Annotated in this window: 110 protein-coding genes and 2 rRNA genes (1 of these 112 cut by a window edge); 64 read left to right on the plus strand and 48 right to left on the minus strand. The window is 75.0% G+C overall.

Annotated features, from left to right (window positions below):
• Window positions 1-123 (plus strand): 23S ribosomal RNA (locus BM414_RS10365); the annotation flags it as partial.
• A 102-nt stretch (window positions 124-225) separates the two neighbouring features.
• Window positions 226-342 (plus strand): 5S ribosomal RNA (rrf, locus tag BM414_RS10370).
• 87 nt (window positions 343-429) lie between these two features.
• On the opposite strand, the gene BM414_RS10375 is transcribed toward rrf, so the two are convergent.
• Together BM414_RS10375 and BM414_RS10380 are read right to left on the minus strand one after the other, a co-directional pair.
• Complete coding sequence (locus BM414_RS10375) at window positions 430-1,092, minus strand: DUF2461 domain-containing protein (RefSeq protein WP_093579379.1); 663 nt, start codon at window positions 1,090-1,092, stop codon at window positions 430-432.
• A complete protein-coding gene (locus BM414_RS10380) occupies window positions 1,089-1,673 on the minus strand; it encodes a GNAT family N-acetyltransferase (protein ID WP_217644658.1) in 585 nt (194 codons plus the stop codon). The genes BM414_RS10375 and BM414_RS10380 overlap by 4 nt, the downstream gene beginning before the upstream one ends.
• A gap of 66 nt (window positions 1,674-1,739) precedes the next feature.
• On the opposite strand from BM414_RS10380, the gene BM414_RS10385 reads away from it, so the two are divergent.
• From BM414_RS10385 to BM414_RS10405, 5 genes are read left to right on the plus strand one after another with little or no spacing between them, the layout of a single operon-like run.
• The gene (locus tag BM414_RS10385) at window positions 1,740-2,972 is read left to right on the plus strand and encodes a winged helix-turn-helix domain-containing protein (protein ID WP_093579553.1); all 1,233 of its coding nucleotides are present in this window, start codon (window positions 1,740-1,742) and stop codon (window positions 2,970-2,972) included.
• Window positions 2,973-2,983: 11 nt separating this feature from the next.
• Entirely contained in the window at window positions 2,984-3,796 is an 813-nt protein-coding gene (locus BM414_RS10390) for a thymidylate synthase (protein ID WP_093579380.1), read from the plus strand.
• 4 nt (window positions 3,797-3,800) lie between these two features.
• Window positions 3,801-4,325: a dihydrofolate reductase gene (locus BM414_RS10395; protein WP_093579381.1), complete on the plus strand. Its 525-nt coding sequence runs from the start codon at window positions 3,801-3,803 to the stop codon at window positions 4,323-4,325.
• Window positions 4,326-4,335: 10 nt separating this feature from the next.
• Window positions 4,336-5,232 carry a 4-hydroxy-tetrahydrodipicolinate synthase gene (gene dapA / locus BM414_RS10400; RefSeq protein ID WP_093579382.1) on the plus strand — a complete coding sequence of 299 codons (897 nt, stop codon included), beginning with the start codon at window positions 4,336-4,338 and terminating at the stop codon, window positions 5,230-5,232.
• 19 nt (window positions 5,233-5,251) lie between these two features.
• Window positions 5,252-6,964, plus strand: a complete 1,713-nt coding sequence (locus BM414_RS10405; RefSeq protein ID WP_093579383.1) for a ribonuclease J — start codon at window positions 5,252-5,254, stop codon at window positions 6,962-6,964.
• A gap of 111 nt (window positions 6,965-7,075) precedes the next feature.
• Here BM414_RS10405 and BM414_RS10410 read toward each other — a convergent pair whose 3' ends face one another.
• Both BM414_RS10410 and BM414_RS10415 read right to left on the minus strand, forming a co-directional pair.
• Window positions 7,076-7,705: a class F sortase gene (locus tag BM414_RS10410; protein WP_093579384.1), complete on the minus strand. Its 630-nt coding sequence runs from the start codon at window positions 7,703-7,705 to the stop codon at window positions 7,076-7,078.
• A 2-nt stretch (window positions 7,706-7,707) separates the two neighbouring features.
• On the minus strand, window positions 7,708-8,421 hold the full coding sequence (locus tag BM414_RS10415) for a CHRD domain-containing protein (RefSeq protein ID WP_217644659.1): 714 nt from the start codon (window positions 8,419-8,421) through the stop codon (window positions 7,708-7,710).
• 223 nt (window positions 8,422-8,644) lie between these two features.
• Between BM414_RS10415 and BM414_RS10420 the strand changes: the two genes are divergently transcribed.
• Complete coding sequence (locus tag BM414_RS10420; RefSeq protein WP_093579385.1) at window positions 8,645-9,922, plus strand: right-handed parallel beta-helix repeat-containing protein; 1,278 nt, start codon at window positions 8,645-8,647, stop codon at window positions 9,920-9,922.
• 175 nt (window positions 9,923-10,097) lie between these two features.
• On the opposite strand, the gene BM414_RS10425 is transcribed toward BM414_RS10420, so the two are convergent.
• From BM414_RS10425 to BM414_RS10435, 3 genes are all read right to left on the minus strand, one after another.
• Window positions 10,098-10,796 carry a zf-HC2 domain-containing protein gene (locus BM414_RS10425; protein ID WP_093579386.1) on the minus strand — a complete coding sequence of 233 codons (699 nt, stop codon included), beginning with the start codon at window positions 10,794-10,796 and terminating at the stop codon, window positions 10,098-10,100.
• Window positions 10,793-11,317 carry a sigma-70 family RNA polymerase sigma factor gene (locus BM414_RS10430; RefSeq protein ID WP_093579387.1) on the minus strand — a complete coding sequence of 175 codons (525 nt, stop codon included), beginning with the start codon at window positions 11,315-11,317 and terminating at the stop codon, window positions 10,793-10,795. The genes BM414_RS10425 and BM414_RS10430 overlap by 4 nt, the downstream gene beginning before the upstream one ends.
• A gap of 69 nt (window positions 11,318-11,386) precedes the next feature.
• On the minus strand, window positions 11,387-13,330 hold the full coding sequence (locus tag BM414_RS10435) for a S9 family peptidase (RefSeq protein ID WP_093579388.1): 1,944 nt from the start codon (window positions 13,328-13,330) through the stop codon (window positions 11,387-11,389).
• A 73-nt stretch (window positions 13,331-13,403) separates the two neighbouring features.
• On the opposite strand from BM414_RS10435, the gene BM414_RS10440 reads away from it, so the two are divergent.
• The 10 genes from BM414_RS10440 to BM414_RS10485 all read left to right on the plus strand — a co-directional run bounded on the left by BM414_RS10440 (window position 13,404) and on the right by BM414_RS10485 (window position 26,495).
• On the plus strand, window positions 13,404-15,956 hold the full coding sequence (locus BM414_RS10440; protein WP_093579389.1) for a DNA translocase FtsK: 2,553 nt from the start codon (window positions 13,404-13,406) through the stop codon (window positions 15,954-15,956).
• Between the two features lie 68 nt (window positions 15,957-16,024).
• Window positions 16,025-17,470, plus strand: a complete 1,446-nt coding sequence (locus tag BM414_RS10445) for a MiaB/RimO family radical SAM methylthiotransferase (protein WP_093579555.1) — start codon at window positions 16,025-16,027, stop codon at window positions 17,468-17,470.
• A gap of 7 nt (window positions 17,471-17,477) precedes the next feature.
• On the plus strand, window positions 17,478-18,140 hold the full coding sequence (pgsA, locus tag BM414_RS10450) for a CDP-diacylglycerol--glycerol-3-phosphate 3-phosphatidyltransferase (RefSeq protein WP_093579390.1): 663 nt from the start codon (window positions 17,478-17,480) through the stop codon (window positions 18,138-18,140).
• Window positions 18,141-18,358: 218 nt separating this feature from the next.
• Complete coding sequence (locus BM414_RS10455; protein WP_093579391.1) at window positions 18,359-18,790, plus strand: helix-turn-helix domain-containing protein; 432 nt, start codon at window positions 18,359-18,361, stop codon at window positions 18,788-18,790.
• 158 nt (window positions 18,791-18,948) lie between these two features.
• Window positions 18,949-20,178 carry a DUF4032 domain-containing protein gene (locus BM414_RS10460; protein WP_093579392.1) on the plus strand — a complete coding sequence of 410 codons (1,230 nt, stop codon included), beginning with the start codon at window positions 18,949-18,951 and terminating at the stop codon, window positions 20,176-20,178.
• A 234-nt stretch (window positions 20,179-20,412) separates the two neighbouring features.
• A complete protein-coding gene (locus BM414_RS10465; RefSeq protein WP_245784627.1) occupies window positions 20,413-21,660 on the plus strand; it encodes an extracellular solute-binding protein in 1,248 nt (415 codons plus the stop codon).
• Window positions 21,657-22,619: a carbohydrate ABC transporter permease gene (locus BM414_RS10470; protein ID WP_093579393.1), complete on the plus strand. Its 963-nt coding sequence runs from the start codon at window positions 21,657-21,659 to the stop codon at window positions 22,617-22,619. Before BM414_RS10465 ends, BM414_RS10470 begins: the two co-directional genes overlap by 4 nt.
• Complete coding sequence (locus BM414_RS10475) at window positions 22,619-23,452, plus strand: carbohydrate ABC transporter permease (RefSeq protein ID WP_093579394.1); 834 nt, start codon at window positions 22,619-22,621, stop codon at window positions 23,450-23,452. The genes BM414_RS10470 and BM414_RS10475 overlap by 1 nt, the downstream gene beginning before the upstream one ends.
• Window positions 23,453-23,500: 48 nt before the next feature.
• Window positions 23,501-24,835 carry an ABC transporter ATP-binding protein gene (locus tag BM414_RS10480; protein ID WP_245784628.1) on the plus strand — a complete coding sequence of 445 codons (1,335 nt, stop codon included), beginning with the start codon at window positions 23,501-23,503 and terminating at the stop codon, window positions 24,833-24,835.
• Window positions 24,836-24,851: 16 nt separating this feature from the next.
• Window positions 24,852-26,495, plus strand: a complete 1,644-nt coding sequence (locus BM414_RS10485; protein ID WP_093579395.1) for a glycoside hydrolase family 13 protein — start codon at window positions 24,852-24,854, stop codon at window positions 26,493-26,495.
• Here BM414_RS10485 and BM414_RS10490 read toward each other — a convergent pair.
• Entirely contained in the window at window positions 26,492-27,508 is a 1,017-nt protein-coding gene (locus tag BM414_RS10490; RefSeq protein WP_093579396.1) for a PfkB family carbohydrate kinase, read from the minus strand. The genes BM414_RS10485 and BM414_RS10490 overlap by 4 nt on opposite strands.
• 192 nt (window positions 27,509-27,700) lie before the next feature.
• On the opposite strand from BM414_RS10490, the gene BM414_RS10495 reads away from it, so the two are divergent.
• Window positions 27,701-28,531, plus strand: coding sequence for a PspA/IM30 family protein (locus BM414_RS10495; protein ID WP_093579397.1), 831 nt, complete (start codon window positions 27,701-27,703; stop codon window positions 28,529-28,531).
• A 112-nt stretch (window positions 28,532-28,643) separates the two neighbouring features.
• On the opposite strand, the gene BM414_RS10500 is transcribed toward BM414_RS10495, so the two are convergent.
• Window positions 28,644-29,498: a DNA-formamidopyrimidine glycosylase family protein gene (locus BM414_RS10500; RefSeq protein WP_093579398.1), complete on the minus strand. Its 855-nt coding sequence runs from the start codon at window positions 29,496-29,498 to the stop codon at window positions 28,644-28,646.
• Between the two features lie 98 nt (window positions 29,499-29,596).
• On the opposite strand from BM414_RS10500, the gene BM414_RS10505 reads away from it, so the two are divergent.
• Entirely contained in the window at window positions 29,597-30,181 is a 585-nt protein-coding gene (locus tag BM414_RS10505) for an antibiotic biosynthesis monooxygenase (protein ID WP_093579399.1), read from the plus strand.
• Between the two features lie 39 nt (window positions 30,182-30,220).
• The gene (locus BM414_RS30190; RefSeq protein WP_217644660.1) at window positions 30,221-30,574 is read left to right on the plus strand and encodes a hypothetical protein; all 354 of its coding nucleotides are present in this window, start codon (window positions 30,221-30,223) and stop codon (window positions 30,572-30,574) included.
• Between the two features lie 429 nt (window positions 30,575-31,003).
• Here BM414_RS30190 and BM414_RS31790 read toward each other — a convergent pair whose 3' ends face one another.
• The 3 genes from BM414_RS31790 to BM414_RS10525 form a co-directional block, all read right to left on the minus strand.
• Window positions 31,004-31,873: a cold shock domain-containing protein gene (locus tag BM414_RS31790; RefSeq protein WP_093579400.1), complete on the minus strand. Its 870-nt coding sequence runs from the start codon at window positions 31,871-31,873 to the stop codon at window positions 31,004-31,006.
• Between the two features lie 82 nt (window positions 31,874-31,955).
• The gene (locus BM414_RS10520; RefSeq protein WP_093579401.1) at window positions 31,956-36,557 is read right to left on the minus strand and encodes an ATP-dependent helicase; all 4,602 of its coding nucleotides are present in this window, start codon (window positions 36,555-36,557) and stop codon (window positions 31,956-31,958) included.
• Between the two features lie 57 nt (window positions 36,558-36,614).
• Window positions 36,615-37,046 carry a VOC family protein gene (locus BM414_RS10525; protein ID WP_245784629.1) on the minus strand — a complete coding sequence of 144 codons (432 nt, stop codon included), beginning with the start codon at window positions 37,044-37,046 and terminating at the stop codon, window positions 36,615-36,617.
• An 82-nt stretch (window positions 37,047-37,128) separates the two neighbouring features.
• Here BM414_RS10525 and BM414_RS10530 point away from each other — a divergent pair, with 82 nt between their 5' ends.
• From BM414_RS10530 to BM414_RS10565, 8 genes are all read left to right on the plus strand, one after another.
• Window positions 37,129-38,274 carry an acyl-CoA dehydrogenase family protein gene (locus BM414_RS10530; RefSeq protein WP_093579403.1) on the plus strand — a complete coding sequence of 382 codons (1,146 nt, stop codon included), beginning with the start codon at window positions 37,129-37,131 and terminating at the stop codon, window positions 38,272-38,274.
• Window positions 38,275-38,281: 7 nt separating this feature from the next.
• Window positions 38,282-39,547, plus strand: coding sequence for an MFS transporter (locus tag BM414_RS10535; protein ID WP_093579404.1), 1,266 nt, complete (start codon window positions 38,282-38,284; stop codon window positions 39,545-39,547).
• Window positions 39,548-39,727: 180 nt separating this feature from the next.
• A complete protein-coding gene (locus BM414_RS10540) occupies window positions 39,728-40,177 on the plus strand; it encodes a MarR family winged helix-turn-helix transcriptional regulator (RefSeq protein ID WP_093579405.1) in 450 nt (149 codons plus the stop codon).
• The gene (locus tag BM414_RS10545; RefSeq protein WP_093579406.1) at window positions 40,174-40,845 is read left to right on the plus strand and encodes a hypothetical protein; all 672 of its coding nucleotides are present in this window, start codon (window positions 40,174-40,176) and stop codon (window positions 40,843-40,845) included. Before BM414_RS10540 ends, BM414_RS10545 begins: the two co-directional genes overlap by 4 nt.
• Before the next feature lie 10 nt (window positions 40,846-40,855).
• Window positions 40,856-41,050 (plus strand): DUF3046 domain-containing protein, encoded by a 195-nt coding sequence (locus tag BM414_RS10550; protein WP_093579557.1) that lies wholly within the window; start codon window positions 40,856-40,858, stop codon window positions 41,048-41,050.
• A 194-nt stretch (window positions 41,051-41,244) separates the two neighbouring features.
• Window positions 41,245-42,276, plus strand: a complete 1,032-nt coding sequence (gene recA, locus BM414_RS10555) for a recombinase RecA (protein ID WP_093579407.1) — start codon at window positions 41,245-41,247, stop codon at window positions 42,274-42,276.
• A gap of 8 nt (window positions 42,277-42,284) precedes the next feature.
• Window positions 42,285-43,013, plus strand: a complete 729-nt coding sequence (locus BM414_RS10560) for a regulatory protein RecX (protein WP_093579408.1) — start codon at window positions 42,285-42,287, stop codon at window positions 43,011-43,013.
• Window positions 43,014-43,089: 76 nt separating this feature from the next.
• A complete protein-coding gene (locus tag BM414_RS10565; RefSeq protein ID WP_093579409.1) occupies window positions 43,090-43,779 on the plus strand; it encodes an MBL fold metallo-hydrolase in 690 nt (229 codons plus the stop codon).
• Between the two features lie 9 nt (window positions 43,780-43,788).
• Here the strand turns inward: BM414_RS10565 and BM414_RS10570 are convergent, their stop codons facing one another.
• The 5 genes from BM414_RS10570 to BM414_RS10590 form a co-directional block, all read right to left on the minus strand.
• A complete protein-coding gene (locus BM414_RS10570; RefSeq protein WP_217644661.1) occupies window positions 43,789-44,355 on the minus strand; it encodes a hypothetical protein in 567 nt (188 codons plus the stop codon).
• Window positions 44,356-44,521: 166 nt separating this feature from the next.
• On the minus strand, window positions 44,522-45,427 hold the full coding sequence (locus BM414_RS10575) for an amino acid ABC transporter permease (protein ID WP_093579410.1): 906 nt from the start codon (window positions 45,425-45,427) through the stop codon (window positions 44,522-44,524).
• Complete coding sequence (locus BM414_RS10580; protein WP_093579411.1) at window positions 45,424-46,074, minus strand: amino acid ABC transporter permease; 651 nt, start codon at window positions 46,072-46,074, stop codon at window positions 45,424-45,426. The genes BM414_RS10575 and BM414_RS10580 overlap by 4 nt, the downstream gene beginning before the upstream one ends.
• Before the next feature lie 85 nt (window positions 46,075-46,159).
• Window positions 46,160-47,050, minus strand: coding sequence for a glutamate ABC transporter substrate-binding protein (locus BM414_RS10585; protein ID WP_093579412.1), 891 nt, complete (start codon window positions 47,048-47,050; stop codon window positions 46,160-46,162).
• Window positions 47,051-47,070: 20 nt separating this feature from the next.
• Window positions 47,071-47,826: an amino acid ABC transporter ATP-binding protein gene (locus BM414_RS10590; RefSeq protein WP_093579413.1), complete on the minus strand. Its 756-nt coding sequence runs from the start codon at window positions 47,824-47,826 to the stop codon at window positions 47,071-47,073.
• 157 nt (window positions 47,827-47,983) lie between these two features.
• Between BM414_RS10590 and miaB the strand changes: the two genes are divergently transcribed.
• A complete protein-coding gene (gene miaB / locus BM414_RS10595; RefSeq protein ID WP_093579414.1) occupies window positions 47,984-49,435 on the plus strand; it encodes a tRNA (N6-isopentenyl adenosine(37)-C2)-methylthiotransferase MiaB in 1,452 nt (483 codons plus the stop codon).
• A 74-nt stretch (window positions 49,436-49,509) separates the two neighbouring features.
• Here the strand turns inward: miaB and BM414_RS10600 are convergent, their stop codons facing one another.
• On the minus strand, window positions 49,510-51,093 hold the full coding sequence (locus tag BM414_RS10600) for a DUF349 domain-containing protein (RefSeq protein ID WP_245784630.1): 1,584 nt from the start codon (window positions 51,091-51,093) through the stop codon (window positions 49,510-49,512).
• 40 nt (window positions 51,094-51,133) lie between these two features.
• On the opposite strand from BM414_RS10600, the gene BM414_RS10605 reads away from it, so the two are divergent.
• Genes BM414_RS10605 through dapF form a run of 3 tightly spaced genes read left to right on the plus strand, consistent with a single transcriptional unit; the run spans window position 51,134 to window position 53,645 of the window.
• The gene (locus BM414_RS10605; RefSeq protein ID WP_175551536.1) at window positions 51,134-51,829 is read left to right on the plus strand and encodes a class III extradiol ring-cleavage dioxygenase family protein; all 696 of its coding nucleotides are present in this window, start codon (window positions 51,134-51,136) and stop codon (window positions 51,827-51,829) included.
• A complete protein-coding gene (gene miaA / locus BM414_RS10610; protein ID WP_093579416.1) occupies window positions 51,826-52,761 on the plus strand; it encodes a tRNA (adenosine(37)-N6)-dimethylallyltransferase MiaA in 936 nt (311 codons plus the stop codon). The genes BM414_RS10605 and miaA overlap by 4 nt, the downstream gene beginning before the upstream one ends.
• Complete coding sequence (gene dapF, locus BM414_RS10615; protein WP_093579417.1) at window positions 52,758-53,645, plus strand: diaminopimelate epimerase; 888 nt, start codon at window positions 52,758-52,760, stop codon at window positions 53,643-53,645. The genes miaA and dapF overlap by 4 nt, the downstream gene beginning before the upstream one ends.
• A gap of 6 nt (window positions 53,646-53,651) precedes the next feature.
• On the opposite strand, the gene BM414_RS10620 is transcribed toward dapF, so the two are convergent.
• Window positions 53,652-53,975: a nuclear transport factor 2 family protein gene (locus BM414_RS10620; protein WP_093579418.1), complete on the minus strand. Its 324-nt coding sequence runs from the start codon at window positions 53,973-53,975 to the stop codon at window positions 53,652-53,654.
• Between the two features lie 43 nt (window positions 53,976-54,018).
• A complete protein-coding gene (locus tag BM414_RS28350; protein ID WP_175551537.1) occupies window positions 54,019-54,723 on the minus strand; it encodes a hypothetical protein in 705 nt (234 codons plus the stop codon).
• A gap of 63 nt (window positions 54,724-54,786) precedes the next feature.
• Here BM414_RS28350 and BM414_RS10625 point away from each other — a divergent pair, with 63 nt between their 5' ends.
• Complete coding sequence (locus BM414_RS10625; RefSeq protein ID WP_175551538.1) at window positions 54,787-55,383, plus strand: TetR/AcrR family transcriptional regulator; 597 nt, start codon at window positions 54,787-54,789, stop codon at window positions 55,381-55,383.
• 32 nt (window positions 55,384-55,415) lie between these two features.
• On the opposite strand, the gene BM414_RS10630 is transcribed toward BM414_RS10625, so the two are convergent.
• The gene (locus BM414_RS10630; RefSeq protein WP_093579420.1) at window positions 55,416-55,619 is read right to left on the minus strand and encodes a hypothetical protein; all 204 of its coding nucleotides are present in this window, start codon (window positions 55,617-55,619) and stop codon (window positions 55,416-55,418) included.
• A gap of 162 nt (window positions 55,620-55,781) precedes the next feature.
• Here BM414_RS10630 and hflX point away from each other — a divergent pair, with 162 nt between their 5' ends.
• The 3 genes from hflX to BM414_RS10645 all read left to right on the plus strand — a co-directional run bounded on the left by hflX (window position 55,782) and on the right by BM414_RS10645 (window position 59,199).
• Window positions 55,782-57,284: a GTPase HflX gene (gene hflX / locus BM414_RS10635; RefSeq protein WP_093579559.1), complete on the plus strand. Its 1,503-nt coding sequence runs from the start codon at window positions 55,782-55,784 to the stop codon at window positions 57,282-57,284.
• Between the two features lie 114 nt (window positions 57,285-57,398).
• Window positions 57,399-58,148 (plus strand): phosphatase PAP2 family protein, encoded by a 750-nt coding sequence (locus tag BM414_RS10640; RefSeq protein ID WP_245784631.1) that lies wholly within the window; start codon window positions 57,399-57,401, stop codon window positions 58,146-58,148.
• On the plus strand, window positions 58,120-59,199 hold the full coding sequence (locus tag BM414_RS10645) for an SMP-30/gluconolactonase/LRE family protein (RefSeq protein ID WP_245784632.1): 1,080 nt from the start codon (window positions 58,120-58,122) through the stop codon (window positions 59,197-59,199). The genes BM414_RS10640 and BM414_RS10645 overlap by 29 nt, the downstream gene beginning before the upstream one ends.
• 27 nt (window positions 59,200-59,226) lie before the next feature.
• Here the strand turns inward: BM414_RS10645 and lexA are convergent, their stop codons facing one another.
• On the minus strand, window positions 59,227-59,994 hold the full coding sequence (gene lexA, locus BM414_RS10650) for a transcriptional repressor LexA (RefSeq protein ID WP_139245786.1): 768 nt from the start codon (window positions 59,992-59,994) through the stop codon (window positions 59,227-59,229).
• Window positions 59,995-60,232: 238 nt separating this feature from the next.
• On the opposite strand from lexA, the gene BM414_RS10655 reads away from it, so the two are divergent.
• The 6 genes from BM414_RS10655 (at window position 60,233) to BM414_RS10680 (ending at window position 67,544) form a co-directional block, all read left to right on the plus strand.
• A complete protein-coding gene (locus tag BM414_RS10655; RefSeq protein WP_093579421.1) occupies window positions 60,233-60,847 on the plus strand; it encodes a LysM peptidoglycan-binding domain-containing protein in 615 nt (204 codons plus the stop codon).
• A 118-nt stretch (window positions 60,848-60,965) separates the two neighbouring features.
• Window positions 60,966-61,610 (plus strand): hypothetical protein, encoded by a 645-nt coding sequence (locus tag BM414_RS10660; RefSeq protein ID WP_139245788.1) that lies wholly within the window; start codon window positions 60,966-60,968, stop codon window positions 61,608-61,610.
• A 571-nt stretch (window positions 61,611-62,181) separates the two neighbouring features.
• A complete protein-coding gene (nrdR, locus tag BM414_RS10665) occupies window positions 62,182-62,724 on the plus strand; it encodes a transcriptional regulator NrdR (RefSeq protein ID WP_093579423.1) in 543 nt (180 codons plus the stop codon).
• A 151-nt stretch (window positions 62,725-62,875) separates the two neighbouring features.
• Window positions 62,876-65,758, plus strand: a complete 2,883-nt coding sequence (locus BM414_RS10670; RefSeq protein WP_093579424.1) for a vitamin B12-dependent ribonucleotide reductase — start codon at window positions 62,876-62,878, stop codon at window positions 65,756-65,758.
• 153 nt (window positions 65,759-65,911) lie between these two features.
• Entirely contained in the window at window positions 65,912-66,781 is an 870-nt protein-coding gene (locus BM414_RS10675) for an SDR family oxidoreductase (protein WP_093579425.1), read from the plus strand.
• A 160-nt stretch (window positions 66,782-66,941) separates the two neighbouring features.
• A complete protein-coding gene (locus BM414_RS10680) occupies window positions 66,942-67,544 on the plus strand; it encodes a ClpP family protease (RefSeq protein WP_281246723.1) in 603 nt (200 codons plus the stop codon).
• 17 nt (window positions 67,545-67,561) lie between these two features.
• Here BM414_RS10680 and BM414_RS10685 read toward each other — a convergent pair whose 3' ends face one another.
• Both BM414_RS10685 and BM414_RS10690 read right to left on the minus strand, forming a co-directional pair.
• Window positions 67,562-68,341, minus strand: coding sequence for a GAF and ANTAR domain-containing protein (locus BM414_RS10685; protein ID WP_245784633.1), 780 nt, complete (start codon window positions 68,339-68,341; stop codon window positions 67,562-67,564).
• A 47-nt stretch (window positions 68,342-68,388) separates the two neighbouring features.
• Window positions 68,389-68,583: a hypothetical protein gene (locus BM414_RS10690; RefSeq protein ID WP_139245790.1), complete on the minus strand. Its 195-nt coding sequence runs from the start codon at window positions 68,581-68,583 to the stop codon at window positions 68,389-68,391.
• Window positions 68,584-68,900: 317 nt separating this feature from the next.
• On the opposite strand from BM414_RS10690, the gene BM414_RS10695 reads away from it, so the two are divergent.
• Together BM414_RS10695 and mgrA are read left to right on the plus strand one after the other, a co-directional pair.
• The gene (locus BM414_RS10695; protein ID WP_245784634.1) at window positions 68,901-69,833 is read left to right on the plus strand and encodes an aromatic alcohol reductase; all 933 of its coding nucleotides are present in this window, start codon (window positions 68,901-68,903) and stop codon (window positions 69,831-69,833) included.
• Between the two features lie 22 nt (window positions 69,834-69,855).
• On the plus strand, window positions 69,856-70,887 hold the full coding sequence (mgrA, locus tag BM414_RS10700; protein ID WP_093579427.1) for an L-glyceraldehyde 3-phosphate reductase: 1,032 nt from the start codon (window positions 69,856-69,858) through the stop codon (window positions 70,885-70,887).
• Window positions 70,888-70,950: 63 nt separating this feature from the next.
• Here mgrA and BM414_RS10705 read toward each other — a convergent pair whose 3' ends face one another.
• The 4 genes from BM414_RS10705 to BM414_RS10720 all read right to left on the minus strand — a co-directional run bounded on the left by BM414_RS10705 (window position 70,951) and on the right by BM414_RS10720 (window position 73,982).
• The gene (locus tag BM414_RS10705; RefSeq protein WP_093579428.1) at window positions 70,951-71,394 is read right to left on the minus strand and encodes a hypothetical protein; all 444 of its coding nucleotides are present in this window, start codon (window positions 71,392-71,394) and stop codon (window positions 70,951-70,953) included.
• Window positions 71,391-71,648 (minus strand): hypothetical protein, encoded by a 258-nt coding sequence (locus tag BM414_RS10710; protein WP_217644662.1) that lies wholly within the window; start codon window positions 71,646-71,648, stop codon window positions 71,391-71,393. Before BM414_RS10710 ends, BM414_RS10705 begins: the two co-directional genes overlap by 4 nt.
• 97 nt (window positions 71,649-71,745) lie before the next feature.
• The gene (locus BM414_RS10715) at window positions 71,746-72,993 is read right to left on the minus strand and encodes a cytochrome P450 (protein WP_093579429.1); all 1,248 of its coding nucleotides are present in this window, start codon (window positions 72,991-72,993) and stop codon (window positions 71,746-71,748) included.
• 11 nt (window positions 72,994-73,004) lie between these two features.
• Window positions 73,005-73,982, minus strand: a complete 978-nt coding sequence (locus BM414_RS10720) for a PDR/VanB family oxidoreductase (RefSeq protein WP_093579430.1) — start codon at window positions 73,980-73,982, stop codon at window positions 73,005-73,007.
• Window positions 73,983-74,047: 65 nt separating this feature from the next.
• Here BM414_RS10720 and BM414_RS10725 point away from each other — a divergent pair, with 65 nt between their 5' ends.
• From BM414_RS10725 to BM414_RS10735, 3 genes are read left to right on the plus strand one after another with little or no spacing between them, the layout of a single operon-like run.
• Window positions 74,048-74,806, plus strand: coding sequence for an IclR family transcriptional regulator (locus tag BM414_RS10725; RefSeq protein ID WP_217644663.1), 759 nt, complete (start codon window positions 74,048-74,050; stop codon window positions 74,804-74,806).
• A 9-nt stretch (window positions 74,807-74,815) separates the two neighbouring features.
• Window positions 74,816-75,391 (plus strand): putative glycolipid-binding domain-containing protein, encoded by a 576-nt coding sequence (locus BM414_RS10730; RefSeq protein WP_093579431.1) that lies wholly within the window; start codon window positions 74,816-74,818, stop codon window positions 75,389-75,391.
• 9 nt (window positions 75,392-75,400) lie between these two features.
• Complete coding sequence (locus BM414_RS10735; RefSeq protein WP_093579432.1) at window positions 75,401-76,192, plus strand: SDR family oxidoreductase; 792 nt, start codon at window positions 75,401-75,403, stop codon at window positions 76,190-76,192.
• Here the strand turns inward: BM414_RS10735 and BM414_RS10740 are convergent.
• Complete coding sequence (locus BM414_RS10740; protein ID WP_245784635.1) at window positions 76,189-76,689, minus strand: MarR family winged helix-turn-helix transcriptional regulator; 501 nt, start codon at window positions 76,687-76,689, stop codon at window positions 76,189-76,191. The genes BM414_RS10735 and BM414_RS10740 overlap by 4 nt on opposite strands.
• An 88-nt stretch (window positions 76,690-76,777) precedes the next feature.
• Here BM414_RS10740 and BM414_RS10745 point away from each other — a divergent pair, with 88 nt between their 5' ends.
• The gene (locus BM414_RS10745; RefSeq protein WP_093579433.1) at window positions 76,778-77,455 is read left to right on the plus strand and encodes a GTP cyclohydrolase II; all 678 of its coding nucleotides are present in this window, start codon (window positions 76,778-76,780) and stop codon (window positions 77,453-77,455) included.
• A 3-nt stretch (window positions 77,456-77,458) separates the two neighbouring features.
• Window positions 77,459-77,659 (plus strand): hypothetical protein, encoded by a 201-nt coding sequence (locus BM414_RS10750; protein ID WP_093579434.1) that lies wholly within the window; start codon window positions 77,459-77,461, stop codon window positions 77,657-77,659.
• A 109-nt stretch (window positions 77,660-77,768) separates the two neighbouring features.
• Here BM414_RS10750 and BM414_RS10755 read toward each other — a convergent pair whose 3' ends face one another.
• The 7 genes from BM414_RS10755 to BM414_RS10785 are packed head-to-tail and all read right to left on the minus strand — an operon-like array spanning window position 77,769 to window position 84,215.
• Window positions 77,769-78,164 carry a VOC family protein gene (locus BM414_RS10755; protein WP_245784647.1) on the minus strand — a complete coding sequence of 132 codons (396 nt, stop codon included), beginning with the start codon at window positions 78,162-78,164 and terminating at the stop codon, window positions 77,769-77,771.
• Window positions 78,165-78,166: 2 nt separating this feature from the next.
• Window positions 78,167-79,354 carry an alpha/beta hydrolase family protein gene (locus BM414_RS10760; RefSeq protein WP_093579436.1) on the minus strand — a complete coding sequence of 396 codons (1,188 nt, stop codon included), beginning with the start codon at window positions 79,352-79,354 and terminating at the stop codon, window positions 78,167-78,169.
• 11 nt (window positions 79,355-79,365) lie between these two features.
• Window positions 79,366-80,133, minus strand: coding sequence for an SDR family NAD(P)-dependent oxidoreductase (locus tag BM414_RS10765; protein WP_093579437.1), 768 nt, complete (start codon window positions 80,131-80,133; stop codon window positions 79,366-79,368).
• On the minus strand, window positions 80,130-81,092 hold the full coding sequence (locus BM414_RS10770) for a fumarylacetoacetate hydrolase family protein (protein WP_093579438.1): 963 nt from the start codon (window positions 81,090-81,092) through the stop codon (window positions 80,130-80,132). Before BM414_RS10770 ends, BM414_RS10765 begins: the two co-directional genes overlap by 4 nt.
• Window positions 81,092-82,030 (minus strand): VOC family protein, encoded by a 939-nt coding sequence (locus BM414_RS10775; protein ID WP_093579439.1) that lies wholly within the window; start codon window positions 82,028-82,030, stop codon window positions 81,092-81,094. Before BM414_RS10775 ends, BM414_RS10770 begins: the two co-directional genes overlap by 1 nt.
• Before the next feature lie 44 nt (window positions 82,031-82,074).
• The gene (locus tag BM414_RS10780; protein ID WP_093579440.1) at window positions 82,075-83,205 is read right to left on the minus strand and encodes an FAD-dependent oxidoreductase; all 1,131 of its coding nucleotides are present in this window, start codon (window positions 83,203-83,205) and stop codon (window positions 82,075-82,077) included.
• An 11-nt stretch (window positions 83,206-83,216) separates the two neighbouring features.
• The gene (locus BM414_RS10785) at window positions 83,217-84,215 is read right to left on the minus strand and encodes a cyclase family protein (RefSeq protein WP_093579441.1); all 999 of its coding nucleotides are present in this window, start codon (window positions 84,213-84,215) and stop codon (window positions 83,217-83,219) included.
• An 85-nt stretch (window positions 84,216-84,300) separates the two neighbouring features.
• Here BM414_RS10785 and BM414_RS10790 point away from each other — a divergent pair, with 85 nt between their 5' ends.
• Both BM414_RS10790 and BM414_RS10795 read left to right on the plus strand, forming a co-directional pair.
• Window positions 84,301-85,248: a LysR family transcriptional regulator gene (locus BM414_RS10790; RefSeq protein ID WP_093579442.1), complete on the plus strand. Its 948-nt coding sequence runs from the start codon at window positions 84,301-84,303 to the stop codon at window positions 85,246-85,248.
• Between the two features lie 97 nt (window positions 85,249-85,345).
• Window positions 85,346-86,590: an MFS transporter gene (locus tag BM414_RS10795; RefSeq protein WP_217644664.1), complete on the plus strand. Its 1,245-nt coding sequence runs from the start codon at window positions 85,346-85,348 to the stop codon at window positions 86,588-86,590.
• Between the two features lie 50 nt (window positions 86,591-86,640).
• Here BM414_RS10795 and BM414_RS29300 read toward each other — a convergent pair whose 3' ends face one another.
• The 3 genes from BM414_RS29300 to BM414_RS10805 form a co-directional block, all read right to left on the minus strand.
• Window positions 86,641-86,796 (minus strand): hypothetical protein, encoded by a 156-nt coding sequence (locus tag BM414_RS29300; protein ID WP_175551539.1) that lies wholly within the window; start codon window positions 86,794-86,796, stop codon window positions 86,641-86,643.
• 134 nt (window positions 86,797-86,930) lie between these two features.
• The gene (locus tag BM414_RS10800) at window positions 86,931-88,502 is read right to left on the minus strand and encodes a Na+/H+ antiporter (protein WP_175551540.1); all 1,572 of its coding nucleotides are present in this window, start codon (window positions 88,500-88,502) and stop codon (window positions 86,931-86,933) included.
• On the minus strand, window positions 88,502-88,759 hold the full coding sequence (locus tag BM414_RS10805; RefSeq protein WP_093579444.1) for a ubiquitin carboxyl-terminal hydrolase 14: 258 nt from the start codon (window positions 88,757-88,759) through the stop codon (window positions 88,502-88,504). The genes BM414_RS10800 and BM414_RS10805 overlap by 1 nt, the downstream gene beginning before the upstream one ends.
• A gap of 132 nt (window positions 88,760-88,891) precedes the next feature.
• Here BM414_RS10805 and BM414_RS10810 point away from each other — a divergent pair, with 132 nt between their 5' ends.
• On the plus strand, window positions 88,892-89,827 hold the full coding sequence (locus tag BM414_RS10810; protein ID WP_093579445.1) for a hypothetical protein: 936 nt from the start codon (window positions 88,892-88,894) through the stop codon (window positions 89,825-89,827).
• On the opposite strand, the gene BM414_RS10815 is transcribed toward BM414_RS10810, so the two are convergent.
• Window positions 89,824-90,342, minus strand: coding sequence for a DinB family protein (locus tag BM414_RS10815; RefSeq protein WP_175551541.1), 519 nt, complete (start codon window positions 90,340-90,342; stop codon window positions 89,824-89,826). The two genes, BM414_RS10810 and BM414_RS10815, sit on opposite strands and share 4 nt — an antisense overlap.
• A gap of 93 nt (window positions 90,343-90,435) precedes the next feature.
• Here BM414_RS10815 and BM414_RS10820 point away from each other — a divergent pair, with 93 nt between their 5' ends.
• Complete coding sequence (locus BM414_RS10820; RefSeq protein WP_093579446.1) at window positions 90,436-91,395, plus strand: helix-turn-helix transcriptional regulator; 960 nt, start codon at window positions 90,436-90,438, stop codon at window positions 91,393-91,395.
• Window positions 91,396-91,422: 27 nt separating this feature from the next.
• On the opposite strand, the gene BM414_RS31340 is transcribed toward BM414_RS10820, so the two are convergent.
• A complete protein-coding gene (locus BM414_RS31340; protein WP_175551542.1) occupies window positions 91,423-94,248 on the minus strand; it encodes a DUF6777 domain-containing protein in 2,826 nt (941 codons plus the stop codon).
• 36 nt (window positions 94,249-94,284) lie between these two features.
• On the opposite strand from BM414_RS31340, the gene BM414_RS10830 reads away from it, so the two are divergent.
• On the plus strand, window positions 94,285-95,091 hold the full coding sequence (locus BM414_RS10830; RefSeq protein ID WP_093579448.1) for an SDR family oxidoreductase: 807 nt from the start codon (window positions 94,285-94,287) through the stop codon (window positions 95,089-95,091).
• Here the strand turns inward: BM414_RS10830 and BM414_RS10835 are convergent.
• From BM414_RS10835 to BM414_RS10845, 3 genes are all read right to left on the minus strand, one after another.
• Entirely contained in the window at window positions 95,088-96,482 is a 1,395-nt protein-coding gene (locus BM414_RS10835; protein ID WP_093579449.1) for an NAD(P)/FAD-dependent oxidoreductase, read from the minus strand. The genes BM414_RS10830 and BM414_RS10835 overlap by 4 nt on opposite strands.
• A gap of 148 nt (window positions 96,483-96,630) precedes the next feature.
• Window positions 96,631-97,578, minus strand: coding sequence for a GGDEF domain-containing protein (locus BM414_RS10840; protein ID WP_217644665.1), 948 nt, complete (start codon window positions 97,576-97,578; stop codon window positions 96,631-96,633).
• An 85-nt stretch (window positions 97,579-97,663) separates the two neighbouring features.
• Window positions 97,664-98,605 (minus strand): S1C family serine protease, encoded by a 942-nt coding sequence (locus tag BM414_RS10845; protein ID WP_093579451.1) that lies wholly within the window; start codon window positions 98,603-98,605, stop codon window positions 97,664-97,666.
• 256 nt (window positions 98,606-98,861) lie between these two features.
• On the opposite strand from BM414_RS10845, the gene BM414_RS10850 reads away from it, so the two are divergent.
• Both BM414_RS10850 and BM414_RS10855 read left to right on the plus strand, forming a co-directional pair.
• Window positions 98,862-99,998: a carboxylate-amine ligase gene (locus tag BM414_RS10850; protein ID WP_175551543.1), complete on the plus strand. Its 1,137-nt coding sequence runs from the start codon at window positions 98,862-98,864 to the stop codon at window positions 99,996-99,998.
• On the plus strand, window positions 99,998-100,693 hold the full coding sequence (locus BM414_RS10855; RefSeq protein ID WP_093579453.1) for an alpha/beta hydrolase: 696 nt from the start codon (window positions 99,998-100,000) through the stop codon (window positions 100,691-100,693). The genes BM414_RS10850 and BM414_RS10855 overlap by 1 nt, the downstream gene beginning before the upstream one ends.
• A 69-nt stretch (window positions 100,694-100,762) precedes the next feature.
• On the opposite strand, the gene BM414_RS10860 is transcribed toward BM414_RS10855, so the two are convergent.
• On the minus strand, window positions 100,763-102,208 hold the full coding sequence (locus tag BM414_RS10860; protein ID WP_093579454.1) for an NAD(P)/FAD-dependent oxidoreductase: 1,446 nt from the start codon (window positions 102,206-102,208) through the stop codon (window positions 100,763-100,765).
• A 129-nt stretch (window positions 102,209-102,337) separates the two neighbouring features.
• On the opposite strand from BM414_RS10860, the gene BM414_RS10865 reads away from it, so the two are divergent.
• The 7 genes from BM414_RS10865 to BM414_RS10895 all read left to right on the plus strand — a co-directional run bounded on the left by BM414_RS10865 (window position 102,338) and on the right by BM414_RS10895 (window position 110,657).
• The gene (locus tag BM414_RS10865) at window positions 102,338-103,027 is read left to right on the plus strand and encodes an alpha/beta fold hydrolase (protein ID WP_175551544.1); all 690 of its coding nucleotides are present in this window, start codon (window positions 102,338-102,340) and stop codon (window positions 103,025-103,027) included.
• Window positions 103,028-103,031: 4 nt separating this feature from the next.
• Window positions 103,032-104,198, plus strand: a complete 1,167-nt coding sequence (locus tag BM414_RS10870) for an ROK family protein (protein WP_093579456.1) — start codon at window positions 103,032-103,034, stop codon at window positions 104,196-104,198.
• A 205-nt stretch (window positions 104,199-104,403) separates the two neighbouring features.
• Window positions 104,404-105,990, plus strand: coding sequence for a sugar ABC transporter ATP-binding protein (locus BM414_RS10875; RefSeq protein ID WP_245784636.1), 1,587 nt, complete (start codon window positions 104,404-104,406; stop codon window positions 105,988-105,990).
• Window positions 105,987-107,177 carry an ABC transporter permease gene (locus tag BM414_RS10880; RefSeq protein ID WP_093579457.1) on the plus strand — a complete coding sequence of 397 codons (1,191 nt, stop codon included), beginning with the start codon at window positions 105,987-105,989 and terminating at the stop codon, window positions 107,175-107,177. The genes BM414_RS10875 and BM414_RS10880 overlap by 4 nt, the downstream gene beginning before the upstream one ends.
• Window positions 107,178-107,295: 118 nt before the next feature.
• On the plus strand, window positions 107,296-108,351 hold the full coding sequence (locus tag BM414_RS10885) for a substrate-binding domain-containing protein (RefSeq protein ID WP_093579458.1): 1,056 nt from the start codon (window positions 107,296-107,298) through the stop codon (window positions 108,349-108,351).
• A 62-nt stretch (window positions 108,352-108,413) separates the two neighbouring features.
• The gene (locus tag BM414_RS10890; RefSeq protein WP_093579459.1) at window positions 108,414-109,595 is read left to right on the plus strand and encodes a Gfo/Idh/MocA family protein; all 1,182 of its coding nucleotides are present in this window, start codon (window positions 108,414-108,416) and stop codon (window positions 109,593-109,595) included.
• Between the two features lie 54 nt (window positions 109,596-109,649).
• Window positions 109,650-110,657, plus strand: a complete 1,008-nt coding sequence (locus tag BM414_RS10895) for a sugar phosphate isomerase/epimerase family protein (RefSeq protein WP_093579460.1) — start codon at window positions 109,650-109,652, stop codon at window positions 110,655-110,657.
• A gap of 69 nt (window positions 110,658-110,726) precedes the next feature.
• Here the strand turns inward: BM414_RS10895 and BM414_RS10900 are convergent, their stop codons facing one another.
• From BM414_RS10900 to BM414_RS10910, 3 genes are all read right to left on the minus strand, one after another.
• Window positions 110,727-111,146, minus strand: a complete 420-nt coding sequence (locus BM414_RS10900) for a hypothetical protein (RefSeq protein ID WP_093579461.1) — start codon at window positions 111,144-111,146, stop codon at window positions 110,727-110,729.
• The gene (locus tag BM414_RS10905) at window positions 111,143-111,691 is read right to left on the minus strand and encodes a cupredoxin domain-containing protein (RefSeq protein ID WP_093579462.1); all 549 of its coding nucleotides are present in this window, start codon (window positions 111,689-111,691) and stop codon (window positions 111,143-111,145) included. Before BM414_RS10905 ends, BM414_RS10900 begins: the two co-directional genes overlap by 4 nt.
• A 106-nt stretch (window positions 111,692-111,797) precedes the next feature.
• Window positions 111,798-111,814, minus strand: partial view of an alpha/beta hydrolase family protein gene (locus tag BM414_RS10910; RefSeq protein ID WP_093579463.1) — the final stretch only. 916 nt of this gene lie beyond the right edge of the window; only the last 17 of its 933 coding nucleotides appear in the window; the start codon falls outside the window, past its right edge — the gene reads right to left on this strand; its stop codon occupies window positions 111,798-111,800.

Genomic DNA, 111,814 nt, shown 5'->3' on the forward strand with positions numbered 1-111,814 from the left:
TGAGGTCTCTCACCGGGTCAACCGGGTAAGGCCCCCGCCCAGACCAGCGGGTTGATAGGCCGGAAGTGGAAGCACCGCAAGGTGTGGAGCTGACCGGTACTAACAGGCCGAGGGCTTGACCACACACCTCCAGCCTGCAGGTTGGTGTCTCGCGTCCACTGTGCGGTTCTGAACGCACCAACCCCCCCGCCATTGCGGGGCCCGGGGTTGTTCCGTTCACAGTGTTACGGCGGCCATGGCGAGAGGGAAACGCCCGGACCCATTCCGAACCCGGAAGCTAAGCCTCTCAGCGCCGATGGTACTGCCCTGGAGACGGGGTGGGAGAGTAGGACGCCGCCGGACAACCATTGACAGAAGGGCCCCCACCACCCGGTGGGGGCCCTTCTGCATGTCCGGAGAACGGCTCGGACAACGGCGCGGAAACGCCGTTCATCGACGGCGGATCTCCTTCGTCGTCGCCCCGACGTTGTCGGCGAGCCAGGCGTTCAGCGCGGTCAGGTCCCGCCAGGACGTCCGCACCCGCTCCAGGGCCTCAGGGCCGTGCAGCCAGTCCGCGTACTCGAACAGCCGGCCGGCGTGCAACGAGCGGTGACGCAACAGGTCGGCACGACCGTCGTCGACCTCGTAGCCCTTGGGGACCCGGGTGAGGCGGTCGCCGTCGATGCTCCAGCCGGCCGCGGCGAGGCGGTCGACCACGGCACGCAGCCGTGGGCCCTGCACGTCGTCGGCCACGGCCCGCCGGTAGCGCTCCACCTGGTCGGACTCCAGCCGCCAGGCACCGCCGGCCACGCGCAGCCCCTCGGCGGAGATCTCCACGTAGCACGCGCCCGCACCGCGCCCCTCCTGGTGGGCGACGGCGCCCTGGTGCGTCTTGTACGGCGTCTTGTCGTTGCTGAAGCGCACGTCCCGGTACGGACGGAACAGCTTCGCCGGACCGAACTCCGGGGCCAGGTCGTCGACCAGTGCCTGCATGGGCGCCCGCACGCAGCTGTCGTAGGCGGCGCGGTGTCGGGTCCAGTACGTCTTCGAGTTGTCGGCCTCGAGCCCCTCGTAGAACACCAGGCCCTCGTCGGGGAAGCCCTGGAACGTCATGCTTCTCCCCCCAGGAGCGCGTGCCAGCGGAGCTCCCGCAGGGGCGTGCCCCCAGCGTCGAGCGTGCGGGCCCAGCCGTCCGGGCCCCAGCCGGCCGAGTCCAGGAAGTCCGCGGTGACCCGGTCCCCCTCGGCCACCCAGGTGGTCAGCCGCGCCGTCCCGTTGCCGGCAGCCAGGTCAGCGACCGCGGCCAGCAACCGGCTGCCGTGACCGCGCCGTCCCCACCGGGGTTCGACCAGCAGGACGGCGAGCTCGGTCGTGGGACCGGCGGGGTCGGGCTGCTCGTCCGCAGCGAGTTCCGGCGGCCCGTAGGCGGCGAAGCCGACGACCCGGTTGCCGTCGAGGGCCACGAGGACGCCGTGTGCGGGCGTGGGCGGGCTGACGATGGCCGCGGACCACGCGGCCTCGGCGTCCGCGGTGTCCCAGGCCTCGAGCACGGAGTCGGGCAGGACGTCGCGGTAGGCCGTGCGCCAGGTCTCGCCCTGCACGCGGGCCACCGCGGCGGCGTCCCCGGCGAGGGCGGGGCGCACGGACACGTCGGCGGTGCCGGTCAGGCGCGGGAAGGCGAAGCCGGGGTCCACGCGGGGCAGCCTAGGTCGGCGGGTGGGGGAGGCGGACCGTCAGCGGTGCACGGCAGGATCGGCGGCGTGCCCGTACCCGTCGCCGACCGGCTCCCTGCCGCCCTCGCCCGGCGCATCGCGCTGGCCGCGCAGGGCTTCGCCGACCCGCGTCCGGCCGGTGTCGTCGACAGCCGGCAGTTGCGGCGGATGACCGACCGGCTCGCCGTCGTCCAGATCGACTCGGTGAACGTGGTCTCCCGCTCGCACTACCTGCCGGCGTTCAGCCGGCTCGGCGCCTACCGGCGGTCCACCCTCGACGACTTCACCGCCCGCCGTCACGAGCTGTTCGAGTTCTGGGCGCACGAGGCGTCCTTCCTGCCCGTCCGGCTGCACCCGTACCTGCGCTGGCGGATGGCCGCCGCCGAGGAGCAGGCGTGGGGGTCGATGGTGCGCATCCAGCGCGAGCGGCCCGGCTACGTGGCCGAGGTGCTCGACCGGGTGCGCGAGGCCGGTCCGATCCGCGCCAGCGAGCTCGGGGAGACCCGCCCCGACCGGCCCGGGTCGATGTGGAACTGGCACGCCGGCAAGGTCGCTCTCGAGTGGCTCTTCTACACCGGCGTCCTCACCGCGCGGGCCCGGACGACGTCGTTCGAGCGGGTCTACGACCTCACCGAGCGGGTCCTGCCCGCCGCCGTCCTGCAGACGCCGACGCCCGAGCCCGCCGACGCCGTCCGCGAGCTGGTCCGCACCGCCGCCCGGGCACTGGGCGTGGCGACCGAGCACGACCTGCGCGACTACTTCCGGCTGCGCCCGGCCCAGGCCCGCCAGGCGATCACCGAGCTGGCCGACGCCGGCGAGCTGCTGCCGGTCGAGGTGGCCGGGTGGGGCGCGCCCGCCTGGATGGACCCGGCCGCCCGCCGGCCGCGGTGGATCCGCGCCCGCGCCCTGCTGTCGCCGTTCGACTCGCTGGTGTGGGAGCGGCCTCGGGTCGAGCGCATCTTCGGCTTCCGGTACCGCCTGGAGATCTACACGCCCGCCGCGCAGCGGGTGCACGGCTACTACGTGCTGCCCTTCCTGCTCGGGGACCGGCTGGTGGCCCGGGTCGACCTCAAGGCCGACCGGCAGGCCGGGGTCCTCCGCGTGCAGGCCGCGCACGCCGAGGACGGCGTCGACCGTGCCGAGGTCGGCGCCGCGCTGGCCGCCGAGCTGCGGCTGATGGCCGGCTGGCTGGAGCTCGACGACGTCGCCGTCGCCGAGCGGGGGGACCTGGCGGCCGACCTTCCCGCGGCGCTGGCCGGTGCCGGCGCCGACGTCGCCTAGGCTGGGCCGCCGTGGGGAGCAGCGGAGCGGTCGACACGCAGTACGAGGACCTCCTGCGACGGATCCTCGAGACGGGGACGCCGAAGTCCGACCGCACGGGCACCGGCACGGTGAGCACCTTCGGCGAGCGGCTGCGCTACGACCTCTCGACGTCGTTCCCGCTGGTCACCACGAAGAAGGTGCACTTCCGCTCGGTCGCCGTCGAGCTGCTGTGGTTCCTCCGCGGCGACGGCAACGTCCGCTGGCTGCAGGAGCACGGCGTCAGCATCTGGGACGAGTGGGCCGACGCGGACGGCGACCTCGGCCCGGTCTACGGCGTGCAGTGGCGCTCGTGGCCGGCGCCGGACGGACGGACGATCGACCAGCTGCAGGGCGTCCTCGACACGCTGCGCACCGACCCCGACTCCCGGCGCATGGTGGTGTCGGCGTGGAACGTCGCCGCGCTGCCGGAGATGGCGCTGGCCCCCTGCCACGCCCTGTTCCAGTTCGCCGTCCACGACGGCCGGCTGTCCTGCCAGCTCTACCAGCGCAGCGCCGACATGTTCCTCGGCGTCCCGTTCAACATCGCCAGCTACGCGCTGCTCACCCGGATGGTCGCCGCCCAGGCAGGCCTGCAGCCGGGTGAGTTCATCTGGGTCGGCGGCGACTGCCACGTCTACAGCAACCACGTCGAGCAGGTCCGCGAGCAGCTCTCCCGCGACGTCCGGCCGTTCCCGGCGCTGGAGATCGCCCCGGCGCCGTCGCTGTTCGACCACCGCTTCGAGGACTTCGCCCTGCACGGCTACGACCCGCACCCGGCCATCCGCGGCGCGGTCGCGGTCTGACGGGGTGCCGGTCCGGCTGATCTGGGCGCAGGCGCACGGCGGCGTCATCGGCGCCGGCGGGCGGCTGCCCTGGCGCCTGCCCGAGGACCTGCGGCTGTTCAAGGAGCTGACCTCCGGGGCGACCGTCGTCATGGGGCGGCGGACGTGGGAGTCGCTGCCCGAGCGCAACCGCCCGCTGCCCGGCCGGCGCAACGTCGTGCTCACCCGCGACCCCGCCTGGACCGCCGACGGCGCGGAGCGCGCCGGCTCGGTGGAGGAGGTGCTCGCCGCGCACCCCGACTGCTGGGTGATCGGCGGCGCCGCGGTGTACGCGGGGTTCCTCCCGTACGCCGAGCGGCTGGTGGTCACCGACGTCGACCTGACCGTCGACGGCGACACCCACGCCCCCGTCCTCGACCCCGGTTGGCGGCCCGTCCTCCGCACGCCGGACGGCGGGTGGGCCGCCTCGGCGACGGGGCTGCGGTACGCCGTCACCGAGTACGGCCGCGCGCCCGTTGCCGGGCCGGGCACGTCTGCGGACGGTCGGTAGATTCGACCGCATGACCACCGACCCCGCCCGGCCCTTCGGGCGCGTGCTGACGGCGATGGTGACCCCGCTCGCCGAGGACGGCTCGATCGACCTCGCGGGGGCCCAGGAGCTGGCCGCGCACCTGGTGGACCGGCAGGCCCACGACGGCCTGGTCGTGCTCGGCACGACCGGTGAGGCGCCGACGCTCAGCGACGGCGAGCAGCACGCGGTCCTGGAGTCGGTCCTCGACGCGGTGGGCGACCGCGCGGTCGTCGTCGCCGGGGTCGGCACGAACGACACCGCGCACACCATCGACAACGCCCGCCGGGCCGAGCGGCTCGGCGCGCACGGCCTCCTGGTCGTGACGCCCTATTACAACAAGCCGCCGCAGGCCGGCCTGCTGCGCCACTTCACCTCGGTCGCCGACTCGACCGACCTGCCGGTGATGCTCTACGACATCCCGCCGCGCTCGGTCGTGCCCATCGAGGTCGAGACGCTGGTCCGCGCCGCCGAGCACCCGCGCATCGTCGCGGTGAAGGACGCCAAGGGCGACTTCGGTGCCCTCGCCTGGACGCTGGCGCGCACCGACCTCGCCTACTACTGCGGCGAGGACATGCTCAACCTGCCGATGCTGGCGCTCGGCGCGGTCGGCGTGGTGAGCGTGGCCGGGCACCTCGTCGGCCCCCGGCTGGCCGAGATGATCGCCGCGGTGGAGTCCGGCGACCTCGCCAAGGCCCGCGAGGTCAACGACAGCCTGCTGCCGGTCTACACCGGCATCTTCCGCACCCAGGGCGTCATCCTGGCGAAGGCGGCGCTGCGCGAGATGGGGCTGCCCTCGGGCCCCGTGCGCCCACCGCTGGTCGACGCCACGCCCGAGCAGATCGCGCAGCTGCGCGCCGACCTCGCCGACGGAGGCATCTCCCTGTGAGTCCTGTGAGCACGACCCCGTGACGGTCAGCACCGCCGGCACCGCCGGCCAGCCGCACCTCGACCTCACGACGCCGCCGCCGCTGCCCGCCGGCGGGCTGCGGGTCATGGCGCTCGGCGGCCTCGGCGAGATCGGCCGCAACATGGCCGTCCTCGAGTTCGAGGGCAAGCTGCTGGTCATCGACTGCGGCGTGCTCTTCCCCGAGGCCGAGCAGCCCGGCGTCGACCTGATCCTCCCGGACTTCGGGATCATCGAGCACCGCCTCGACGACGTCGTCGCCGTCGTCCTCACCCACGGGCACGAGGACCACATCGGCGCGATCCCCTACCTGCTGCGGCTGCGCGGGGACATCCCGCTGGTCGGCTCTCGGTTCACCCTCGCCCTGGTGGCGGCCAAGCTGCGCGAGCACCGGCTGGTCCCGACGCTGGTCGAGGTGGCCGCGGGCGACGACCACCTGGCCGGGCCGTTCCACTGCGAGTTCATCTCGGTGAACCACTCGATCCCCGACGCGCTCGCCGTCGCCGTCCACACGCCCGCCGGCGTGCTGGTGCACACCGGCGACTTCAAGATGGACCAGCTCCCGCTCGACGGCGTCCTCACCGACCTCGGCGCGTTCGCCCGCCTCGGCCTCGAGGGCATCGACCTGCTGCTGGCCGACTCCACCAACGCCGAGGTGCCCGGCTTCGTCGTCCCCGAGCGCAACATCGGCCCGGTGCTCGAGGACGTCTTCCGCCGCGCCACGCAGCGGCTGATCGTCTCCAGCTTCGCCAGCCACGTGCACCGCATCCAGCAGGTGCTCGACGCCGCCGAGACGCACGGCCGCAAGGTCGCCCTCGTCGGCCGCTCGATGGTGCGCAACATGGGCGTCGCGCAGGACCTCGGGCTCCTGCGGGTGGCGCCGGGGTTGATGGTCAAGCTCGACGAGGCGACGGCGATGCCCCCGGAGCAGGTCGTGCTGATCAGCACCGGCTCACAGGGGGAGCCGCTGTCGGCGCTCGGGCGCATGGCCCGCGGCGAGCACCACCAGGTGACCATCGAGGCCGGCGACACGATCGTGCTGGCGTCCTCGCTGGTGCCCGGCAACGAGACCGCCGTCTACAAGGTCATCAACGGGCTGGCGCGACTGGGCGCCACCGTGGTGCACAAGGAGACGGCGATGGTGCACGTCTCCGGGCACGCGCCGGCCGGCGAGCTGCGCACCCTGCTCAACGTGGCCAAGCCCCGCTACCTGATGCCCGTGCACGGCGAGTGGCGCCACCTGCGCGCACACGCCGCGCTGGCCGAGCAGACCGGCATGGCCGCCGACCGGGTGCTGCTCGCCGAGGACGGCGTCGTCGTGGACCTGGTCGACGGCAAGGCCTCGATCACCGGGTCGGTGCCGGTCGGCAACGTCTACGTCGACGGGCTCAACGTCGGCGACGTCGGCGAGGAGTCCCTGCAGGAGCGGCGGATCCTCGGCGACGAGGGCTTCGTGGCGCTCACCGTGGTGATCGAGCCCTCCACCGGCACGATCGTGCGTCCGGTGCACCTGTCCACCCGCGGCTTCTCCGACGACCCCGCCGCCTTCGACGAGGTGCTGCACCTGGTCGAGACGAACCTCAAGCGGGACCTCGCCGACGGTCAGCGGGACGCGCACCGGCTGTCGCAGTCGATCCGCCGGACCGTGGGCAAGTGGGTGTCCGACACCTACCGCCGTCGTCCGATGATCATCCCGACCGTCCTCGAGGTCTGACGGAGGACCACCCTTCCCCCCACGCCTCGCACGCTCGGCGCGGGACCCGGGAGGGCGGCCGTCCCAGTACGTCACCGGGCCGGCGACGGTGCTCCTGAGGTCTCGCCGGCGTCACGGTGCGGTGCGGACGGCGGTGACGACGAGGTTGTCGACGTAGCTGCGGGCGTCGCGGTCGAACGCGCCCGTGCAGGTCACCAGCCGGAGCACGTCGTCAGCGGTGGCCCCGAAGACGGCCGCGGTGGGGAACGCGTCCTTCGGGAACCGTTCCGCGCCGACGACCTCGTACCGCGCCACCGAGCCGTCGGCCACGGTCACCTCGACGAGGTCCCCGGAACCGAGGTCGCGCAGGTCGGAGAACACGGCCGGACCGGCGGTGGAGTCGACGTGACCGAGCAGGACGGTCGGCCCGCGGGCTCCGGGCCGGCCTCCGCCGGTGAACCAGCCGACCCGGTCGAAGTCGGCGGGCACCTCGGCCGTGCCGTCGGCGAGGACGCCCAGCTCGATGAGGTCGTCGGTCACCCCGATGGCGGGCACCGAGACCGCGACCGGCTCGGGCACGGTGGCCGGGTCGACGACGGCCGGTGCGCCCCGCTCGGGGACCGCCGGAGACGGGACCGGGGTGGACGGGACCGCCGCCGCGGGAGGCGGTGGGGGAGCCGCGGACCCGGCCGCGCCCGGAGCGGCGCAGCCGGCGAGCACCGCCGCCGTCGCCGCCAGCATCAGCGCGCGGCCGGGGCGCATCCTCAGCCGCCGGTCGTCGCGCGACGTCGCGCCGCGACCGCGCCGGCGGCGGCCAGCGCACCGAGTCCGGCGACCGAGAGCAGCGCCGTCCCGCCCTCGGCGTCCTGCGCCGTCCCACCGACACCGGTCTCCACGCCGCCGACCGGGATCGCCGTCAGCTGACCGCGCACGGCGCCGGCCGGTGAGGCGGTGGTGTGGGTGTCGGTGGCGAAGGACGACGGGTCGGCCTCGATCTGGGCGAGGGTGAAGCCGGCGCCGGTGTCGGTCCCGTTGGTCACCACGCCGGTGGTGAACGGACCCTGCAGGCAGCCGCTGCTCACCAGCCGGCCCGATCCGTCGTCCTCCGGGTTCGGGAAGGCGAGCCGCGGCGGCCCGGGCTGGCCGGCGGCCGCCTGGTGGACGTGGGTGGCCGTCTTCGCCGGGCTCTGGAAGGGCGGCGTCACACCGGAGAGGCTGATGTCGAAGCAGATGATCTCCAGGTCGGAGTTGATCCGGTACGTGAAGGTCCCCGTGGCGCCCGGCGTGCCGGGGGTGGGGACGCCGTCGGGGTTGATGACCGCATCGGGGGTCGCCATCGCCGTGAAGGCGCTGGTGAAGGTGGCCGGCTCGGCCACCTCGGTCTCCGCGGAGGCACTGCCGGCGCCGACCATGGCGACGGCGCCGGCGATGCCGGTGACGACCGCGGTGCGGGCCAGGGACGTGGGGAATCGGGACACGGGGTGCTCCTCGGTGCGGTGACGGTGGTCACCAGGAGGTACCGCGCGGGTCGGCCGGGCGTTCAGTCCCGGCGGCGCGGCGGCCGGTGCGGAGGACGGGTCGGTGCCCGGCGGGCCTCCTCCGGTGAAGAGTTGCCGGGGTCCTGAACGGGACGGCGGTCACGGCCGTATCTCCTCGTGCGCGGCTCCCGACTGGCGGGTGCCGCTCATCGAGGGGACTTCCATGCGACCCACGACCCTGCGCGCCGGCACCGCGGCCGGCGCCTCGGCCTTGGCCCTGCTCCTGCTCGCCGCGACCCCTGCCGCGGCCCGCGGTCCGGGCGGCTACGGCCCCGGCCCGGGTGGCGGCGGGACCGCCGTGACCACCACCGGGGACTCCGGTGCCGGCTCGCTGCGCGCCGCCGTGCAGGCGGCCAACGCCTCCGGCTCGGGCACCGTCGTCCTGTCCGACCGCGTGTACCGCCTCGCGCTGGCCGGCACCGACGACACCGCGGCCGCCGGGGACCTCGACGTCACCGGCCGCCTGGTGGTCGAGGGCCGGGGCGCCACCATCGACGCGGCGGGTCTGGACCGGGTGTTCGACGTCCGGCCGGGCGGCTCGCTGACCCTGCGGGACGTCACCGTCACCGGCGGCCGGATCGCCGGCGCCCCCGGCACCACCGGCGGGGCCTCGGGCGGCGGCGTCCTCAACGCGGGCACGCTCGTCGTCCAGCACAGCACGATCACCGCCAACACCGCCACGCGCGCCGGCGGGGGCATCGAGGCCCTCGCGGGCTCGACGACGACCGTCATGCGCTCGACGCTGTCGCACAACAGCACCGGCCCCACGCCCGGCAACGGCGGTGGCCTGCACCTGACCGGCACCGGCACGGTGCACGTCGAGCGCAGCACGGTCACCGGCAACACGGCCGCCTCCGAGGGCGGCGGCCTGTGGAACTCCGCCACCGGCACCATGACGGTCAGCCGCAGCACGATCAGCGGCAACACCGCCAGCGGCGCGGCAGCCGACAACGGCGGCGGGGGCCTGTTCAACGACGGCGGCTCGCTCACCGTCGACCGCAGCGAGGTCCGCGGCAACTCCGCGGACGGCGCGGCGGGCTCCGGCGGCGGCTTGTTCAACAACGCGGGCACCCTGACCGTCACCCGCACCGTCGTCGACGGCAACGACGCCCGGCGGGCCGGCGGCGGCATCGAGGCGCTCATGGGGACGACCACGCTCGACCGCACCGCGCTGACCGGCAACACCACCGGCGCGGCCCCGGGCAACGGCGGCGGCCTGCACCTCACCGGTGCCGGCACCGTGCGCATCGACCGCGGCATGGTCACCGGCAACCGCGCGGCCAACGAGGGCGGCGGCCTCTGGAACTCCGAGCCCGGGACCATGACCGTCACCCACACCCGGATCAGCGGCAACACCGCCCCGGTCGGCCCGGACGTGTTCCAGGACGGCGCCGGCACCGGCTTCACCGTCGACGGGCAGCGGGTCCCCGGCGAGGCCTGATCCGCACAGCACAGGGGGGCGCCGGCCACGGGGAGGCGCCCCCCTGTCGTGCGGCCAGGGGTCCCTCCGGGGCGACCACGTCGCCGTCGACGACGGGCAGCGGGTCCCCGGCGAGGACCGATCCGCACAGCACAGGGGGGCGCCGGCCACGGGGAGGCGCCCCCCTGTCGTGCGCTCAGAAGTCCGACCGGACCACCACGTCGCCGTCGTCGTCGACGACCTCGAAACCGACGGCGTCGGCCCGCAGCACCGCGGAGTTGAGGTTGCACCGCAGTTCCGCGTTGCCGATGCCGAGGAACTCCCCGGCCGGCACCTCGCGGCCGTCGTCGTCGGTGACCGCCACCCGGTAGACCTCGCCGTCGGCGAAGCCGGTGCCGGTGAGCCGGACCTCCACGCCCCAGGTGTGCGGGATCAGGTCCGCGCGGGCCTCGACTCCGGGATCCACCGCCTGGACCGACACGGGCTCCAGCGGCGGCGGGTCGGGCACCGGCCGGACCAGCCAGCCGACCGCCGCGCCGGCGGCGGCCACGCCCACCACCGCGGCGGCGGCGAGGACCGGGCGCAGCGCCCGGCGGCGGGGGAGCGGGGTGGCACGGTGCCGGGGCGGGCCGCTGCGCTGTTCCTCCGCGGCGATCCGGGCGAGCACCGCGGCCCCCAGGCCGGGCGGCGGGGTGGGCGTCTCGTCGAGGGCGTCGGGGTCGACCGCGGCCAGCCGCGCGGCCAGCGGGGTCAGCTCGGCCAGCTCGGCGCGGCAGGACGGGCAGCCGTCGAGGTGGGCCTGCAGCCGGTCGTGCTCGGCGGGCTCGAGAGCACCCAGCGCGGCGACCCCGAGCAGCTCACGCAGCTCCCGGTGCTCCCCGTCGGCCCGGCTCACGGCTCCACCCCCATCTCGTCGAGGGCCAGGCGCAGTGCCTTGAGCCCGTAGAACACCCGGCTGCGCAACGTCCCCACCGGGATCCCCAGCTCGGCGGCCACCTCGCCGTGGGGCCGGCCGCGCAGGTGCGTCTGCACGATCGCGGTGCGGTGCTCCTCGCCGATCCGGCGCAGCGCCTCCTCGACCACCCAGGCGTCCACCAGCCGGTCGTCGGCGGCCGCCTCCGGCGGTGTCGCCGGATCGTCGGTCAGGTCGCGCTGCCACGGCCGGACGGCGAACCGGCGCGCCTCGTCGACGACGACGTTGCGCGCGATGGCGAACAGCCAGGTGCGCAGGCTCGCCAACTGGGGGTCGTAGGAGTCGGAGGCGCGCCAGGCCCGCAGGAACACCTCCTGGACGACGTCCTGTGCCGCGCCGCCGTCGCCGAGCTGGCGCAGTGCGAAGCGGTAGAGCTCCGCCCCGTGCGCGGCGTAGGCGGCCCGCACGTCGAGCGGCACCGGCGCCGGTGACCGCCGTGCCATCCGCACCTCCGAGGTCTGCTTCCCGGTTCACCAGGACGTACGGCCGCCGGGCCGCCGCCGTTCACCCTGTCAGCGGACGACCTCGATCGGGGTGATCCCCTCCTCCGCCGGGAGGCCGAAGCCCCACACCTGCGCGTAGAAGGACAGCTCGCCGTCGAGCGCGGCCCGGATGTTCTCCGCGCGCCGGAAGCCGTGCTGCTCGCCCTCGAAGAGCAGGTAGGCGTGGGGCACGCCCTTGTCCCGCAGCGCCGCCACCATGACCTCCGCCTGCTCCGGCGGGACGACGCGGTCCTCGGCGCCCTGGAACACCGCCAGCGGGGTGTCGAGGGCGTCGACGTGGTTGATGGGGGAGCGCTGCGCGTACACGTCGGCACCGGCGGGCCACGGCGCCACCAGCCCGTCGAGGTAGCGGGACTCGAACTTGTGCGTGTCCGCGGCCAGCGCGCCGAGGTCGGCGACCCCGAAGTGGCTCGCGCCGGCGGTGAAGACGCCGGGTCGCAGGGTCAGCGCCGCCAGCGTCGTGTAGCCGCCGGCCGAGCCGCCGCGGATCGCCATGCGCGCGGGGTCCACCCGCCCGGCGTCGGCCAGGTACCGGGCGCAGGCGACGACGTCGTCGAGGTCGACGACGCCCCACCGGCCCTGCAGCGCGTCGCGGTAGCGGCGGCCGTGGCCGGTGGAGCCGCGGTGGTCGACGTGCGCGACGCAGAAGCCGCGGGAGGTGAAGTACTGGATCTCCGGGTTCAGCCCGCGGGCATGGGCCGAGGTCGGGCCGCCGTGCACCATGACGACCAGCGGCGGCAGGTCGCCCTCGGGCGCAGTGGCCTCCGGGTTGGTGGGCGGGTAGACGACGGCGTACGCCTCATCGATCCCGGTGTCGCGCTCCTCGGTCGGAAAGGTCACGTCCTCGGGGACGGAGAACCAGGCCGGGTCCAGCCCGAGGTCCCGTGCCGGGCGGAGCACCTCCGCCTGCCCGGAGAGGTCCGCGCGCAGCACCACCGGCTCGCGCACGGGGCTCCCGGCCGCGCACACCACGCCGTCGCCGGCCGCGGTCAGGTACCCCAGCGCCGTCCAGCCGGGCAGCGGCACGTCCCGCGTCGACCCGTCCGCCTCGAGCGCGACCAGCCGGTCGCCGCCGTCCCCGCCGGCCGCGGCCACCACCCGCCCGCCGGGGAGCAGCGCGAACCGTCGCGCGCCGAAGACCCACTGCGGTCCGGCGATCTCGGTGCCGGTGTCGAGGGCCGGCTCGGCCTCCCGGCCCGGGCGCCACCGCCACAGCGCCCACACGTCGGTGCGGTCGCAGCAGAACCAGAGGGTGCCGTCGGCGTCCCAGGTCGGCTGCACCGCCGACTCACCCGGTCCACCGGCCACCACCGTCTCGGTGCCGTCGGCGGCGCGGACCACCAGCTGCGCGGCGTCCCACGGCATGGCCGGGTGGTCCCACTGCAACCAGGCGAGCTCCCCGGCGGGCCCGGGCCGTGGGTCGGACACGAAGTCCGGGCCGCTCACGAGCACCTCGGCGGTGCCGTCCGGAGCCAGCCGCACGACCTCGTTGACGACGTCGGCCGCGGCACCGGAGGCGGTGTGCGTCTCGCGGACGGCGAGCAGCGACCCGTCGCCGGCCGGGGTCAGGTCGGCGTGGCGGACGCCGGCCGGCAGCTCGGGCTCCGGGGTGACGGCGACCGGGCCGTCGTCGCCGGGGGAGAGCCGGTACAGCCGCTGGTCGTCGAAGTGCGTGAACCACAGCGTGCCGCCGGCGACCGTCCACGCCGCCCCGCCGTACTCGTGCACGCGGGTGCGGGCGTTCCACGGCGGCGGGAGGACGTCGGTGACCGTGCCGTCGGCCGTGCGGCGGACCAGCGCCGACCGGCCGCCCTCGCCGGGCCGCGACTCCGACCACCAGACGTCGTCCCCGTCCACGGCGACCTCACCCAGCCGCGCGGCCGCGCGGACGACGAGCGCCGAGGTGACGGGGGTCGGCCAGCTGCCGTACGGGACGGGGGAGGAGGTCGGCATGCAGCGACCGTAGGCCGGGGACACGACGCCGCGCCTGCCTGGGAGGACGCTGGGTGACGGCTACCGTCGACGCATGCCTGCCCGCACCACGCCCTCGCGCCGGCCGTCCGGCTCGGCCCCCAAGGGGCGGTCCGGGTCCACGGCAGCCGGCAAGCGGCCGGCCCCGCGCCCGCCGGCCCGCAACGGCAACCGCAAGCCGCCCGCCCGCAAGCCGGCCCCGAAGCAGGGCTCCGGCGCGGCCGCCGGCGCCTGGCGGGCCGCCGCGGGCGCCTGGTCGCTGGTGGCCCGCGGCGCCGGGGGACTGGCCCGCTCGGTCGCCCACCCGGAGGAGGCCGAGCCGCTCGCGCCGGAGCACCGCCGCGACGGTGCCGGCCTCGCCGTCCTCGGCCTCGCCGTCGTCCTCGGCGCCGCGGCGTGGTTCGACGGCATCGGCCCGGTGGGTGCCGGGCTCGCCCTCGGCGTCCGCTGGGTGGTCGGCTCGCTGCTGGTCGTGCTCCCCGCGCTGCTGTTCCTCGTGGCGCTGCGGCTGCTGCGCCGCGCGCCGCGCCCGGAGGCCCGCGGGCGGCTGGCCATCGGCTGGCTGTGCGCCACCGTCGCGGTGCTCGGCATCGCCTCCGTCGTCGGCAGGCCCGCCGACCCGATGGGCGGGAAGCCCGGCTCCGGCGGCCTCGTGGGCTGGGCGGTCGGCACGCCGCTGACCGCCGGGCTCGGCGCCGTCGTCGCCGTGGTCCTGCTGTCCCTGCTCGCCGTCTTCGCGGTGCTCGTGCTGACCGCGACGCCGCTGCACCAGGTGCCCGAGCGGCTGCGCGGCTTCGTCGACCGGATCACGGGGCGCGGCGACGAGTACTGGGACGACGAGGCGCACGACGACGACGCCTACGACGACGAGGAGCCCGTGCCGGTTCCCCGCGGGCGCCGTACCCGCGCCGCGCTGGACGAGATCCTGACCGAGGACACCCCCGACGTCACCGCCACGGGCCCGATCGACATCCCGGCCGCCGGCGAGGCCGTCCCGTACGAGCCGCCGCCCGTGCCGGCCGCGCCGCGCCAGCCGGCCGTGGTGGACCGCACGGCACCGCCGCAGGACCTGCCGCCGATCGAGGAGCCGCAGCAGCTGGTCATCGAGCCGGTCGAGGGCGAGTACACGCTGCCGTCCGACAGGTTGCTGCGTCCCGGCACCCCGCCGCGGGCGCGATCGCAGGCCAACGACGTCGCCATCGAGGCGATCACCGGCGTGCTCGAGCAGTTCGGGGTCGACGCGCGGGTCACCAGCTTCACGCGCGGCCCGACGGTCACCCGCTACGAGGTCGAGCTCGGCAACGCGGTCAAGGTCGAGAAGATCACCGCGCTGACCCGCAACCTCGCCTACGCCGTCGCCAACGACAACATCCGCATCCTCGCCCCGATCCCGGGCAAGTCCGCGGTCGGCGTCGAGGTGCCCAACACCGACCGCGAGACGGTCAGCCTCGGCGACGTCATGCGCTCGGCCAAGGCCAAGCAGGACCCGCATCCGATGCTGGTGGGTCTGGGCAAGGACATCGAGGGCGAGTTCGTCTGCGCCAACCTGGCCAAGATGCCGCACCTGCTGGTGGCCGGGGCCACCGGCGCCGGCAAGTCGTCCTGCATCAACTCGCTGCTGACCTCGCTGCTGCTGCGGGCCACGCCCGACCAGCTGCGGATGATCCTGGTCGACCCGAAGATGGTCGAGCTCACGCCCTACGACGGCATCCCGCACCTGATCACGCCGATCATCACCGACCCGAAGAAGGCCGCCACCGCGCTGGCCTGGCTGGTCGAGGAGATGGAGCAGCGCTACCAGGACATGCGCGCCACCGGGGTGCGGCACATCGACGACTTCAACCGCAAGGTCGAGCGCGGCGAGATCACCGCGCCGCCCGGCAGCGAGCGGGTGTACCGGCCCTACCCGTACATCCTCACGATCGTCGACGAGCTCGCCGACCTGATGATGGTGGCCCCGCGCGACGTCGAGGAGTCGATCGTGCGGATCACCCAGAAGGCCCGCGCCGCCGGCATCCACCTGGTCCTGGCCACGCAGCGGCCCTCGGTCGACGTCGTCACCGGCCTGATCAAGGCCAACGTGCCCTCGCGGCTGGCGTTCTCGACCTCCAGCCTCACCGACAGCCGGGTCATCCTCGACCAGCCGGGCGCGGAGAAGCTGATCGGCATGGGCGACGCCCTGTTCATGCCGATCGGCGCCGGCAAGCCGCAGCGGGTGCAGGGCGCCTACGTCTCCGACGCCGAGATCGAGGCGGTCGTCGAGTTCACCAAGCGGCAGGCCGAGCCGGAGTACCGCGAGGAGGTCTTCAGCGCCGCCGCCGCCGGCGAGAAGAAGGAGATCGACGAGGACATCGGCGGGGACCTGGACCTGCTGTGCCAGGCCGTCGAGCTGGTCGTCACCAGCCAGTTCGGCTCCACGTCGATGCTGCAGCGCAAGCTGCGGGTCGGCTTCGCGAAGGCCGGCCGGCTCATGGACCTCATGGAGACCCGCGGCGTGGTCGGCCCGTCGGAGGGGTCCAAGGCCCGCGACGTGCTCGTCAAGCCCGACGAGCTGGAGTCGGTGCTGTTCACGCTGCGTGGCGGAACGCTGCCCGGCGGCGAGGGCTGAGCGGAGGAACGGGACGGGTCACCCCGCCGAGGCAGGGAGGGGTGGCGTCCGATGCCTACGATGGGCCGGTGACAGCTCCGCCCGGCCCTGCCCGCAGAGTGGCGGTGGTCACCCTCGGCTGCGCCCGCAACGAGGTCGACTCCGAGGAGCTGGCCGGCCGGCTGGCCGCCGACGGCTACCGGCTGGTCGAGGACCCCGAGGGCGCCGACGCCGTCCTGGTCAACACCTGCGGGTTCATCGAGTCGGCGAAGAAGGACTCGGTCGACGCCATCCTCGCGGCCACCGACAGCGGTGCCGAGGTCGTCGCCGTCGGGTGCATGGCGGAGCGCTACGGATCCGAGCTGGCCGGCGCGCTGCCCGAGGCCACCGTCCTCGGCTTCGACGACTACGCCGCGATCGGCGACCGGCTCGACGACGTCCTCACCGGCCGGCCGCTGGTCCCGCACTCGCCGCGCGACCGCCGCACCCTCCTCCCGATCAGCCCGGTCGCCCGCACCGCCGTCGTCACCGCCGAGGAGGCGCCCGCCATCCCGGGCCACGGCTGGGTGCAGCGCCGCCGGCTGGCCTCCGGCCCCTCGGCCGCGCTCAAGCTCGCCTCCGGCTGCGACCGGCGCTGCGCCTTCTGCGCGATCCCCACCTTCCGCGGCTCGTTCGTGTCCCGGCCGCCGGCCGAGGTGCTCACCGAGGCGCGGTGGCTCGCCGGCCAGGGCGTCACCGAGCTGGTGCTGGTCAGCGAGAACTCCACCTCCTACGGCAAGGACCTCGGCGACCTGCGCTCGCTGGAGCGGCTGCTGCCCCGGCTGGCCGCCGTCGAGGGCATCGCCCGCGTGCGGGTGGCCTACCTGCAGCCGGCCGAGCTGCGCCCGGGCCTGCTCGAGGTCATCGCCTCGACCGACGGCGTGGCGCCGTACTTCGACCTGTCCTTCCAGCACTCCTCGCCGGGCCTGCTGCGCCGGATGCGCCGGTTCGGCGGCACCGACGACTTCCTCGCGCTGATCGGGCGCGCGCGGTCGCTCGCTCCCACGGCCGGGTTCCGCACCAACGTCATCCTCGGCTTCCCGGGGGAGACCGAGGACGACGTCGCCGAGCTCGAGCGCTTCCTCACCGAGGGCCGCCTCGACGCCGTCGGGGTGTTCGGCTACTCGGACGAGGAGGGCACCGAGGCGGTGCGGATGCCGGGCAAGCTCGACCAGGCCGAGATCGACGCGCGGGTCCGCCGGATCACCGACCTGGTCGAGGAGCTCACCGCCCAGCGCGCCGAGGACCGCGTCGGCGACCGCGTGGAGGTGCTGCTCACCGAGGACCTCTCCGCCGCGCAGGGGAGTGGCGTCTGGGCCGGTTCCGCCGCGCACCAGGACCCCGAGGCCGACGGCACGACCACGGTCACCGGGGTGCCCGGCGACGCCCGGCCCGGGCAGCTGCTCGACGCGGAGGTGGTCGGCACCGAGGGCGTCGACCTCGTCGCCCTGTCGTCCGCGGAACTCGCGCTCGCCGCGGTCCCGGCCGTCCGGTGAGGTCCCGGTGAGCGCCGTCGCTCCCGACCCGGCGGCGACCCCGCCGCAGTCGGCCAAGCTGGTCAACCTGCCCAACGCGCTGACCGTGCTGCGGCTGGCCGTGGTGCCGGTGTTCGCCGTCCTCCTGCTCTCCGACGGCGGCATGGACGACGGCCGCCGGGTGTGGGCCACGGTCTTCTTCGGCGCGGCGATCATCACCGACCGCTACGACGGGCTCATCGCGCGGCGCACCGGCCAGGTGACCGAGTTCGGCAAGCTCGCCGACCCGATCGCGGACAAGGCGCTCACCGGCACCGCCCTGGTCGGGCTGTCGGTGCTCGCCCTGCTGCCCTGGTGGGTGACGCTGGCGATCATCGTCCGCGAGGTCGGCGTCACCCTGCTGCGGTTCTGGGTGATCCGGCACGGCGTCATCGCCGCCAGCCGCGGGGGCAAGGCCAAGACCGTCGTCCAGGCGCTGGCCATCGGCCTCTACATCCTGCCGCTGGGCGGGCTGCTGGCCACCGCGCGGTGGTGGGTCATGGCCGCCGCGCTGGTGCTCACGCTGGTCACCGGACTCGACTACGTCTACCGGGCGCTGACCCTGCGCCGCACCAGCGCCCGTGCCATGCGCGCCGCCGCCGCGCGCCGCGCCGCGGGCCCGGCCGGCTCGCGCACCGACACCGCGGCCTAGCAGCAGCACTCCCCGCCGCAGCACCTCCCGCCCGCCGCACCGCTCGCGGGCAGTGCTCCGGACGGGGCCGGGAGCGGGAACGCCGAGGCCGGTGCGGGTGTTACGCCATGAGCGGACGCGGCCCTGCCGGCTCGGTGCCGGTCAGGTGCGCCGCGTACCGTGGGCGCACGGCACCCGAGGGTGCCGCCGCTCTTCCCTCAGCCAGACAGGAGACGGCCATGACGCTGCTGCGCACCCAGCTGGGGCAGACCCTGCGCGGTCACCGGCTGCGGCAGCGGCGCACGCTGCGCGACGTCTCCGGTGCCGCCCGGGTGAGCCTCGGCTACCTCTCCGAGGTCGAGCGCGGGCAGAAGGAGGCCTCCTCCGAGCTGCTCGCCTCCATCTGTGACGCCCTCGACGTCGAGCTCGCCGACCTCCTCGCCGAGGTGAGCTCCGGACTGCGCGGTCCCGACGGCCGCCTCCGTCAACTCGCCACCGCCGGTGCCGGGGCGGCTCCGGCCGACGACCGGTCCGGCGGTGCCGTGTCCGCCGAGGAGGCCGCCGTCCCCGCCGACGCGGCCGCGCCCGTGGCCGAGCCGGCGCTCGCGCTGGTCGGCGCCGCCACCCGCGCCGCGCACCGCGCGGGGAGCGCCGTCTCCCTCGCCGCCTAGCTCTCGCCGCCCGGCCCCCGCCGCCCGGCCCCCGCCGCCCGGACGTCCCGGCGTGCCACCGGCGGCGCGCCCGGCACCGTCCTGGCGGGCGTGGGAGGGTGACGACAGGGGGACCACCCAGCCGTGGGTGGTTGCTGCGGCACCCAACGGAGGTCGCCGTGCGGTACCTGTTCCGCCCGCCGGGCACGGACGGCGCGAGCCTGCTCGCCCTGCCCTGGCACCAGCCTCTGGAGGAGTGGGACCCGGACCTGCTGCTCGAGGTGCCCCAGCGCGGCATCTCGCGGCACGTCGTGCGGTTCGTCGCCGAGCAGGGCCGGGTCTTCGCGCTCAAGGAGATCGCCGAGTCACTGGCCCGGCACGAGTACGCGCTGCTGGGTGACTTCGAGGCGGAGGGCCTCCCCGCCGTGTCGGTCCTGGGCATCTGCGTGGACCGGCCCGGCGGGCAGGACGCCATCCTGGTCACCCGCTACCTCGAGTACTCGATGTCCTACCGCTACCTGTTCTCGCGCCCCAGTGCGCGGCAGTCGGTGGACCAGCTCATGGACACCCTCGTCGTGCTGCTCGTGCGGCTGCACCTGGCCGGCGTCTTCTGGGGTGACTGCTCGCTGTCCAACACGCTCTTCCGGCTCGATGCGGGCGCGCTGGCCGCCCACCTCGTCGACGCCGAGACCGCCGAGCGGCACCCGACGCTGAGCCGCGGCCAGCGCCACTACGACCTCGACCTCGCCCGCGAGCGGGTGGGCGCCGAGATGCTCGACCTGCAGTTCGGGGACCTGCTGCCCGCGGGCGTCGACCCGATCGAGGTGGCCGACAGCCTGCCGGTGCGCTACGAGCGGCTGTGGGAGGAGGTCACCCGCGAGGAGGTCTTCCGCGCCGACGAGCAGCGCTACCGCGTGGCCGAGCGGCTGCGGCGGCTCAACGACCTCGGCTTCGACGTCGGCGAGGTCGAGTTGGTGACCTCCGACGAGGGCGCCCGCCTGCGGGTCGAGACGCGGGTGTCCTCACCCGGCCAGCACCGCCGGGAGCTGATGCGGCTCACCGGCCTGGAGGTCCAGGAGAACCAGGCGCGGCGGCTGCTCAACGACCTGCGCACCTTCCGTGCCTGGCTGGAGCAGAAGACGGGAGCGCCGGTGTCCGAGGCGGTGGCCGGCATACGCTGGCTGGCCGAGGTCTACCAGCCCGTCATCGACGCCATCCCGCCGGACCTGGCCGGCCGTCTCGCGCCGGCCGAGGTGTTCCACGAGGTGCTCGAGCACCGCTGGTTCCTGTCGGAGCGGGAGGGCCGCGACGTCGGGACGACCCGGGCGGCGCGGTCGTACTTCAGCACCGTCCTCCCGCGGACCCCGCCGGAGCTCACCACCCCCTCGGTGATCGCCAAGCGCCCCTGAGCCGACCGCTCGCCGGACCTCGGGTAACGGCCGGGACACACCCGGGTTGCGGACGCCTGTGAGGTGGGCCACGGTACGGATCGCGGTGATCGTCGGTGCTCGCCGGAACGGAGGCGAAAGGTCTTGTCCATCGCAACAGAGGGACCGCCCCCAGGAGCCGGAGGACGTCTCCCACGGCGGACCCGGCGCCGGCGTTCGCAACGGGCCCTGGGGAGCGCGGCGGCCGCGTTCGTCGTGGCGTCCACGCTGGCCGCCTGCGGCGGCGGCGGCGAGTCCGCCACCCCGGTCCTGAACTGGTACATCAACCCCGACTCGGGCGGGCAGGCGACCATCGCCGAGCGCTGCTCCGAGGAGTCCGGCGGTGCCTACCGGATCGCGGTGTCGATCCTGCCGCGCGAGTCCTCGGCCCAGCGCGAGCAGCTCGTCCGCCGCCTCGCGGCCAACGACGCCTCGATCGACCTCATCAGCCTCGACCCGCCCTACATCCCCGAGTTCGCGCAGGCGGGCTTCCTCGCCCCGGTGCCCGAGGACCTGGCCGAGCGGGTCACCGAGGGCGTCGTCCAGAGCTCGATCGAGGGCGCGACCTGGGACGAGGAGCTGGTCACCGTCCCGTTCTGGGCCAACACGCAGCTGCTCTGGTACCGCAAGTCGGTCGCCGAGGCCGCCGGGCTGGACATGACCCAGCCGGTGACCTGGGAGCAGATCGTCGAGGCCGCCCAGGCCACCGACACCATCGTCAGCGCCCAGGGCCGGCGGGCCGAGTCGCTGACCGTCTGGTTCAACGCGCTCATCGAGTCCGCGGGCGGCTCGGTCATCGCCGAGAACTCCACCGACCCCGACCAGATCCAGCTCGGGCTGACCGACGAGCCCGGCCAGCGGGCGGCCGAGGTCATGGCGCTGGTCGCCGACTCCGGCGTCGTGGGGTCGGCCTTCTCGACCTCGAGCGAGGACACCAGCGCCACGCAGTTCGAGAGCGAGGACGGCGGGTTCATGGTCAACTGGCCGTTCGTCTGGTCCCGCGCCCTCAGCGCCGTGGAGGCCGGCACGCTCGACGCCTCGGTGCCCGACGACTACGGCTGGACGCTCTACCCGCGCGTCGACGAGGACACCCCGAGCGCACCGCCCTACGGCGGCATCAACCTCGGCGTGGGTGCCTTCAGCGACGACGTCGACCTGGCGTACGAGGCGACCGAGTGCATCACCTCGGACGAGAACCAGGCCGAGTACATGATCACCAACGGCAACCCGGCGTCGTCGGTGGCCGTGTACGACGACCCGGAGGTCCAGGAGGCCTTCCCGATGGCCGACACCATCCGGGAGTCGCTGGAGGCGGCGGCCCCGCGGCCGCAGACCCCGTACTACAGCGAGGTCTCCGGCGGTCTCCAGCGTGAGTACCACCCGCCGTCCTCGGCGTCCGACGAGACGGGCCAGCGGGCCCAGGAGCTCATCGGCGCCGTCCTGCGAGGGGAGCAGCTGCTGTGAGCCAGACGACCCTCCCACCGGTCGAGAAGACCCAGCCGGTCTCCTCACCCGGCGGGGCCATCAGCGACCGCTCGCGGGCGGAGCGCAAGCTCGGCTGGCTGCTGGCCGGCCCGGCGTTCGTGGTCATGCTCCTGGTGACCGCCTACCCGATCCTGCAGGCCGTCTACTACTCGTTGTTCAGCTACCGGCTCACCGACCCGGAGAACCGGTCGTTCAACGGGCTGGCCAACTACTGGGTCGTCCTCACCGACCCGCTGTGGTGGCAGTCGGTGTTCATCACCCTGCTCATCACGGTGATCACCGTCGCCGTCGAGCTGGTCCTCGGCTTCGCCCTCGCGCTGGTCATGGTGAAGGCGCTGCGGAACATCCGGCCCGTCGTCCGGGCGGCCATCCTCATCCCGTACGCGGTCATCACCGTCGTGTCGGCCTTCGCCTGGCAGTTCGCCTTCAACATCACGACCGGCTTCGTGAACAGCTGGTTCGCCTGGCTGCCCGGCGTCGAGTCGACCACCGACTGGTTCGGCGGCACCGGCACCTCGCTGTTCGTCATCTGCCTGGCCGAGATCTGGAAGACGACGCCGTTCATCTCGCTGCTCCTGCTGGCTGGCCTGGCCCAGGTGCCGGAGGTGCTGCAGGAGGCGGCGAAGGTCGACGGCGCCACCCGGTGGCAGCGGCTGTGGAAGGTGACGATCCCGAACATGAAGGCCGCGATCATGGTGGCCCTGCTGTTCCGGACCCTGGACGCGTTCCGCGTCTTCGACAGCATCTACATCATGACCGCGGGGGCCAACGGCACCGAGTCGGTGTCCTTCCTCGCCTACCGGCAGACGATCGCGCGGGTGGAGATCGGCCTGGGCTCGGCGGTCTCGGTCCTGCTCTTCCTCGCCGTCGTGCTGATCGCGTTCCTGTTCATCAAGGGCTTCAAGGTCGACCTGGCCCAGGCGAGAGGTGAGCGCTGATGTCGACGAGGTCGAAGGTCTGGTGGGTCGTCGGTGGCGTCCTCATCGTCATCTACTGCCTGTTCCCGATCGCCTGGATCGTCTCGCTGTCCCTGAAGGCGCCGTCGGACGTGGCCAACGGCCAGTTCCTGCCGACCGACCCCTCCTGGACGAACTACTCGACGATCCTCACGGGCGCGGCGAGTGACCTGTTCCTGCCGGCGCTGCGCAACAGCTTCGGGATCTGCCTGATCGCCACGGCGATCTCGTGCATCCTGTCGATGTTCGCCGCCTACGCGATCGCCCGGCTGGACTTCCCGGGGAAGAAGCTCATCCTCGGCACCGCGCTCGCGGTGGCGATCTTCCCGGTCATCTCGATCGTCACGCCGCTGTTCAACCTGTGGCGGCAGATCGGGCTCTACGACACCTGGCCCGGGCTGATCATCCCGTACCTGTCCCTGACGCTGCCGATCTCCATCTGGACGATGTCGGCGTTCTTCCGGGAGATCCCCTGGGAGATGGAGCAGGCCGCGCAGGTCGACGGCGCGACGACGTGGCAGGCGTTCCGCAAGGTCATCGTCCCGCTGGCCGCCCCGGGCGTCTTCACCACGGCGATCATCGCGTTCTTCATCGCGTGGAACGACTTCGCCTACGGCATCTCGCTGACGTCGACGGACAGGTCCCGCCCCGTCCCGGCCGCGCTGGGTCTGTTCACCGGCGCCTCGCAGTTCGAGGACCCGACGGGGGCCATCGCGGCGGCCGCGGTGATCGTCACGATCCCCGTCGTCGTCCTGGTCCTGCTCTTCCAGCGGCGCATCGTCGCCGGCCTCACCAACGGCGCGGTCAAGGGCTGACCCGGCCGTGCTCCCCAGTCCACTTCCGTCCAGAGGGGACGAGATCTGATGGCCTCCATCGAGATGCGCAACATCGTCAAGCAGTACGGCGACGGCTACCCGGCCGTGAACGACGTCAGCCTCGACATCGCCGACGGCGAGTTCATGATCCTGGTCGGCCCGTCCGGCTGCGGGAAGTCCACGCTGCTGCGGATGATCGTCGGGCTGGAGGACATCACCAGCGGCGACATGGTCATCGGCGGCAAGCGGGTCAACGACCTCGCACCGCGCGAGCGCAACCTGTCGATGGTCTTCCAGAACTACGCGCTCTACCCGCACATGACGGTGTTCGAGAACATCGCCTTCCCGCTGCGGCTGTCCAAGACGCCCGACGACGAGGTCCGCCGCCGGGTGAACGAGGCCTCCGACGTCCTCGAGCTCAAGGAGCACCTGGAGCGCAAGCCGGCCAACCTCTCCGGTGGCCAGCGCCAGCGGGTGGCCATGGGCCGGGCGATCGTGCGGCAGGCCGAGGCGTTCCTCTTCGACGAGCCGCTGTCCAACCTCGACGCCAAGCTGCGCGGGCAGATGCGCACGGAGATCTCCCGCCTGCAGCGCCGGCTGGGCATCACCACGGTCTACGTCACCCACGACCAGACCGAGGCGATGACCCTCGGCGACCGGGTCTGCGTCCTGCGCAAGGGCAAGATCCAGCAGGTCGCCTCGCCGCGTGAGCTCTACGAGCAGCCGGTCAACCTCTTCGTCGCCGGGTTCATCGGCTCGCCCCCGATGAACTTCCTCCCCGCGACGCTGGAGGGCACCACCCTGCAGACGCCGTTCGGGGCGATCGCGCTCGACGAGCAGCGGGCCGCGGCCGTCCGCGGCCGGGAGCTCCTGCTGGTGGGCATCCGGCCGGAGTACTTCGAGGACGCGTCGCTGGTCGACGAGGTCAAGCGCCCGGTCGGGTCGGTGTTCCGCGCGCGGGTCGACGTCACCGAGTGGCTCGGGGACTCGCAGTACGCCTACATCCCCTACGAGGCGCCGGAGGCGATCACCGCCCAGCTGCGTGACCTCTCCCGGGAGCTGGACTCCGAGGAGCTGCGGACGCAGGCGATCGTGTCCATCGACTCCACGAGCCGGATCCGCGAGGGCCGGGACGCGGAGTTCTGGCTGGACAGCCGGAAGATCCACGTCTTCGACCCGCAGACCGGCGAGAACCTCACCCGGGACGCGGAGGCCGGCGCCCGGCTGACGCAGATGGCCACCGAGGACCGGGTGGAGCAGGTCGAGCACGCGCAGGCCACGGGCCAGACCGTCGGCTCCAGCATGCTGTCCGGCCCCTCCGGCAGCTCGGGCACGTCCGGGACCTCCGGGCCGTCCGGGGCACACCGGTCCGGCGCCGCGTAGCAGCGAGAGGACACCTGTGGACCACCGCCGTCCGTGGTGGCGGACGGCGGTGGTCTACGAGGTCTACCTGCGCAGCTTCGCCGACGGGAACGGGGACGGGCTCGGCGACGTCCCCGGCCTGCGCAGCCGGCTGCCGTACCTCGCCGGTCTCGGGGTGGACGCGCTGTGGGTCACCCCCTGGTACCCCTCGCCGATGGCCGACGGCGGCTACGACGTCACCGACCACCGCGACGTCGACCCGCGCTTCGGGACCCTCGCCGACGTCGACGCGCTGCTCGCCGACGCGCACACCGTCGGGCTGCGCGTGGTGGTCGACCTGGTCGCCAACCACACCTCGGCCGAGCACGCGTGGTTCCGGGCGGCGCTGGCCGCGGGCCCGGGGTCGCCCGAGCGGTCCCGCTACTTCTTCCGGGACGGTCGGGCCGGCGGGAACGACCCGCCCAACGACTGGATCAGCGCGTTCGGTGGCCCGGCCTGGACGCGGGTGACCGGACCTGGCGGCCCGGAGCAGTGGTACCTGCACCTGTTCGCCCCCGAGCAGCCCGACCTGGACTGGGGCTCCCCGGACGTGCAGGAGGAGTTCGACGGGATCGTGCGCTCGTGGCTCGACCGCGGCGTCGACGGCATCCGCGTCGACGCCGCCCCGGCGATGGCCAAGGTGCCCGGCCTGCCCGACGCCGGTCACGCGCCGGGCGCCTCGTTCGCCAGCAGCACCTGGGTGGACAACCCGCACTGGGACGTCGACGAGGTGCACGAGGTCTTCCGGCGCTGGCGCCGCATCGGCGACGCCTACGACGGCGACCGCCTGTTCGTCTCCGAGGCCGTCGTCAACGGCCCGGAGCGGCTGGCCCGCTACGTCCGCCCCGACGAGCTGCACACCACCTTCAACTTCGACTACCTCAAGGCGCCGTGGGACGCCCGGGCGCTGCGCGCGGTGGTCGACGGGACGTTGGCCGCGCTCGCCCCGGTCGGCGCCCCGGCCACCTGGGTGCTGTCCAGCCACGACGAGACCCGCCACGTCACCCGCTTCGGCCGGGCGCACAGCGCCGCCGCCGTCATGGGGTTCGACGACGCCGCTCCCGCCGACATCGGTCTCGGACTGCGCCGCGCCCGCGCCGCGGCGCTGCTGACGCTGGCGCTGCCGGGCGGTGCCTACCTGTACCAGGGGGAGGAGCTCGGCCTGCCGGAGGTCGAGGACCTGCCCGCCGACGCGCTGCAGGACCCGACCTGGGAGCGGTCCGGGCACACCGCCCGCGGGCGGGACGGCTGCCGCGTGCCGCTGCCGTGGTCCGGGCAGCGGCCGCCGTTCGGGTTCGCGCCCGCCGGTGTTCGGCCGTGGCTGCCGCAGCCGGCGTCGTGGGCGTCGCTGACCGTGGAGGCGCAGGACGCGGACCCGTCGTCGACGCTGTCGCTGTACCGGGAGGCGCTGCGGCTGCGCCGGGAGCTGCTGTCGGAGGAGCCGCTGACCTGGCTCGACCTGGGCGCGGACGTCCTGGCCTTCGACCGCGGGCCGGCGCTGCGCTGCGTCGTCAACCTGTCCGCGGCGCCGGTCCCGCTCGCCGGGCTCGGCCGGCCGCTGCTGGCCAGCGAGGCAGTGGGAGCGGAGGCGGTGGGGGACGCGCTCGCGCCGGACACCGCCGCCTGGCTGGCGCCCGGCTAGGCCCGCTGCCGCTTGGCGGCGGCGAGGTCGGCGGCGGTCGGCGGGTCGGCGCCCACCCGGGTGCAGTTGAGCGCGGCGACCAGCGCGGCGTCGTCGACCAGGGCGAGCAGGTCGTCGTCGGGGAGTGTCTCCAGGGCCGCCCGCGTGGTGACCCCCGCGGCGAGCAGGCCGGCGAACAGGCCGGCGGCGAGTGAGTCGCCGGCGCCCACGGTGTCGGCCACGGTCACCCGCGGCGGCTCCCGGTGCAGCAGCGGCCGGCCGGGGCGGGCGATCCGCAGCGGCGCCCCGCCGTCGGTGAGCAGCACCAGCGCCGGCCCGCGGCCGGCCCAGCGCCGTGCGGCGGCGTCGAGGTCGGCGGTGCCCGGCTCGAGCCAGGCGAGGTCCTCGGCGCTGACCTTGACCAGGTCGGCGACGGCGACCAGCCGGTCGAGCCGGGTGCGCACCCCCACCGGGTCGTTGCCCAGCGCCGCGCCGACCGGGCCACCGGCGAGCATCGGGCGCAGGTTGGGGTCGACGCTCACCAGCGCGGTACCGGCCAGCCGCTCGGCCAGCCGGGCGATGGCCTCGCTGCCCGGCGGCGTCCACGACGAGATCGAGCCGACGTGCAGCAGCGCCGTCGTCGGGGGCAGGGCGGCGGCCAGCTCCTCGTCGGTCCACTGCCAGTCGGCGGCGCCCTGGACGTGGAAGCCGTAGTCCGGCGACCCGTCCGGGCCCAGCCCCACGACGGCGAGGCTGACCGGCTCGGTCGCCGTCACGAAGCCGCGGGTGTCGACGCCGGAGAGCTCGGCGTGCCGCCGCAGCGCCGACGCCAGCGGGCCGCTGCCGAGGCGGGCCAGCAGCGCCACCGGGGCGCCGAGCCGGCCGGCGGCCACCGCGACGTTCAGGGCGTTGCCGCCCGGCCGCGCGACGTACTGCGGAGCGGTGCCTTCAGGACCCGCGTCGGCGCCGGGCACCGGCAGCAGGTCGACGACGAGCTCGCCCAGGACGGTGAGCGTGGGGACGGCGCTGTCCATCGGGCGACCCTAGCCGGAGCGGTCCGGCGGCTCCGGGCATCCCCGGACGGGGGACGCCGGGCGGACCGGGGACGTCCCTGTTGGCCTGGACACCGGTCGTGCTGGGACGATGGCGGGGAGGACCGCCGCCCGTACGCGGTGGTCGGTCGGCCAGGAGGCGGCGCGCCACGCGCCGGAGCAGGAGGAGCCACCATGCCCAACCCGATCGTCAAGCTCTGGCGGTACCTGACCGCGTCGGCCAACGCGCAGATCGACCAGCGGGCGGACCCGAAGATCCAGATCCAGCAGGCGATCGAGGCCGAGCAGCAGCGGCACCAGGCGCTGGCCAACCAGGCGGCCGCGGTCCTGGGCAACCAGCGGCAGCTGGAGATGCGGCTCAACCGGCAGCTCGGCGAGGTCGAGAAGCTGCAGGCCTCCGCCCGCCAGGCGCTGGTGCTGTCCGACCAGTCGCGCGGCCGGGGTGACGCCCCCAAGGCCGCCGAGTACGAGCAGGCCGCGCAGGCCTTCGCCACCCAGCTGGTGGCCGCCGAGCAGGCGATGGAGGACCTCAAGCGCAGCCACGACGAGGCGCTGCAGGCCGCCGAGCAGGCGCGCGGCGCGGTCGAGCAGAGCCGGATGCGGCTGCAGACCACGCTGGCCGAGCGCACCAAGCTGATGAGCCAGCTCGAGCAGGCCAAGATGCAGGAGCACGTGGCCGCCTCGATGCGGCAGGTCAACGAGCTCTCGGCACCGGGCAACACGCCGAGCCTGGCGGAGGTCCGCGACAAGATCGAGACGCGCTACGCCAACGCCCTGGGCCAGGCCGAGCTCGCCCAGACCTCCGTCGAGGGCCGCATGCTCGAGGTGCAGAAGGCGACCCTCGACGTCGCCGGCGCCTCCCGGCTGGAGCAGATCCGCGCCGGCATGGGCGGGCAGACCGCCGTCGAGGGCGGCACCGGCGCCGCCGGCGCGATCGGCCCCGGGGCGGCGTCGCCGTCGTTCGACAAGGTCGAGCAGCCGGTCCAGCGCCCCGAGCAGCAGTAGGACCACCCTTCCCCCACGCCTCGCACGCTCGGCGCGGGCCCCTGGAGGGTGGCCGTTCCAGCACGTCACCAGCGGGCCCGGTCCCCTCCGTGGGGACCGGGCCCGCGGCGTCTCAGGTGGCGCTGGTCAGCGGCCGCGGGTGGTCGGGTTCACCGGTGCGGGCCAGCGGGTCGACGGCGGCGTCGGTGGCCTGGCAGGTCGGGCACCAGTAGGTGATGCGCTCCTGCAGGTCCGGGCCCTGGTCGCCGCGCAGGATCGAGGTGCCGCACTTGTAGCAGGGCTTGTCCTTGCGCCCGTAGACCCAGTGGTCGCGGCCGCGGCGCAGGTCGCCGGTGGTGCTCTGCTCCGGGCGGTCGCGGTTGGCGAGCATCAGCGCGCGGGTCCGCTCGACCAGTCCCGGGAGGTCCTCGACGTCGGCGACCCGCATCCACGGGTGCACGCCGCAGACGAACAGGCCCTCGACCTTGTAGAGGTTCCCCGGCCCGCACAGGTTGCGCTGGTCGAGGACCGCGACGCCGATGTGCTCGTCGGGGTGCGACCGCAGGCGGCGCACGGCCTCGTCGAGGTCCCAGTCGGGGCCGAGGACGTCGGGGCCGAGGTGGCCGACGACGGTGTCCTCCTGCGTGGTGCGGACCAACGTGACGTCGTGCAGCCGGTAGCCGACGCAGTCCCACTGGTCGGTGGCGAGGACCGCCCGGATCGAGAACGCCGGCCCGCCGCGCCACCGCGCGCCCTTGCGGTAGATGTGCCAGCTGCCGTCCATCCGGTAGTGGGTGCGCAGCGTCCAGCCGTCGGTGAACCGGGTCAGCATGTGCTTGCCGCGGGGGACGACCTCGGCGACGGTGCGGCCCTTCAGGTCGGTCGCGGCCAGCTGCGGCACCCGGAGCTCGCCGCGGCGCAGCGTCTGGCCGGACAGCGCGGTGTTCATCCGCTTGGCCGCCAGCCAGACGGTGTCTCCCTCGGGCACGTCCCCAGTGTCCCCCGCGGGCGTCCGCGCTGCTGAGAGGCGAGGGAGGTCACGCGGGTGGCGGGAAGCCCGCGGGGTGCCGCAGCGCTGCAGGAGCCGTGCAGCGTCGTCCCGCCTCCGCCAGCAGCACGCCCGCGCACCTCACCGAGGCCGGTGAGCCGGTGACCGTGACCGTCGCCCGCGACGTGCATCCCGAGCAGCGCGAGGCGTTCGAGCGCTGGGCCGAGGAGGTCCTCGGCCTGGCCGCCGGCTTCGCGGGCAACCTGGGCACCAGCCTGCTGCGGCCGGGCCCCGGCTCGACCCGGTACCACCTGGTCTACCGCTTCGCCGACGGCGAGTCGCTGGCCCGCTGGGAGCGCTCGGCCGAGCGGCAGGCGGCGCTGGCGCGCGTCGGGCACCTCTCCGAGGGCGCCGACTACGCCCGCGTCGCCGGGCTGGACAGCTTCTTCACCGCGCTCACCCCGCCGCGCCCGGGACCGCGCTGGCGGCTCACCGTGCTCACCATCGCGGTGGTCTTCGCCATCACGTTGGCCTTCCAGCTGCTCGTGGCACCGCACGTGGCGTCGTGGCCGCTGCCGGCCCGGCTGCTGCTGTCGGCGACGATCGTGGTCGTGCTGCTCGGTCAGGTGGTCATGCCGCGGCTGTCGCGCTGGCTCGCCCCCTGGCTGCGCGGCCGCCGCTGACCTGCGGGAACGTCGCACCCCGGGCGTAGACCCGGGCGCGTGACCGAGATCCCGGTGCGCGGCCCGTTCGACCTCGCGCGGAGCGCCCGCTTCCTCGAGGGCTTCGCGCCCGCCCGCCATCCCGGCGCACCCGGCGGCGTCCTGCGGCTGGCCTGCTGGGTGGAGGGCTCGGACACCGCGGTCGGCGTCGCCGTCACCCAGGACGGCGCCGGCGTGGTGATGCTGCGGACCGACGCCGAGCCGCCGCCGGGGCTGGCCGGGCAGGTGGCGCGGATCCTGGGTCTCGACGTCGACGGCGCGGACTCCGCCCGGGTCACCGCGGCCGACCGGGTGCTGGCCCCGCTGGCCGCCGCGCGTCCCGGCTTCCGACCGGTCGGCTTCTGGTCGCCGTAGGAGGCGGCGTGCTGGGCGGTGCTGTTGCAGCGGTTCCCGCGCGGCTGCTGGCCGCGGCCGCCGGCCTGCCGGTGCCAGCGGTCCGGCAGGAGCGGCTGCGCGGGCTGGCCGAGGCGGCGCTGGACGGGCGCCTCGACGGGGGCCGGCTGCGCGCGCTGCCGGCCGAGCAGGCGCTGGCCGAGGTCCGCGAGCTGCCGGGCATCGGGCCGTTCTCCGCCGACCTCGTGGTGGTCCGCGGCGCCGGGGCGCCCGACGTCCTCCCGGCCGCCGAGGCGCGGCTGCACGAGGAGATGGCGCACCGCTACGGACGGGCCGGTCCCTCGCCCGAGGCGCTGGCGCGGATCGCCGAGGGCGGGCGCCCCTGCCGGAGCTGGGTGGCGGTGCTGCTGCGGGCCGCCCGCGAGGAGCGGACGGCCCGCGGCCGCCGACTCAGTCCAGCGGGCGGACGCCGCTGGCGCTGGTGCCGCGCGCGCCGGAGGTGCGGGAGAAGGCGACCCGCTGGCCCTCCTGGAGCTCGCGGAAGCCGCCGTCGTCGGCGATCTCGGAGAAGTGCACGAAGACGTCCTCGCCGCCGTCGTCGGGGGTGATGAAGCCGAAGCCCTTGTCGGCGTTGAACCACTGCACGGTGCCCTGGGCGTCGCCACCGGCGTCCCCGCCGGAGTCGCCACGGGGAGCGCGGGCGGGGCGCTGGTCGCGGCCGCCCCGGTCGTCACGGCGGTCGTCGCGGCGGTCGTCGCGGCGCTCGCGGGGCGCGGGGCGGTCGGCACCGCGCCGCGGCAGCGAGGGCAGCAGGCGCACCGAGTCCGCCTGCAGGCCGCGGGCGCCCTCGACGAGCTCGAACTCGACGCGGTCGCCCTCCTCGAGGTCGCCGCCGCGGGCCACCGCCGAGACGTGCACGAAGACGTCCTCCGGGACGATGAAGCCGAAGCCGCGGTCGGCGTCGAAGCGGGTCACCGTGCCCTGGATGACCAGGCCGCGTGGAGCGCGCCCGCCACGTCCGCGGTCGTCGCGGCCACCCCGGTCGTCACGGCCACCCCGGTCGTCACGGCCACCCCGGTCGCCGCGGTCGTCGCGGCGGCCGCGCGGGGCGCCGCCCACCGGGCGCACCCGGTCGGCCTGCGGGCCGCGCTGCCCCTCGGTGGCGTCGTAGTCGACGGTCTGGCCCTCCTCGAGGGTCCGGAAGCCACCGGTGTCCTCGATGGCCGAGAAGTGGACGAAGACGTCGTCCCCGCCGTCCTGCGGCTCGATGAACCCGAAGCCCTTGTCCGCGTCGAACCAGCGGACCGTGCCGGCTGCCATGTCAGTTCCCTCTATCCCTCGTCACTGCGACGGTCCACGGTACGCGGGCCCACGGCACACCCGGCCGGTCAGCCGCAGGAACTCATCCCCGGAGGCGCAGTCCGCGCGGCGTGGCGGCGAAGCCCGCCGCCTGCAGCGCGGACGACAGCGGGGTGTCCTCGTGCACGGAGGCGCCGTCGGCCTTCTGCACGACCATCCGGCCCAGCGCCCCTGCGGCGACGGCGCCGGACAGCGCGGTGGCCGCCTCCTTGAGCGTGGTCTCGTCCTCGGTCCACGACAGCAGCGACTTGCCGCCGCGCTCGACGTAGAGGACGAGCTCGCCGTCGACCAGGACCACCAGCGCGCCGGCCTTGCGCCCGGCGCGGTGACCGCTGGCCCGCCTGCTCCCGGTGCCCTCGCCGACGTCGACGGCCACCTGGTCGGCGGAGTCGCCGTCGGAGGGGCCGCTGCGGTCGGGCCAGGGGAGGGCGGCGCCGTACACGTTGGCGGGGTCGGTCGCCGCGAGCACCACCGCACCCTCGGGAGCGCGGTCCGGGGTGGCGAACGCGCGCAGCCGGTCGACCGAGCCGACGGTGCCGAACTGCGCGGCGCCGAGGGTCTCGACGAAGTAGCCGCGCCGCGCCCGGTTGTTCTCCTCGAACGCCCGCAGCACCGGGTAGACGGCGGAGAAGCCCCCGGGCACCTGCTCGGCCATGACCGCGCCGCGGGTGAGCACGCCGTGCCGCTCGAGCAGGGCCTCGGCGCGGGCGGTGGTGCGCCGGGTCGGGTTGGCCTCGCGCTCGGGCAGCCGCGACCAGCGGCCGGCCACCGTGGGCGGGCCGGTGCGGGTGGGCATCGCCGGGCGGCCGAGGCGGGCGCGGCCGTAGCGGGGACGGTCGACCCGGGCGCGCGGCGGCGCCGGTGCCCGCTTGTGCGTGCCGCCGCCGGCCAGCCGGGTGCGCAGCGGGGCGAGCGTGTCGTTGGTGAGCAGGCCGGCCCACACCAGGTCCCAGACGACGTCGGCCAGCGCGGTGTCGTCGGTGGCGCCGACCAGGTCGGACAGCCCCCGGAAGAACACCGCCTGCCCGGAGCCCAGCTGCTCGAGCACGGCGAACCCGACGCCGCCCTCCTCGGGCAGCTCCACCGGGTCGGGCAGGAGCAGCGGCGCCAGGTCGGCGGGCACCAGGCTCACCCAGCCGTCGCCGCCGGGCAGTCCGCCGGCGCCGGCCCACAGCACCTCGCCGGCGCTGGTCAGCTCGTCGAGCATCGCGGGGCGGTAGTCGCGCACCCGGCTGGGGAGCACCAGCGACTCCAGCGCGCTGGCCGGCACCAGCGCGCCGGCCAGCTGCTCGACGACCGCCAGGACGCCGTCGACCCCGCGCATCCGGCTGCCCACCGACTGCCAGGACGGGGTGAACCGGGCCAGCGTGCCGATCGGGACCGGCTCGACCTCCTGGCGCAGCTTGGCCAGGCTGCGGCGGCGCACCGAGCGCAGCACCTCGGCGTCGCACCACTCCTGGCCGGTGCCACCGGGCCGGAACTCGCCGGTGACCAGCCGGCCGGTGCCGACCAGCCGCTGCAGCGTCGAGGTGACCACGGCGATGCCGAGGCCGAGCCGCGCGGCGACCTCGGCCGGCTGGAACGGGCCGTGGGTGCGGGCGTAGCGGCCGACCAGGTCGCCCAGCGGGTCGGCGACCGGCTCGGTGAACGCCTCGGGCACCCCGACGGGCAGGGCGGTGCCGAGGGCGTCGCGCAGCCGGCCGGCGTCCTCGATGGCGACGTGGCGCTCCTCGCCGGCGATCCGCACGACGATGGCCCGCCGGGACGCGACCAGCTCCCCGAGCCAGGCGGCCGGGATCCCGCGCAGCGCCGCCTCGGCGGGCGTGAGGTCGCCCAGACCGCGCAGCATGTCCGAGGCGCCGTCGACGTCGCGCGGGTGCCGCTCGGCCGGCAACCGCTGCAGCTCCCGCTCGACCTCGGCCAGCGCCTCGGCGTCGAGCAGCTCGCGCAGCTCCGAGCGGCCGAGCAGCTCGGCGAGCAGGCCGGTGTCCAGCGCCAGCGCCTGCGCCCGCCGCTCGGCCAGCGGGGCGTCGCCCTCGTAGAGGAACTGCCCGACGTAGCCGAACAGCAGCGACTGGGCGAAGGGGGAGGCGGCCTGGGTCTGCACGTCGACCACGCGCACCCGGCGGGAGCGGACGTCGCGCATCAGCTCGACCAGGCCGGGGACGTCGTACACGTCCTGCAGCACCTCGCGAGCGGCCTCGAGGGTGATGGGGAACGAGGAGAAGTCGCTGGCCACGCTGAGCAGCTGGGCGGCGCGCTGGCGCTGCTGCCACAGCGGGGTGCGGCGGCGCGGGTCGCGGCGGGGGAGCAGCAGCGCGCGGGCGGCGCACTCGCGGAACCGGCTGGCGAACAGCGCGGAGCTGCCGACCTCGGCGGTCACCTCGCGCTCGACGTCGTCGGGGTCGAGGACGGCGAGCTCGGCCTCCGGCGGCTCGCCGGTGGTGTCGGGCAGCCGCAGCACGATGCCGTCGTCGGAGTGCATCGAGGCGACGTCGACGCCGTAGCGCTCCCGCAGCCGGGCCGCGAGCACCAGCGCCCACGGGGCGTTGACCTGCGCGCCGAAGGGGGAGTGCACGACCAGCCGCCAGTCGCCGAGCTCGTCGCGGAACCGCTCCACCAGCAGCGTGCGGTCGTCGGGGAGGTGGCCGGTGGCCGCCTTCTGCTCGGCGAGGTAGGCGAGCAGGTTGGCCGCGCCCCAGTCGTCGAGACCGGCGGCCTGCGCCCGCTCGCGCCCCTTCTCCGGGGTCGCCGACCCGACCTCGCGCAGGAACGCGCCGAGTGCCCGGCCCAGCTCCAGCGGGCGCCCGGGGGCGTCGCCGTGCCAGAACGGCATCTTCCCGGGCTGGCCGGGGGCAGGGGAGACCAGCACGCGGTCGTGGGTGATCTCCTCGATCCGCCACGACGACGAGCCGAGCAGGAAGACGTCGCCCACCCGCGACTCGTAGACCATCTCCTCGTCGAGCTCGCCGACCCGGCGTCCGCCGGCCCCCTCGCCGCCGACGAGGAAGACGCCGAACAGGCCGCGGTCGGGGATGGTGCCGCCGCTGGTGACCGCCAGCCGCTGGGCGCCGCTGCGCGCGGTGAGGGTGTCGGTGACCCGGTCCCAGGTCAGCCGCGGCCGCAGCTCGGCGAACGCGTCGGAGGGATAGCGGCCGGCCAGCATGTCGAGCACGGCGTGCAGCGCAGAGTCGGGCAGGCCGGAGAACGGCGCCGACCGGCGCAGCAGCGCGCCGACCTCCTCCACCGTGCGCGGGCCCTCCGACACGATCGCCACGATCTGCTGGGCGAGCACGTCGAGCGGGTTCCGCAGGTAGCGGATCGACTCGATGGCCCCGGCCTTCATCCGCTCGGCCACCAGCGCGCACTGCACGAGGTCGCCGCGGTATTTGGGGAAGAGCACGCCGCGGCTGACCGCGCCCACCTGGTGCCCGGCGCGGCCGACCCGCTGCAGGCCCGCGGCCACGGTGGGCGGCGACTCGACCTGGACGACCAGGTCCACCGAGCCCATGTCGATGCCGAGCTCGAGCGACGACGTCGCCACCACCGCCGGCAGCCGGCCGGACTTCAGCGCCTCCTCGACGACGGCGCGCTGCTCGCGGGAGACCGACCCGTGGTGGGCGGCGGCGACCGGCTGCCAGCCCTCCGGCGTGCCCCCGCCGGAGCCGGCCTGGGCCATGAGCGCGGCGGCGTTGGTGCCCGGGGGCACGACCTCGCCGGTGGTGCGCTCGTAGGACATCTCGTTGAGCCGGCTGGTCAGCCGCTCGGCCAGCCGCCGGGAGTTGGCGAACACGATGGTGCTGCGGTGCGCCTCGACCAGGTCGAGCACCCGCTCCTCGACCGCCGGCCAGATCGACGTCCGCGGCTGGTCGCCGGCCGCCGAGCCCTCCAGCTCACCGGTGGGCTGGCCGAGGGCGCTCATGTCCTCGACCGGGACGACGACCGAGAGGTCCCACTGCTTGACCGACGTCGGCTGCACGACCTGCACCGGCCGGCCGCCGGCGAGGAAGGTGGCGACCTCCTCGATGGGGCGCACCGTGGCCGACAGGCCGATCCGCTGCGCGGGCCGCTCCAGCAGCTCGTCGAGCCGGTCCAGGGAGACCGCCATGTGCGCGCCGCGCTTGCTGTCGGCGACGGCGTGCACCTCGTCGACGATCACCGTCTCCACGCCGCGCAGCGCCTCCCGCGCGGAGCTGGTCAGCATCAGGAAGAGCGACTCGGGCGTGGTGATGAGGATGTCGGTGGGCCGGCGGGTGAAGGCCCGCCGCTCGTCGGCCGGGGTGTCGCCGGAGCGGATGCCGACGGTGATCTCCGGGCGCGGAAGGCCCAGCCGCATCGCCGCCTGACCGATGCCGGCCAGCGGGGCGCGCAGGTTGCGCTCGACGTCGACGGCGAGCGCCTTGAGCGGGGAGACGTAGAGGACGCGGCAGCGGCGGCTCTCGTCGACCGGCGGGGTGCCGGCCAGCCGGTCGAGCGACCACAGGAAGGCCGCCAGCGTCTTGCCCGACCCGGTGGGGGCGACGACGAGGGCGTGCTCGCCGCTGCTGATGGCCTGCCAGGCGCCCTCCTGGGCGGCGGTGGGCTCGGCGAAGGCGCCGGTGAACCAGGCCCGCGTGGGCGCGGAGAACCGGTCGAGAGCGGGCACGGCTCCAGTGTCCCCGCGGGTACGACAGTCCGCTGGCCTGCGGCGATGGGGGCCCGGTCAGCCGGCCCGGGCGAAGAGCTCCAGCGCGATGCCGTCGGGGTCGCGGAAGTCCAGGATGGCGCCGGCGCCGATGTCCTTCACGCCGCCGTGCGCGATGCCCCGCTCGTCGAGCATCGCGGCCGCGGCGTCGAGGTCGGCGCGGGAGTCGACGGCGAAGCTCACGTGGTCGAGGCCGGTGCGGTCCTCGTCGAAGGAGTCCGCGCTCACCGGCCGCAACCCGAGCAGCTGGTCACCGAGGGCGTGGACGACGCCGCCGTAGAGGAAGGCCAGCTGCTCGCGGGTCGCGTCGTCGGCGTCGGCGGGCACCTCGGAGGCGACCGGCAGCCCGAAGACGTCGTCGTAGAAGGCGCGGGACCGGTCGATGTCGGTGACGGTCAGCCGGACGTGGGCGAAGGAGCGCGTCGGGATGGGCCGCGTCGGGATGGGCACGGCGCGTGCATGCGGCCGGCTCCGCGGTCCCGCCCGGCGGACGAGCGCCGTCCCGGGGGTGGCGTGCGGCACACTGCCGGGCATGCGCCACTCGCTCTACGAGGCCGAGCACGAGGACCTCCGCCAGACCGTCCGCACGTGGCTGGAGAAGAACGTCGCCCCGTTCCACGGCCAGTGGGAGCGCGACGGCGTCGTCCCGCGCGAGGTGTGGCTCTCCGGCGGCGAGCAGGGCCTGCTGGGCTTCGACGTCGACGAGCGCTTCGGCGGCGGCGGGGTCCGCGACTTCCGCTACAACGCCGTCCTCGACGAGGAGGTCACCCGGGTCGGCGCCAGCGGCCTGGGCTTCGGCCTGCACAACGACGTCGTCGCGCCGTACCTCCGGGACCTGTGCACCCAGGAGCAGGCGGCGCGCTGGCTGCCCGGCTTCTGCCGCGGCGAGCTCATCACCGCCATCGCCATGACCGAGCCCGGCACCGGCAGCGACCTGCAGTCCATCCGCACCACGGCGCGCCGCGACGGCGACTCGTGGGTGCTGAACGGCGCCAAGACGTTCATCACCAACGGCATCAACGCCGACCTGGTCATCGTGGTGGCCCGCACCGACCCCGACGCCCCCGGCTCGCGCGGCACCAGCCTGCTCGTCGTCGAGCGGGGCATGCCCGGCTTCACCCGCGGCCGCAACCTCGACAAGGTGGGCCTCAAGGCCCAGGACACCGCCGAGCTGTTCTTCGACGAGGTCCGGGTGCCGGCGGAGAACCTGCTCGGCACGGAGAACCGCGGCTTCGCCCACCTCATGGAGAACCTGCCCCAGGAGCGGCTGTCGATCGCCGTGGGCGCGGTGGCCGCCTGCGAGACGGTGCTCGCCCAGACCCGGGAGTACGTCACCGGCCGGACCGCCTTCGGCCGGCCGGTGGGGAGTTTCCAGAACAGCCGGTTCGTCCTCGCCGAGCTGCACACCGAGACGACGATCGCGCGGACCTTCGTCGACGAGTGCGTGCGCCAGCTCGGCACCGGCGAGCTGACCGCCGTCGACGCGGCGATGGCCAAGTACTGGACCAGCGAGCTGCAGAACAAGGTCGCCGACCGCTGCCTGCAGCTGCACGGCGGCTACGGCTACATGGACGAGTACCCGGTGTCGAAGGCCTGGCGCGACGCCCGCGTGCAGTCGATCTACGGCGGCACGAACGAGATCATGCGCGAGATCATCGGCCGCTCGATGGGCCTGTGAGCCGGCCGTGACGACGGAGCCCCTGACCACCGGGGTCGCCCCCGACGTCGAGCGGGTCCAGCGGCGGACGGTCGGCGTCCTGTCCGGCGCCGTCGCGCTCGGCGGGCTGGGCATCACCGTCGGGATCACCGTCGGCGGGCTCCTGGCGCGCGACGTCGCCGGCACCGACGCCGCGGCCGGGCTGGGGCAGACGGCGGGCGTGCTGGGCGCCGCGGTCCTCGCCGTCCCGCTCGCGCGGCTGTCGGACCGCGCCGGGCGGCGGGCGGGGCTGGCCGCCGGGTACGCCGTCGCGGTCGGCGGCGCGGTCCTCACCGTCGTCGCGGCGGCGCTGTCGTCGCTGCCGCTGCTGCTGGCCGGGCTGTTCGCCTTCGGCGCCGCCACCGCCTGCAGCCTGCAGGCGCGCTACGCCGCCGCCGACCTCGCCGTGCCGGAGCGGCGCGGCCGGGCGCTGTCCCTGGTGGTGTGGGCCACGACGGTCGGCTCGGTGGTCGGGCCCAACCTCGCCGGGCCCGGCGCCGACCTGGGCCGGGCGCTGGGGCTGCCCGCGCTCGGTGGCGGGTTCGTCCTCGCGGCCGCGGTGCTGGCCGTCGTCGCGGTCGGGCTGCAGCTCGCGCTGCGGCCGGACCCGCTGCTGCTCGCCCGGCGGCTGCGCGACGGCGCCGGCCCGGCGCCCGTCCGCCCACGGCGGGCCACCCGCGCCGCGCTGGCCGCCGTGTGGGCCGACCCCGGCGGCCGTCTCGGCATCGTCGCCGTCGTCGTCTCGCACGCGGTGATGGTCGGCGTGATGGTGATGACCCCGGTGCACATGGGGCACGCCGGAGGGCACGACGACGCGACGACGCTGCGGCTGGTCGGCCTGGTCATCAGCGTGCACGTCGCCGGGATGTACCTGTTCAGCCCGCTGGTCGGACTGCTCGCCGACCGGGTCGGCCGGCGGGCGACGGTCGCGGCCGGCGGGCTGCTGCTCCTGGCCGCCGCGGTGATCGCGGGCACGGCCCCGCCCGAGGCGACGGCGCGGCTGAGCGTCGGTCTGCTGCTGCTCGGGCTCGGCTGGTCGTGCGGGCTGATCGCGGGCTCGACGCTGGTCACCGAGTCGGTGTCGGCGGAGGTGCGGCCGACCGCTCAGGGCGGCACCGACCTGCTCATGGGGCTGGGGGCGGCCGTCGCCGGCGCCGTCGGCGGGCCGCTGCTCGCCCTCGGCGGCTTCGGCCTGGTGGCCGGGGTGTCGGCGGTGCTGGTGGTCCCGCTCGCGCTGGTGTGGGTCCGGCGCTGACCGCTGGCGCTCAGTGGCCGCGCATGTTGCGCCACAGCACCACGAGCGTGACCAGCATGCAGAGCGCGATGCCGATCTCGAGGACGACGTCCCACGTCGCCGAGCCCGTGGTGGGGAACACGCCCCCAGCCTAGCCGCCCTGATATCGTGAAGGTACTTCACGGTGCAGGAGGCTCACGAATGGCGGACGCCCGGATCGCCGCGCTCGACAGGGTCCTCGAGGTCACCGTCCTGCTCGGCCGGGACATGACGACGTCGCTCGCGGCCGCCGGGCTGACCGTCGCGCGCACGACGCTGCTGTGGCGGCTGCGCGCCGCCGGCCCGAGCACCCAGCGGGCCCTCGCCGACGCTCTGGGGGTCAGCGCCCGCAACGTCACCGGGCTGGTCGACGGGCTGGCCGAGGCCGGCCTGGTGACCCGGGAGCCGCACCCGACCGACCGTCGGGCCACCCTCGTGACGCTGACTCCCCGGGCCGAGGCACTGCTCACGGAGATGGCGGCCGGCCGGGCCGGGCTCGCCGAGCAGCTCTTCGGCGGGCTGCCGCCCGAGCGGCTCGACGGGCTGGTGTCCGCGCTGGACGAGGTCCTCGAGCGGCTGCGGGCGCTGGTCCCGGACGGAGCGGCGTCGTGACCGTGGTCGGGCTGCTCCGGAAGGCGGTCGCCTTCGAGGTCGGCATGTGGCGCAGCCTGGGGCGCTGGGTCCGGCGCCGCCCCGACGTGCCGGCCGGCGCCGACGCCTTCCCGTACGCCTCGGCGGTCACGCCGGTGCTGTGGACGTTCGTCGTCCTGTCGGCGATCGAGATACCGCTGGTCGACTGGCTGCTGCCATGGCGGTCCGCGCGGATCGCGCTGCTCGTGGTCGGGGTCTACGGCCTGCTGTGGATGATCGGCCTGCTCGCGTCGATGAAGGTGTACCCGCACAGCGTCGGTGACGGCGGCCTGCGGGTGCGGTCGGGCTCCTCGGTCGACGTCTCGGTGCCGTGGGAGGAGATCGCCGCGGTCCGGGTCCGGCGGCGCAGCGTCGAGGGCTCGCGCACCGTCGTCGTCGAGGAGGAGGGCGAGCGGCGCGCGGTGTCGGTGACGGTCATGTCGTCGACCCAGGTCGACGTCGAGCTGCGGACGCCGCTGGTGCTGCCGCTCGCGCGGACCCACGGCCGGCCGGTGACCGAGCTGCGGCTGGCCGCCGACGACCCGGCGGCGCTGGTCCGCCGGCTGCGGGCCGGGCTCGCCGGCCACGCCGCTCGAGACGAGGCCGCGCGGACCGATGCGGCCGCCCGTGCCGACGGGGACGCGCGCTAGCGTCGGGGACGTGCGCCTGCAGGAGTTCTGGTCCCGGTTGGAGGCCCAGTTCGGGTCGATGCGGGCGCAGAGCGTGGCGCGCGACCACGTGTTCGCCGTCCTCGGCGGCCGCTCCGCCGTCGAGGCGATCGACGCGGGCGTGCCGGTGCGCCGGGTGTGGCTGGCGATCTGCGAGGAGTACGAGGTGCCCCCGAAGGACCGCTGAGCCGGCTGTCCAGACCGTCGGCGGCGTGTCGCTCGACTCGAACACGTGTTCGCCCTACAGTGGCACCCGCGTCCACAGGGGGGTCGTCCCTCCACAGGTCGAGTCGGTCACCGGAAAGTGTCAGACCCCCGGCCTAGCGTCGCCTCCGACACGGCATCGACTCCACGACACGCGACTTCCCGAAGGTGAGCACCATGGCAACGCTCGACCGCGACAAGGCCCTCGACATGGCCCTCGCCCAGATCGACAAGCAGTTCGGCAAGGGTTCCGTCATGCGCCTGGGCGACTCGCCCGAGGTCGCCATGCGGGTCATCCCGACCGGCTCCATCGCCCTCGACATCGCCCTCGGCGTCGGTGGCCTGCCGCGTGGCCGCGTCGTCGAGATCTACGGCCCGGAGGCCTCCGGCAAGACCACGGTCGCCCTGCACGCGGTGGCCAACGCCCAGGCAGCCGGCGGCATCGTCGCCTTCATCGACGCCGAGCACGCGCTCGACCCGGAGTACGCCCGCGCGATCGGCGTCGACACCGACGCGCTGCTGGTCAGCCAGCCCGACACCGGTGAGCAGGCCCTCGAGATCGCCGACATGCTGATCCGCTCCGGCGCGCTCGACCTCATCGTCGTCGACTCCGTGGCCGCCCTCGTGCCCCGCGCCGAGATCGAGGGCGAGATGGGCGACAGCCACGTCGGTCTCCAGGCCCGGCTGATGAGCCAGGCGCTGCGCAAGATCACCGGCGCGCTCAGCAACTCGGGCACGACCTGCATCTTCATCAACCAGCTGCGCGAGAAGGTCGGCGTCGTCTACGGCTCGCCGGAGGTCACCACCGGCGGGCGGGCGTTGAAGTTCTACGCCTCGGTCCGGATCGACATCCGCCGCATCGAGACCCTCAAGCAGGGCACCGAGGCCGTCGGCAGCCGGGTCCGCGTCAAGGTTGTCAAGAACAAGGTCGCCGCCCCGTTCAAGCAGGCGGAGCTCGACCTCATCTGGGGTACGGGCTTCAGCCGTGAGGGCGGCCTGATCGACATCGGCGTGGAGCAGGGCTTCGTCCGCAAGTCCGGCGCCTGGTACACGTACGACGGCGACCAGCTCGGGCAGGGCAAGGAGAACGCCCGCGGCTTCCTGCGCGACAACCCCGACCTCGCCGACGAGATCGAGAAGAAGATCAAGGAGAAGCTGGGCATCGGCCCGCAGGTCGACGCCCCGGCCGCTGACCCGGTCGACTTCTGAGCGACGTCGTGACCGGCTGGTCCGGCTCGAGCTCCGGGTGGGCCGACGCCGAGCAGTCCGACCGACCCTCCGGCCGGCGTGGTCGCGGTCCCCGTGACCGCGCCGGCCGCTCCTGGCGGCGAGCCGGGCCGTCCCCTGACCCGGACGGTCCGGCCGCCGCCGACCCCGACGCCGCACCGGGTGCCGGCGGTCCCCGCGACGCCGCCGCCGACGACCCGGGCGATCCCGAGTCGGTGGCCCGCGCAATCTGCCTGCGGGCGCTGACCGGTGCGGCCAAGACGCGTCAACAGCTGGCCGACCTGCTCGAGCGGCGCGGAGTCCCCGAGGACGCCGCGACCGCCGTCCTCGACCGGTTCGGCGAGGTCGGCCTCATCGACGACGCCGCCTTCGCCCGCGCCTGGGTCACCTCCCGGCAGGCCGGCCGGGGCCTGGCCCGCCGGGCGCTGCGGGCGGAACTGCGCGCCAAGGGCGTTGACGGCGAGGACGCCGAGCAGGCCCTCGCCCAGGTCGACGACGAGGACGAACGGGCCTCCGCCCGGCACCTGGTCGAGCGGCGCCTCCCGGCGCTGCGCCGGGTGGACCGGGTCACCGCCACCCGCCGCCTGGTCGGGATGCTGGCCCGCAAGGGCTACAACGGTGGCCTGGCCGGTGCGGTGGTGCGCGAGGTCCTCGACGAGACCGGCTTCGGCGACCCCGACCTCCCCGGCGAGTCCGGCTGGGACGCCGGGGACGACTGAGGGCTGCTCTGCCCCGTCGTTGCGCTCTGCGCGGACGACGGGTGGCGCGGGCGTCCCGATGACCTAGCGTCCCGGCATGAGCGTGCGCGAGATCGTCCCGGGCCTGCACCTGCTGGCGCTCGGCATCAGCAACGCCTACCTCTGGCAGGGCGAGGACGGCGTCACCCTGGTCGACACCGGCCTGCCGGGCAGTGCACCGGCGATCGCCGAGGCCCTGACCGGTCTCGGCCTGCGGCGCGAGGACGTGCGTCGCGTCGTGTTGACCCACTTCCACGACGACCATTGCGGCTCGGCGGCCGCGGTGCACGCCTGGAACGGCGCGCCGGTGGTCGTGGGGGCAGCAGACGCGCCGGTCGTGCGTCAGGACCGGCCGGGTCCGGAGCCGGTGATCACACCCGCGGAGGAGGAGCTCTTCGCCCGCGCGTCGGCGGACACATCGCGGGCACCCGCCTGCCGGCCGGTGCAGCCGGCCGTCGACGGGGACGTGCTCGGCGGGGGAGTGAGGGTGCTCGGCGTCCCGGGTCACACGCCGGGAAGCATCGCCGTGCACCTGCCGGAGGCGGGCGTTCTGCTGACCGGCGACACGGTCGCCGAGTCCGACGGCGACCTGATCCTGGGCCCGTTCAACACCGACCGGGCGCAGGCCTGGACCTCGCTGCAGCGGTTGGCCGCCCTGGACGCCGACGTGGTCTGTCCCGGCCACGGCCGGCCGCTCGTCGGGGGCGCGGCCGCCGCGCTGCGCGCGGCCACCGACCCCTTCGGCTGAGCCGGGCGCTCAGCCGGCCAGCGGGGCGACGGCCAGCTGGGCGGGCATGGCCTGGGTCGCCACCTCCGCGGTCGGCAGGGGCCGGGGGAGCACGGCCTCGGCCGGCACGGCCTGCAGCGGCACCGCCTCGGCGGGCACGGCCTGCAGGGGCATCGCCTCGGCGGGCACGGCCTGCAGCGGCATCGCCTCGGCGGCCAGGCCGGCGGACTCGGGCCGGCCGGTCCACGCGGTCAGGTCCACGGCGACGCCGTCGGGAGCCTCGTCGTCGGCGACCAGCCATGCGCCCTGGCCGTCGAGCCGGGCGGCCAGCCACTGCTGGATCTGCTGCTCGAACGTGCGGTGGGGCATCACCGCCGGCCGGCTGACCGGGCCGAGGAAGGTCAGGTCGCGCTCGGTGCCGTCGGTGCCCCGCAGCACCACCCGGCAGCGCGCCCGGCGGTGCCGCGCCGGCGGCACGGCCTCGCGGACGACGGCGGACCCTGCACCGGCGGCGATCGCGAACTGGGGCGCGGCCGCACGCAGGCGGTTCACGAACTCCTGGGCGAGGTCGACCTGGCCGTCGGGCAGGCGCACCACGGAGGGCAGCGGAGGCACGACGGGGCGGAGAGCGGTGTCCACGACGGCCCTCTCGGCAGCCGTCCCGCCCGGCCTGACCGCCCGCGGGGTGCGCGCGGGCGGCGGGACGGGCGGGACGCGCCGTGACCGTCCCGTGTCCCCTGTGGTCGTCGGCGGGACCAGCGGGTCAGACCTTGGTGATCGCCCCGCCGCCGCCGCCCATCTGCACGTCGGCCGGCAGCTCGACGTCCTCGACGGCGGCCGCCTTGGCGCTGCGCTGCGTGCGCCGCTCGATGACCCGAGCCAGCCACGACAGGAGCACGTTCACCACGATGTAGATGACGCCGGCCGCCACGTAGAGCTGGAAGGTGTAGATCGGCCCGAACTGGAAGTTGAGCGTCTCCACCAGGCTGCGCGCGGTCCGCAGCAGCTCGGGGTAGGCGACGATGAACCCCAGCGAGCTGTCCTTGAGCAGCACCACGAGCTGGGCCACCAGCACCGGCAGCATCCGGCGCACCGCCTGCGGCACGAGCACCAGCGACATGACCTGCGACTTGCGCATGCCGAGCGCGAAGGCCGCCTCCCGCTGGCCGCGGTCCACCGACAGGATCCCCGCGCGGAAGATCTCGCTGAGGACGGCCATGTTGTAGAGCGTCAGTCCGAGCGCCAGGGCGAAGAACGCGCTGGTAGGGATGCCGATGACCGGCAGGAACAGCAGGCAGAAGAGGATCAGCACCAGCAGCGGGACGGCGCGGAAGAACTCAACGACGACCGTCACCGGGATCCGCACCCACAGGTGGTCCGACAGCCGGCCGACCGCCAGCAGCGCGCCGAGGACCGTGGCCGCGACCATGCCGACCGCCGCCACCTTGAGGGTGTCGACGAGTGCCGACAGCAGCCGCTGCGGCACGTTGGTGCGGGTGTCGAAGAGGATCGCCCAGCGCGAGCCCTCGAGCTGGCCGTTGCTGCCCAGCCGCCACAGCGCCAGCGCGACGAGACCGGCGACGACCAGCAGTCCGACGACGGTGCCGATCCGCTGACGGCGCCGCGCCCGCGGGCCGGGGAGGTCGAACAGGACGCTCGAGGTGCTCATCGGACAATCGCCACCCGTCGCTCCAGCAGTCGGAACAGTGCCGCCGAGGGCAGCGTGATGACCAGGTAGCCGACGACGATGGCGGCGAAGACCAGCGCGAGCTCGTCGGCGTTGGCGTTGGACAGCCGGGTGAGGGCGGCGGTGAGGTCGCTGACGGCGAAGCCGGCCGCGATCGAGGTGTTCTTCGCCAGCGCGATCCACACGTTGCCCAGCGGCGGCACGACCGTCCGGAAGGCCTGCGGCAGGACCACCTGGCGCAGCGTCTGCCCGAAGTCCAGGCCCAGGGCGCGGGCCGCCTCCGCCTGGCCCGGCGGGACCGCGTTGATGCCCGAGCGCAGCGCCTCGGCGACGAACGCGGAGGTGTAGAGCGACAACGCGCTCACCGCGGCGATGAACCGGCTGGGGAAGGACAGGTCGATCTGGACGATCCCGAAGACCAGGAAGAAGAAGACCACCGTGAGCGGGGTGTTGCGGAACACCTCGACGTAGAAGGTGGCCAGGCCGCGCAGCGGGGCGACGGGGCTGACCCGCATCGCCACGAGCACGGTGCCCAGCAGCAGGGAGAACAGGCCCGAGAGGAGGGCCAGGCTCAGGGTGGTCAGGAAGGCGTCCCGCAGGACGGGCCAGTTCTCGGCCAGGAACGACATGGTCCTCCGTCCGGCGTCGTCGGGTCTGCGTCGTCACAGGGCCGTGCGGGGGCCGGGGAGCCGGCCCCCGCACGGTCCGGGCGGGTCAGTAGCGGTCGACCGTCGGCGGCTCGGGCGCCGGCTCACCGGTGATCGCACCGGCGGTGCGGTCCCAGGCGTCGGCCCACGAGCCGTTCTCGAACGACTCCTCGAGGACGTCGTTGATGAAGTTGCGGAACTCGGTGTCCCCGAGCTGCAGGCCGATGCCGTAGGGCTCCTCGGTGAAGGGGTTGCCCACCAGCTCGAAGGCGCCCTCGCTGCCGGCGACCAGACCGGTGAGGATGACGTTGTCCGTCGTCACCGCCTGGACGTTGCCGTTGCGCAGGTCGTCGGCGCACTTGGAGTACACGTCGTAGGTGGTCAGCTGGGCCTCCGGGTAGTTGTCCCGGATGTTCTGCGCCGGCGTGGAGCCCTCGACCGAGCAGACGGTCTTGCCGGCCAGGTCCTCCGGGCCCTCGATGCCCTCGGGATTGCCCGCCGCGACCATGATGTCCTGCCCGGCCTCGTAGTACGGTCCGGCGAAGTCGACGACCTGCTTGCGGGCGTCGTTGATCGTGTAGGTCGCGACGACGATGTCGACGCGGTCCTGCTGGATGAACGGCTCGCGGTTGGCCGAGACCGTCTCGGTGAACTCGATCTGGTCCTCCGACAGGCCCAGCTCCGCGGCGATGATCTTGGCGATCTCGACGTCGAAGCCCTCGGGCGTGCCCTCGGTGTTGGCCAGGCCGAAGCCGGGCTGGTCGATCTTCGTGCCGACGCGGAGCGTGCCCGCCTCGGCGATCTCGGCCATGGTCGAGCCCTCGGGGAACTCGACGTCCTCGGCGACGGTGGGGGCGCTGGCCGACTCCTCCGCGGCCTGCTCACCCGCCTCGCTGGAACAGGCGGCGAGGGTGAGGCCGAGAGCGGCGAACGCTGCCAGCTTCCGGGTACTGCGCATGGGTGTCCTCCCGTTGTGGGTCAGTGGTCCAGGATCTTGGAGAGGAAGTCGCGGGCCCGCTCCGAGCGCGGGTTGGTGAAGAAGGTCTGCGGGTCGGCGGCCTCGACGATCCGGCCGCCGTCCATGAACACGACCCGGTTGGCCGCCCGGCGGGCGAAGCCCATCTCGTGGGTGACGACGATCATCGTCATGCCCTCGCGTGCCAGCGAGGTCATGACGTCGAGCACCTCGTTGATCATCTCCGGGTCGAGCGCCGACGTCGGCTCGTCGAAGAGCATGACCTTGGGGTCCATGGCCAGCGCGCGGGCGATGGCCACCCGCTGCTGCTGGCCGCCGGACAGCTGGGCCGGGTACTTGTCGGCCTGGGCGCTGACGCCCACGCGCTCGAGCAGCTCGCGGGCGCGCTTCTCGGCGTCGGCCTTCGACGTCCGGCGCACCTTCGTCGGGCCGAGCATGACGTTCTCGAGGATCGTCTTGTGCGCGAAGAGGTTGAAGCTCTGGAAGACCATCCCGACGTCGCTGCGCAGCCGGGCGAGCTGCTTGCCCTCCTCGGGCAGCCGCTGGCCGTCGATCGAGATCTCGCCCTTCTCGATGGACTCGAGCCGGTTGATGGTGCGGCAGAGCGTCGACTTGCCCGACCCGGAGGGGCCGATGACGACGACGACCTCGCCGCGGTCGATCGAGAGGTCGATGTCCTGCAGGACGTGCAGCTCACCGAACCACTTGTTGACGCCGGTCAGCTGGACGAGAGGTCCTCCGGTCTGCTGGCTGGTCACCCGTTGGACCCTAGAGCCGCGCGGGGACGACGAGGTCCCGGAGGCATCACGAACCAGTAACGAACCCGGTCACGGCCCGTGACCGCGCCCACCGGGCACCCGTGCCGAAGGCGGTCACACCACGTGACCGGGCCCGCGCCGTACCCTCGTCAGCGCCATGGGAACCGAGGTCGCCAGCCCCCCGCGCACCTACCGGGTGCGCACCTACGGGTGCCAGATGAACGTCCACGACTCCGAGCGCCTGTCCGGGCTGCTGGAGGCCGCCGGCTACGCCGCCGCTCCGGAGGGGCAGGACGCCGACGTCGTGGTCCTCAACACCTGCGCGGTGCGGGAGAACGCCGACAACCGTCTCTACGGCAACCTCGGCCACCTGCGCCCGGTGAAGGACGCGCACCCGGGCATGCAGATCGCCGTCGGCGGGTGCCTCGCGCAGAAGGACCGCGGCGAGATCGTCAAGCGGGCCCCGTGGGTCGACGTCGTCTTCGGGACGCACAACGTCGGCTCCCTGCCGACGCTGCTGGAGCGGGCGCGGCACAACGCCGAGGCGCAGGTGGAGATCGCCGAGGCGCTCGAGGTGTTCCCGTCGACGCTGCCGGCGAAGCGGGACTCGGCCTACGCCGGCTGGGTGTCGATCAGCGTCGGGTGCAACAACACCTGCACGTTCTGCATCGTCCCGGCGCTGCGCGGCAGGGAGAAGGACCGCCGGCCCGGCGAGGTCCTCGCCGAGGTGCAGGCGCTGGTCGACCAGGGCGTGCTCGAGGTGACCCTGCTCGGCCAGAACGTCAACGCCTACGGCGTGGAGTTCCGCGACCGGGGCGCATTCGCCGACCTGCTGCGCGCCACCGGACGGATCGAGGGCCTGGAGCGGGTCCGCTTCACCAGCCCGCACCCGCGCGAGTTCACCGACGACGTCATCGAGGCGATGGCCGAGACGCCCGCGGTCTGCCACCAGCTGCACATGCCGCTGCAGAGCGGGTCCGACGACGTCCTGCGCCGGATGCGCCGCGGTTACCGGCAGGACCGCTACCTCGGGATCATCGACCGGGTCCGCGCCGCGATGCCCGACGCCGCGATCACCACCGACGTCATCGTGGGCTTCCCCGGCGAGACCGAGGCCGACTTCGAGCAGACCCTCGAGGTGGTACGGCAGGCTCGCTTCGCCAGCGCCTTCACCTTCCAGTACTCCAAGCGTCCCGGGACGCCGGCCGCCGAGATGGACGGCCAGCTGCCCAAGGAGGTCGTCCAGGAGCGCTACCTGCGGCTGACCGCGCTGCAGGACGAGATCTCACTCGCGGAGAACCGCGCGCAGGTCGGCCGCACGGTCGAGCTGCTGGCCGCGGCGGGGGAGGGCAGCAAGGACGCCCGCACCGGCCGGATGAGCGGCCGCGCCCGCGACGGCCGGCTGGTGCACTTCGCCGGCGGCGCGGGCGTGCGGCCCGGGGATGTCGTCGAGACCGTCGTCACCGCGGCCGCGCCGCACCACCTGGTCGCCGACGGCCCGCTGCTGTCGCACCGGCGCACCCGGGCCGGCGACGCCCACGAGGCCGGCACCCGCCCGACGACGCCCGGCGTCCTGCTGGGCATGCCCCGCGTCGGCGCCCCGGTCTGAACGAGGCATAGGAAGCGATACCCACGTCCTGGGCGCCAGGACGTGGGTATCGGCTCCTCTGCCTCAGACGTGCGTCAGCGGCGGGAGGCGGTCTTCTCGGCCTCGGCGAGCCACTCGCGGCGGGTCTCGAGGTCGGCCCGCGCCCGGGAGATCCGGCTCGTGTCACCCGAGGCCTCGGCCTTGGCGAGCTGCTCCTCGGCCTTGCCGACCGCAGCCCGCATCGAGGTGACCATCGGGTTTTCCGGCGCGGTGCGCACCCGGCCGGCGTCAGAGGCGCCGCGCACCTTCTGCTCGACGGCCTGCATGCGGTCCTCGAGCGAGCGCATCGCGCCGCGCGGCACGTGGCCGATGGCGTCGTAGCGCTCCTGGATCCGGCGCAGCGCGGCCTGGGCGCTGCGCAGGTCGGCGGACGGGTCGAGCTTCTCGGCCTCGGCCAGCAGCTCCTCCTTCGCCTGCTGGTTGGCCAGCTGCTCGGAGTTGCGCACCTTGTCCGACTCGGCGCGGGCGGAGAAGAAGACGTCCTGCGCGGCGCGGAACTGCTTCCACAGGTCGTCGTCGCCGTCGCGGCCGGTGCGCGGCACCGCCTTCCAGCGATCCATGAGCGAGCGCATCGCGGCGCTGGTCGGGCCCCAGTCGGTCGACGCCGCCAGCCGCTGCGCCTCGGCGATGAGCTCCTGCTTGGCCGCGCGCGCCTCGCCGCGCTGGGCGTCGAGCGCGGCGAAGTGCGCACCGCGGCGGCGGCCGAAGGCGTCGCGGGCGGCGGCGAAGCGCGTCCACAGGGCCTCGTCGGTCTTGCGGTCGATCCCGCGGATCGTCTTCCACTCCTCGACGATCGCCTTGAGCCGATCGCCGGAGGCCTTCCACGACGTCGACTCCGCGGCGATCTGCTCGGCCTCGGCGGCCAGCGCCTCCTTGCGGGCGACCTGCGCGGCGCGGGCGGCGGCCTTCTCTGCGCGCGACTCGGCGGCCGCGGAGTCGGCGGTGCCGACCATCGCGCGGGCGCGCGCGGCGAGGCCGTCGAGGTCGCCGACGGCGGTGGCGGTCGGGATCGTCTCGGCCAGCGCCTGCGCCTTGGCCTTGAGCTCGTTCGGGTTGCCGGTGTGCGCCTTCAGCCGCGCCTCGAGCAGCGAGACCTCGGTGGCCAGGTCGTCGTAGCGGCGGGCGAAGTGCGCGAGGCCCGCGGCGGGCTCACCGGCCTGCCAGGAGCCGACCACGCGCTCGCCGTCGACGGTGCGCACGTAGACGGTGCCGTCCTCGTCGACCCGGCCCCACTGCGCGGGGTCCGACGCCACCTCAGCGGCGGGCACGGGCGCCGACGCCGCCGGTGCGACGACCCCGGGGGTGGCGACCTCGGCGACGACGGACTCGGGGACCACGACCTCGGGGACCACGGTCTCGGGGACCACGGACTCGGGAACGACCGATTCGGGTGCGGCGACCTCGGGCGCGGCGACCTCGGGCGCCCCGACCTCGGGCGCGGTGGCCTCCGGTGCGGTGGCCTCGGGCGCGCCCTCGGCCGCCGTCGGGTCGGCCAGCGCTGCCGCCCCGGGGGTGGGCGCGGCGGGCGTCCCGGCCTCCGGGGTGACCGCGTCAGGACCGGTCGTCTCGGGCGGGGGGACCTGCTGCGACCCGTCTCCGGGGTTCTCCGTGCTCGACACGCACCGCAGTGTCCCACGCCGCATCGGCGACACTGCTGCGGTGAGCAGCCCGCCCGCGCGACCGGTGCCGGTCGCCTTCTGCCCGTGCCCGCCGCTGCTCCTCCCCGAGGTCGCGCGCGGGGCGGCCGCGGACACCGGCGCGCTGCTCGCAGCGTGCGCCGCGGCCGTCGGCGCGCTGCTCACCGGGCGGCCCGACGCCGTGGTGGTGGTGGGGCCCGGCGCGGAGGGCCGCTACGGCTCCGGCGACGTCGGGGACCTGCGCGGCTTCGGCGTCGACGTCGAGGTGCCGCTGGACGGTGCCGTCCGCCCCGGGGGCCGGCGGCTGCCGCTGTCGCTGACCGTGGGCGCGTGGCTGCTCGACTGCGCCGGGTACGCCGGCGTGCGGGTCGGCGCCGGACCTGAGGACCTCGCCGCCGTCGTCGCGGCGCTGCCCGGCCGGACCGGCCTGCTCGTCATGGGCGACGGGTCGGCCCGCCGCGGGGACAAGGCGCCCGGCTCCCACGACCCCGCCGCCGCGCCCTTCGACGCCGCCGTGGCCGCCGCCCTCGCGGAGGGGGACGCCGGCGCGCTCGCCGCGCTGGACCCGGCCGAGGGGGAGCGGCTGCTGGCCGCCGGCGTCCCGGCCTGGCGGGCGGTCGGCAGGCTGCTGGCCGGCCGCGACGTCGACGCCGCCCTGCTCCACGACGACGCGCCGTTCGGCGTCGGGTACCTGGTGGCGTCCTGGACGGGGCGGTGACGCCGCCTCCCGTCGTCGCCCCGCCCGTCGTCGCGATCGTGGGCCCGACCGCCACCGGGAAGACGGCACTGGCGGTCACGCTGGCGCAGCGGCTCGGCGGCGAGGTGGTCAACGCCGACTCCATGCAGCTCTACCGCGGCATGGACATCGGCACCGCCAAGCCTGACGCCGCCGAGCGGCAGGGCGTACCGCACCACCTGCTCGACGTCTGGCCGGTGCGGCAGGCGGCGTCAGTGGCGGAGTACGCGCAGATGGCCCGCGCGGAGATCGACCGGCTGCGGGCGGCCGGCGTGCTGCCCCTCCTGGTCGGCGGCTCGGGGCTCTACGTGCGCGCCGTCCTCGACGACCTCGACATCCCGGGCACCGACCCCGCCGTCCGCGCCCGCCTGCAGGCCGAGCTGGACGACGTCGGCCCGGCCGCGCTGCACGCCCGGCTGGCCGCCGTCGACCCGGACGCCGCCGCGGCGGTCCTCCCCAGCAACGGACGCCGGATCGTGCGGGCGCTGGAGGTCGTCGAGATCACCGGCCGCCCGTTCCGGGCCACGCTGCCCGACCCGCGGCCGCACTACCCGGCGGTGGTCGTCGGCCTGGACCGCGAGCCGGCCGAGCTCGACGCCCGGGTGGCCGAGCGGGTGGACCGGATGTGGGCCGCGGGCTTCGTCGCCGAGGTCGAGGCGCTGGTCGGCGAGGGCCTGCGCGAGGGCCCCACGGCCTCCCGGGCGCTCGGTTACGCGCAGGTGCTCGCCCAGCTCGACGGCGGGCTCACGGCCGAGGAGGCGCGCGAGCGGACGGTGGGCACCACCCGCCGGTTCGTCCGCCGGCAGCGGTCCTGGTTCCGCCGCGACGCCACGACCACCTGGTTCGACGCCGCCCGCACCGACCTCGCCGACGCGGTCGGGGCGCTGGTCGCCGGCCGTACGATCGAGCGGTGAGCGACCGGTTCCTCCTCGGGCACGGCACCGAGAACGACTTCGTCGTCCTCCCCGACCCCGACGGGGACCGCTGGCCCGAGGACCGCCTCGGCGCCGCCCTGGTCCAGCGGCTCTGCGAGCGCCGCTCCGGTCTCGGGGGCGACGGCGTCCTGCGGGTGGTGCGCAGCCGGCACGTGCCCGACGCCCCCGCCGTCCTCGGCGAGCACCTCGACGCCTGCGAGTGGTTCATGGACCACCGCAACGCCGACGGGTCGCACGCGGAGATGTGCGGCAACGGCATCCGGCTGTTCCTGCACGTGCTGGTCACCGAGGGCCTGCTCGACCGCAGCGCCTGCGCCGAGGGCGTGCTCGTGGGCACCCGCGGCGGGCCGCGCCGCGTCGGCGCCGGTCCCGGCGGCACCTACTGGGTCGACATGGGCCCGGCGCGGCCGTTCGGCCGCGGTGAGGCCACCGTCGCCGGGCAGGTGTTCGGTGGGCAGGCGGTGTCGATGGGCAACCCGCACCTGGTCTGCCTCACCGACGCCGACCTCGACGCCCTCGACCTCACCCGCCGGCCCGCCTTCGACGCCGCGCTGTTCCCCGACGGCGTCAACGTCGAGTTCGTGCGGGTGCTCGCGGCCGGCACCGAGGGCGCCGACGCGCACGTGCGGCTCCGGGTGCACGAGCGCGGGGTGGGGGAGACCCGCTCCTGCGGCACCGGCGCCTGCGCCACGGCGTACGCGGCGCTGGCGGCCGGGTCCGAGGAGCCGCAGCGCGGCACCGTCGTCGTCGACGTCCCCGGCGGCCGGCTCACGGTCGACGTGTCCCCGGAGACGACGGTGCTGCGCGGCCCCGCCGTCGTGGTGGCGACCGGTGAGCTCACCCGGGAGTGGCTGGGGACCTGACGCGCGTCACCCCGCGGCTGGGGCCTGGTCGAAGAAGCCGGTCAGGCGCCGGATGCGGCCGGCGTCGTCGACCTGGACGACGTCGAGGCCGGTGAGCACCGTGGCGCCGGCGGCGTCGGTGATCCGCCAGTGGAACAGGGCGCTGTCGTGGTGGCGCGCGGGCTCGCTGGTCACCTCGACGCGCCCGCCCGCCAGTGACGCCTGTGTCCGGGCGATGTGCGCGGCGAGCGCCTCGCGACCGGTGACGAGGGCGAGCGGGTCGCAGTAGACGCCGTCGGGTGCCCACGCCTGCTCCAGCAGGGCGAGGCGCTCCTGGTCGTCGGTGGCCAGCCAGCGCCGTACGCGGCGACGGGGTCGTGCTGCTCGGGATCGGTCACGGGGTCTCCTGTGCGTGGACGGGGGTGCCGGTCAGGCCGGCCAGGGGGTCGGTGCCGTCGAAGGTCCCGGTGCTGCCGAGGACGGCGCAGCGCAGGAAGCCGGTGCTGTCGAGCATCGGGTGCGTCTCCTGGCGGGCGACGGTCGCGGCGTGGTCGGGCCGGTGGTAGGCCCACGTGACGGCGTCGCGCAGCGTGCGCCACGCGGAGAAGGTGAGGACGGCGCCGTCCTCGGGGGCCTGGACGAGGGCGGCGCACGAGCCGGGCGCGTCGCGCACCTGGCGGCCCAGGGAGGCGAAGCGGTCGAGGAACTCCCCGGTGCGTCCGGCGTTGGCAGACAGCCCGGCCAGCGTGATCACGGCCGCCGCGCCGGCGACCTTGCCACGGTGCGGGAGCCGGTCGAAGGGCCGCGCGCCGCCGGACAGCACCGCGTCCCCCCGGTAGGACACCGGCTGCAGGACGACGTGCCATGCGCCGCGCACGGACGCGCCGGGCGCCGGCGCCGCCGCGAGCGCTGCCGCCGGGTCCTCCCAGGTGCCGAGCACCGACCACCACGAGCCCACCGCCTCGGGCAGCTCGGCCCGGCCGGGGCCGGCGATCCCCGCCTGGCTGACCGTGGCGCCGGCAGGACGCCACGGACACGCCGCGGCGGGCGTGGTCAGCTCCAGCGCCGTCCAGGACACGAACACTCGCGCACCTCCCATGTGAACGGTACCAACATAGGAGGGTCGTGTGAACGATGTCAACATCGATGGCAGGATGACGTCGTGGCCGCACGGACGACCTATCACCACGGCGACCTGAAGGCCGCCCTCGTCGACGCCGGCGTCGCCGCGGCCAGTGAGGGTGGGGAGGCGGCCGTGGGGCTCAACCGGCTCGCTGCCGGCCTGGGCGTGTCCGCCTCCGCCGCGTACCGGCACTTCCCGGAGGGGCTGGAGGACCTGCTGGTGGCCGTGGGGAACGTCGCCCGCCGCCGGCTCGCCGAGCGCCTGGCGCTGCGGATCTCCGAGGTGGCGCCGTCGCAGGACGCCGCGACCGACGCGCGGCGCCGGTTCCGTGCCTCGGGGCGGGCCTACGTGGAGTACGTGCTCGAGGAGCCCGGCCTGTTCCAGGTGGCCAACCGTCACGACCGTGGCCGCCTGCCGGACGCCGATCCGTTCGGCGTCCTCGAGTCCTGCATCGCCGACCTGGTCTCGGCCGGCGTGCTCGACGAGGCGCGCCGGCCGGACGCCGCCACTGCTGCCTGGGCGGCGGTGCACGGGCTGGCGGTGCTCCTCACCGAGGGCCCACTGCGCCGGCTGCCGCCGGACCGCCGCGACCGTGCCGTGGAGCGCACCCTCGACATGGTCGAGGCGGGACTCTGACCGCGGCCGGGTGCCGGCGGACCGCGGACGGTCTAGGGGTTGTCTGGGGTGTCGGCGCGGGTCTCCGGGTCGTCGGTCGGCGCCTCGGGCTTGTCGCCGGGGCCCACGTTGCCGGTGCCGCGCGGCGCGCCGGCCCCGGTGTCCTGGTCGGCGCCGCCGAAGAGGTTGCGTGGGACCTCGAGGCCGGCGGGGTCGCGGCCGGGGTCGTCGTTGCCGGCGTCGCTGCTGGTGCTCACGGAGGGCCTCCTCGGGGATGGCGTCGTTCCCTGTCACTCGCAGCCCTACCCGCCTCCCGGCGGGATGCACGTGACCCGTTCCGGTGTTGTACCGGCCGTATGACGACTCAAGAGACGACAACCCAGGTGACCGGGGACGGCGTGCGTGTCACGCTGGACCCGATGACGACCGCACAGAACCGCGCCGTGCTCGCTGCCGCGCAGGACCGCGCCGAGCGCGCGGAGGGGACCCCGACGCCCGCGCCGGAGTCCCTGCGCCCCGCTCCGGCGGGCCAGTGGGACGAGGCCGACGACACCACCGGCTCCTACGACCTCGAGGCCCGTGGCGCGCTGCGGCGCGTGGCGGGGCTGTCCACCGAGCTCGCCGACGTCAGCGAGGTCGAGTACCGGCAGCTGCGCCTCGAGCGCGTCGTGCTCGTCGGCGTGTGGGCCGAGGGCACCCAGGCCGACGCCGACCGCTCGCTGGCCGAGCTCGCCGCGCTGGCCGAGACCGCCGGCTCGGAGGTGCTCGAGGCGGTGAGCCAGCGACGGGACAAGCCCGACGCCGGCACCTACGTCGGCTCGGGCAAGGCCGCCGAGATCCGCGACATCGTCGCGTCGACCGGTGCCGACACCGTGATCTGCGACGGTGAGCTGACCCCGGGGCAGCTCAACGCGCTGGAGAAGATCCTCAAGGTCAAGGTGGTCGACCGGACCGCGCTGATCCTCGACATCTTCGCCCAGCACGCCACCAGCCGGGAGGGCAAGGCGCAGGTCGAGCTCGCCCAGATGCAGTACATGCTGCCGCGCCTGCGCGGCTGGGGTGAGTCGCTGTCCCGGCAGGCCGGTGGCCGCGTCGCCGGCGGTGGCGGCATCGGTACCCGCGGCCCCGGTGAGACCAAGATCGAGACCGATCGCCGGCGCATCCGGTCGCGGGTCAGCAAGCTGCGCCGCGAGATCGCCGGCATGGCGACCGCGCGGGCGACGCAGCGTTCGGGCCGTGACCGCAACGCCGTCCCGAGCGTGGCGATCGCCGGGTACACCAACGCCGGCAAGTCCAGCCTGCTCAACCGGCTGACCGGTGCAGGCGTGCTGGTGGAGAACGCGCTGTTCGCCACCCTCGACCCGACGGTGCGCCGGGCGCAGTCGCCCGACGGCCGCGAGTACACGCTCACCGACACCGTCGGCTTCGTCCGGCACCTGCCGCACCAGCTGGTCGACTCCTTCCGCTCGACGCTGGAGGAGGTGGCCGGCGCCGACCTGCTGCTGCACGTCGTCGACGGCTCCGACCCCGACCCGCTCGGCCAGATCGACGCGGTGCACGTCGTGCTCCGCGAGATCGACGCCGCGGCGGTGCCCGAGCTGATCGTCGTCAACAAGGTCGACGCCATGACCGAGGACGACGTGCTGACCCTGCGCCAGGCGCTGCCGGGCGCGGTGTGGGTCTCGGCCCGCACCGGTGAGGGCATCGAGCGGCTGCGGGAGATCGTCGCCGCCCGGCTGCCCCACCCGGACGTCGAGGTCGAGGTCCTGGTGCCCTACGACCGCGGCGACCTCGTGGCGCGGGTGCACCGTGACGGCGAGGTCCTCAGCGAGCAGCACGAGGAGGCCGGCACCCGGCTCAGCGCCCGCGTCGACGGCGGCCTGGCCGCCGCGCTGGAGCAGTTCGCCGCCCCCGTCGGCTGACCGGCCCGTCCTGCGCACCCGCCCGGGTGCCCGGCTCCGCGCCGGGTGCCCGGGCGGCTCGCCGTCCGCGGTCGCCGAGGTCACGGACGTGTCACGGCCCGGTACCGTGACCGGGTGACCAGCGGCGTGGTGCGGCGCAGTCCCGGCGCGCCGTCCGGGGAGCCGGGAGACGCCGGTGTCCCGCCCGATCCGGTGGTGACCCCCGGGCGCCCGTCGTGGTGGCTGCTGCTCGGAGCGCTCGTGGTCACCGTCGGCGTCACCGTCGACCTGCTCAGCCGCGGGGTGCTCGAGCGGCTCGACCTCGAGGTCTCCGAGGTGGTCAGCGCCTGGGACCTGCGCGACTCACCCGCCTACTGGCCGGTCTGGGCGGTCACCCAGCTCGGCGGCCGCGGCGCCATCCTCATCGTGCTGGCCGCCCTGGTCGGCTGGCTGTGCGTGCGGCAGCGGACGCTCGCACCACTGGTGCGGGTGCTCACCGCGCTGGTGCTGCTCACCGTGGTCGTCTACGCGTTCAAGTTCGGCACCGGCCGCACCGCACCGGCGTACCCGGGCTCCTTCTTCCACCGCGACGGCGCCAGCTACCCGTCGGGGCACGTGGCCAACGCCGTGCTGATGTGGGGCGTCGCGCACTGGCAGGCGGTCGAGTACCGGCTCGGGGCGGGGGTGCAGCGGACGCTGTGGTGGCTCAGCGTCGTCGGGCCGGCGGCGACCGGGATCGCGATGGTGTCCCTGGACTTCCACTGGGTCACCGACGCCGTCGTGGGCGCCTCCGTCGGGGTGCTGCTGCTGGGCGTGGTTCACGCACTCGACGCGCTCGTGGTGTCACGCTGGGCGAGTGCACGAGCCGGCCGCTCCCCTGCGTGACGCCGTCGAGCACCCCCGCCGGGTCCCGGCGGTGCTGCTCGGGCTCGGCCTCGCGCTGCTGCCGGTCGTCCCCGCGAGCGCCGAGGAGCCGGCCGCGCCGTCCGTGCGCTGCCAGGTCACCGATCCGCGGCTGACCGAGCTCTCCGGGCTGGTCGACGTCGGCGACCGGATGCTGGCCATGGTCGACGGCGGGGACCAGGTCGCGGTCCACGTGCTCGACGGCGCGTGCCAGGTGGTCGACGTGACCACCGCCGGGCTGGACCCCTACGACCCCGAGGACCTCGGCGTCGGGGCCGACGGCACCGTGTGGTTCGCCGACACCGGCGACAACAACGCCACCCGCGCCACGGTCGCGCTCATCGCGCTGCGTCCCGACGGCGTCACGGCGCTGTACCGGTTGACCTATCCCGACGGCCCGCACGACGCCGAGGCGCTGCTGCTCGCTCCCGACGGCACCCTGTACGTGGTGACCAAGGAGGTGCTCGGCGCCAGCCACGTCTACCGGCCTGCCGCGCCGCTCGTCGACGGCGGCACGGTGCCGCTCGTCGACGTCGGGACGGTGACGTTCACCCTGACCGGCACACCCGGTGGACCGGTGGGTCGGGCCGGGCAGCTGCTCGTGACCGGCGGGGCCGTGGCGCGCGACGGCAGCCGGATCGCGCTGCGCACCTACACGGACGCCTACGTCTGGCCGCTCGCCGGCTCCGACGTGCCGGCCGCGCTGGCCGCCGAGCCGGTGCGGATCGCCCTGCCCGACGCGCCGCAGGGCGAGGCGGTCTCCTTCACTGCCGACGGCAGTGGACTGCTCGTGGCGGGGGAGGGGGTGCCCGGCGACGTCACCCTGGTGCCCATCCCGGCGGCCACGGCGGCGGTTCCTCCGAGCGGGGGCGCCGCGGCCGACCCGGCGCTGTCGGCCCTGCTCGAGGACGACGGCACGGGGGTCTCGCCCGTCGCCGCCGGGGCGGCCGCCGCGATCGTGGCGACCGTGCTGGTCTGGATCGGCGGACGCATCCGCCGCCGCCGTTCGGCCGGTCCCCCCGCCGGCGCCTGACCGCCGCGCCGGCAGGCGGACCTCCGGTCAGACCCGCCGCAGGACGGTGACGACGCGGCCGAGGATGGTCGCCTCGTCGCCGGGGATCGGCTCGTAGGCCGGGTTGTGCGGCAGCAGCCAGACGTGCCCGTCCCGGCGCTTGTAGGTCTTCACCGTGGCCTCGCCGTCGAGCATCGCGGCGACGATCTCGCCGTTCTCGGCGGTGGGCTGCTGGCGCACGACCACCCAGTCGCCGTCGCAGATGGCCGCGTCGACCATCGAGTCACCGGCGACGCGCAGCATGAACAGGGTGCCCTCGCCGACGAGCTCGCGGGGCAGCGGGAACACGTCCTCGACCGCCTGCTCGGCGAGCACGGGCCCACCGGCGGCGATGCGCCCGACCAGGGGCACGTAGGTGGGCGCGGTGGTGCCGTCGGGCGTGGCGGGGGCTGCCGACGCGGACTCGGCCGTGGCGTCCCCGGGGAGCCGGACGTCCAGGGCGCGCGGCCGGTTCGGGTCGCGCCGCAGCCAGCCCTTCTTCTGCAGCACGGAGAGCTGATGGGCCACCGAGGACGCCGACGACAGGCCGACCGCCTCGCCGATCTCGCGCACCGAGGGCGGGTAGCCGCGCCGCTCGATCGAGTCGCGGATGACCTCGAGGACCCGGCGCTGCCGCTGGGTGAGGCCGTCGCCGGCCTCGCCGCGGTCGGGGAAGGTGCGGACCGCGCCGCCGCCGTCCACGCCGTCCGTGGCCGGCCGGCGGGCCGCCGTCCCGCCGCCGCGCGTGCCCTGGCCGGTTCCGCTCGTGCCCGCCACGTCTCCTCCTCGCCGGCCGCATCCCGCGGCCCGTCCGTCGACCTCCCGGCCCTGCGGACCGGTCGGCGGGCGGTGCGCCCGCACGGACCGTAGCGCGTGGACCCCGCAGGTTCAAACGTGTGTTCGAAGGACACGCCGTGCCGACTCGATCCCGTCGTCCGCGTGCGGTAGACATCCGCACACGTGTTCGGAGTCGAACGCGTGTTCGATCGGGTGGGTCAGTCGAGGAGGAGTGGTCATGGGCGGCGTGCGGCAGGCAGTGCTGGACTTCGACGCGGCGGTCCGGGTCCCGTGGCGGCCGTTGCTCGACGGCGCCACCGGCGACGCGCGGCCGGCCGGCCGTCCGGCGCAGGCGGCTCCCCGGGCGGCCCTGCCGGGCTCGGGCCTACGGGTCACCGGTCACCTGCGGCCGGTCCCCGACCTGCCGGCTCCGGAGGCGGTGCGGGCCGGGGGCCCGTCGGCCGAGGCCCCCCGCGCCCGCCGCGACCCGGCCCGCCCCGGCGGCCGGCCGGCGCGCTCGGGGCCGGTCCGCGGGGACGTCCGCGTCCGGTGCGCCCCTGCGCCCGCGCCGGTGCGGCTGACCCGCCGCGGGCGCCGCCTGGTGGTCGCGCTGGTGCTGGCGGCGGGCGTGGGCGGCGCGGCCCTGGGGCGGGAGTTCCTCGCCCCCGACCCGGGCCTGCAGCTCGTGGGGGAGAGCAGCGTGGTCGTCCAGCAGGGCGACACCGTCTGGTCCATCGCCGGTGAGGTCGCCGGTCCCGGTCAGGACGTGCGCGCCGTGGTCGACGCGATCCAGCAGCTCAACGACCTCGAGGGGTCCGCCCTGGTCGCCGGCCAGGTCCTCCGCCTGCCGTAGGCGTCCCGGCCCGGGTCGTCATGCCTGAGAAGTGACGAGGCGGCGTCGGTGAGTTCGTCAACCATCCGGGCCCGGTCGGTCACCGGGCGGGGTCGCCGGGGCACTTACGGTCAAGAGCGTGTCAGCAGCCGTGAACAGCAGTGCAGCGGTGTCCTTCCGGGTCCCGCAGGACGTCGAGGTCTCCGTGGACGGCGCCTGGCTGCCGGGCGCCATGCTCGGCTGGCGGGTCGACGAGACGGGCGGCGCCCAGGCACTGGTCGTGGTGCGCGACGCGGGGGGCCGGGAGAGCTGGACGGACCTCGCCGGCGTGCGGCTCCCCGAGCGGCACCTGTCCCTGGCTCCTGCGATGACCGAGGTGCCGGGCGACACCCCGGGGACGGTGGTCATGTCCGCGGTCGGCCGTCCCGCGGGCGCGCCGGGCGCCCGATCGGCACGCCGCCCCACCCGGCGGCACGGCGGCGACGTCACCGCCGAGCAGCCCGCGGTCGCCGCGTCCGCCGCGGGCCGCCACCGCGCGCCGGCCGGCTCCGGCCGCCATCGGGCGGCGACCGCCGAGATGCCGGCCGTTCCCTGTGCTGCCCCGGCCCTCGACGACTCCGCCGACCCGGCCGCTGACCTGACCGTCGACCTGACCGCTGACACGGCCGTCGGCACTGCCGGTGACACCGCCGGTGAGCCGGACCTGCTCACCCGGCCGATCCGGCTCGGCGACCTGGTCCCGAACCTGCGCGGCGGCCGGCCCGCGGTCCGTCCTCCGGCCTGACCCGGCGCCGGGCGCCCGCCGGCCCGGCGGCGGCCGCCGGTTCCCCGGCCGTCCGTCGCGTCCGGGCCCGTCGCGTCCGGGCTCGTCGCGTCCGGGCCCGTCCCCGCCTCCGGGCTCGCCGCCGCCTCCGGCGCTCCTGCGCGTCCCCGGCCGGGTGGGGCGGCCCGTCCCGGGCGCCTTCGGGAGGCCCACGGCGTCCGCCGGATACACCCGCGGAACGGCTGTCGCGCGCCGACACGCGGGAGCACCCGGCGTGTCGTGTGACGGGTGGGGAACGTGGTCGCGCCTGGTCACCACCGGGTCACGAGCGCATCGCGGCGGAACAGACACGCGGATCCCCGTCTTGCAGATGTAGTGGAGCGCGGCCTACTGTCCCCCTACATCTAGTAGTTGCACCGGTGGGAGTCGTCCACAGGTCGTCCTCAGGCCCTCCACGGGGTGTCCACCGGATGTCCCCAGAGAGGTCCACAGGACGACGGCCGGCGGGCGGCTCGCGAGCGGCCCGCCGGCACCAGCCGGCTGCACCGGGACACCGGTCCGGACGAGGGATCCACGGAGGAGGTGAACCGCAGTGCGCTGCCCGTTCTGCCACAACCCCGACAGCCGGGTGATCGACTCGCGCGAGGCCGACGAGGGGGCCACCACCCGCCGCCGCCGCTCGTGCCCGGCCTGCGGTCGCCGCTTCACCACCGTGGAGGAGGCGGTGCTCGCCGTCGTCAAGCGCAGCGGGGTGAGCGAGCCGTTCAACCGCGCCAAGGTCGTCGCCGGTGTGCGGCGGGCCTGCCAGGGCCGCCCGGTCGACGAGGACCAGCTCCAGCAGCTCGCCCAGCAGGTGGAGGACGCCGTCCGCGCCAGCGGCGTGGCCGAGGTGCCCAGCAACGAGGTGGGACTGGCCATCCTGCAGCCGCTGCGGGAGCTCGACGAGGTGGCCTACCTCCGCTTCGCCAGCGTCTACCGCGCCTTCAGCTCGGTCGAGGACTTCGAGAAGGAGATCACCGAGCTGCGGGCCCGCCACCACCGTGGCGGCACCCCGCCCCTGCCCGGCATGCAGATCGAGCCGGCGCCGCGCCGCCGGGGACCCGCCCGCACCCCCTCACCCGCCCGCGACGGCTGACCGCCGTCCCCGACACCCGCCGGCAGCGTCGCCGGCCCCCGCACCACCGTTCGCACCACCCTCTGCACCGCCAGAAAACGTCAGTACCGCCCGCTAGAAACAGGTCGGCTCTCTTCCCCAGCCGCCTGGACCACTCACCGAGGGAGAGCTCGTGACCGAGATCGAGGACCGCCCGGCAGGCCGCACGCGTCGGGCCGCCAAGGCGCCGACCAGGGGGAAGGGCCTGAAGGTCAAGCGGGTCTACACCACCGCGGGCGTCCACCCCTACGACGAGGTGACGTGGGAGCGCCGCGACGTCGTCATGACCAACTGGCGTGACGGCTCGATCAACTTCGAGCAGCGCGGCGTCGAGTTCCCCGCCGAGTGGAGCATCAACGCCACCAACATCGTCACCACGAAGTACTTCCGCGGCGCCGTGGGCACCCCGCAGCGCGAGACCAGCCTGCGCCAGCTCATCGACCGGGTGGTGCTCACCTACGGCGCGGCCGGCCGCGAGCACGGCTACTTCGCCAGCGAGGGCGACGCCGAGGTCTTCGAGCACGAGCTGACCTGGATGCTGCTGCACCAGGTGTTCAGCTTCAACAGCCCCGTGTGGTTCAACGTCGGCACGAGCGCGCCGCAGCAGGTCAGCGCCTGCTTCATCCTCGCCGTCGACGACACGATGGACTCGATCCTCAACTGGTACCGGGAGGAGGGGCTGATCTTCAAGGGCGGCTCCGGCGCCGGCCTGAACCTCTCCCGCATCCGCTCGTCCAAGGAACTGCTGTCCTCCGGCGGCACCGCCTCGGGCCCGGTCAGCTTCATGCGCGGCGCCGACGCCTCCGCCGGGACCATCAAGTCCGGTGGCGCCACCCGGCGCGCGGCCAAGATGGTCGTCCTCGACATCGACCACCCCGACATCGAGGAGTTCGTCGAGACCAAGGCGCGCGAGGAGGACAAGATCCGCGCGCTGCGCGACGCCGGGTACGACATGGACCTCGGCGGCAAGGACATCACCAGCGTCCAGTACCAGAACGCCAACAACTCCGTCCGCGTCTCCGACGAGTTCATGCGTGCGGTCGAGGACGGCACCGACTTCGGCCTGCGCGGCCGCATGGACGGCTCGGTGATCGAGACCGTCGACGCCAAGGAGCTGTTCCGCAAGGTCACCAAGGCCGCGTGGGAGTGCGCCGACCCCGGCATCCAGTACGACGACACGATCAACGACTGGCACACCAACCCCGAGACGGGCCGGATCAACGCGTCCAACCCCTGCTCGGAGTACATGAGCCTGGACAACAGCTCGTGCAACCTGGCGTCCCTGAACCTCATGAAGTTCCTCAAGGACGACGGGACCTTCGACGCCAGGACCTTCGTCAAGGCCGTCGAGGTGGTCATCACGGCGATGGACATCTCCATCTGCTTCGCCGACTTCCCGACCGACCCGATCGGTGAGACCACCCGCGCCTACCGGCAGCTGGGCATCGGCTACGCCAACCTCGGCGCCCTGCTGATGGCCACCGGCCACGCCTACGACTCGCGCGGCGGCCAGACGCTGGCCGCGGCCATCACCTCGCTGATGACCGGCACCGCCTACCGCCGATCGGCCGAGCTGGCCGGCATCGTCGGCGCCTACGACGGCTTCGCCCGCAACGCCGACGCGCACGCCCGTGTCATGCGCAAGCACGCCGCGGCCAACGACGCCATCCGCCCGGTCGGCGCCGACGACGCCGACGTGCTGCGCGTCGCGACCGCCCAGTGGCAGGAGTGCCTGGAGATCGGCGGGGAGTTCGGCTGGCGCAACGCCCAGGCCTCCGTGCTGGCCCCCACCGGCACGATCGGCTTCATGATGGACTGCGACACGACCGGCATCGAGCCGGACTTCTCGCTGGTCAAGTACAAGAAGCTGGTCGGCGGCGGGTCCATGCAGATCGTCAACCAGACGGTCCCGCGGGCGCTGAAGAGCCTGGGCTACCAGGACGAGCAGGTCGAGGCGATCGTCGAGTTCATCGCCGAGCACGGCCACGTGGTCGACGCGCCGAGCCTGCGCCCGGAGCACTACGAGGTGTTCGACTGCGCCATGGGTGAGCGGGCCATCTCCCCGATGGGCCACGTCCGCATGATGGCCGCGGTGCAGCCGTTCATCTCCGGCGCGATCAGCAAGACGGTCAACATGCCGGAGACGGCGACCGTCGAGGACGTCGAGAACATCTACTTCCAGGGCTGGAAGCTCGGCCTCAAGGCGCTGGCGATCTACCGCGACAACTGCAAGGTCGGCCAGCCGCTGTCCGACGCCAAGGCCAAGAAGGCCACGGCCCCGGTCGAGGCCGAGGCCGCGCCGGTCACCACGACGTCGCACCCGGTGCGCCGCCGGCTGCCCAAGAAGCGGCAGAGCATGACGACGTCGTTCAGCGTCGCCGGTGCCGAGGGCTACATGACGGCCGGGATGTACGAGGACGGCAGCCTCGGCGAGGTGTTCCTCAAGCTCGGCAAGCAGGGCTCGACCCTGGCCGGTGTCATGGACGCCTTCTCGATCGGCATCTCGATCGCGCTGCAGCACGGTGTGCCGCTGGAGACCTACATCCAGAAGTTCACCAACATGCGCTTCGAGCCGGCCGGCATGACCGACGACCCGGACATCCGGATCGCCCAGTCGGTGATGGACTACATCTTCCGCCGCCTGGCCCTCGACCACCTGCCGGTCGACACCCGCGCCACCCTCGGCATCTTCAGCGCCGAGGAGCGGGCCGCCCAGGTGGCGGGCAGCTACGGGTCGGCCTCGACCGCGGAGGTCGTCGAGGCGGAGGAGGTCGACGTCGAGGCGCTGCGCGGCTCGGTGCCCACCGAGACCGAGACCAAGAGCGTGGCGCAGGAGAAGGTCACCCCCGAGGGCCCGAAGTCGGTCAAGGAGGCCCACTCCTCGGCCGAGCTGCTCGAGCTGGTCACCGGGACCGCCACCGACGCGCCGCTGTGCATGACCTGCGGCACGAAGATGCGCCCGGCCGGCAGCTGCTACGTCTGCGAGGGCTGCGGCTCCACCAGCGGCTGCAGCTGATCCGAGCAGGCACGCCCGACCGGTGCCCCGGTCCCGCACTCCGCGGGGCCGGGGCACCGGCCGTTCGCGGCCATCGCCGGTGCTCGCCACGGCGGCCGGACCGGCGGAGGGCAGGATCCGGCGCGAGCCCCGCAGCCGAACCGAGGAGTCCCGTTGAGCCCTGTCCCCGGTGCCGTCCCCGTCGCTGTCCCCGTCGCCGTCACCGGCGCCACCGGTCAGGTCGGCGGCCGCGTCGCCCGCCGGCTCGCCGCCGCCGGCGTCCCGCAGCGGCTGCTGGTGCGCGACCCGTCCCGCGCGCCGGACCTCCCGGGTGCGACCGTCGTCGCCGCGCCCTACGGCGACGGGGACGCCGTCCGCCGGGCGCTGGAGGGCACGAGCACCGTCTTCATGGTCTCGGCGTCGGAGTCGGCCGACCGGGTCGACCAGCACCGGGCCTTCGTCGACGCCGCGGCGGCCGCCGGTGTGGAGCACCTCGTCTACCTCTCCTTCCAGGGCGCGGCGCCGGACGCCACCTTCACGCTGGCCCGCGACCACTGGGCCACCGAGGAGCACGTCCGGACCCGCGGCCTGGTGCACACGTTCCTGCGCGACTCGCTGTACGCGGACTTCCTCCCCGGCCTGGTGGGGGAGGACGGCGTGATCCGCGGCCCGGCGAACGACGGGCGGGTGGCGGCGGTCGCCCAGGACGACGTCGCCGATGCCGCGGTCGCCGTCCTGCGCGACCCCGCTGCGCACGCCGGGCGCACCCACGACCTCACCGGCCCGCAGCCGCTCACCCTCGCCGAGGTGGCCGACACGATCACCGCCGTCACCGGCCGGCCCGTCCGCTACCACGCGGAGACGGTGGAGGAGGCCTTCGCGTCCCGCGCCTCCTACGGCGCCCCCGGCTGGCAGGTCGAGGCCTGGGTGTCCACGTACACCGCCATCGCGGCCGGTGAGCTGGCGGGCGTGAGCAGCGCCGTCGAGGACCTGACCGGCCGTCCCGCCACCCCGTTGGAGCGGTTGCTGCGCGGGCCGGCATGAGCCTGCGGGTGCGCGCGGCCGCCGGGACCGAGGCCGGTCGACGTCAACGCCATTTCACCGACGGCACAAGAACTGCGCGAATGGCGGAACCGCGCCATCTCGAGGCCGTTCTGCGGTCGACTACGGGCGTCGTCGTCCCCGAGTCGTCCAGGAGGTCCCCGTGCACGTCCCGACCATGCGAGAGGCCGGCGGCAGTCCCGGGTTGCAGGACGCCGTCTCCGACCGGCTGCTGCACGAGCGCATCGTCGTCCTGGGCACCCAGGTGGACGACGAGGTGGCCAACCAGCTGTGCGCGCGCATGCTGCTGCTGGCCGCCGACGACCCGCGGCGCGACATCTCCCTGTACGTCAACTCACCGGGCGGCTCCGTGACCGCCGGGCTGGCCGTCTTCGACACCATGCGGTCCCTGGACTGCGACGTCGCCACCTACGCGTTCGGGATGGCCGCCTCGATGGGGCAGTTCCTGCTGACGGCCGGCACGCCGGGCAAGCGGTTCGCGCTGCCGCACACCCGGATCCTCGTGCACCAGCCCTCGGGCGGGGTCGGGGGCACGCAGTCCGACATCGCCGTCCAGGCCGACATGCTGCGCACGCTCAAGCGCGAGGTGGACGAGCTGCAGGCGCAGCACACCGGGCAGAGCGTGGAGCAGATCGAGCGGGACTCCGACCGGGACCGGTGGTTCACCCCGGAGGAGGCCCGCGCGTACGGGCTCGTCGACCACGTCGTCGCCTCGGCGGCGGGCCTGCCCGTCCCCGCGCGCTGACCGGAGCGGGCGCCGGGTCAGCCGCCGATGCCGCCCGGCGCCGGGGGAGCCGGGACCGGCGCGGACAGGACGCCGGTGGTGGACAGCTCCTCGGCGATGTCGGCGAGCTTGCGGTTGGTGTGCGAGGAGGCCCGGACGAGGACGGCGAAGGCCTGGTCCGCGGTGAGCCGGTGGCGCTCCATGAGGATGCCCTTGGCCTGGCCGATGAGATCCCGGCTGGCGATGGCGGTCCGCAGCCGGTCCTCCTGCTGCGCGCCGGCCAGGGCGATGGAGGCGTGGCTGGCGAAGACCAGGCCGATGCTCTCCGACTCCTCGCCGAACGCGTGGGGAGCCCGCGCGTAGAGGTTGAGCGCGCCGAGTCCGGACCCGGTCACGAACAGCTGGAACGACAGCATGCTGCCGACGCCCAGCGCGGCGGCCTCGCCGGTGAAGCGTGGCCACCGCTGTTCCCCGGAGATGTCGTCGATGCGGACGGTCCGCGCGGTCTGGACCGCGTCCAGGCACGGGCCCTCGCCGACCCGCTCCTGCAACCGGTCGACCTCGCGGGGGAGAGCGCCGGTCGGGGCCCGGGAGTCCACCCGCCGTCGGTCGAGGACCAGCGTGATGCCGCAGTCGTCCGAGCCGGGCACCGAGTGCACCGCCGCCGCCGTGATGGCCTCGAGCGTCGCCGAGACGTCGCCGTGCTCCGCCTGCAGCGTGCGGGCGACCTGCTCCATGAGCTCACCGAGATCGGTCGGCTCAGGGCGGGCTCCCTCGCGCTGCGCGGACCGCCCGGAGCGGTCGGGACCCCCGGACACCCTCCGGACGGTAGGCCCCTCCGGCTCCGCGCGCACCACCCGGCGAGTCAGCGCCCCGGCGGGTCCAGCGCCGCGACCGGCTCCAGCACCGCGACCGGCTCCAGCACCGCGACGCCGTCCCCGTGCGGACCGGAGACGACGACGGTGCCGCCGCGCTCGGCCACCGCGGTGACGAAGCCGTAGCCGGCGTCGGTGGCGCGCAGGTCGTGCACCCGCCGGCCGTCGGCGGGGTCGAAGGCCATCCCCACGCGATCGGCGCCGCCGCCGGCCGCACCCGCTCCGGCACGTTCCACAGCAGCAGCCGCAGGACGCCGGGCAGCGGCAGCAGCCGGTCGAGCAGCGCGTTGCGCGGCGCGGTGACCGCCACCCACAGCAGCCCTCGCTGCCCGGGCTCGCGTTGTCGGGGAAGCCGGGCAGGTTCTCGACCAGCGGCTCGGAGGTGCCCGCGTGCGGGCCGGTGAGCCGGTGCCGCAGCACCCGGTGGCGGGACGAATCAGCACGGGCGAGGGCCCGGCCTGCTCCCGCGCGGGGGCTCCGGCGCCGACCTACCGTGGGGCCGGTGCCCCCGACCTCCCCGCTGACCACCGTCCTGCTCGCCGGCGCGACCGGTGACCTCGGCGGCCGCCTCGCCCGGGAACTGCTCGACCGCGGCGCCGTCGTGCGGGCGCTCACCCGTCCCGGCTCGGACCCGGCGGCCGCCGCACGCGTCCGCGGCCTCGGCGCGACGGTCGTCGTGGCGGACTACGCCGATCCCGCGGCGTTGCAGGAGGCGTGCGCCGGTGCCGACGTCGTCGTCTCGGCCGTGAGCGGGCTGCGGCCGGTGGTCGTGGACGCGCAGTCGCGGCTGCTCGACGCGGCCGTCGCGGCCGGGGTGCCGAGGTTCGTGCCGTCGGACTTCTCCGCCGACCACCGCACCCTCCCGCCGGGCACCAACCGCAACCTCGAGCTGCGGCGGGAGTTCATGCTCCGGCTGGACGCCGCCCCGATCCGGGCGACCTCGGTGCTGAACGGCGCGTTCGCCGACATGCTCACCGGCCAGGCGCCGCTGGTGCTCTTCGACCGCGGGCGGGTCCTCTACTGGGGCGCCGCCGACCAGCCGCTGGACTTCACCACCAAGGACGACGTCGCCGGATACACGGCCGACGCCGTCCTGGATCCCGGCGCACCGCGCTTCCTGCAGATCGCCGGCGACTCGGTGTCCTCGCGGGACCTGGCGGAGACGATGACGCGGCTCACCGGGCGCCGGTTCCGCCCCCTGTACGCCGGCGGGGTGCCGCTGCTGCGGGTGATGGCCGGCCTCGGCCGGCGGATCGCCCCGGCGCCGGGCGAGCTGTACCCGGCCTGGCAGGGGATGCAGTACTTCGACAGCATGTTCAGCGGCGACGCGAAGCTGCACCTGCTCGCCAACGACCGCTACGGCCCGCGCTCCTGGACGACGGCGGAGGAGGTCCTGGCGGCCCACCTGTCCGGCGGCGACCGGGCAGCGGCCTGAGCGTCCCGGCAGGATCGCACCCATGACGTACGCCGCCGCCGAGAACCGCTACGACTCGATGACCTACCGCCGCACCGGCCGCAGCGGGCTGGACCTCCCGGCGGTCAGCCTCGGGCTGTGGCACAACTTCGGCGACGACGTCCCGCTGGACCGCCAGCGCGCGATCCTCCGGCGCGCCTTCGACCTCGGGATCACGCACTTCGACCTGGCCAACAACTACGGCCCGCCCTACGGCAGCGCCGAGACTAACTTCGGCCGGCACCTGCGCGACGACTTCCGCCCGTACCGCGACGAGCTGGTCCTCTCCACCAAGGCCGGCTGGGACATGTGGCCGGGCCCCTACGGCCAGGGCGGCGGCTCGCGGAAGTACGTGCTGGCCAGCCTCGACCAGTCGCTGCAGCGGATGGGCCTGGACCACGTCGACGTCTTCTACTCCCACCGGCCGGACCCGACGACGCCGCTCGAGGAGACGATGGGCGCGCTGGACACCGCCGTCCGGTCGGGCAGGGCGCTCTACGCCGGCATCTCGTCGTACTCCCCGGAGGACACCGCGAGGGCCGCGGCGATCCTGGCCGACCTCGGCACGCCACTGCTGATCCACCAGCCGAGCTACTCGATGCTCAACCGCTGGATCGAGACCGAGGGCCTGCTCGACACCCTCGCCGACGTCGGCGCCGGGTGCATCGCCTTCTCCCCGCTGGCCCAGGGGATGCTCACCGACAAGTACCTGTCCGGGATCCCCGAGGGCTCGCGGGCCACCCAGGGCAAGTCGCTGTCGACCGACCTGCTCAGCGACGAGGCGCTGGCACACGTGCGGGCACTGCACGACCTGGCGCAGGAGCGCGGTCAGAGCCTGGCGCAGATGGCGCTGGCGTGGGCGCTGCGCGACGAGCGGGTGACCAGCGTGCTCATCGGCGCCAGCAGCGTGACCCAGCTGGAGCAGAACGTCGGCGCGCTCGACCGGCTCGACTTCAGCGACGAGGAGCTCGCCCGCATCGACGGGCACGCCGTCGACGCCGGCATCGACCTCTGGGCCGGCGCCCGCACCGCCTGAGACGCGCACCGGCCGCCGTCCCCGGGAGGGACGGCGGCCGGGATCGCGCGGGGGTGCTGTCGTTCAGCGCCGGCGACGGCCGGCCAGGACGGCCAGGACGGCCAGCAGGAGCGCGGCGGCGGCCGCCGGAGCGGGACCGCTGCTGCGCAGTGCGCCCGCCGGGTGCAGCCGTGCGCGCCGCGTGCCCAGCAGCGCCGAGCCGGCCGCCGAGTCGACGTCGGCCCCGAGGCTGAGCACCCGCCCGGACGGCCCGTCGAGCCGGGCGGTCAGCCCATTGGCGGCCAGCGTGTCGGCCACCCTGGCCAGCTCGGCGCGACCGGGGGAGGCCTGTGTCGCCGCCCCGCCGGCCACGCGGACCGCGGCGAACAGCCGCCGGACGTCCGGGGAGGTGACCTCGATCTCCGCGCCCGACGCCTGCACCCGCACGGGGACGCCGTCGACCTCGACGGACAGGTCGGCGGTGACGTCGAGGGCGCGCTCCGGGGGACGGCCGCCCTCCGGGGTCATCCCCGGCTGGCGTTCTCGGCGGTGGTGATCCGCAGGGTGCCGTTGAGCCGCCAGATGGCGCGCGGCGCCTCGGGCCCGGTCTCGCGCGGCACCTCGACGATCATGTCGACGAACTCGTAGTTGATCGCCGCGCCCTTGCCGGTGAGGTAGGACCACATCTCCTTGCCGAGGTCGGCGAAGCTGGTCGTCTCGTGGGACTTGATGTCGCGCGTGCCCGTCGCGGCGTCGCGGGTGGTCGTGTCGGGGACGGTCATGGCGGACTCCTCTGCTCGGCGTTCCGGTCTGCTGAGCCCTACCCCCGGGGGGCGGTTGCACACGACACGACCGCGCGCGATGCGGTCGCCCTGGGGCTCAGGCCGGCGTCATCCGGACCGGGATGCTCTCCCACGCGCGCAGGGTGTTGTTGTGGTGCCGCACCGTGGGGCCGGCGAGCTCGATCGTCCGCACCCGGCGGGCCAGCGCGGTGAGCAGCGACTCGGCCTCCAGCCGCGCCACGTGCTGGCCGACGCACTGGTGGATGCCCATGCCGAAGCCGACGTGCCCGGACGGGTCGCGGAAGAGGTCGAAGGCGTCGGGGTCGGCCCAGCGGCGCGGGTCGCGGTTGGCCGCGGCAAGGAACATCAGGATCTTGCGGCCCTCGGGGACGACGGTGTCGCCGATCCGCACGTCGGTGGTGGCGGTGCGGAAGAACGTCTGCACCGGCGACTCCCAGCGCACCGCCTCGTCGAAGGCGACGCGGGACAGGGACGGGTCCGACCGCAGCCGCGCCCACTGGTCGGGATGGGTGGCGAACGCGTAGAGGACGGCGGACAGCCCGTGCACCGTGGTGTCGACGCCGGCGGTCAGCAGCGAGCGGACGACCAGCGGCGCCATCTCCGGCGTGATGTCACCGCGGTCGCTGGCCGCCCAGATGTCGGCACCGAACCCCTCGGGCGCCAGTGCCTCCCGCCGGCACTGCGCGGCCACCCAGCCCGACAGCTCGGCAACCCGGGGCGCCCCCTTGGCCACCAGGTCGTTGGACGGGCCGAAGGCGTTGAACGCGTGGTCGCCGTAGGGCAGCAGGTTCTCCCGCCCCTCCTGGCCGATGCCCACCGCGTCGGGGAAGACCCGCAGCGGGAAGACCGAGGTCAGCGCGGGGACGGCGTCGAACTCGGTCCCGGCGGCGAGCACCTCGTCCACCAGCGCCTCGGCGTCGGCCCGCCAGCGCTCGTGCAGCCGGCGCAGCGCCCGGGGCCCGAGCACCTTCTGCAGCACCCGGCGGGGGGCGTCGTGCCGCGGCGGGTCGGCCTCGAGCAGCAGGCTCGGCGGCCGCCACGGCTCCTCGTACCGGAAGTTGGACATGCCGACGCCGGCCGCCGACTGGAAGCCCTGCCAGTCGACCAGCGCCGCGTGCACCTCGTCGTACCGCGCCATCGCGAAGACGTCGTGGCGGGACAGGAGCACGACCGGGCCGGCGTCGCGCAGCTCGGCGTGCATCGGCAGCGGGTCCTCGAGCACCTCGTGGGAGAACGGGTCGACGTCGCTGGTGGGGACGGTCGCGGTGGTGGCGGTCGCGGTGGTGGCGGTCGCGGTGGTGGCGGTCGCGGTGGTGACGGTCATGGGGACTCCGGTCAGAGGTCGAGGACGAGGCGGTCGTCCAGGGAGCGGGACACGCACACGTACATGCAGTCGCCGGCGGCCCGCTCGTCGTCGTCGAGCAGGGCGTCGCGGTGGTCGGGACGGCCGGCCAGGACCGTCGTCTCGCAGGTGCCGCACACCCCGCGCCGGCAGGAGGACAGCACCTCGACGCCGACCCGGTCGAGCGCCTCGAGGACCGTGCTGCCCGGGTCCACGGTCACGGTCGTCCCCGTGCGGGCGAGCTCGACCTCGAACGGTGCGGTGCGCGCCGGGGCACCGCCGTCCGCGGCGACGAAGCGCTCGGTGCGCAGCGTGTACGGCGGCCACTCCGCGCACGCGGCCTCCATGGCGGCGAGCAGGGGAGCGGGGCCGCAGGAGTAGACCCGGACGCCGGGCCGCGGTCCGCCGAGGAAGCCGGCCAGGTCGAGCAGGCCGGTCTCGTCCTGCGGCCGGACCAGCACGCGCTCGCCGTGGGCGGACAGCTCGTCGAGGAACGCCATCGACCGCCGGGTCCGGCCGCCGTAGAGCAGCCGCCAGTCGGCGCCGAGCATCTCGGCCTGGCGCACCATCGGCAGCAGCGGCGTGATGCCGATGCCACCGGCCACGAACAGGTACGTGTCCGCGGGCACCAGGGGGAAGTTGTTGCGCGGGCCGCCGATCCCGACCACGTCGCCCACCGCGAGCTCGCGGTGCACGTACGCCGAGCCGCCGCGGCTCTCCGGCTCGAGCAGCACCCCGACGCGGTAGGTGGTGGGGTCGAAGCGGTCGCCGCACAGCGAGTACTGCCGGGTGAGCCCGTTGGGGAGCACGAGGTCGACGTGCGAGCCCGGCGTCCAGTCCCGCAGCCGCCCGCCCGACGGCGCGGCGAGGTCGAGGGTGAGGACGCCCTCGGCCTGCACCTGCTTGCCGACGACGCGCAGCGTGGCGACGTCGGCGCCGGCCGGGGCGACGGCGGGGGTGGTGACGGTCACGACAGAAGCGTGGACCCCGGAGGTGTGACGTGGACAACGCCGTCTCAATGGACGAGAGTCACGTCGTGCCGCGCACCGCGACGGGGGAGTCCTCGCTGTCCCGCGCCGTCCGCGTCCTCGAGGCGTTCACGTCCGACGAGCCGGAGCTGAGCGTCACCGAGGTCGCCCGCCGGGCCGGCCTGCACGTGGCGACGGCGTCGCGGATCGTCGGGCAGCTCGCCGGGCACGGCCTGCTCGAGCGGGCGCCCGACCGCCGCGTGCGGATCGGCGTGCGGATGTGGGAGCTGGCCTCCCGGGCCTCGCCCACCCGCTCGCTGCGCGACGCCGCGATGCCCTACCTGGAGGACCTGCACGCCGTCGTCGGCCACCACGCGCAGCTCGCGGTCCGGGACGGGGACGACGTGCTCTTCCTCGAGCGGCTGTCGGCGCGCGACGCCGTCGTCAACTTCTCGCGGATCGCCGGGCGGCTGCCGGTGCACCTCTCGTCGTCGGGGGTCGTGCTGCTCGCCTACGGCCCGGCAGACCTGCAGGAGCGGGTGCTGGCGGGATCGCTGGAGCGCTACACCGCCGCGACGGTCACCTCACCGGCACGGCTGCGGGCGCTGCTCGAGCAGGTGCGCCGGCAGGGGTGGGCGCTGCTGGCCGGGCACGTGCACGCCGACGCCACCGGCGTCGCGGTGCCGGTGCGCAACGGGCTCGGCGAGGTGGTCGCGGCGCTGTCGGTGATCGTGCCGAACGACGACCGTGCGCCCTCGGCGGTGCCGGTGCTGCTCGCCGCCGCCCGCGGCATCGGGCGTGCCCTGGGTGTCGGTGGCGGCTCCTAGCCTGCGCGCATGGAGACCCGGGTGGTGGCGTGGCGGCGGACCGACGAGGACGCCGGGCACAGCCTGGCGCGCGTCGAGCCTCGGGCCGGCGGATGGCTGTTCCACGGCACCGAGGTGCTGGCCGGTCCGGAGACCCTGCTCGCCTGCTCGTTCCGGGTGGAGGTCGACGACGCGTGGGCGACCCGCCGGGTCGCGGTGTCGTCGGTGTCCGCCGAGGGCGAGCGGCGCCTGCTCCTGACCGCCGACGACGACCGCCGGTGGAAGCGCGACGGCGAGCGGGCGCCGGAGCTCGACGGCTGCGTGGACGTCGACGTCGCCGCCACCCCGCTGACCAACACCCTCCCGATCCGGCGGCTGGCGGCGCTGGCCGCCGGGCAGGAGGTGACCACCCCGGTGGCCTGGGTCGACGTCCCGGCCCTCGGGGTGACCCGGGTCGACCAGACCTACCGCCGGCTGGGCCCGTCGGCGTGGCGGTACGCCGACGACGCGCACGGCGCCTTCGAGCTCACCGTCGACGACGACGGCCTGGTCGTCGAGTACACCGGCATGGCCACCCGCGTCGCGGGCGGTGGCGGAGCGGAGTAGGACCGGGGCATGGAACTCCAGGACGCCGTCGTCGTGGTCACCGGGGCGGGCAGCGGCATCGGTGCCGCGCTGGCCCGCCGCTCCGCCGCCGAGGGCGCGGCCGCCGTCGTCGTGAGCGACCGGGACGGCGACGCCGCGCAGCGGGTCGCGGCCGAGATCGGCGGGACATCGGACACCACCGACGTCACCGACGAGGCCGCCGTCGCGGCGCTGGTCGGGCGGACGCTGGACGCGCACGGGCGGATCGACCTGTTCTGCTCCAACGCCGGCGTCTTCTCCGGCGGCGGGGTGGAGACGCCGACCGCCGTGTGGGAGCAGGTCTTCGCCGTCAACGTGCTCGCCCACGTGTACGCGGCCCGCGCCGTGCTCCCGTCGATGCTCGAGCGGGGCAGCGGGTACCTGCTCAACGTGGCCTCGGCGGCCGGCCTGCTCACCACGCCCGGCGACGCCCCGTACACCGTGACCAAGCACGGCGCCGTCGCGTTCGCGGAGTGGCTGGCGGTCACCTACGGCGACCGAGGCATCGGCGTCAGTGCCCTCTGCCCGCTCGGGGTGGCCACGCCGCTGCTGCTCGACCCGCTCGAGCAGGGCGAGGCCGCGGCGGCGGTGGTGGTGGCGTCGGGGCAGGTCATCACACCCGAGGACGTCGCGCAGTCGGTGGTCGAGGGGCTCGCCGACGAGCGCTTCCTGATCCTGCCGCACCCGGAGGTGGGCACCTACTGGGCGCAGAAGGCCGCCGACCCCGGCCGCTGGATCGCCGGCGTGCGGAAGCTGGTGCGGAACACGACACGGGACCGCTAGCCGCGCCGGCGGGCCGCCGCCTCGATCCCCACGGCCACCCGTCCCTCGGGGTCGAGGCGTTCCAGGACCGCTCCCGCGATCGCCTCCAGCTGGGACACCTGCTCGGGGGTCAGGGCGTCGAAGACGTGCTCGCGGACGGTGGCCAGGTGACCCGGCGCGGTCTCCCGCACCTTCGCCCAGCCGTCGGCGGTGAGGCGCGCGTTGGTCGCCCGCCCGTCGTACGGACAGGGGGCCCGCTCGACCAGGCCGCGCTCCTCGAGCCGGCGCACGACGTGCGACAGGCGGGGGAGCGTCGCGTTGGTGCGGGTGGCCAGCTCGGTCATGCGCAGGGTGCGCTGCGGCGCCTCCGACAGCATCGCGAGCACGTGGTAGTCGAAGTGGGTCAGCGCGGCGTCGCGGCGCAGCTGGCCGTCGAGGACGCCGGGCAGCAGCTCCACCACGGCGACGAGGCGCAGCCACGCCGCCATCTCGTCGTCGGTCAGCCACCGGGGTTCCACGACGGCATCGTCCCACCCGGGTACTTGTAGCTTCAAGTGTCGGGGGCTAGGGTCATCGCTTGTAGCTACAAGCGACTGGGAGGTCTGCATGACCCTCACCCTCGGCGCGGACCTCGTGTCCCCGGTGCCGGCAGCGACGGTGCGCACCCGCGTGACCGTGCCGCTGCGCTTCCCCGACGGGTACGTGACGACGGCCGAGGTGCTCACCTTCGACGGGCTCGCCGACGGCCGGGAGCACCTGCTGCTCGGGCTCGGTGACTGGCGCGGCGCGCTGGCGCGCTCGGCGGCCGGGGGCGAGGCGCCGCTGGTCCGCCCGCACAGCGAGTGCCTCACCGGCGACGTCTTCGGCTCGGAGCGCTGCGACTGCGGTCCCCAGCTGCGCGAGGCGGCCGAGCGGATCGCCGGGGCCGGCGGCTTCCTGCTCTACCTGCGCCAGGAGGGTCGCGGCATCGGCCTGTACGCCAAGCTCGACGCCTACGCCCTGCAGGACGCCGGCCTCGACACCTACGAGGCCAACCTCGCGCTGGGCCGCGGCGAGGACGAGCGCGACTACACCGCCGCGGCGCAGATGCTGCAGGCGGTGGGCGCCGACCGCGTGCGGCTGCTGTCGAACAACCCCGACAAGGCAGCAGGGCTGGACCTGCTCGGCGTCGAGGTGACCGAGCGGGTGCCCACCGGCGTCCACCTGTCGCCGGCCAACGCCCGCTACCTCGCCGTCAAGCGCGACCACACCGCGCACACCCTCGACCTGTCGCTCGCGGGCTGACCGGTGCCGGCGACCGCCGAGGCCGACGCGGGCATCCAGCCGCGCCACCCCGTCGCCGCACACCTGCGGCAGGTCGCCGGGCTCGGCCCGCACCGGCCCTGGACGCCCGACGACGGCCCGCTGCCGGCGCTGCACCTCAGCCACGGGGCCGCGATCGACGGCTTCTCCATCGGCCTGGCCCGGCGGTCGTTCCCGGTCCCCTGAGCCCGGGCGCCGCCGAGCGGTCACCTGTCGCGGACTCCGTCGACCGGGGCGGCCCCCCTGCAAGGTCCCCCGCGAGCGTGCGAGCGGACGGGGGCAGGGGGGTCCTTCCTCAGTTGATGACGTGCAGCTGGTCGATCCAGACGATCTCCCAGGCGTTGCCGTCCGGGTCGGCGAAGCTGCCGGTGTAGCTGGCGTCCTCCTCGCGCGGGGGCAGCCCCGGCCGGCCGCCGGCGGCCGCCGCCTTCCCGACCAGGTCGTCGACCTCGGCACGGCTGTCCGCGGTGAGGGCGTGCACCGCCGTGGGCGCCTGGGCGGGATCGCCCGCGTCACCGGGCAGCAGCGCGGCGAAGCGTTCCCGGGTCTGCAGCGACAGCACGAGCTCGTCGCCCAGCACCACCGCGGCCTCGCCCTCGTCGGAGGAGGTCTCCTCGATGCGGAAGCCGAGCGCCTCGTAGAAGGCGCGCGCGGTCGCGAGGTCGCGCACCGGCAGCTTGACGAACAGCATGCTCACGACGTCGCCCCGCGCCCCAGCTCGGCGAAGGTGTCGGCCACCCAGTCGGCGACGAACGTGCTCACGTACGGCAGGTGGTCCAGGCCGATGTGCTCGGTCGCGCCCTCCTCCGGGGTGAACACGCGCAGCTCCCGCTTGGGGGAGTTGACCGCCTGGTCGTAGGAGCGGTGCGCCATCTCCAGCGGGATCTGCCGGTCGTTGGCGCCGTGGGCGACCAGGAACGGCACGGTGATCTGCTCGACGACGCCCTCGAGGTTGACCTGGTCGGCGAAGTCGAGGAAGCCGTCGAGGTCGTTCTCGTCGCCGTCGACACCCCACACCCAGAGGACGTGCTCCCAGTAGTGCGGCACCGGCCGCTCGCCCTCGCGCTGGCGGCGACGGCGCTGCACCGCGCCCCAGTCGTGGTTGGCGCCCCACGCCACGCAGAGGGCGAAGCGCTTCTCGAACGCCGCCGCCCGCGGGGCGTAGTACCCGCCCAGCGACCAGCCGACGATGCCGATGCGGTCCCCGTCGACGTCGGACCGGGCCTGCAGGAAGTCGACCGCCGCCGCGCCCCACGCCTCGGTGTCGACCCGGGCGGTCAGCCCCTGCAGCCGCAGGGCCTCGCCGGTGCCGGGCTGGTCGAGCATCAGGCAGGAGATGCCGCGGGCGGCCAGCTCCTCCCAGTGGTTGGAGGCGTACATGTGCTCCTTGGTGGAGTCCAGCCCGTTGACCAGCACGACCACCGGAACCGGGCCGTCGTCGGCGGCCGGCGCGGAGGAGAAGTAGGCCGGCAGCGTCGTCCCCTCGTAGGGCACCTCCACCCGGGACACCCGCGGGCTGTGCGTCTCGAACGCCCGCTGCGCGATCTCCAGCATCCGCCGGTAGGTCGGCACCCGGTTCGGGTCGGAGTGCGCGAGCATCCGCTCGGCCTGCGCCAGGTAGTTGCTGGCGCGGAACCACAGCTGCCCGGCGGTGCGGACGTGCCCCGCCTTCTCCGCCTCCTCGGCCTGGCCGGCGAGCTGGTCGGTCAGCGCGGTCCAGGCGCGCAGGAAGTCCGGCGTCCCGGCGTCCTCGCCGGCGTTCGCGGCGTCCTTGATCGGCCGGCAGGCGCGGTCGACCTCGTCGATGAGCCCGCCGGAGTTCAGCGTGGCGACCACGCTGAGGTTCCAGGTGTAGGGGCCGGTGGGGAAGTACTCGAACACGGTGGTTCCTCTCAGGGGTGTGCGGCCGGCGCCGCGGCGGTCATCGCGTCGCTGATCGACTTCACGCCGCCGTGGGCGGTCATGCCGCCGTCGACGGGGATCTCGGCGCCGGTGATGAAGGAGGCGCCGTCGCCGAGGAGGAAGGCCACCAGGGGCGCCACCTCGTCGACGGTGCCGGTGCGGCCGAGCGGGGTCTCGGCGACGTTGGCGTCGCGGAACGCCGGTGCCGCCGAGGCGGTCATCGGCGTCTCGATGTAGCCGGGGTGCACGGTGTTGACCCGGATGCCGCGCGGGCCCAGCTCCAGGCAGGCCGCCTTCGCCAGCCCGCGCAGCGCCCACTTCGACGCCGTGTAGGCCACCGGGTAGTGGCCGGTCAGCGCCGCCACCGAGCCGACGACGACGATCGAGCCGCCGGTGGTCATCAGCGGGGTGAGCGCCTGGATGCCCAGCAGGGTGCCGGTGACGTTCACCTCGGTGACCCGCGCGAGGTCGGCGGGGTCGAGGTCGCCCAGCCGCGCCCGCCAGGTGGTCCCGGCGTTGGCCACGAGTCCGTGCACCCGGCCGTGCTCGCGCCGCAGGTCGTCGGCCAGGGCGGTCCAGCCGTCGGCGTCGGTGACGTCGAGCTGCCGGTAGGCGGCGCCGCCGAGGTCCTCGGCCGGCTCGCCGGTCAGGTCGCAGCCGACGACGACGGCGCCCTCGGCCGCGAGCAGGCGCGCCTCGGCGGCACCCTGCCCGCGGCCGGCGCCGGTGACGACGACGACCCTCCCGGCGAGCGTCACGCCGTGCGCGTGCGCGTGCGCGGTCGCGGCCGGGCGGCCCGGACCGGCGGCAGCTCCACGCCCTCGACGACGCGGTTGCGGATGGTGCCGATGCCCTCGACGGTCATCTCCACCACGTCGCCGGGCCGCAGCGGACCCGGGGCCGCCTCGCCGCGCCGGCCCCACAGCTCGGCCAGGCAGCCGCCGTTGCCGCAGGTGCCCGAGCCGAGCACGTCGCCCGCGCGCACCTCGGTCCCGCGCGAGGCGTAGGAGATGAGCTCCTCGAACGGCCAGCCCATGTTGGAGAGCAGGTCCTGGCCGATCTCGGTGCCGTTGACGCTCACCCGCATGTCCAGCTGCAGGAAGCCCTCGTCGTCGCGGTGGGGCTCGAGCTCGTCGGCGGTCACCAGCCACGGCCCGAGGGTCGTGGCGGAGTCCTTGCCCTTGGCCGGACCCAGCCGGACGGCCATCTCGCGGAACTGCAGGTCGCGGGCGGACCAGTCGTTGAGGATCGTGTAGCCGAAGACGTGGTCGCGGGCCTGCTCCGGGGAGATGGAGGCGCCGTCCCGGCCGACGACGACGGCGACCTCGAGCTCGAAGTCGAAGCGCTGCGAGCCCGGGGGCACCGCCACGTCGTCGTGCGCGCCGACCAGCGCGTACGGGTTCGTGAAGTAGAAGGTCGGGGCCTGGTACCACTCGGGCACGACCTCCTCGCCGTTGCCGGCGACGATGCCCTCCACGTGCTCCTCGAACGCGACGAAGTCGCGCACGGTCGGCGGCGCCAGCGGCGGGAGCAGCCGGACGGAGTCCAGCGGCACCGCGGGCCCGCGCAGCGCCTCGGCGCCGGCCTCCAGCGCGGCCGGAAGCCCCGCCCGGACGAGGTCGAGCACCGTCGTCCGGGCGGGGAGCGCGTGGAGCCCGGCGTCGGAGACGACGCCGGCGGTGACCCGGCCGTCGGCCTCCCAGGTGGCGAACCGCATCAGACCGGAGGAGCGACGAAGAGACCCTTGTCGGGGTCGTTGAACGACTTCTGCGCGACGAACTCGTTCATCGCGTTCGCGGTGCCCCACTGGTCGCTGACCTCGGGGTTGCTGATGTCGTACACGTGCGGGTGCCAGGTGTCCTCGTCGACCAGCTCCAGCTCGGTCGTGTACTCGACGGTGTTGCCGTGCGGGTCGAGGAAGTAGCTGAAGGTGTTGTTCCCCGCCATGTGCCGGCCGGGTCCCCAGATCTTCTCGACGCCGGCGCGCAGCAGGCGACCGGTGCCGCGCATGTACTCGTCGATGCCGCGCATCTCGAACGAGGCGTGGTGCAGCGAGGGGTGCGGGCCGCGGGCGATGGCCACGCTGTGGTGCCAGGCGTTGATCCGCATGAACCACATCATGTCGCCCATGCGCGGGTGCACGAGGGTGTCCGACAGGGCGAAGGCCAGGTGCTTCTCGTAGAAGGCGCGGGTGCCCTCGGGGTCGGCGGAGTTGAGGACGACGTGCGAGAGGCGCACCGGGATCGACTCGCCCTCCTCGATCTTCCGGTGCTGCCGGACGGCGACGTCGGAGCTGATCTCGACCGTGCGGCCCTCGTTGTCGAAGAAGCGGAAGCCGTACCCGCCACCGGGGGTCTGCAGGGTGCCGGGCTCGCTGACGAGCTGCACGCCGTCGGCGGCGACCTGCGCGGCGAGGGTGTCGACGTCGGCCGGGGTCGCCGCACCGAAGGAGATGAGGTCGATCCGCTTGTCGGTGGCCTGCCGCAGCCGGACGACGTACTGCTCGGGCGACCCCTCGGCCGCCAGGAACGCGATCCCCGAGTCGCTGTGCTCGGCGGTCAGGCCCCAGGTGTCGGTGTAGAAGTCGAGCTGCTTGCCGAGGTCGGGCACGGCCAGGTCGACGTGCCGCAGGTGGGTGATCAGGCGCTGGGTCATGGTCTCTCCTGAGGGGCCTCCGTCGTGGTGGAGGCCGTTCGGGTTCAGGCGGGCTGGGCGACGAGCTGAGCGATGGAGCGCATCAGGCTCGGGATGTCGCCCTGGACGTGGTCGAGCTGCCACTGGGCGAGCTGGTTGCTGGCGTCGACGACGGTCTTCGCGCGGTCGAACCGGCGGGCGTGGAAGGCGTCCCACAGGTCCTGGTCGAGCGCGTCGCGGGTGCGCAGCAGGTCGGTGAGGGCGTAGGCGTCCTCGAGCGCCATCGCCCCGCCCTGCGCGATGGTCGGCGGGCAGGTGTGCGCGGCGTCGCCGATCAGCACGACGCGGCCGCGGTTCCACGGCGCCGGCAGCACGTGCGTCTCGAACCAGGTGTAGTTCACCCGGGACGGGTCGGTGAGCTGCTCGCGGATCTCGTCCCACGGCCCGTGGTAGGCCGCGGCGAGCTCCTTCATCGTGGCCAGCTGCTCCTCGGGCGTGAGCGTGGAGCGGTCCTGCGCGGGCTCGACGATGTAGGCGTAGAGCGAGTCCTCGCTGGTCGGGCAGTAGCCGGCGATGAACGAGGGCCCACCGTAGTACAGGTCGGTGCGGGTGACGCTCGCCGGCCGGGGGCCGAACGCCCGCCAGATGCCCATGCCGACCGGCCGGGTCTCCAGCTCCACGCCGATCGCGCGGCGGGTCCACGAGCGCAGCCCGTCGGCGCCGACGACGAGGTCGTAGCGGCCGGTCGAGCCGTCAGCGAAGGTGACGTCGACGCCGGTGTCGTCCTGGGTGAGGGCGGTGTGGGTGGTCCCGCACCGCACCTCCACACCCACCTCGGCGGCGCGTTCGGTGAGGATGCGCGCCAGCTCCGGGCGGGGCATGCCCATGGCGGCGGGCAGGTCGGGGCCGCCGGTGCGCGCGTCGGGGATCTCGGCGACGATGCTGCCGGCCGGGTCCGGCGCCCGGATGCCGGTGACGTCGAAGGCGTAGCCCGCGGCCTGCACCTGCTCCCAGACGCCGAGGTTGCGCAGCTCGCGCAGCGCGTTGCCCTGCAGCGTGATGCCGGAGCCGAGGGCTGCGGTGTCCGGCTTGATCTCGACCAGGTCCACGGCGATGCCGGCCTCGGCCAGGCGGATCGCGGTGGCGGCGCCGGCGAGACCGGCCCCGACGACGAGGACGGTGCTGACGGCGGGCACGGGGGCCTCCCTCACTTGACGGCGATCGGGTTGACCGGTGCGCCGACGGCGCCGGTCACGGGCAGGGGGGCGGCGGTGAGCCAGAAGTCGTAGACGCCGTCGGTCGCGCAGTCGGCGGCGAGCGCGTCGAGGTCCCACATCTCGCCGATGAACAGGCCCATGTTCGGGATGGCGACCTGGTGCAGCGGCTGGAAGGCCTCGTCGAACTCGTTGGGCCGGACCTCGAAGCCCCACGTGTCGGTGGCGACGCCGGCGATCTCGGTGCCGTGCAGCCAGTCGGCGGTGGTGAACGACAGGCCGGGGGCGGCGCCGCCGGCGTAGTCGCCCCAGCCACGCCCCTCGGCGATGTCGCGGCGGGCACGGGTGAGCCGGCCGGTGCGCACGAGCAGCAGGTCACCGCGACCGACGCGCGCGGACCCGCCCTGTGCGGCGATCGTCGCCTCGAGGTGCTCGGTGGTGATGGCGAAACCGTCGGGCAGCTCGCCGTCGGTGCCGATGGCCCGTCCCACGTCGAGCAGCACCCCGCGGCCGGCGATCAGCGAGGCGACGGTCTCGATGCCGGTCACCGAGTCGCCCATGCTGGTGACGACGTCGCCGGCGCGGCGGCCGTTCCAGGCGTAGCCGTGGTCGAAGATGTGCCCGAGGCCGTCCCACTGGGTCGAGCACTGCAGCGGCATGGCGATGACGTCGTCCGCGCCGCCGATCCCGTGCGGGAAGCCCTGGACGCCCCGCTCGGCGTCGGTGCCGGTGTCGGTCATCGTGTGCACCGGGTTCGTGCGGCGCCGCCAGCCCTTCTGCGGGCCGTCCGTGTCGAAGGTCTGCGACAGCGAGAAGCTCACGCCCCGGCGGACGAGCGCCGCACCCTCGCGCCGCTTGGCGTCGTCGAGGAAGTTCAGCGTGCCGAGGACGTCGTCGGCACCCCACCGGCCCCAGTTGGAGACGCGCTTCGCCGTCGCGGCGATCGCCCCCTCGGGGTCGCTGCGGTCGAGGCGGTCCGGGAACTCGTGCACGGTCCCGACAGTGGTGCAGCCCACAGGGGTGAGGGAAGACGAGATGTCTGATGTGCGGCATCGACGACGTCGATAGCGTGGGCCGGTGAACATCGCGAGCCTGGATCTCAACCTGCTCGTGTCGCTCGACGCGCTGCTCCAGCAGCGCAGCGTCACGCGGGCCGCGGCGCAGATGGGGCTCAGCCAACCGGCTCTCTCGGCGTCGCTGGCCCGGCTCCGCCGCCACTTCGACGACGAGCTGCTCACCCGCGTCGGCAACGAGTACCGCCTCACGCCGCTCGCGGTCCAGCTCCGGGAGCTCGCCCGGATCGCCCTCTCGGGTGTCGAGCGGGTGTTCTCCGCCCAGCTGGAGTTCGACCCGGCGTCGTCGACCCGCGAGTTCACCCTGTTGGTCAGCGACTACGTCGTCACGGTGCTCGGTGACACGGTCACCCGCCTGCTGGCCGAGGAGGCGCCGCACACCCGGCTGCGGCTGAGCACGCACTCGCCGGCGATCGTGGACCGGGCGGAGCAGGCACTGCTGTCCGCCGACCTCCTCTTCCTGCCGCCCGGGTTCCTGACCGACCTGTCCCGCCGCGACCTGTACCGCGACGAGTGGGTCTGCGTGGTGGCCGCCGACAACCCCGTCGCGGACGCGGGCCTGACCGTCGACGACCTGGAGACCCTCCCGTGGGTGGCCACGTACCACGGGCCGACGGCGTCGACCCCGGCCGCGCGCCAGATGCGCATGCTGGGGATCGAGCCGCGTGTCCAGGTGGTGACCGAGAGCTTCCTGACCGTGCCCGCGCTGGTCTCCGGCAGCGACCGGATCGCGCTGCTGCAGCGCAAGCTGGTCGACCTGCTGCCCCTCGACACCGGCATCCGGGCGCTGCCGTGCCCCTTCGACGCCGGACCGCTCATCGAGGCGATGTGGTGGCACCCGGTCTTCGACGACGACCCCGAGCACGCCTACCTCCGTGACCTGGTCGTGCGGGCGGCCGCTCTGGCGGTGGGAGGGCAGCCGGTGGGTATCGATCTGGTCGATGACGCGTAGCACAACTAGTGATTTCCGCTCGACGTACGGCGTCCTGACACTCCTCCTCCAGTGATGCCGGTCACCGGGACCGGCACGCCCGTCGATGGAGACGCCCGTGTCGGAGAACGTCCTGAGCACCGAGCGGCCGGCCGAGGAGCCGCTGGCCGGCGAGATCGCCGTCGATCCCGCCACGGGGCGGCCGGCCGGCCGTGCCCAGGCGCTGGTCCTGCTCCTCTCCAGCTGCCTGGCCGTCCTGGGCGCCGTGCTGCTCGCGCCCGTGCTGCCCCGCATCCAGGACGCCTTCGCCACCCCGGGGGTCGAGGCGCTGGCGCCGGTCGTGCTGACCGCGCCGGCGCTGGTCATCGGCCTCACCGCGATGATCGCCGGCCGGATCGTCGACCGGGTGGGCCGCAAGCGCCTGCTCGTCGGCGCGCTCGTCGTCTACGCCTTCGTGGGCACCGCGCCCCTGTGGCTGCCCTCGTTGGAGCTCATCGTGGCCAGCCGCGTGCTCCTCGGCCTCACCGAGGCGGCGATCATGACCTGCTGCACGACCCTGCTGGCCGACTACTTCCACGGCTCCCAGCGGGAGCGGTACTTCGGCCTCCAGGTGGTCTTCACCACCGTTGCCGCGACGGTCTTCTTCGGGGTCGGCGGCGCGCTGGGCGCGGCGGACTGGCGGACGCCCTTCTGGCTGTACGCGGTCAGCCTGCCGCTCGCCGTCGCCGCGGCCAAGCTGATCTGGCAGCCGGCCCCGCGGGTGCAGGCGGCAGCACGCGCCCAGAAGCTGCCGGCCCTGCCGTGGCGCCGGCTCGCCGCGCCCATCGGCGTGTCCCTGGTGGGTGGGCTGGTCTTCTACGTCCTGATCGTCCAGCTGTCCTTCAAGCTCGACGACATCGGCGTCGAGTCCACGGCGGTCATCGGTGCCGCCAGCGCGATCGCGTCGGTGGGCACCGCGGTCGGTGGGATCCTCTTCGGCCGGCTGGCCAGGCGCGGTCCGGCGGTCCTCGTGCCGCTCGCCTTCGCCGTCTCCGGCGTCGGCATCGTCGGACTCGGCCTGTCCTCGGCGGTCCCCGCGGTGATCGCGTTCGCCGTGATCACCGGTTTCGGCAACGGACTGATCCTGCCGTCCCTGCTCACCTGGGCCCTCGGCTCGCTGAGCTTCGAGCAGCGCGGCCGGGGCACCGGTGTCTGGACGTCTGCCTTCTTCATCGGGCAGTTCTTCTGCCCGCTGGTCGTCCTCGCGCTCACCGGCGCCCTCGGCGGTCTCGGCACCGCGCTGGCCCTCCTCGGCGCGGTGAGCCTGGCGGCCGCGGCCGGCGTGCGGTTCGCCCGGCCGACCCCGGTGGCCGCCGCGCACTGACGCCGCGCTCCCGGTGCCCCCGGCCCGCTGCGCGCGGGCCGGGGGCACCGTCAGCGGCGGATGCCCTTGCGGGCGCCGATCGCGGCGGTGACGAGGAAGGCGGCCAGGCCGACGACGACCAGCCAGAACAGGCCCTCCACCACCCACCCGATGACGGTCACGACGATCCAGACGACCAGCAGCAGGCCGAGCAGTCGCAGCAGCACGGGGACCTCCGGACGCCGATGGGTGGGCGGTCCGGCCAGCCTAGGCCCGGGCGTGTGCGCTGACGCCGCCTTCCGCCGCCCGGGATGCCGCGCCGGCGCACACGCTCGGCGCGCGGCCCGGCCGCACGGGTCGGTCACTCCCGCAGGAGCGTGACCTCCTCCAGGTCCATCTCGTGCTGCACCCGCCGGAAGACCTCGTCGTCGATGCGCCGCTGGTCGCGGTACCGGACGAACACCTCGCGCTCGGCCTCGAGCATCGCCCGGCGCAGCCGCCGGTAGACCGCGCTCGGCGTGTCCCCGCCGCCCGCGATCGGCCCGCCCAGCCGCTCCCACGCCGCGTTGGTGCGCGCCTCCACGCGCTGCCGCAGCTCGGCCACGGTGGCGGCGTGCAGCGGGTCGCCGTCGTCGAGGTCGTCGAGCCGGGCCACGGCGGCCCGGCCGGCGTCGTTCTGCGCCTGCGCTTCCGCCAGGGCGTCGGAGGCCTCCTCCGAGCCCTGCACACCGAGCCGCCGGATGAGCGCGGGCAGCGTCAGCCCGTGCAGCAGCAGGGTGCCCACCGTGACCACGAAGGTCAGGAAGACGACCTCGTCGCGGCCCGGGAAGGGCGCGCCGGACATGGTGGTCAGCGGGATGCCGGCCGCCGCGGCCAGCGAGACCACGCCGCGCATCCCCGCCCAGGACACGACCGCGGCGTGCCGCCAGGACGGCGACGTCCAGCCCGGCCGGCGGCGGGCCAGGGGCCGCAGGTAGGTGGTGGGGAAGACGAACGCCACGCGGGCGACCAGCGCCACGAGCACCAGCAGCAGACCGACCGCCGTCAGCGTGCCCACCGCCGGGCCGACGCCGCGGACCACCGCGGTCAGCTGCAGGCCGATGAGCGCGAACACCGTCGCCTCGAGGACGGTGTCGGCCGCCTGCCAGACCGCGCGGTCCTGGATCCGGGCCACCGGGTGGGCGGCGGGGGAGCGGTGCCCGAGGTAGAGGCCGGCCAGCACGACGGCGAGGACGCCGGAGGCGTGCACCTCCTCGGCGACGACGAAGCCGACGAAGGGCACCAGCAAGCCGAGCGCGCTCTCCAGGACGCCGTCGTGCAGCAGCCGTCGCAGCCGGTGCACCAGCCACCCCAGCGCCCAGCCGATCGCGGCGCCGCCGACGGCGGCGAGCACGAAGACGCCGAGCCCCTCCGCGATGCCGTAGCCGGCCCCCGCGGCGACGGCGACGGCGACCCGGTAGGCGGTCAGCGCGGTCGCGTCGTTGACCAGGCTCTCGCCGCCCAGGATGGTCATCACCTTGCGCGGCAGGCCGAGCTGGCGGCCGACGGCGGTGGCCGCGACGGCGTCCGGCGGGGCGACGACGGCGCCGAGCACCAGCGCCGACACCAGGGGCAGCCCCGGCACCAGCCACCAGGCGGCCAGCCCGACGGCGACCGCCGTGAGCAGCACCGCCCCCACGGCGAGCATGCCGATCGGCCGCAGGTTGGCCCGCAGCCGCAGGTAGGAGCTGTCCAGCGCCGCGGAGTACAGCAGCGGCGGCAGGACCAGCGTGAGGATCAGCTCGGGGTCCAGCGCGTAGTCGGGGACGCCGGGTACGGCCGACACGGCGAGCCCGACGAGCACGAGCAGCAGGGGTGGGGAGACGCCGAGCCGCCGGGCGAGCGCGCTGACGGCGAAGGACCCGGCGAGCAGGCCGACGAGCGGCAGCTCCATCAGACCAGCGCCTGGTCCACGTAGCACCAGCGCCAGGACTCACCCGGCTCGACCGACCGGATCAGCGGGTGCCCGCTGGCGCCGGAGTGGGCGGTGGCGTGCCGGTTCGGCGAGGAGTCGCAGCAGGCCACGTGCCCGCAGGACAGGCACATCCGCAGGTGCACCCACCGGCTGCCGATGGCCAGGCAGTCGGTGCAGCCCTCGGCCGAGTCCGCCGTCACGTCCTGGACCTGGTCCAGGTGCCCGCAGGTCGTCATCGCGGTCCCCCTCTTCGTCGCACTCGGTCACGGGGAGTCGACCACCCGCGTGACGGGGGCGGCAACGTCCTCCGGCCGGTCCGCTCTTCCCGTGGCAGGGTCGGCGGCGAGCGCGGGAGAGGGAGGGGTGCCGTGGACCTCGAGGAGGTCGCCGGGGAGCTCTACGCCCTGCCGCCCGGGAGCTTCGTCGCCGCCCGCACCGAGGCCGCGCGCCGGGCCCGCGCCGCCGGGGACCGCCTGCTCGCGCGGGAGATCGGCGCGCTCGGCAAGCCCTCGACCGCGGCGTGGGCCTGCAACGCCCTCGTCCGGGAGGCGCCCGACGAGATCGCCGGGCTGGTCGAGCTCGGCGACCTGCTGCGCGAGGCCCAGCAGACGCTGGCCGGCGACGACCTGCGGCAGCTGGGCACCCAGCGCTCCCGGCTGCTCGCCGCGCTCACCCGTCAGGCCCGGGCGGTCGCCGCGCGGCGGGGGCACCCGCTCAGCGACGCCGTCGCCGACCAGGTCGAGGAGACGCTGCGGGCGGCGCTGGCCGATCCGGACGCCGGCGAGGCGCTGCTGGCGGGCCGGCTGACCGCGCCGCTGTCCATCCGCGGCACGGGCTTCGGCAGCCGCCCCGACCTGCGGGTCGTGCCGCCGCCGCGCCCCGGGCGCACGGCGACGGCGCCCCGGCCCCGGGGGACCGGCCGGGAGGACGCCGCCCGCCGGGCGGCGGAGGAGCGGCGGCGGGCCGCGCAGGAGCGCCGGGAGCACGAGCTGGCCGCCGCCCGCGGGGAGGCGGAGGAGGCCGAGCAGGCCGCCGCGGAGGCGGAGGAGGCCGCCCGGGCCGCCGCCGAGCGGGCCGGGCGGGCCGCCCGCCGGCAGGAGGAGCTCACCGCCCGCGCCGAGGAGCTGGCCGCCGAGCTCGACCGCGTGCGCGGGGAGGCCGCGTCGGCCGAGGCGGAGGCGGCACGGGCCGCCCGGCGCTCGTCGGCGGCCGACCGGGCGGCGGAGCGGGCGGCCGACGACCGCGACCGCGCCGCCGCCCGCGTGACCGAGCTGGAGCAGGCGCCGCTGGAGACGGCCGACTAGCCCATCGTCTTCTGGCCGTCGAGGGACTCCCGCAGGATGTCGGCGTGCCCGGCGTGCTGGGCGGTCTCCGCGACGACGTGCAGGAACACGCGGCGGGCCGAACGCACCGCACCGGGGGCGAACCACGGCGCCTCGGGCAGCGGGTGCGCGGAGTCGAGGTCGACGGTGCGGACCAGCTCGTCGGTGCGGGCGGCGACCTCGTCGTAGTGCGCGAGGACCGACTCCAGCGTCTCACCGGGCTGCAGCCCCCACTGCTCTCCCCACCCCTCCGGCGACTGCTGCAGCGCCGCCGTCCCGCGGACGACGAAGTCGGCCCACGACGCCTCGGTGGAGGCCACGTGCTTGACGATGCCGGCGAGCGTGAGCTCGCTGGCGGTGGTGCGCCGGGTGGCCTGCTCGGTGGTCAGACCCTGCACGGTGAAGCGCAGGAAGTACCGGTGCGCGGCGAGCGTCTCGAGCAGGTCGGCCCGCTCGGCGGTCAGGGCGGGAGCGGCGGGGGCGATCGGAGCGGTCACGGGGTCCTCCGGGGGAGTGGTTCGAACTGGTGAGGACCATGCTCTCGGTAATTGCGGTCAGATCCTGACCGCTGTGTCAGCGAGGATGGGTCCGTGAGCGATCCCGGTGCCCGCACCCTGCGTCTCCTGTCGCTGCTACAGGCGCGCCGCTACTGGTCCGGCGCGGACCTCGCCGGCCGGCTCGGCGTCTCGGTGCGCACGCTGCGCCGCGACGTCGACCGGCTGCGCGAGCTCGGCTATCCCGTGTCGGCCTCCCGCGGCGTCGACGGCGGCTACGCCCTCGCGCCGGGGGCCGCGCTGCCGCCGCTGGTCCTCGACGACGACGAGGCGGTGGCCCTCGCCCTCGGGCTGCAGGCCGCGGCCGGCTCGGCGGTGGCGGGCATGGCCGAGACCTCGGTGCGGGCGCTGGCCAAGGTCGTGCAGGTGATGCCGACGCGGCTGCGGCGGCGGGTCGAGGCGCTGCGCAGCGCGACGGTCTCCGGCTGGGGTCCGGCACCGGCCGCGGTCGCCGTCGACCCCGCCGTCCTGACCACCGTCGCGCTGGCCTGCCGGGACGCCGAACGGACCGCCTTCGGCTACACCCCAGCCGGCCGGGAGCGCACCGAGCGCACCGTGGATCCGCACCGGCTGGTGGCGCTGGGCCGCCGCTGGTACCTCGTCGGCTGGGACCTCGACCGCGGCGACTGGCGGGTGTTCCGGCTTGACCGGCTCGACGCCCCGCGCGGCACCGGTGCCGTCTTCGCCCCGCGCCGGTTACCGGCCGAGGACGCCGCGGCCTACGTGCGCGAGCGGGTCGGCGGTGCGTGGGGGCGGCTCGTGGTGGAGGCGGTGGTGGCCGCGCCCGCGAAGCGGGTGCGCGACCGGATCGGCCCGTGGGCCACGGTGACCGACGACGGAGCCGGCTGCCGGGTGCAGATCGAGGCCGACGACCTCGACTGGGCGGCGGCGGCCCTCGGCCTGACCGGTGCGCCGTTCACCGTGCTGAGCCCGCCGGAGCTCAAGGACCACCTGCGCGACCTCGCCGCCCGGTACGCGGCCGCCGGGGCACCCTGACCGCCCGGGACCCCGGCGGACCGCGGGTCAGGGGGCGGCCGTCTCCTCGGGAGGCGCCTCGGCCGGTGCCTCGGGCGCCGGTGCCTCGGGGGCCGGTGCTTCTGCAGCCGGGACCTCCGGGGCCGGGGCCTCAGGGGCCGGTGCCTCCGGGGCCGGTGCCTCCGGGGCCGGGGCTTCTGGAGCCGGGGCTTCTGGAGCCGGGGCCGGGGCTTCTGGGGCCGGGGCTTCTGGGGCCGGCGCTTCCGGGGCCGGTGCCTCGGGGGCCGGCGCTTCCGGGGCCGGTGCCTCGGGGGCCGGTGCCTCTCGAGTCGGGGCCTCGGGGGCGGGGGCCTCCGGGGCGGGCGCCTCGGGGGCGGGCGCTTCCGAGGCCGGTGCTTCCTGAGGAGGTGCCTCCTCCGCCGGAGCGTCGCCGGCGGGCGGGTCACCGGTGGTCCCGCTGTCCGCGGGCCGCTCGCCCGGCTGTTCCGGGACGCCCGGGCCCGGCGGGTCGGCGTCCGGGGAGCCTCCTGTCCCGGCCCCCGGGTCCGGCGCGGTCGTCGCCCCGGGCTCCCCCTCCGCGGGAGGGCTCCCGCCGTCGGTCGGCGGACCACCGGTACCGGCTGACCCCTCCGCCGGGGACGGATCCGGGACGGACGGTCCGCTCCCGTCGGGGTCCGTGACCGACGGGTCGGCGGACGGTGTGCCGCTGCCCGACGCGGACGTCCCCTGCTCCGTCCCGAGCGCGCGGGCCCGCTCTGCCAGCGCGGGGTCGACCGGCCGGTCGGCGTCGCCGGTGGTGCCCACCGGGCGCGCCTCCACGACGCCGGTCGCCTGGTCGACCACGACGAGGGCGGACACGGGCGTCGGGCTGCTCTCCACCACGACGACCGTGGCGGGCGTGAAACCCGGCCACGGGTCGCCCCGGTACTCCGGCGAGGGGCGGGACGCGGGCGGGTCGAGCGGGTTGCCGCACACGCAACGGACCTGCGGGACACCCGAGTCGTCGACCAGCACCGCGGTCCCGGCCTGCAGCACCGACTGGAAGGGGGTCGCCCGGCCGTCGACGAAGCCGTGGTTGGTGACGGCCGTGTCGAAGCGCAGGACGACGGGCGTCAGCGACGCGAGGTGCTCGCCGATCCCCTCGGTCGGGACGTCCTGCACGTCGGCGAACGCAGCAGCCCGGTCGGGGTGCTCGGCCAGGAACGCGGTCATCGCCGCGACGTCGCACACCTCCTCCCCGCTGCCGCCGTACAGGCCCGGTTCGTCGCCCGTCACCGGGCTGCCGGCGGCCACGACCGGGGTGCCTCCGCCCGCGGTGCCTTCGTCCGGGCTGCCCCCGTCCGGGGTGCCTTCGTCCGGGGTGCCCCCGTCCGGGCTGTCTTCCTCCGGGCTGCCCCCGTCCGGGGTGCCTTCGCCCGGGGTGTACCCGCCCGCGGTGCCCCCGTCCGGGGTGGCCGCCTCCGGCCCCGTGTCGTCCGTCCCGGACGTGGGGTCGCCCGTCTCCCGTGCGGAGTCGTCCGTCCCCCGGGCGGGGTCGTCCGGGCCCGGCGTGGGGGCCCGGTCGGCTCCCGCGGTCCCCGGCGCGGGGTCGGCGGTCCCCGGCGGCGTCTGTCCCGGCATCGGGACGAAGGGGTCCTCGCCGGGGGCGTCGACGGGCTCCAGGGAGACCGGGGTCGCCGCCGGGGCGTCGGAGGCGTCGGAGACCAGCTGCGTCGCGGCCACCCCACCCGCGGTGGCCAGGGCCAGCCCACCGGTCACCAGGGCCGCCACCAGCCTCCGGCGGCGCCCGGACCGCGCGCCCGGCGCAAGGGGACGGTGCCGCCCGGCGTGGGAGGCCGACGGGGACGCGCCGCGGGCGACCCCGGCTCCGGCCGCAGGCACGACCGCCCGCGACGCACCCGCGCCGGCGGTCGGCGGTGCGGGTGGCGCCGACCGGAGCGGGACGGTGTCCGGCGCCCGCACGAGCGCCGCGCGGGCGGCCCGCGCCAGCTCCCCGGCGCTCCGGTGCCGCTGGTCGGGGTCCGCGGCCATGCCGCGCGCCACGACGCCGTCGAGCGCCTCCGGGACGGAGCCGACCACCGCGGAGGGGCGCGGGAGGGGCTCCGCGCCCGGCCCCGTGCCGCGCGGCGGCGGTCGTCCGGTGAGCAGCTCGTACAGGAGGCAGGCCAGCGCGTGCACGTCGACCCGGTGGTCGACGGGCCGGCCGGTCAGGTGCTCGGGGGCGACGTACCCGACGCTGCCGCCACCGGCTCCCGCGAGGCCGAAGCCGGTCAGGTGGCAGTCCGGGCGGGCGCTGTGCCCGGAGAGGAGCACGTCGGACGGCGTGACGTCGCCGTGCACGAGACCGGAGGCGTGGGCGGCGTCGAGCGCGGCCGCGACCTGACCCACGACGTCCACGGCCCGGTCCGGCGGGAGCGGCCCCTCGGCGGCGAGCACCGCGGACAGCGCCCGTCCGTCGACCAGTTGCGTGTCCACGTACAGCCGGCCGTCGATCTCGCCGGCTCCGTGGACGGCGACGACGTGCGGCTCGTCGACCTCCGCGGCGCGCCGGCAGTCACCGAGGAAGCGGTCCCGGAACCGCGCGTCGGCGGTGAGCGCGGGCAGCAGGATCCGGAGGGCGACGGTCCGGTGGCGGGAGGTGTCCCAGGCGCGGTGGACCTCGCCCGTGCGTCCGCGGCCCAGCAGCTCGTCCAGCTCGTAGGGGCCGAAGGTCTGGAGGGGCAGGAGCGCCTCCCGGGAGAGCGGGAGCCGGCACGTCGTTGCGCAGGCTCTCCCGAGTGTCGCCCCGATCCGGCGGGATGCGACGACGTCGTGACGACGCGCGGGGCCGCACGTCGGTCGGTCGCGACCGGATCGCGCACGGTGAGGCGCCACCCGGCGGAGGCCGCTGCCGGACCCCAGCATGGGGGCATGACGGAGTCAGCGGGCCGTGTCGCGGTCGTGACCGGGTCGGAGTCGGGCATCGGACGCGCGGTGGCCGTGGCGCTCGCCGGGCAGGGGTGCGACGTCGGCATCACCTGGTACCGCGACGAGGCGCACGCCCGGGCCACCGCGGACGAGGTGCGCGCGGCGGGGCGGCGCGCGGAGGTGCGGCACGTCGACCTCACCCGGCTGCCGCAGGCCGCCGACGTCGTCGACGACCTCGCCGAGGCGCTCGGCGGCATCGACGTCCTGGTCAACGACGCCGGCACCGGGCACTCGACGCTGCTGTTGGACACCGACTACGAGACCTGGCGCGAGGTGATGGCCACCGACCTCGACGCGGCGTTCCTGTGCCTGCAGCGCGCCGCCCGCCGGATGGTCGCGGCCGGGCGCGGTGGGCGGATCGTGAACGTCACCAGCGTCCACGAGCACCAGCCGAGGGTCGGCGCGGCCGCCTACTGCGCGGCCAAGGGCGGGCTCGGGCTGCTCACCAGGGTGGCGTCGATCGAGCTCGCCGAGTACGGCATCACCGTCAACGCCGTCGCACCGGGGGAGATCTCCACGCCGATGACCGGCCAGGAGGACGAGGACCCGACCGCGCCCGGCCACGAGCGGCCCGGCGTCCCGGTCGGGCGACCCGGCAGCGCGCACGAGGTGGCCGCCGTCGTGGCCTTCCTCGCCTCCCCGGAGGCCTCCTACGTGACCGGCTCCTCCTACGCCGTCGACGGCGGCATGCTGCAGATGGGCCCGATGGCCGGCTCGCACATGACCGGCGACGACTGGCGCCGGCCCTAGCCGAGCAGCTCCAGCAGGCGGGCGCGGTCGGGACCGGGGAGCGGGGACGGCGGGCGCCGGTCGGCGGCGGCCATCCGCCCCTGCACCGCGGGCCGGGCGAGGAGCTCGGCCAGCGGCGCCATGCACAACCGGTACTCGAGCATCGCGCGGAAGAGGTCGGCGTCGTGCATCGCGGCGCCGAGGAAGGCCCCGAGGTCCGGCGGCGGGGGAGGCGCGGGCCGGCCGTCCCGGGCGGCGGCCATCCCGGCCAGCCGGGCCCGGTCCTCGGTCCGCTGCTCGGAGACGAAGGGCCCGGCGGTGCGCTCGGTCTCCTCGTCCCAGGCCACCGCCAGCTCGGCCGGCCGGTCGAGGTGCGCGGCGACGACGCGGCGCAGCAGCGCGGCGTGCAGGAGCCCCACCGACAGCCCACGGCCGGCCGAGGGGTTGGAGCAGGCCCAGGCGTCGCCGACGGTCAGCAGACCGGTGACGACGGGACGGCCGTCGACGACGAGGCGCCGGTGGCTGTCCAGACCGCCGGCCATCGCCATCACCCCGTCCGCCGGCCGGCCGTCGAGCCAGTGTGCCTGCAGCGGGCAGGCCCCGATGACGCGGTCGAAGACCTCCGGGGAGCGCAGCGCCCTGAGCGGCGCGTCACCGCTCTGCCCGAAGACGGTCACCGACCAGGTGTCGTTGTCGCCGTCGAGCGTGAGCACCGAGATGCTGCCCAGCGGGGCGAGCGGCGGACCGAGCGGGGCCGGTCGCCGGGGTCCGGTGAGGTAGCGCGTGTAGTGGACGAACCCCGAGTCCTGCGCGCTGACGGCCGGCGGCCGGGCGCCGACGTCCTCCAGCCAGCCCGCCGAGGGGGTGCGCCGGCCGGTGGCGTCGACGACGAGGTCGGCCCGGACGTCCTCGCCGGCCGTCGTCCGCACCCCGGCGGCGTGCGGGACCCCCTCCAGCGCCGGCGGACCCGGGAGCAGTCCCTCCACCCGGACGCCGCGGCGCACGGTGACCCCGGGCGTGTCCTCGGCCGCGGCGGCCACGGCCGACTCGACCACCGGCCGGCGTCCGGTGACGCCGCGCAGCCGCTCGTCGCCCGGCCGCGGCGCGCGGTCGGTCATCGAGGGCGGCATGGAGGTCAGCCGGTCCACCTCCACGCACCCGGCGTCGACCAGCCGCGTCGTCAGGCCGGGCAGCTCCTCGTCGGCGACGGTGCGGAAGCGGGGGAACAGGGTGTGCGGCTGCCGGAACTGGGCGACGCCGGTCCGGCGCCAGGTGTCCCAGGCCTCGGCCGGGGTGGCCGGGGCGCCGTCGGGATCGGCCTCGAGGACGGTCACGTCGTGCCCGTCGCGCGCCAGCATCATCGCGGCACCGAGCCCCACCACCCCGCCGCCGCACACCACCACCGAGGCCATGTCCGACTCCTCGCGTCCGAGCCCGGCCCCGTGCTCCTGCGGAGCCTCCTCGCGGGCGGTGCGGACCGGGCCGGTCCCGGCGCGCGCGTCCCCGGGCGGTGGCGCGTCGGCACGCAGCGGCGGGCGGGCGTGACCGTCCGGCCGCGGGTCAGTCGACGGAGGTCCGGCGATCGGAGCGACGGGCCGACTTCTGCCGGTAGAGGGCGGCATCGGCCCGGACGAGCACCGCGGCGAGGTCCTCGCCTGGACGGACGGTCGCCGTCCCGGCCGACCACGGGGCGCTCGAGGCGGCGCGCAGGCGCTCCAGCAGCTCGTCGCAGCGCGCGGCGTCGGTGCCGGGCAGGCAGAGGACGAACTCGTCGCCGCCGAGGCGGCCGAGCAGGTCCGAGCGGCGCAGCTCGGCGCCCCACTGCATGGCGAGCGAGCACAGCAGCGCGTCGCCGGCGGAGTGGCCGGCGGTGTCGTTGACGGCCTTGAAGCCGTCGAGGTCGAGCACCGCCACGGTCAGCGGCTCCCTGGTGCGCTGGGCGTGCGCGAGCAGGCGGGCCGACTCGGCCTCCCAGGCGCGACGGTTGGCCACCCCGGTCAGCGGGTCGGTGCCGGCCGCGTGGCGCAGCGCCCCGGACTGCCGGATCTGCGCCTCGGTCAGGACGACGGTGGTCACGACGGCGGCCAGCCACGAGGAGACGAAGCCGGACGGTTCCGCGGCGAGCGCTCCCGCGGTGACGACGGCGACCGCGCCGGCGACCTGCAGCCGGGCCGCGGCCGGCGGCAGCACGTGGCCGGCGAGCAGCCCGAGCGCCACGAGCACCGGGCCGAGGCCGACGACGCCGACCGCGGTGACCGAGCGCCACGCCAGCAGCGCGGTGAGCACGGACAGCAGCGCGAGCGCGGCGTGGACCAGGCCCATCGGCGCGCGGTCGCGCAGGTGCCACAGGGCCGCGGACCCGAGCCCGCCGACCGCCGCGAGCGCGGTGAGCAGGACGACCGGCGTCCGGGGCGCCATCGGCCAGAGGGCACCGGCCGCGCACATGACGGCGGCACACCCGTACAGCAGCGCGAGCAGGCCCAGCCCGCTCCTGCGATCCCCGTGCACCGGCACACCCCCCGTCGCGGACGACATCGTCCCCCATGGCGGGGCCCTGGAGCGCGACGGCGGGCGTCCCCCTCGGAGGGAGGGGTCAGCCGGTGAGTTCGGTGGGCACCGCGATGACGTCGACCATCGCCCCGAGCCGGTACACCGTCACCGGCAGCGGCCGGCCGATCGCCTCGGTGAAGAGCAGCCGCTGCAGGCTCTGCGCCTCGGCCACGGGTGCCCGGCCGGCCTCGAGCACCAGGTCGCCGGCGCGCAGCCCGGCCCGGTCGGCGGGCGACCCGGCGACGACGTCGACCACGCGCAGTCCCCGACGCCGGCCGGTGCGCTCGGCCAGCGGTGCCGGCAGCGGCGCGGGGCTGCTGACCAGGCCGAGGTAGGCGCGGCGCACCCGCCCGTCGCGCACCAGCGCGTCGACGATGCGGCGGGTGGTGGCGTTGACCGGCACGGCCAGGCCCAGGCCCCACCCGGCCACCGCGGTGTTGATGCCGACCACCCGGCTGGCGGAGTCGGCGAGCGCGCCGCCGGAGTTGCCGGGATTGAGCGCGGCGTCGGTCTGGATGACGTCCTCGACCACCCGGGCCGTGCGCCCGTCGCGGGTGGGCAGCGAGCGGCCCAGGCCGCTGACCACGCCGGCGGTCACCGACCCGGCCAGCCCGAGCGGGTTGCCCACGGCGACGACGAGCTGGCCGACCTGCAGCTGTGCGGCGTCGCCGAGGACCGCGGGCTCGGGTGCACCCGTGGTCGCGCGGACGACGGCGAGGTCGGAGAGCGGGTCGGTGCCGACCACCTCGACGGGTGCCTCGCTGCCGTCGGCGAACACCGCGCGGCCGGCGCGCGCCCGCCCGACGACGTGCGCGTTGGTCAGCATCAGCCCGTCGCCGGGGACGACGACCGCGGAGCCGGCGCCGGAGCGGCCGTCGGGGCCGGTCACCTGCAGCGCGGCGACGTGCGCGGTGAGGTCGGCGGCCACCACGGTGACCACCCGGCTGTAGGCGTCCAGGGCGGCGTCGGTGTCCGGTCGGGTCACGGCGCACCTCCTCGAGTGATCACCACGGTGATCTCCACGTGATTACGTTGTTGCGCCGCCCAGTGGACGCCTCGCGGGACCCCGCCGCCACCGTCTCCGTCACGCCGTGGGCGAACGGGTCGGGGAGGTCTCCCGCACAGTCGTGCTCTGCACCCGTGTGTGTGCAGAGCACGACCGTGCCGGTCAGCAGGTGCGGGGGAGGACCGGCGCCCGTAGCGTCGGCCTGCCCGGCGACCGACCGGCACCGAGGAGTGGCGTGCGCACCGACGGCCTGCAGACGGAGGGCGCCGTGGTCGGGCGGACCCTCGGCGTCGAGGAGGAGTTCCACCTCGTCGACCCGGCCACCATGGAGATGACCCCCGGTCCGCGAGCCTCCGCCGCCGCGCTCGCCGGCGACGCGGGGGAGCGGGTGCACCCGGAGATCGCCACCACGCAGCTGGAGATCGCCACCGGGATCTGCACGTCGCTGGAGCAGGTGCGCGCCGAGCTGGTGGCCGCCCGCAGGGAGGCCGCCGCCGCGGCCGAGCGGGACGGACTCCTGCTGCTGCCGGCCTCCACGCACCCGTGGAACTCGTGGCACACCATGCCGGTCACCCCGGGCGAGCGCTACGAGGCGATGGTCGACCGTTGGGCGGGCCTGGCGCGGCAGCAGGATATCTGCGGCTGCCACGTGCACGTCGGCATCCCCGACCTCGACACCGCCGTGGCCGTCCTCGACCGCACCCGTCCCTACATCCCGGTGCTGCTGGCGATGACCTGCAGCTCGCCGTTCCACGACGGCGTGGACACCGGGTACGAGTCCTGGCGCACCCTCTGGTGGACCCGCTTCCCGCACGCCGGCGCGCCCGAGCCGCTGGGCGACGCCGACGGCTACCGCCGGGTCCTCGCCGGGCTGGTCGCCTCCGGCGTGGTGGCCGACGGCTCGCACCTCTACTGGGACGTCCGTCCCTCGGCCCGGCTGCCCACCATCGAGTTCCGGCTGGCCGACGTCTGCACCACCGTCGACGACACCGTCCTGCACGCCGCCCTCGTCCGCTCGCTGGTGCGGGTGCTGGCCGTCCGCGCGCAGCGGGGTGAGCCGGTGCCGGAGCTGCGGCCGGAGCTGCTGCGGGCGGCGCGGTGGCGGGCGGCCCGCTCCGGTCTCACCGGCCCGCTGTTTGACCCCCTGCGCGCCGAGCTGGTCGGCCCCCGGGAGGCGGTGGGCGCGCTGCTGGCCGAGCTGGAGGAGGACCTCATCGAGGCCGGGGAGTGGGACGAGGTGACCGCCCGGGTGCAGGACCTGCTCGGCCGGGGTACGTCGGCGGCGCGGCAGCGGAGCACCTGGCTGCGCACGGGTGACCGCCGGGCGGTCGCCGAGTGGGTCGTCCGCGAGGGGGCGGCCGGGAGGTCGTGATGGACGGCGGCGACACCGGGGGGTCGGGTCGCGGGCGCTCCGCGGGCGCCGGCCGCCTCGGCGCCCGGCCGGGTCCGCAGCCGGCCGGCCCGCCGCTGCCGGCCGGCACGACGACGCTGGACCTGGGCGGCAGGGAGGCCCAGGTCGCCGTGCCCGGAGAGGCGTCGGGCCCGCGGCCGCTGCTGGTCTTCTGCCACGGCGCGGGCGGCACGGCGCAGCAGTCCCTGGCCGCCGTGGGCGACGTCGCCCTGAGCCGTGGGGTCGTCGTCCTCGCGACGTCGTCGGTCGGCGCCACCTGGGACCTGCTGACCGGCGGGCTGGGGCACGACGTCGCCGTCCTCGAGGCCGCGCTCGAGCGGGTTGCCGCCGGCGTGGCGGTCTCGCGCGTCGCGCTCGGCGGCTTCTCCGACGGTGCCTCGTACGCGTTGTCGCTCGGGCTGGCCAACGGCGACCTGTTCGAGGCGCTGCTGGCCTTCTCGCCCGGCTTCACCGCCCCGCCCGGACGCACGGGCCGGCCGCGCGTCTGGATCGCCCACGGCACCGCCGACCGCGTGCTGCCGGTGGACCGCTGCGGCCGCCGGGTCTCCCGGGACCTGGCCGCGGCCGGCTACGACGTCACCTACGACGAGTTCGACGGCGGCCACGTGGTGACACCGGGCCTGGTCACCGCCGCGCTCGACACCTGGCTGACCTGAGCGAGGACCCCCCTGCCCCCCACCGCTCGCAGGCTCGCGGCGGGCCCCTGCAGGGGGGCCATCGGTCCGTTACGCGGTGCGGCGGCCGACGTAGTCGTGCTGCTGCTCCGGGTTGACCTCGTCAGGGTTGTCCGCGTGGTCCTTCGGGCCGCCGGTCTTCGACGCCTCGAAGCCGGGGCCGACCTTCTCCAGGGCGAGGCGGCCGTAGACCTGCTGCTGGGTGGCCACCCGCTGGGAGCGGCCCCGGCCGAGGAAGCTGACCATCCAGTGCAGGACCGTGGTGACCCGGCTCTTGAAGCCGATGATGTAGAAGAGGTGCACCACCAGCCAGATCACCCAGGCGATGAAGCCCTCGAACTTCATCCCCTTGATGTCGGCCACCGCGGAGAACCGCGAGATGGTCGCCATGTTGCCCTTGTCGCGGTAGCGGAAGGCGCCCTTGGGCTCCTTGCCGGCCAGCCGCCGCTGGATCTGCTCGGCGGCGTAACGCCCGCCCTGGATGGCCACCTGGGCGACGCCGGGGTACTTGTCGGGGTGGTTGGCCATGTCGCCGACGACGTGGATCTCGGGGTGACCGGGCAGCGTGAGGTCCGGCTGCACCGAGATGCGTCCGGCCCGGTCGACCTCCGCGCCGGTCCTGTCGCCCAGCAGCCGGCCCAGCGGGGAGGCCTGCACGCCGGCCGCCCAGACCTTGGTGGCCGCGGGGATGCGGCGCTGCTGGCCGTCGGAGTCCTTGACCGTCAGGCCGTCGGGGTCCAGGTCGGTGACCAGGGCGCCCAGCTGGACCTCCACACCCATCTCGTTGAGGTGGCGGCGGGCCTTCTCGCCCAGCTTCGGGCCGAACGGCGGCAGCACCTGCGACGCACCGTCGAGCAGGATGATCCGGGCCTTCTCCGGGTCGATGGTGCGGAAGTCGCGGCGCAGCGTGCGGTGCGCGAGCTCGGCGATCTGCCCGGCCATCTCCACACCGGTGGGGCCGGCGCCGATGACGACGAAGGTCATCAGCCGGTCGACCTCGGCGGGGTCGGTGGCCAGCTCGGCGAGCTCGAAGGCGCCGAAGATGCGCCCGCGCAGCTCCAGGGCGTCGTCGATGCTCTTCATGCCGGGGGCGAACTCGGCGAAGCGGTCGTTGCCGAAGTAGGACTGCCCGGCACCGGCGGCGACGATGAGCTCGTCGTAGGGGTGCAGCGTGGTGCGGCCCAGCACCGTCGAGGTGACGACGCGCGCCTCCACGTCGATGTCGACGACCTCACCGAGGACCACGCGCGCGTTCTTCTGGTGCCGCAGCACCTCGCGGGTGGCGGGGGCGATCTCGCCCTCGGACAGGATGCCGGTGGCCACCTGGTAGAGCAGTGGCTGGAACAGGTGGTGGCCGGTCTTGGCGACGACGGTGATGTCCACGTCGGCGCGGCGCAGCGCCTTGGCGGCGAACAGGCCGCCGAAGCCGGAGCCGACGACCACCACCCGCGGCCGGCCGTTCGGGGAGCTGGCGGTGGGCCCAGGTGATGTCGTCATGATGACTGATCCTCTCCCGTCGGGGGCTGCACTGTCGCCCGGTGGGCCGGTCGGGGACGTGAGACCCGTCACGGCCGCCGTCCGCCGGTGGGCTCGCGGTGTCCGTTCCTGCCCGGTACAACCAGGCCGGTGCCCGTCGTCATCCCCCGGCTCGTACTGGTCCCGGGCTTGGGACTGGACGCGCGCTCGTCCAGGCGGCTGCGCCGGCGGGTGGCCGCCGACGTCGTGCTCCTACCCGGGATGGGGCGGTCTGCACCTGTGCCGTCCCTCGACGAGCTCGCCACCCGGCTGCGCGACCGGCTCGGTCCCGGCCCGGTGGTGCTGGCCGGCCACTCGCAGGGCTGCCAGGTGGTGGCCGCGGCCGCCGTCGACCCGCGGGTGGCCGGCGTCGTCCTGCTCGGCCCGTCGACCGACCCACGGATGCGGGCGCCGTCCCGGCTGGCCGGGTGGTGGCTGCAGACGGCGGTGCACGAGCCCTGGTGGCAGGTGCCGCTGATCCTGGCCCAGTGGCTGACCACGGGGCCGCGGGCGATGCGGGCGCTGTGGCGGGTCGCCGCCCCCGACCGCATCGACGACCGGCTGCGCGCCGTCGGTGTGCCGGTGACCGTCGTCCGCGGCACACGGGACCGGCTCTGCCGCGCCGACTGGGCCGCCGCCGTGGCCGCCGCGGCGCCGGTCGCCGAGGTGGTCGAGGTGCCCGGCGCGGCGCACATGACGGTGCAGACGCACCCGGACGCCGTTGCGGCGGTGCTCCGGACCGCAGTCGGAGCCGCGGCGGTCGCGGATGAGGGGGGACGCGCCTCCGGCGTGTCACCATGACCGCATGGCCTCCACCTCCGCCTCGGCCGGCGCACTGCTGCACCACGTGCGCACCGGTCGCGCGCGGAGCCGGGCCGAGCTGGTCGCGCTGACCGGGGCCTCGCGCAACACCGTCAGCGCCCGCGTGGACGAGCTCATCGCCGCGGGCCTGCTGCAGGAGGGCGGCCGTGGCGGCAGCACCGGCGGACGGCCGCCGACCCTGCTGCAGTTCAACAGCGGTGCCGGCTGCGTGCTCGCCGTCGACCTCGGCGTCACCAGTGCCGACGTCGCGGTCACCGACCTGTCGGCGCAGATCCTGGCCACCGTCGGTCACCCGATCGACATCGCCGACGGCCCCGACGTGGTGCTCGCCGAGGTCGACCGGCTGGCGCAGAAGGCGCTGGCCGAGGCCGGGCTGACCCCGGCCGACGTCTGTGCCGTCGGGGTGGGCGTGCCCGGGCCGGTGGAGTTCTCGACCGGCCGGCCGTCGCACCCGCCGATCATGCCGGGCTGGCACGACCACCCGATCCCGAGCGCCTTCGGCCGCTACGGGTGCCCGGTCTTCGTGGACAACGACGTCAACGTCATGGCGCTCGGGGAGATGGGCGTCGGCGGGTCGGCGCAGGACGTGCTGGTGGTCAAGGTCGGTACCGGCATCGGCTGCGGGGTCATCGTCGACGGCGAGGTGTACCGGGGCGCGCAGGGCAGCGCCGGGGACATCGGGCACATCCACGTGCCGACGCCGGACGGCCGCACCGTGCTGTGCCGCTGCGGCAACGAGAACTGCCTGGAGGCGCTGGCCGGCGGCGGGGCGCTGCTGCGCGACGCCCTCGAGGCCGGGCTGCCGGTGTCGAGCACCCGGCAGGTCATCGAGCTGGCCGCGCAGGGCGACGGCCCGGCGCTGGAGCTCGTCCGGCGGGCGGGCCGCATGATCGGCACGGTGCTGGCCGCGCTGGTCAACTTCTTCAACCCGCACCGCATCGTGATGACCGGTGGGGTCGCCCAGGCGGGAGCACCGCTGCTGGCCGGCATCCGCGAGGCGGTCTACGGCCGCTCCATGCCCCTGGCCGCCCGGGCGCTGGAGATCACCGTCAGCGACGCCCCGGACCTCTCCGGCCGGGTGGGCGCCGCGCTGATGGCCATCCAGGGCTACCTCGACGAGGACTCGGTCCACCAGGCCCTCGCCCGCTGACCAGCGGCTCTGGCCCTGGCCGTGTCGCCGTCCCGGGGACGGGAGGCACGGTCGTCTCTGCCGCCCAGCTGCGGGAGTCGCGCACCCGTCCAGGTATCGGTTCGGTGACGCCGCTCACGGTTGCTTGACCCGCTGTGACTCCGTTCATATGGTCACGGCTGCACAGACTAATGGTCAGCGTTGAGCAGAAGTCCGAGGTGAGGCCATGCGGCCGGCGGAAGCGCCACTGCTGGAGATGCACGGCATCGTCAAGACGTTCCCGGGTGTCCGAGCGCTCGGCGGCGTCGACCTCGACGTCCGCGCGGGGGAGGTGCACTGCCTCCTCGGCCAGAACGGCGCCGGCAAGTCGACCCTGATCAAGGTCCTCGCGGGCGCCCACCAGCCCGACGAGGGCGCCATCACCTGGCGGGGCGAGCAGGTCCGGCTCTCCGACCCGCAGGCCGCGCTGTCGCTGGGCATCGCGACGATCTACCAGGAGCTCGACCTCGTCGCCGGGCTCACCGTCGCCGACAACGTCTTCCTGGGTCGGGAGCAGTCCCGCTTCGGGCTCACCTTCCCCGGCGAGATCAACCGGCGGGCCGCCGCGCTGCTGACCAGGCTCGGCCACCCCGAGATCCGGCCGGGTGCGGAGCTGGGCTCCCTGTCGGCGGCCTCGCAGCAGATGGTCAGCATCGCGCGGGCGCTGTCGCAGGACGCGCGGCTGATCATCATGGACGAGCCCTCCGCCGTCCTCGACAACGAGGAGGTCCAGCGCCTCTTCACCGTCATCCGCGACCTCACCGCCGAGGGCGTCGCGATCGTCTACATCTCCCACCGGCTCGAGGAGATCCGCGAGATCGGTGACCGCATCACCGTCCTCAAGGACGGCCGGACGGTCGCCACCGGGCTCCCCGCGCGCGAGACGCCGACCCGCGAGGTCATCACGCTGATGACCGGCCGGGACATCGAGTACGTCTTCCCCGAGCGCCGCGAGCCGGTGTCCGGCGACCTGCAGCCGCTGCTCGAGGTCGAGGACCTCGGGCTGTACGGCACCTTCTCCGGGGTGTCGTTCACGGTCCGGCCCGGGGAGATCGTCGGGCTGGCCGGGCTCGTGGGCTCGGGCCGCTCGGAGATCCTCGAGACCGTCTACGGCGCGCGCCGGGCCACCTCGGGCCGGGTCCGCGTCGCCGGCCGGCGGCTGCGCCCGGGTGACGTCGGCGCCGCGGTCGCCGCCGGGATGGGCCTCGCGCCCGAGGAGCGCAAGAGCCAGGCGCTGCTGCTCGGTGAGTCCGTGGCCCGCAACATCACCATCTCCAGCCTGGCCCGCTTCTCCCGGGGCGGCCTGCTGTCCGGTGGCGCCGAGCGGGCCGCCGCGCGCGAGCAGGTCCGCTCCCTCGACGTGCGCCCCACCGACGAGACCCGCGAGGTGCGCACCCTCTCCGGCGGCAACCAGCAGAAGGTCGTCCTGGCCCGCTGGCTGCTGCGCGACTGCAAGGTGCTGCTGCTCGACGAGCCCACCCGCGGCGTCGACGTCGGCGCCCGCTCGGAGATCTACGCGCTGGTGCGCGACCTCGCCGACCGCGGGGTCGCCGTCGTCGTCGTCTCCAGCGAGATCCCCGAGGTGCTGGGGCTGGCCGACCGCGTCCTCGTGATCGCGGAGGGGCGGGTGTTGGCCCAGGAACCGGCCGAGGCGCTCGACGAGCACCGGGTGCTCGACCTGGTGATGCAGGGGACGACCACGCACGGCCAAGGCCCGGTACTGCACGACACGACACACCTCGAGAAGGCGCAGCACGAAGGGACCGTGGCATGAGCAGCGACACCAGCAGCGACACCAGTGGCGGCAGCACCACCCTGACGGCGGGAGCGGGGAAGTCCGACACCGGCCGCCAGGAGCGCTCCAGCGGCAGCTTCATGGCCGGGCCGGTGGGTCGCAACCTGGGCCTGGTCGTCGCGCTCGTGATCCTCTGCATCGTCGGCGTGATCACGGCCGGTGACCGCTTCGCCGACGTCGACAACGTCCTGACCATCCTCCGGCTGGCCTCGGTCATCGGCGTGGTCAGCATCGGCATGACCTTCGTGATCATCGGTGGCGGCATCGACCTGTCGGTGGGCGCGCTGGTGGCGCTGGCGTCGGTGTGGGCCACCACCCTGGCCACCCAGCAGCTGGCCGAGGACGTCCACTGGATCGTCATGGTGTTCACGGCGATCGTCGTGGGCGCGGTCGCCGGGCTGGTCAACGGCCTGGTCATCGCCTACGGCAAGCTCGCTGCGTTCATCGCCACGCTGGCGATGCTCGCCGCCGCCCGCGGCCTGGCCGAGATAATCGCCAACCGCCGCACCCAGATCGTCCGGGACAGCGACTTCCTCGCCTTCTTCTCGGGGGACGTCCTGGGGGTCCCGACGCTGGTGCTGATCTTCGCGCTGGTCGCCGCCGCCGGGTGGGTGCTGCTCAACCGCACCACCTTCGGCCGGCGCACCTTCGCCGTCGGCGGCAACGCCGAGGCCGCCCGGCTGGCCGGCATCCGGGTGCAGCGGCACACGGTCAAGCTCTACGTGCTCTCCGGTATCACCTGCGGCATCGCGGCCGTCATGATCATGGCGCGGACGACGACCGGCAGTTCGACGCACGGCGGCCTCTACGAGCTCGACGCGATCGCCGCGGTGGTCATCGGCGGCACGCTGCTCATCGGCGGCCGCGGGACGATCGTCGGCACCGTCCTCGGCGTCCTGATCTTCACGACGCTGGGCAACGTCTTCACGCTCAACAACCTGTCGAGCTCGGCCCAGGCGGTCGCCCGAGGCGTGATCATCATCCTCGCCGTCATGCTGCAGCAGCGCCTGGCCACCGGCGGCTTCAGCTTCCGCCGGCCCTCCTCCGGGGGCTCGGCCGGCGGCCCGGTGCTGACCGGTTCGCCCTCCGGCTCGGTGTCCGGAGGGACCACCGCGGAGGGCGGCCCGGGCGGCGCCCGGCCGACCGCGACCGGCAAGACGCTCTAGTCCCACCTGGACAGCCCGGCGCGCGATGCCGCGCGCCGGCGGCACCACCCACCGGACCTCCCGTCCGGTGGTGTCCCACCCCGGCTCCCGCACAGGGGGCGAGACCCGAGGAGAGCACATGTCTGCAACGAGGCAGCGCCCGTTCCGCCGTCTGCCGTACGCCACGGTCGCCCTGCTCAGCGCAGGCGTGCTCGCGGCCGGCTGCACCAGCAACACCCCGGAGGACACCGGCGGCGGGGGCGGCGGCAACGAGGCGGCGAGCGCCAACGACGAGCCCGGCGAGACCGTCACCATCGGCTTCTCCGCGCCCGCCGCGGACCACGGCTGGATGGCCGGCATCACCGAGGCCGCCCGCGCGGAGGCCGAGAAGTACGAGGACGTCGAGCTCGTGGTCGCGGAGGGCACGAACGACGTCAGCACCCAGATCAGCCAGGTGGAGACGTTCATCAACGACGGCGTCGACGCCATCGTGCTGCTGCCCTTCGACGGTGCCGCGATGACCCCGGTCGCGCTGCAGGCGATGGAGGCCGGGATCCCGGTCATCAACGTCGATCGCCAGTTCGACAGCCCGTTCGCCGCCCGCGCCACCATCCTGGGCGACAACTACGGCATGGGCGTCTCCGCCGGCACCTACGTCTGCGAGCAGCTCGGGGACAACCCGGACGCCGTCGTCGCCGAGATCGCCGGCATCGACTCGCTGCCGCTGACCCAGGAGCGCAGCCAGGGCTTCGCCGACGCGCTGGCCGACTGCGGGCTCAACGTCGACAACCGCGTCGCCGCCGACTTCACCGTCGAGGGCGGCGAGGAGGCGGCCTCCAACCTGCTGCAGGCCGCGCCGCAGATCGACGCCATCTGGAACCACGACGACGACCAGGGCGTCGGCGTCCTGGCCGCCATCCAGAGCGCCGGCCGCGACGAGTTCTTCATGGTCGGCGGTGCCGGCTCGGCCAACGCCATGCGGGCGATCCAGGAGGGCAACTCGGTCCTGCAGGCGACGGTCATCTACCCGTCGACCCAGGGCGCCGACGGCATCGCGCTGGCCCGCCTGGTCGCGCAGGACAAGAACCTGTCCGACGTCGCCTCGCAGGAGGTCCCGCGGCAGATCGTGCTGAACGCGCCGGTCGTGACCGCGGACAACGTCGACCAGTACATCGACAGCGCCTTCGAGTCCTGATCCACCCGGGCGGGGCCGCCGGTCCGCCGGCGGCCCCGCCTCCCTCCCCGAGGAGATCTGAGATGACCTCGCCCGACCGGCCGACCCTCGGGGTGGGCCTGATCGGCTACGCCTTCATGGGCGCGGCGCACTCGCAGGCCTGGCGTACCGCCCCCCACTTCTTCGACCTCCCGCTGCGCCCCGACCTGCGGGTGCTGGCCGGCCGCGACGCCACCCGCGTGGCCGAGGCCGCCGGGAAGCTCGGCTGGGCCGAGACCGAGACCGACTGGCGCCGCGTCGTCGAGCGCGACGACGTGGCCCTCGTCGACGTCTGCACGCCCGGCGACACCCACGCCGAGATCGCCATCGCCGCGCTCGAGGCCGGCAAGCACGTGCTGTGCGAGAAGCCGCTCGCCAACTCCGTCGCCGAGGCCGAGGCGATGACCGAGGCCGCCGCCCGGGCCGCCGCCCGCGGTGTGCGGTCGATGGTGGGCTTCACCTACCGCCGGGTGCCGGCGATCGGCCTGGCCCGCACGCTCGTCGCCGAGGGCCGGCTGGGCCGGATCCGGCACGTGCGCGCGGCCTACCTGCAGGACTGGATCGCCGACCCGTCGGCACCGATGTCGTGGCGGCTGGAGAAGGACAAGGCCGGCTCCGGCGCGCTCGGCGACATCGGGGCGCACGTCGTCGACCTGACGCAGTACATCACCGGCGAGACCGTCACCGGCGTGAGCGCGCTGCTGGAGACCTTCGTCAAGGAGCGCCCGCTGCCGGCGGCTGCCGGGTCGCTGTCCGGCGTCGCCGGGGAGGGCATGGGGCAGGTGACCGTCGACGACGCCGCGGTGTTCCTGGGCCGCTTCTCCGGCGGGGCGGTGGCCACCTTCGAGGCCACCCGCTTCGCGCTGGGCCGCAAGAACGGCATCCGGATCGAGATCAACGGGTCCGAGGGCAGCCTGGCCTTCGACTTCGAGGACATGAACGTCCTGGAGTTCTTCGACGGCACCGATCCCGCCGAGCGCGCCGGCTTCCGGCGGATCATCGTGACCGAGCCCGAGCACCCCTACGTCGCCGCGTGGTGGCCGGCCGGTCACGGCCTGGGCTACGAGCACGGGTTCACCCACCAGGCCGTCGACCTGGTCACCGCGATCGCCAAGGACGAGGACCCGACGCCGTCGTTCGCCGACGGACTGCAGGTCCAGCGCGTCCTGGACGCCGTCGAGCGCAGCGCCGCCGCGGACTCGACGTGGACGCCCGTCTCCGCCTGAACCCCGTCCCCGCCTGAACCCCGTCCCCGCCTGACGACCCGCAGGAGGAACCGCATGCCCCGCCCCGTCACCCTGTTCACCGGCCAGTGGGCCGACCTGCCCTTCGAGGAGATGTGCCGGCTGGCCTCCGAGTGGGGGTACGACGGCCTGGAGATCGCCTGCTGGGGCGACCACCTCGACGTCGTGCGCGCAGCCGAGGACGACGCCTACGTCGCCGACCGCAAGGCACTGCTCGAGAAGTACGGACTGTCGGTCTACGCCATCTCCAACCACCTCAACGGCCAGGCCGTCTGCGACGACCCGATCGACGAGCGGCACCGCGGCATGGTCAACCCCCGCGTGTGGGGCGACGGCGACCCCGAGGGCGTGCGGCAGCGCGCGGCCGAGGAGATGAAGGCGACCGCGCGCGCCGCGGCCAGGCTCGGCGTGAAGACCGTCGTCGGGTTCACCGGGTCGAAGATCTGGAAGACCGTGGCGATGTTCCCGCCGGTGCCCGAGTCGATGATCGAGGACGGCTACCGCGACTTCGCCGACCGGTGGAACCCGATCCTCGACGTCTTCGACGAGGTCGGCGTCCGGTTCGCCCACGAGGTGCACCCGTCGGAGATCGCCTACGACTACTGGACGACGGTCCGCACCATGGAGGCGATCGGGCACCGCGAGGCGTTCGGGCTGAACTGGGACCCGTCGCACTTCGTGTGGCAGGACCTCGACCCCGTGTCGTTCATCTGGGACTTCAAGGACCGGATCTACCACGTGGACTGCAAGGACGCGAAGAAGCAGGTGGGCAACGGCCGCAACGGCCGGATGGGCTCGCACCTCCCGTGGGCCGACCCGCGGCGCGGCTGGGACTTCGTCTCGACCGGCCACGGGGACGTCCCGTGGGAGGCCTGCTTCCGGATGCTCAACACCATCGGCTACGACGGGCCGATCTCGGTGGAGTGGGAGGACGCCGGCATGGACCGCCTGGTCGGGGCCCCCGAGGCTCTCGCCTTCGTCCGCCGGCTGGCGTTCGACCCGCCGGCGGCCGCCTTCGACGCCGCCTTCTCCAGCGGCAACTGAGCCCCGGCCTCGTCGGGACGGGGACTGCGGAGGGCCGGGCGCGGACGCGCGCCCGGCCCTCCGTGCGCGTCAGCGGCCGGTCCGCCGCGTGGTGAGGACGACGAGTGCGACGAGGACGACGGCGGCGGCGGCCTCCACCCAGAACGACTCCCACCACAGGGTCGCCGCGGTGGTCTCGACGAAGCCGAACAGCCCCACCGTCGTCGACACGACCAACGCGGCCAGCGACCCGGCGGCGAACAGGGCACCCAGCGTCGCCGCCCACGGCACCAGGCGCGGTGGCGCGCCCAGGAGGAGCAGTGCGCCACCGACCCCGAGCACGGCCTGCACCAGGAAGGCCGGGCCGATCACGTCGATGCCGCTGTAGCCCTGCTGCCACAGGTAGCCGTGGATGACGGCGATGGCCGCCAGCAGCGCCGCGCCGGCCAGTCGCAGCAACGCGATCGCGACACCGGTCCGCGGGGTGCGCGTCGCGGTGCGCCCGCTCATGCGCCGACCACCACGGTCGTCGCCATGCCCATCGCCCGGTGGTTGGCGATGGAGCAGTAGAAGACGTACTCGCCCTCCTCGAGGGTGACCGTGAGCGTGGCCGACGCGCCCGGCGCGATGGTCTCGGTCGCGGCGACGTCGGCGCCGTCCCGCTCGACCACCAGGTCGTGGGTGGCGTTCCCCTCGTTGACCACCTCGAGGGTGTAGCTGCCTGGGGAGAAGGAGTCCTCGGAGAGCTCGATGTACATCTCGCCCTCGGTCGCGGTGACCGTCCGGGCCTCGGCCGGTGGGGGAGCCCCGGCAGAGGCGGTGCTCTCCGGTGCGGCGCTGCTCGGTGCGGCGCTGCTCTGTGCCGGGCTGCTCGGTGCGGCGCTCCCGGACGTGCTGCTCCCGGGCGACGTGCTCTCCGAGTGCTCCCCCTCGGCATGGGCGCTGGCCGAGGCGGCCGGGGCGGTGGCGCCCCCGCCGTCGTCCGAGCACGCACCCAGCAGGGCGATGGACAGGATGAGGACGAGTGCCGCAGGGCGGCGGGTGGGGTGGTGCACGCGAGCCTCCTCCGAGCCGACGGTGGTCCCGCCCCGGCAGCGGCGCACCGTTGGCCCGCGATACTGACGGTCCGCAGCGGTTCTCCGGAACCCCTTCCGTCTCGGATCAGGACACGGACGGAA

This window comes from Geodermatophilus amargosae (genome assembly GCF_900116515.1).
Lineage (GTDB): Bacteria > Actinomycetota > Actinomycetes > Mycobacteriales > Geodermatophilaceae > Geodermatophilus > Geodermatophilus amargosae.

What these genes read in the sequence shown, in the direction of transcription:
- BM414_RS10655 (WP_093579421.1), top strand. Translation starts at nt 60,233, where the DNA reads ATGGGCGGCGTGCGGCAGGCAGTGCTGGACTTCGACGCGGCGGTCCGG.
- BM414_RS10745 (WP_093579433.1), top strand. Translation starts at nt 76,778, where the DNA reads ATGACCCTCACCCTCGGCGCGGACCTCGTGTCCCCGGTGCCGGCAGCG.
- BM414_RS10435 (WP_093579388.1), bottom strand. Translation starts at nt 13,330, where the DNA reads ATGCCGACCTCCTCCCCCGTCCCGTACGGCAGCTGGCCGACCCCCGTC.
- BM414_RS31790 (WP_093579400.1), bottom strand. Translation starts at nt 31,873, where the DNA reads ATGGCAGCCGGCACGGTCCGCTGGTTCGACGCGGACAAGGGCTTCGGG.
- BM414_RS10455 (WP_093579391.1), top strand. Translation starts at nt 18,359, where the DNA reads ATGACGCTGCTGCGCACCCAGCTGGGGCAGACCCTGCGCGGTCACCGG.
- BM414_RS10870 (WP_093579456.1), top strand. Translation starts at nt 103,032, where the DNA reads ATGGCCTCCACCTCCGCCTCGGCCGGCGCACTGCTGCACCACGTGCGC.
- BM414_RS10475 (WP_093579394.1), top strand. Translation starts at nt 22,619, where the DNA reads ATGTCGACGAGGTCGAAGGTCTGGTGGGTCGTCGGTGGCGTCCTCATC.
- BM414_RS10900 (WP_093579461.1), bottom strand. Translation starts at nt 111,146, where the DNA reads ATGAGCGGGCGCACCGCGACGCGCACCCCGCGGACCGGTGTCGCGATC.
- BM414_RS10495 (WP_093579397.1), top strand. Translation starts at nt 27,701, where the DNA reads ATGCCCAACCCGATCGTCAAGCTCTGGCGGTACCTGACCGCGTCGGCC.
- BM414_RS10875 (WP_245784636.1), top strand. Translation starts at nt 104,404, where the DNA reads ATGCGGCCGGCGGAAGCGCCACTGCTGGAGATGCACGGCATCGTCAAG.
- BM414_RS10755 (WP_245784647.1), bottom strand. Translation starts at nt 78,164, where the DNA reads ATGCTGTTCGTCAAGCTGCCGGTGCGCGACCTCGCGACCGCGCGCGCC.
- miaB (WP_093579414.1), top strand. Translation starts at nt 47,984, where the DNA reads ATGGGAACCGAGGTCGCCAGCCCCCCGCGCACCTACCGGGTGCGCACC.
- BM414_RS10420 (WP_093579385.1), top strand. Translation starts at nt 8,645, where the DNA reads ATGCGACCCACGACCCTGCGCGCCGGCACCGCGGCCGGCGCCTCGGCC.
- hflX (WP_093579559.1), top strand. Translation starts at nt 55,782, where the DNA reads ATGACGACCGCACAGAACCGCGCCGTGCTCGCTGCCGCGCAGGACCGC.
- BM414_RS10860 (WP_093579454.1), bottom strand. Translation starts at nt 102,208, where the DNA reads ATGACGACATCACCTGGGCCCACCGCCAGCTCCCCGAACGGCCGGCCG.
- BM414_RS10775 (WP_093579439.1), bottom strand. Translation starts at nt 82,030, where the DNA reads ATGACCCAGCGCCTGATCACCCACCTGCGGCACGTCGACCTGGCCGTG.
- BM414_RS10715 (WP_093579429.1), bottom strand. Translation starts at nt 72,993, where the DNA reads ATGACCGTCACCACCGCGACCGCCACCACCGCGACCGCCACCACCGCG.
- BM414_RS10565 (WP_093579409.1), top strand. Translation starts at nt 43,090, where the DNA reads ATGAGCGTGCGCGAGATCGTCCCGGGCCTGCACCTGCTGGCGCTCGGC.
- BM414_RS10530 (WP_093579403.1), top strand. Translation starts at nt 37,129, where the DNA reads ATGCGCCACTCGCTCTACGAGGCCGAGCACGAGGACCTCCGCCAGACC.
- BM414_RS10895 (WP_093579460.1), top strand. Translation starts at nt 109,650, where the DNA reads ATGCCCCGCCCCGTCACCCTGTTCACCGGCCAGTGGGCCGACCTGCCC.
- BM414_RS10440 (WP_093579389.1), top strand. Translation starts at nt 13,404, where the DNA reads ATGCCTGCCCGCACCACGCCCTCGCGCCGGCCGTCCGGCTCGGCCCCC.
- BM414_RS10855 (WP_093579453.1), top strand. Translation starts at nt 99,998, where the DNA reads ATGGACGGCGGCGACACCGGGGGGTCGGGTCGCGGGCGCTCCGCGGGC.
- BM414_RS10835 (WP_093579449.1), bottom strand. Translation starts at nt 96,482, where the DNA reads ATGGCCTCGGTGGTGGTGTGCGGCGGCGGGGTGGTGGGGCTCGGTGCC.
- BM414_RS10690 (WP_139245790.1), bottom strand. Translation starts at nt 68,583, where the DNA reads ATGGCCTTCGACCCCGCCGACGGCCGGCGGGTGCACGACCTGCGCGCC.
- recA (WP_093579407.1), top strand. Translation starts at nt 41,245, where the DNA reads ATGGCAACGCTCGACCGCGACAAGGCCCTCGACATGGCCCTCGCCCAG.
- BM414_RS10885 (WP_093579458.1), top strand. Translation starts at nt 107,296, where the DNA reads ATGTCTGCAACGAGGCAGCGCCCGTTCCGCCGTCTGCCGTACGCCACG.
- BM414_RS10830 (WP_093579448.1), top strand. Translation starts at nt 94,285, where the DNA reads ATGACGGAGTCAGCGGGCCGTGTCGCGGTCGTGACCGGGTCGGAGTCG.
- BM414_RS10585 (WP_093579412.1), bottom strand. Translation starts at nt 47,050, where the DNA reads ATGCGCAGTACCCGGAAGCTGGCAGCGTTCGCCGCTCTCGGCCTCACC.
- BM414_RS10800 (WP_175551540.1), bottom strand. Translation starts at nt 88,502, where the DNA reads ATGGAGCTGCCGCTCGTCGGCCTGCTCGCCGGGTCCTTCGCCGTCAGC.
- BM414_RS10880 (WP_093579457.1), top strand. Translation starts at nt 105,987, where the DNA reads ATGAGCAGCGACACCAGCAGCGACACCAGTGGCGGCAGCACCACCCTG.
- BM414_RS10430 (WP_093579387.1), bottom strand. Translation starts at nt 11,317, where the DNA reads ATGGCACGGCGGTCACCGGCGCCGGTGCCGCTCGACGTGCGGGCCGCC.
- BM414_RS10710 (WP_217644662.1), bottom strand. Translation starts at nt 71,648, where the DNA reads ATGACCGTCCCCGACACGACCACCCGCGACGCCGCGACGGGCACGCGC.
- BM414_RS28350 (WP_175551537.1), bottom strand. Translation starts at nt 54,723, where the DNA reads ATGGGAGGTGCGCGAGTGTTCGTGTCCTGGACGGCGCTGGAGCTGACC.
- BM414_RS10575 (WP_093579410.1), bottom strand. Translation starts at nt 45,427, where the DNA reads ATGAGCACCTCGAGCGTCCTGTTCGACCTCCCCGGCCCGCGGGCGCGG.
- BM414_RS10410 (WP_093579384.1), bottom strand. Translation starts at nt 7,705, where the DNA reads ATGCGCCCCGGCCGCGCGCTGATGCTGGCGGCGACGGCGGCGGTGCTC.
- dapA (WP_093579382.1), top strand. Translation starts at nt 4,336, where the DNA reads ATGACCACCGACCCCGCCCGGCCCTTCGGGCGCGTGCTGACGGCGATG.
- BM414_RS10705 (WP_093579428.1), bottom strand. Translation starts at nt 71,394, where the DNA reads ATGACCCCGGAGGGCGGCCGTCCCCCGGAGCGCGCCCTCGACGTCACC.
- BM414_RS10540 (WP_093579405.1), top strand. Translation starts at nt 39,728, where the DNA reads ATGGCGGACGCCCGGATCGCCGCGCTCGACAGGGTCCTCGAGGTCACC.
- BM414_RS10375 (WP_093579379.1), bottom strand. Translation starts at nt 1,092, where the DNA reads ATGACGTTCCAGGGCTTCCCCGACGAGGGCCTGGTGTTCTACGAGGGG.
- BM414_RS10735 (WP_093579432.1), top strand. Translation starts at nt 75,401, where the DNA reads ATGGAACTCCAGGACGCCGTCGTCGTGGTCACCGGGGCGGGCAGCGGC.
- BM414_RS10770 (WP_093579438.1), bottom strand. Translation starts at nt 81,092, where the DNA reads ATGCGGTTCGCCACCTGGGAGGCCGACGGCCGGGTCACCGCCGGCGTC.
- mgrA (WP_093579427.1), top strand. Translation starts at nt 69,856, where the DNA reads ATGACGTACGCCGCCGCCGAGAACCGCTACGACTCGATGACCTACCGC.
- BM414_RS10730 (WP_093579431.1), top strand. Translation starts at nt 74,816, where the DNA reads ATGGAGACCCGGGTGGTGGCGTGGCGGCGGACCGACGAGGACGCCGGG.
- BM414_RS10480 (WP_245784628.1), top strand. Translation starts at nt 23,501, where the DNA reads ATGGCCTCCATCGAGATGCGCAACATCGTCAAGCAGTACGGCGACGGC.
- BM414_RS10805 (WP_093579444.1), bottom strand. Translation starts at nt 88,759, where the DNA reads ATGACGACCTGCGGGCACCTGGACCAGGTCCAGGACGTGACGGCGGAC.
- BM414_RS10580 (WP_093579411.1), bottom strand. Translation starts at nt 46,074, where the DNA reads ATGTCGTTCCTGGCCGAGAACTGGCCCGTCCTGCGGGACGCCTTCCTG.
- BM414_RS10490 (WP_093579396.1), bottom strand. Translation starts at nt 27,508, where the DNA reads ATGGACAGCGCCGTCCCCACGCTCACCGTCCTGGGCGAGCTCGTCGTC.
- BM414_RS10890 (WP_093579459.1), top strand. Translation starts at nt 108,414, where the DNA reads ATGACCTCGCCCGACCGGCCGACCCTCGGGGTGGGCCTGATCGGCTAC.